The sequence below is a fragment of the Haloarcula terrestris genome (assembly GCF_031624315.1).
GTDB lineage: Archaea > Halobacteriota > Halobacteria > Halobacteriales > Haloarculaceae > Haloarcula > Haloarcula terrestris.
Genome location: NZ_JAMQOM010000002.1, coordinates 53,345 through 165,314 on the forward strand (window position 1 = coordinate 53,345; position 111,970 = coordinate 165,314).

The following is a 111,970-nucleotide window of genomic DNA, read 5'->3' on the forward strand; positions in this document are numbered from 1 at the left end:
CCCTCGGCCCCTTTCAGTCCCGCCCTGCACTGTTTGTCCAACCGGGTACGGGTGGACTGAAAGGGGCCGCTCGCTCGACGTTCGAGATCGTCCGAAAATCTTCGATTTTCGGGATGACGAGAGAGCTCTGCTCTCTCGGACCACGACGCAAGCACTGCACGAGCGACGTTGAGGAGCGAGGAAGCGCGCACCGAGTCGCAGGAGTCGAGCGAGCGGGGGCTTTCTGGTTGTTCGAGGATGTCGGAGATGTATCACCGATCCTCACTGTTGCTAGCCCGCAATTCATATCGCATCGCGCCACGAAACCGAGGTATGTCACTGGCCGACCTGGAGTGGCGCGTTATCGGTGAGGAAACGCGGCCCGGGCCGATGACGATGGGCCTGGAAGCGGCGGCCGCCGAGACAGTCGCCGCGGGCGGCCCGGCGACGGTGCGAGTGTACACCTGGCCCGACACGCTGTCGCTGGGCTACGGACAGGCCCCCGACACCATCGACTGGGCGTTTTGCGAGCGCGAGGACATCGGCGTGACGCGTCGGCCCACGGGCGGCGGCGCGATCTACCACGACAGCGTGGCCGACATCTCCTATGGCATCATCGCCCCTGCCGAGGCCGTGCCGGGAGATCTGATGGAGTGTTACGAGCAGTTCTGCGAGCCCGTCTTGGACGCGTTCGAGCGGATGGGCGTCGAGGCGTCGTTTGCTGACGACGAGCGCGAGGCGGTCCACCAGCCGGCGTGTTACCTGCGGCAACTCCATCCGGCCCACGACATCGTCGGGCCGGACGGCCGCAAACTCAGCGGGAACGCCCAGTACCGCCAGAAGAACGCTGTCATCCAGCACGGCTCCCTGTCGGTCTCGCTGCGGTCCGAGCGCCACTGCGGCTGTTTCACCGCCGACCCCGACCCGGAGCGGTTCGCCGAGCGCGTCGGGGCGATAGAGGAGTACGCCGATATCGACCGCGCTGAGGCCGTGGAGACGCTCCGCTCGACGCTGGCCGAGTGGGTCGACGCGACGGAAGGAGCGTGGTCGGACGACGAACTATCCCGCGCACGCGAGCACGCGAAAGAGAAATTCGCCGCCGACGAGTGGGTCCGACGGTCGCCCTGACGTGGGTCCGGTCGCCTCTACATGGTCACAGCAGCGACCGACTCAGGCAGTGCCCTACTGTGACGAGACATCTATCGGCGGTCTCTCCGGCGTGTCGATGCCTTCCCGGTCGAAGGCGGTGAGTGCTCGCTCGGTCACGTCGGAGGTGAAGGCGAACTCGTCGCGCAGGTCGGCGACGTAGGCCTTCGCGCCGACCGTCCGGTAGTACGTGCCGTCCTCGACGCGGACGACGGCGGGGTGGTCGTCGCCGAGCAGCGTGGCCGGGTCGACGCCGTCATCGGGCCGCTGTTTCGCATTCGACCCGGACTCTGTCATGGACTCGCGCCTCGGGCCATGCGGTATTTCTTGGGTGGCACTGACATATTAGCTGTGCCCGAAACGGTTGGGTGGCCGGAACCTGTATCTGAAATGACGCCACTGTTTTGTGGTGGCTCGACCCAGATGAAGTATGGGCTCATCCCCCGCTGATGACGACCCCTCCGGCGGTTCGGCGACGGACAGCAGCGTCGCACAACTCTCCGACGAAGAACTGTACGCGATTGTTCGCCTCGCAGCCGAGGACGCAGTCCTCGGTGCGTTCGGGACGCTCATGCTGGTCGGCATCGGCGTCGTGTTGGTCGCTTCGAGCGCGCCGATGCTGTTTTCACTGTCACCGCTCCCGATGGTGTTCGGCGCCCTCCTTGCCGGGTTCGGCGCGTATCTCGTCCTGTCGAGTCTTCGCATCATCCCACCTGCTCGCGAGTGGCTCTAACTCCGGAATCTCTTTTATCGGGCATCACTGACCGGTGGGCATGGTACGAGTCGGGGCACACACCTCTATCGCCGGCGGCGTCTACAACGCCGTCGAGGAACAGGTCGAGTACAGCGGCAACTGCGGACAGATATTCTCCCATTCGCCACAGGTCTGGCAGGACCCGAACATCGACGACGACGAGGCCGAGCAGTTCCGTAATCTCGCGGCCGAACACGGCGTCGGTCCGTGGGTCATCCACTCGTCGTACCTGGTCAACCTCTGTACGCCCAAAGATGACCTCCGCGAGAAGTCCCTCGATTCGATGCAAAAAGAGGTCGACGCCGCAGCGAAGCTGGGGATCGAGTACGTTAACGTCCACCTCGGAGCCCACACCGGCGCGGGCGTCGACGGCGGGCTGGACAACGCCGCGAGCGTGTTGGACGACCTTGACATCCCCGATAGCGTCACCGTGCTGGTCGAGTCCGACGCGGGCAGCGGGACGAAACTCGGCGGCCAGTTCGAGCACCTGGCGACGGTCCGGGAGCGGACCGACCAGGACATCGAGTTCTGTCTCGACACGGCCCACATGTTCGCCGCGGGCTATGACCTCTCGACGCCCGCGGCCGTCGACGAGACGCTCGAAGAATTCGACACCGTCGTCGGTGTTGAGGACCTCGCCTGCGTTCACCTCAACGACTCGAAACACGAATGCGGGACGAACAAGGACGAACACGCCCACATCGGCGAGGGCCACATCGGCGAGGAGGGCATGCGCGCGTTCGTCAACCACGACGCCATCCGCGACGTGCCGCTGGTGCTTGAGACGCCGACCGAGGACGGCAAGAGCTTCGCCTGGAACATCGAGCGCGTCAAGGAACTCCGCGGCGACTGATTTCGACCGCGGTACTTTTGGGGTCGACCCGACTCTGCGGAACTGTGCGCAGGTTCTCCGCCGACTACCTCGAAACCACTCGCCGAGGGATGTGGGCCGACTCCCGCGCGGCGCTCTCGGATCTCCGACTGGACGAGTGCGAGCGCGTCCTCGACGTTGGCTGTGGCACCGGCGAACTGACCCGCGTTCTCCGGGAGGAGACCGACGGCACCGTCGTCGGCCTCGACGCGGACACGGACCTGCTGGCCGCTGCGGGCGACCCGACCGTCTGCGGGGACGCCACACGGCTCCCCTTTGCTGAGGATAGCTTCGACCTGGTGGTCTGCCAGGCGTTGCTCATCAACCTTCCCGAGTCCGAGGTCGCGGTCCGGGAGTTCGCCCGCGTCGCCACCGACCGGGTGGCCGCCATCGAGCCGAACAACGCCGCCGTCACCGTTGAATCGACCGTCGACGACGAACCGGTACTGGCCCGCCGCGCTCGCCGGCTCTTTCTCGACGGCGTTCGGACCGATGTGACCCTCGGCAGCGACGCCGCCGACGTGTTCCGTGATGCGGGGCTGTCCGTCGTCTCGACGACGCAGTACGACCAGGAGCAACGCATCGAACCGCCCTACGACGACGCGGCGATGCAGGCGGCCCGACGGAAAGCCACCGGGACTGGACTAGCTCACGACCGCGACACGATTCTCAACGGCGAGGCGACGCCAGACGAGTACGACGCGCTCCGGGAGCGCTGGCGGTCGATGGGCCGTGACGTGATCGAGCAGATGCAAGACGAGACCTACGAGCGCCGCGAGACGGTGCCGTTCTTCGTCACTGTCGGGTCGGTTCCGTGACGCGCTCGTGCTCGCCTTCGGGGAGCAGGTAGCCCGCGAGTCTGTACATCGTGATGTCCAGCAGGCTGGCGAGGAGTCCGACGATGCCGCCGACGACGGCAGCCAGACCGGCCCCGATGAGCAAGACAAGCAGCACCGCCTGCAGTCGGACCCCGCCGCCCTGGAGCGTCGGCACGAGCGCCACCGTGACCAGTCCCAGCAGGAACGCGACGCCCGCGACGCTCCCGGCAGCGACACCGTGGCTCACGAGTGTGCGGACTCCGGCGGAGTCGAGCGATGTCCGACCGTGAACCCATCGGACAGCGAGAACGAACAGCGCCCAGAGGTAGCAGAAGACGGCGACGCCGACGAGGGTGTTCAGCCCGGCGAGCAGGTCGGCGAGGCCGCCGCTCGCGTGGGCGGCGAGCACGCCAAGCAGGACGAACAGGGCGGTGTCGAACGTCGCGAGCGTCCACGCCACGAGCGAGACCGGTCCCGCGTCGGTCCGTTCCGCGCCGCGCGCCGGTTCGGTCTCGGGCTCGGTCGCTTTCTCGTCTACATCCCTCTGCCCATGCTGGTCTTCAGCCATGTGCCAGGACCTCCGCGAGGACGACGATACCGAGGAGGACGGCCGCCGTCGCTCCGTACGCTCGCGAGAGCGTTCGCTGCAGGGCCGGGGACAGGTCTCCAGATGTGGCCTCGCGGCCGCTGGCCTGCACGAGAAGAAGGGTGCGGACGCCTGACCCGACGACAAGGGCGACCACGACGATGAGTTTCACCAGCAGGGTTCGGCCCCACTCGGTTCCGGGACCCGGTGGCCCGAGCGCGCCGAGGTTGCCGACGCCGGTGAACACGAGCACGCCGACGCCGCCCCAGAACAGCCACTCGAACTGTTTCGCGGGCGCGAGCGAGGCAATAGCACCGCTCCGATAGCTGTACCAGAGGACGGTCGTGCCGCCGACGAGGACTGCCATCGAAAGCACGTGGAGGGTCCGAATCGGGAGGGCTGCCATGGGTGGCGGTTCGCCGGCCGGCCGCAAAGAATACCGGGGTCAGTCCGACCGGTCGATTGTCACCACGTCCTCGCCCGTCGCCACGTTGTACCGCGTCGACGGGTCGACGGTCAGGCTGACGACGCTGTTGTCGAGGGTGTCCGGCCGCTCGAATCTGGCGACCGTTGATCGGGCCGTGAAGTCGTCGGTGTAGACACAGGGCTGTGTGTAACAGCCGAACGCGTGGATACCCGTGGCGGTCTCCTCGATCCGTTTCAGGTGTGGGATGATCGAACCGGACCCCCAGCCGGTCTGAACGATGAGGACGGCGTGGCGCTCGAAGTCAGTGTCTGCGACGAGGTCGTATGCATCCCCGCTGTCGTCCTCGAACCGTTCGATGTCGTCGTCGCTCGTCAGCAGCGTCGCGTAGAGCTGGTCGTCGGTGTTGTCTTCGGCGAACTCCAGCCCCTCGTCGGCGAGCAGCGTCCCCCGCGTCGACACCTGTTCGAAGGACAGCGACGGCTCGGATGGCATGTTCGCACAGAGATACAGGGGGTCGCGGTCGCCCTCGCCGGAGTCGTCGACGGTGCACTCGCTGTCCTCGATTTCGTACGGCGGCGTATCGACCCGGTCCAGGTCGTCGGGCAGCCCGTCCGGCGTGTCTGTCGGCGGTTCGTCGTCGGTTGCTGTCTCCGTCTCTCCGTCGTCCGTCTCGGTGTCGGGATCAGTTCCGGGCGATGGATGCGTGCGTGTTTCTGCACTGCCGTCGCCGCTGCCGGTCCCGCCCGGTGCGAGACACCCGCCCAGTGCTCCCATCACCGTGCCGCCGAGTAGTCCCAGGGTGGCCCGTCGCGTTCGTTTCATACGACTCGATTCCCGTGGTGTGGGTGTATCCCTTCTGTTCGCTCAAAACCGCGTTGTAGTTGTTGCGGGCGTCGCGGCGACGGTTCTCGGTCAGCGTGCGGTCCGCCGGTAGACCCTTGCGGGACGAGCGGCTACGAACGACCAGCGTCGGTCCCAGTCCACCTATGATCCCACCGCTCGTTCGCCGCTGTCCGGAGTGCCGACACCTGACCTGGAGCCGTCGGTTCGCTGCCGTTGACGACGGCGAACACGGCTCGCGGCGCGTCGAATGTCCCGCCTGCGAACACCAGTTTTCGACGGTCGACGCGCCCTGGTTGCAGTAAGTCGGCCTACCAGCGCTGGCGCGTGGCCGCCTACACTACGTCGCCCCGGACCGTCGCCCCCTCTTGGTGTGCCCGGTACTCCTTGACCGCGTCGGCGGCCTCGCCGGCTTCCGTCTCGTCCATTCCAAGCATCGACAGCGACTGGGTCAGCGTCGGGAAGACGAACTCGTTGTCACGGAGTTTCTGGAATGCGTCGGGAGAGCGTTCGCCGTCGATCCACAGGCAGGCCCCCCGCGGGTCCAGAATCTGCTCGTAGTCGTTTCGCATCTTCGCCCCTTTGAGCCGCTGGGTGACGTTGTCCTCGAAGGAGGCGTTACACACCTCTAGGTGGACCGGCTCGTCGTCGTTCAGGAGGTGGGCGGCCAGGCACTTCTCGGGCGCGGCGTGGCCGCTGGCGTTTGCCCGGATGTACTCGGGGTGTTCGTCGGCCCAGGCCGCACGGACCGTCTTGCCGACGCCGTCGACGCCGTGGCTGCGCTTGAACTCCTCGGCGCGCTCCGGGGCGTCCTTGAACAGGATGTCCTTGGTGACGTACACGTCCAGCCGTTCGACCGGGTCCAGCCCGAGCGCCACGTCGCCGTACACCCACACCTCCCGGACCGGGACCGGCATCGTCTCGTCCTCGACCGTCGCGACGATTTCCTCGACCCGCTCGACTGCCTCCGGACGGTCCATACTCATTGCCTGCTCTACCGGTCGGACGGCCTAAACGCTGACTCTCCGTGCCCGTCACGCCGAGGTTTGCACACGCCAATTACGGTGTTCAACTCCTGACGTGGTCGGCCGCGATTTTGCTCCCTTTGACACAGGCGACGGTACCCAGACCCGGCCACGTGGTGTCGCCGGCGAGGTAGAACCCCTCGACGCCGATGTCCTGTGGCACCGCCCCCTGGTTCGCGTTCGCTCGCGTCTGCTTGTACCCCCCGACCGCCCCGCGGGGCCTGTTCGTGAACTGTTCGTAGGTGACCGGCGTCGCCATCTCCGAAACGACCGGATCAGTCCCGAGTTCGGGATAGACGGTCCGGCCGCCCGCAAGCAGTTGCTCACGGGCGGCTTCCTTCTGTTCCTCGTAGACTGGCTTGTTCAGGTCTTGCCACGGCTCGACCGCACAGTGGGTGGACAGCATGACCGCCCGGTGGCCGTCCGGGGCGCTCAGGTCGTCCCCCGGCGCGGAGACGGAGACGAACATGTTGTTCCCGTTGCCGAGGGGCTCGTCGTAGTCCTGCAGGATCTGGTGGTGCGTCCGCTCACGGCCCTCGACCGCAGCCGCCGGGACGCCGAGAAATAGCACGAGTGCGCTGCCCTCGTTGGCCCGCAGCATCGAACAGTAGTCGTCGAGCCTGTCGCCGACGACCGTCGACGCGAGGTTTCTGGTAACGGGAACTGGGACGGTGCTGACGACCTGCTCGGCGTGGACCGGCCCCGCCGCCGAATCCACGCGAAAGTCGCCGCTGGAGCCGGTCACCGAAGTGACGGTGCGGCCCGTCTCGACCCGGCCGCCGATGGCCGCGTACTGGTCGACGAACGAGTTCCAGAAGCCGTACATCCCGCCGGTCGCTCGCCCCAGTCCCGTCCGGCGGATCGTCATCCCGAGGACGGCGTTCAACAGCGGCGCGTCGTCGAGCGTGGCGTGGACCGTATCCTCGACGAGCATCGAGACCACCGCCCGAAGCGGTCGGTCGTCGTACACGTCGTGGGCGCGCATCGCGTCGGCCATCGTCCACCGGAGATATCTGACCAGCGGGAGGTCCCGAAGGCCGACCGCGCGGGCGTTCCGAACGAGGTCGCCGACGCCCTGAATCGGCATCTTGATGTCCGTTCTGGTGAGCCGCCAGAGCCGCGCCGAGAGGTCGTCGATGAACTCGTAGAACGCGATGTGTCGCTGGTCGTCGCCGAGCTTCGCCCGCCGCTCGGTATCCCAGTCGGCCTGGTCATGGTAGAGCGTCACTGTCCGGTCCGGGAGCCAAACATCGTAGGCGTCCTGTATCGCTATCGCTGGCGGCTCGAAGCCGACGGCCGACAGCAGTTGGCCGCCGACACCCTCGGGCACGAAGTCGACGAGTGTCGTCGCGCCGACATCGAACCGGAACCCCGCCCGCTCGTAGTAGCCCGCACAGCCGCCGACGCTGTGGTGCTGTTCGAGGACGACCGTCGAGTAACCGTCCGCCTGCAACCGCGCGGCCGTGCTCATGCCGGCGACGCCGCCGCCGATGACGGCTACGTCTGCGGACTCAGTTCCCATGGCTTCCCGTCCACGAGACTGTCCCGTCCTCGATCACCGCAGTGAGGCATAGAACTCGCTCGCCTTCGTTTCGGCGACACAAACTCATTGGCCTATCTACACGTTTCCCGGTGTAAATACTATCCACTGGGAGCCAAACACTAATCTGTCAGTGCAGTGTCTCCGCCGATATGTCAGCTCTCCAGACGCAGTTCCGGGACCTGGCCGAGTGGGCCGACGGGTCCTCCCCGCTGTATGCCCACCTTTGCCGACATGCCGCGACGAACCAGCAAATACTGGCCCTCGCGGCGACCGTTCCCGAGGGTCGCCAGGCCCCGCACCTCCTGCTGGCCGCGGTCCAGTACCTGCTTGAGCGTCGCCCGGACCACCGGCTGGCCGAGTACTACCCGAGCGTCACCCCGGAGCCCCGGGACCCCGACGAGGCGTGTTTCCCGGCCTTCCGCGCGTTCTGTCTCGACCACGCCGACGACATCCGCCCACTCCTGGGGACCCGGCGTACGCAGACGAACGCGGTGCGGCGCAGCGCGGTCCTCTATCCGGCTGTCACACAGGTGGCCCGCGCCGCCGACGGGCCGCTCGCGCTGGTGGAACTCGGGCCAAGCGCCGGGCTGAACCTCCTGTTCGACCGCTACCGCTACGACTACGACGGCCGCGCGGTTGGCAACAGCGAGTCGCCGGTCACCATCGAGAGCAGCGTCCGGTGCGGTGACCCGCCGCTGCCAGCGACGCCCCCCGACATCCACTCTCGGGTCGGCATCGACCGCAATCCGCTCGACGTGACCGACGAGGCCGATAGGGACTGGCTCCGTGCACTCGTCTGGCCGGAACACGAGTCGCGACGCGCCATTCTGGACGGTACGCTGTCGGTTGCGCGGGACGACCCACCCGAACTTCTCGCGGGCGACATGCTCGATGACTTGCCGCCAGTCCTCGCTGCGATTCCGTCGGACGTACCGGTCTGTGTCGTCAACACGCTCGTACTGTATCAAGTCCCGTCGGAACTGAGCCAGGCGCTGTCGGCGTTTCTCGAAGACCGAATGGCCGAGCGGCCGCTGCACTGGCTCACCGGCCGGTCGGAGCTGTCGGGCGGCGAATCGGTCGCACTGGACTGGAAGCGCCGGGCTGGTGACGGCGTCGAGACGACCCACCTTGTCGACTACGAGCCACACGGCGCGTGGCTGTCTTGGCAGGGTTCGGACTGTCGACGGCGCTGAGACGCAAATCGCCAGTGCCCTGCCGTCCTGGGGCCGAGACGAAACCCTCTCACCATTGGGGCGACGACTACTCGTCACGATGGAGTGCGACAAATGCGGCGAGAACGCGGTGTTACACGCGGCCTATTCCGGGCTCCACCTCTGTGAGTCCCATCTCTGCCGAGCGGTCACGAAACGGGTCCGTCGTCGCATCCGCGAGGACGGCCTCGTGTCCGACGACGCCACGGTCGAAGACCCCGAGACGTGGGTCATCGGCCTCTCCGGTGGCAAGGATAGCGTCGTCCTCACACAGATCCTCTACGACACGTTCGCCGAGGACCCCCGTATCGAACTGGTCGCCCTTTCTATCCACGAGGGCATCGAGGGCTATCGCGACGCGAGCCTGGAGGCCTGTGAGGAACTGACCGATGACCTGGGCATCGAACACGTCACCGTCTCCTACGCCGAGGAGTTCGGCGTCCAGATGGACGATGTGGTCGAGGACGACCCCGAAGGGATGGCCGCCTGCGCGTACTGCGGCGTGTTCCGCCGGGACCTCCTCTCGAAGTACGCCGACGAACTCGACGCGGACAAACTGCTGACCGGCCATAACCTCGACGACGAGGCCGAGACGGCGCTGATGAACTTCCTCGAGGGCGACATCTCACAGATCGCCAAGCACTTCGAGGCCTCCCTGGGTCCGTTCGACTCGTCCGCCGACGCACCCACGGAGCAAACACGTGAGGCCCAGGACCACCACATCCCCCGTGCGAAGCCGCTTCGGGACATCCCGGAGAAGGAGGTCGCGCTGTACGCCCGCTTTCAGGACCTCCCGGCACACATCACCGAATGTCCCCACGCCGAGGAGGCCTACCGCGGCGAGATACAGGAGCTCATGCTCGGTCTGGAGGAGGACCACCCCGGCACGCGCCATTCGATCATGGCCGGCTACGAGAAGCTCGCGGCGCTGGCTGCCGACACCTACGGCGGCGAGAACGGCGACACCGACTACGGCGAGTGCGACAACTGTGGTTCGCCGACAGCCCGTGACCTCTGTCGGAAGTGCAACCTGCTTGACGCGCTGGAAGCGGTTTGACTGAACTTTCGTTTTCAGGTACTGCTGCGTAAACGCACCGCTCACGACTTCGAAACCGAAAGAAGAACCGCAGACGCCGCTACTTGTCCGTTCGGATAACGTCGAGTCCGTTGTTCTTCTCGCGCTGGTCCTGTCCGCCGTCGGTCTCGCTGTAGCCGGCGTTGCGACCGCTGCTGCTCTGACTCCCGCCGTTCGGGGCGGGGCTGTCGAAGTTTTCGACGTTGTCGGACGCGTCGAAGGACGTGTCGTCACCGACTTCCTGAATCGCCTCGCGGGACTTGTTGGCCTGCTTCTGGGTCGTCGGACCGAGCACCTGGGCGGACTGGACGCCGGTCATGATGGCCATGACCCGCACCTTGCCCTTGTACTCCTCCTGAATCCGCGCACCCCAGATGACGTTGGCGTCGGCCTCGAGCCGCTCGGTGATGTTCTGTGCGATGCCCTCGGCCTCCTTCAGCGTGAGGTCCGGGCCGCCGGTGATGTGGACCAGGCCGCCGCTCGCGCCGCGGTAGTCCACGTCAAGCAGCGGATGGTTCATCGCGTCCTTGACGACCTCCTCGGTCTTGTTCTTGTCCTGGGTCTCACCGACCAGCATCACCGCGACGCCGCCCTGGTTCATGATGGAAGTCATGTCGGCGTAGTCGAGGTTGATGAGGCTCGGCTGGGTGATTGTCTCGGAGATGCCCTTGACGGTCTCGGCGATGATCTGGTCCATCACGGAGAACGCCTTGCCGATGGGCAGGTTCGGGACGTAATCGAGCAGGCGGTTGTTGTCCAGCACGATGATGGAGTCCGCTTCGTTGCGGAGCTTCTCCAGGCCTTCCTCGGCCTTGACCGTCCGCGCTCGCTCGACGTTGAACGGCGTCGACACCATGCCGACGACGATTGCGCCCTGCTCCTTGGCGATCTTCGAGACGACCGGGGCCGCACCGGTCCCGGTGCCGCCACCCATGCCGGCGGTGACGAACACGAGGTCAGCGTCGCCCAGCACTTCCTTGATGGTGCCCTGTGCCATCTCCGTGGCGCGCTCGCCCATCGACGGGTCACCGCCGGCCCCGAGGCCGTTGGTGAGGGACTTGCCGACCAGAATCTTCGTGTCGGCTTCGATCATCTTGAGGTGCTGCTTGTCCGTGTTGATTGCCACGGTGTCAGCGCCCTCGACGCCGATGTTGTACAGGCGGTTGACCGTGTTGTTGCCGGCGCCACCACAGCCGACGATGACGATGCGCGGGTCTCCGAACCCGTCAACGTCCTCGTCGGACATTTTCTTCTGTTCTTGCTCGTCGCGTTCGAGGGCTTCGTTAACGATATCCTGCATCGTTACACCTTAGCCCAGGACCGCTTCTTTTCGGAGGCTTGCTCGGAGCCTTCCTCGGCGAGCATTTCCCGAACCGCCGAGCGAATCGCTTCGCTCCGATTGGGGTACTCGCCCGTCTCGACCATTTGTTCGACCTCTTCGATCTGCTGCTTCGGAATCCGTAGTGTCACACGCTCCATGTTTGGTAGTTTCCCCTTGGGTAAGACGGCCCGGACGGACTGTTTACGGCCCGCCCGAGTGTTTACACAGCGAAACCGCAGTACGAAGGGGGCATCCCCTCGCGTTCGCCGCTGTGTAAGACGGCCGTCTTACGCAGACTAAACCACTGACCCTGATGTATTAAAACTTACGGGCAGTGTCATACATCCGCCCGTTTACGCAGTCAGAGCGTGTCTGCTGCGCGTAAACGACACTTCAGGTTTGATCGAGCACGTCAGCTGCGGGGGTCCGTCTCCCACAACTCGGGCAGAACCCCCAGTCCGATCGGAGTTCGTCACCGCAATCACAGAACACCCGTCGGGACGATTTCTCGCCGCAATTCGGACAGTAAACGTGGTCAGAACCCAAGTTTTCACCGCATTGGGCGCACGTCTTACGTTCCGCCGCGTCGGCTCGGTCCCGCGTTTCCGACTCTGTCTTACGCCCGGTCGTGTTAGGCGTCTGACTGTCTCCGTGTGACTGCCCGCTCTCGGCGCTTCCCGTTCGGTCACCGGCGCGCCGTCGTTCGGTTTCGGCGTTTTCTGCCCGCGCACCCTCGCCGTCTAACGAGATGTTTACGTTGACATCCTGTGGTTGTGTGCGGGGGCGTCGCTCCCGTAGCCGGTCGGCGATGATACTGTCGACACGTTCTTCGATGAGTTCGTCTATCGTGTCGGCGTCGGTAACGGACTTCGCCGACGCTGCGTCCGACGCTGACGATGATGCGTCTCCGAGGTACTCTCGGAGCGCCTGGCGCATGACCTCGCTCTTCGAGGCGTCGAACGCCTCGAGTTGCTCGATGAGGTCGTCGTCAGCGCGGAACGTTATTTTACTCATCGGGCTCGGTGAAGCTATTATACATGATGGTATTTTAATCTTCCCGCGTTGTCTGACGCCCGTCAGCTACCGGCATGACACGAGACCTGTCTTTTCGGTCGGACACCGTTCATGGACCCTTTGACCCACCTATCGGAAGATCGGAAAGCGGGGTCAGACGTGTCTGACACCAGTCGGTATGTCACTCCGCGTCGTGTGACCGGTCGTCGTACCCTCCGCGAATAACAATCCTTAAGTCTGGACGGCAGGGTATTTTCGGGTGTCGACCGCCCTTAGCTCAGACTGGTAGAGCAGTCGACTGTAGATCGACTTGTCCCCCGTTCAAATCGGGGAGGGCGGACTGCTTTTCCGCGAACCGAACGGTGAGCGGAACGCATGTCGAATCGAGGAGGGCGGACTTGGTTTTCAGCCGAACGATGGCCGATAGCGTACGCCACGTTTTCGTGGTGTCGCTCAGCCGGTAAGCGTGATCGGGCGCTCGGCGGTGAGCATAACGTCCTGGGTGATGCTCCCGAGGAGGACATCCGCGATACCCGACCGCTTGCGTCCGCCCATGACGATACTGTCGACATCGCGGTCCGTTGCGGCGTCGAGTATCTTCCGTCCGACCTCGCCGCCGACAGCGACCCGTTCGACGGAAATCCCCGCTGCCTCCAGACGCTCGGCCGCAGTGACAGCGGCGTCGACTTCCTCGAACTCGTGGGGTGGAGATCCCTTGTAATCCTGGTGCGGGAACACGAAGAGGACCGTTGCTTCGACTGACTCGGGAGCGTTGGGAAGGGAGGCCAGGTAGTCAGCCTGGTTCCGTGCTCGTTCCTCGCTCGTATCGACCGGAACGAGTACCTGCCGGACCCCCTCCCCGAGTACGACGCTCTCGCCCGTGATCGTCACTGGTCTGTCGGCCGAGAGCAACACGTCCTGTGCAGTGCTACCGAGCAAAGCTTTCGAGACGCCTGATCGCTTGCGTCCGCCCACGACGATCTCGTCACTGTCCAGCTCAGTCGCGGTACGGACGATCTGTTGGGCAACCCCGCCGTCGTCAACCATTCGAGTCACGGAGACGCCGGCCGCTTCCAGTTGATCGGCCGCCTGGACGGCAGCGTCGATTTCGTCGAACGCTACCTCGTCGGCCTCGCCGAATCTGTCGGGCGGCATCACGTAGAGCACTGTCGCCTCGACGGAGTCGGTAGCGTCCGGGAGCCGTGAAACGTACGCCGCTTGATTGGATGCCCGCGCTTCGTCTCTGTCAACGGGTATGAGTACACTGTACATCACATCTAGAAATGTTAGCCCAAGTGAATTAAAACACGGCGGACATTCTCACTGAATCGGAAAACCGGTTTGCCAGGACGGGCGTCAGAACCGCTCGCTCATCGCCGCCAGTCCGGCGTCCACATCCACGGCCGCACCTTGCTCGCCCAGCGCGTTGCCAAGCGCCGCGAGCAGGTAGCTGACGTTCTGCCGGCGGGCCGAGTGGCCCATGCAGCCGATGCGCCAGATGTCGCCGTCCAGCGCGCCCAGCCCGCTGGCGATTTCGAGGTCGTACTCGTCCAGCAGGTGCTGGATGACCCTCCCGTCGTCGACGCTGTCGGGCACGCGGACGGTGTTCAGGCTCGGGAGCCAGAAGTCGTCGGGGGCGTTCATGGTCAGGCCCATGCCTTCGACGCCAGCTTTCAGCGCGCCAGCGACGCGCAGGTGGCGGTCCCACCGTTCCTCGATGCCTTCCTCTGCGACGAGACGAAGCGCCTCACGCAGCCCGTACACGTTCGTGATCGGCGCGGTGTGGTGGTAGGCGCGTTCATCGCCCCAGTACCCCTCCAGCAGCGAGATGTCCAGGTACCACGAGCGGGCCTCGGACTCGCGGGAGAGGACCTTGTCCATCGCGTCGTCGTTGAGCGTGAGCGGGCTCGCGCCCGGCGGACACGAGAGGCATTTCTGCGGGCCGGAGTAGGCCACGTCGATGTCCCACTCGTCGACCCGGAGTTCGACGCCGCCCAGCGAGGTGACGCTGTCGGCGATGACCAGCGCGTCGTTCGCGTGGGCGATATCTGTGAGCTCGGGTACCGACGGCTGGAGGACGCCGGTGCTGGTCTCGGCATGGACGAACCCGAACACATCCGGGCTGTGCTGGGCGAAGGCCTCCTCGACAGCCGCGGGGTCGAGCGGCTGGCCCCACGGCGCGTCGACGGTGACCACGTCGCCGCCGGCCCGCTCGGCCATGCTCGCCATCCGGTCGCCGAAGTAGCCGTTCGTCGGGACGAGCATCGTATCGCCCGGTTCGACGACGTTGCCGATGGCCGCTTCCATCGCCGCGGAGCCGGTCCCGGAGACCGGAATCGTCCACTTGTTGTCCGTCCGGAACGTGTACCGCAGCAAGTCCTGGACTTCGTTCATGATCTCGATGAACGAGGGATCGAGATGGCCGACCAGCGGCGTGCTCATCGCCTTGAGCACGCGCGGGTGTACGTCGCTCGGACCAGGTCCCATCAGCGTCCGGTCCGGTGGTGTCAACTCCCCGACAGCAGGTGGTTCGTCCATACAACGAGGTACCGATAGACTGGGCATTAAAATCCGTGGTCAGGCCGCTCTGGTCACCGATGCTGGGGCCGCCGGTCTTCGGTGACACAGCAGTGCTCCCGCTTCGAAAATACTGCTCAAGTGTCATTTTCTGTTGTCGGACGCCGACCAACGCCTACCCTAGTCCATAATCACAATCGCACGACAGCGCCGACGTGGTCCCCGTGAACGATCTGCCCTGTTTTTATTGTCGTCGTCCGAAGGTGGCGTGTGGTCGTCGATGGGATTGCTCAATAACGCTGTGTCCCCTGGGGAGGAACCGAGGCGCCGGTACACCTGTCTGGTGTGTCGGGCGTCGTTCGACGTTCAGTACCACTCCTGTCCGGACTGCGGTGCGTACGACATCCGCCGGACGAAGTGGCTCACGTAGCCCCCGGCGTCCACGTTGGCACGTCCACCGGACTGCCTGCTATCGGGCTACATCGCCTTTTTTGCTCAGTCTGTTGTCGCATACCACAGCCACCAAGTGATCGCCGCCGGTACGGCCGTACGTGAACCGACGACAGCTAGGGACGACGGGGTATGACGTGACAGATGTCGGACTGGGAACCTGGAACATCGGCGGTGACTGGGGCGATGTCTCCGAGGAGGCGGGTCGCGAGGCAGTCCGGACCGCGCTCGATGCGGGTGTCGACTTCATCGACACCGCCGACGTGTACGGCGACGGTTTCAGCGAGCAGCGCATCGCCGAAGTGCTCGACGAGCGCGAGGTCCGCGACGAGGTGACTGTCGCGACGAAGGCCGGCCGCCGGCTCGACCCCCACACCGCCGAGCGCTACAACTACGACAACCTCTCCGAGCACGTCGACCGCTCACGGGAGTACCTCGGGGTCGACACGCTCGAACTCCTGCAACTGCACTGCCCGCCGACCGACGCCTACTACCAGCCCGAGACGTTCGACGCCCTTGCGCGGCTGAAAGACGAGGGGAAGGTCGATCACTGTGGTGTCAGCGTTGAGCGCGTCGAACAGGCGCTGAAAGCCATCGAGTATCCGGAAGTCGAGACCGTCCAGATAATCTTCAACATGTTCCGCCAGCGGCCCGCAGAGCGCTTCTTCGAGGAGGCCAAGCGCCGCGATATCGGCGTCATCGTCCGGGTCCCGCTGGCCTCCGGACTCCTGACCGGCAAGCTCTCCCGAGACATGGAGTTCCCCGAGAACGACCACCGGAACTTCAACATCGAGGGCGAGGCCTTCGACCGCGGCGAGACCTTCGCCGGCCTCCCGGTCGATGCGGGCTTCGACGCTGTCGACGACCTCCACGCGCACGTCCCCGAGCGGATGACGATGGCCCAGATGGCCCTGCGCTGGATCCTGGACCACGACGCGGTGTCGACTGTCATTCCCGGCTCGACCAATCCCGACCACGTCCAGGCGAACGCGGCGGTCAGCGAGATGGACCCGCTCTCGAACCAGGTCCACGGCGCGGTGCGTGACATCTACGAGGAGTACGTCTTCGACGACGTTCACCACCGCTGGTAGTCGTCCGTTCCTCGAATATATACGACTACGTATACTTTTCAACAGCGGTCGGGGGACGACTGAACTGGTGACATCTGTCTCAGTATCTCGATGGAGGACCCGTTGTTGTGTCCGTATTTAGGTACTGAATCTGATTATTCTGGCTATGGAAAACATATGAATACAGACATTTCTCGGGCCTCGTCGTATCAGAGCATAAGAATGAGTCAGACAGCCGGCGGACGCTGGGACACACCGGAACAGCCTCTCGGTCGTCGGCAGATGCATGGGCCTTTGCCTGCCATCGCAGGCGGGCGTTCTATTCCCGTGGCTCGCGACGTACGGATTGTGAGTTTCGTTCAGCTATCGGTTCCCGTCCCCATCACCGGGGCACATCCTCGACCCCGATGAGTCGTCTCGCAGCCGGCCGCGAGATCGTCCGAACGGTCCGCGAGGAGAACGTCCCGTTCATGGCGGCCAGTATCGCCTACTACGCGATTGCGTCTATCGTGCCGTTGTTCGCGCTCTCGCTCGCCGTGCTCTCCGCGTTCGGGGGGACCGCCACGCTGATTGAACTACTCCGGACGGTCCTCGCCGAGAACGGCCAGGCGATCCTGACGGAACTGCTCGAGAACACGCGGGGCCACGGGGCGACGGGGACTCTGAGTCTGTTGTTCGTGGTCTGGAGCGGGAGCAAGGTGTTCCGCGGTCTCTCCATCGCCTTTACCGAGGTGTACGGTGAGGTCACTGACATCTCGCTGCCGGCCCAGTTCGCCCGTAGCGTCGTCGTGATGGGCGTGCTATTCGGCGCGGTCGTTTTGCTGTCGGCCACCAGCATCGCGCTCACGTACGTCCAGTTCCGAGTCCCGTACCCGATGCTGGTCGGGAACCTCGCTGCGCTGGCTGTGCTCGTCGTCGCGTTCGTCCCGATATACTACGTCCTGCCGCCGGTCGATATCACACTCGCACACGTCGTCCCGGGCACGCTGCTCGCCGCAGCGGGCTGGATCACGATTCAGGTCGGGGTCTTCTACTACGCGGGTGCTGCCGGTCGGTACGCGGCCTACGGCTACCTCGGAGCGCTGCTCCTGTTCGTCACGGCGCTGTATCTGGCCGCAATTGTGTTGCTGCTCGGTGTGGTCGTCAACGCGACGTTGGACTGGTAGCGCCAGCGCGTCGCCCCACCACAGTCGAGTCTTGCGTTGGCAGGCAGTAGCTTCCTGCTGGTTCCACTGCTCCATCCGCCTGTTAGATGAGTGATTCACCGTCACTGCGGCCCCGGATCGCCGGGCGTCTGCAGTCCAGCGCGGAACAGGCGATCAAACGACCGGTCAAAGAAGCTGTCCGGGAGGCGCTCGCGGAAACGAGCCGGAACAGAGACGCGGACGACAACCCCGCGACGGACGCGGCTGCAGCTGCGTCGAGACGCATCGAAGTAGATCCGTCGGAGATCGCAGACGATGGCGAGTCGGCGTCGTCCGCTGCGGATAGCACACAGCCAGGGTCGCGCTCGCGGATCCGGCGTCGGCTCCGCTCCCGCCGAACGCTGGCGCTCGGTGTGGTCGCACTCGGTGTCTACCTCCGTCGCCGCCGGGCCTCGACAGGGGACGACTAACGCCCACAGCGACGCCACGGCCCTCGCTGTCAGTCGAAGCTGTCGAAATCGACGAACAGCACGTCCTCGACAAGGGCATCGGTCGCCCGTCTGAGCCGCTCGGAGGCCGCCTGGTGTGTGATACCCAGTTCCTCGGCGAGTTCCGCCAGGCTCACCTCGCGGGGCACCTTGAAGTACCCCCGGTCGGACGCCTCGGCGAGGATCTCGTACTGGCCGGACGTGAGGCCGTAACGGCCCGCCGGATCTTCGTCGAGCTCCCGTATCGATGACACATCGAACGCGAGGTTGTGTTCTTCACAGAAGTCGTGCGTTCGGGAGAACAGCGACCGGCGCGGATACAGCACACGCAGTTTCCAGGTGGTCCCCTGGCCCACCGCATCGAGAATCGTCGCCTCCGAGTTGGTGAGCATCTGGACGATGAGATCGACGTGGTCGACCCACTCCATCCGGAACAGCCACTCGTCCTCAAAGTCGCCAAGCAGTTCGACGTTGTCGACGGTCGGATCCGCTTCGAGCGTCTGCTCGATGTCCTCACGCTGACTCCCGCGGACCCACAGCATCGGCATAAGCGCGTCGTTACCGCTCGTGACGATCCGCTCGATTTCGAACTGCAGCTCCGGTAACTGCTCCAGCGAGTGGTTGAGTGCGAGGTCGCTGGCGGGCACCGTCCCGGAGACGATAGTGGGCATAGATACCCGAACTGGGAGTGGGATGCCGGTATGTTTTTCCGTTGACTTATCCGGGCCCGGAGTCACGCGACTGTCTCCGCCTGCCCATCGACTGCGTATGCAAGCACGTCGGTGATGCTCGTCACGCCGGTAGCGACGACTGCAATGTCCACGATCCAACTGACCGACGACGACATCGGCAAGACAGTTGTCACGAGTACCGGTGACGAGGTCGGCATCGTCAGCGGGTACCGATACGGCACCGCCTACGTCGACCCGGACCCCGGGCTGAAAACGACGCTCCTGACGAAACTCGGCTGGGAAGACACCGACGAGGACGACGGCTACCCGCTGCAGACCGATGCCGTCGACACGATCACCGACGAGCAGATCCGACTCAGTTCGGACGTGTAGGCGGCACAGATCGGCCGTCGGGGTGTCGCGCGGCAACTGTTTTCCTGGTCGCTACTGAACCGTAAGCGGTGATGTAGTGCTCTCTGTCGACTGTTTGCGGTCCCGGCGTCGTTACTTGACCATCGCTTCACAGACCTCGGCACATTCGGTCAAAACCTCCGCGCAGGCACGGCAGTGGTCGTGGTCGTGCTGTCGACACTCCTCGGCGCACTCCCGACAGACCGTCGCACAGAGTCCGGCCAGCGCCTCTCGGTGCGCGGACCCGCGTGCGAGGAGCTTGCAGTGGAGGGATGCGATGTCCGTCACGTCACGGCAGTGGCGAACACACTCGGTCATGCCGTCGCGTCCCGCACACTCGTCGGCACACCACTCGCACACTTCGACTGCTTGCCGACACAGTTCCAGACACTCGCGCTCGCGCTCGCTCAGATGCGTCGCGTCGGTAAGGGGCTGTGACATTGCAGGCTCCGATACCGGCTGTTCGCCCACGAGACTGTAGCTTGCATGCGAAAGTCGGTCTTCAGCGACAAGCGAGGCAGTTTCAGCGCCGGGCCCAGACTGTCGACACGTCCCACTGAGATCGGTGCGAGAAACGGGTGCTCCGAACGGACCCATCGAGGACCAGCCGGGTGGGGAATCCCGGCGAGACACCGTCCCGTACAGGGGAGCAGGGGACGGTGGGCTTCGGGAGAGTACGAGCACGCAACGTGCTCGCATACGACTCTCTGTGCTATTCGATGTTTGTTATACAGTTCTTTATCAGGTGGTACTCGACGGTCGCTTCGACAGGAAGGGACTACCGAACGTCGGTCACAGCGGAGCGGTGTCGCCGTCGGTGAACACTGCGACGGGCGGTACGCCCATCGTCTGTTAGTCTTCCGCTCACCCTCCACTGAACTAGCCAGTCGCTACTGGAGTGTCACTCATCTGGACCGCGCGGGCCACGACGCTCTCCCCACCCGGGAGGCATCGAATCGTGACCGACGCGCCGCAGTGGACTTACTCCTCTGTCACCAGTTTCGGACCCGGTTTCCAGGTGTTTCCTTCGAGGACAACGAGGTCGTAGCGTTCGAGCACCTGGAGCGTATCGACGACTGCCTGTGCGTCGAACGAGACGGCCATATCTTCGGGCAGCTGCTGGGCGATCGCACTCCGTGTCCCACCGTCCATCCGGACGACCGTGTCGAGCAACTGTTCGAGGTCGTCGAGCAGCGAGACGAGGGAGGTCGACCCGTCGTCTTCCGTTGCCAGCTTCGACATCACCTCGTCGTAATTCCCCGAAATCTCCATCGATACGGTCACGGCTTCGTCTTCGATGTCTTGTTCGTCTCCCATACCAGCGAATGTGTACACACTTATAGAAATATGTTTCCATATTTGTTATGACGACTGTATCTGGCCGCTGTTTCTCTGCAAAATTCTAATTGATGAATGTCTGTGGAACTGAGGATATAGAGCGAAGAAACCGTATTATGGAGCTATTATTATCGATATAAAATTCAAATATAGGATATGAATTAGAATATTGAATAAAATCTCCATCTATCGAGTATTCAAGCACATAATCTGTATTTATATAGGCATACTTGGATATTAGAAACCCTTTATTCCACTCTGTTGGCGGTCGTTTCCGAGTCCGGGACTGCTACGCCGACCGACAGACGTGGTTTCGCTGTGGTGCGAACTCGACATCGGGTGTCAAGTCACCCACGCTAATCCGAGAGGAACTACACCGAGAGACAGTACGACCGAATGCGCTGGTGTGGGGATTGCGGATGGATGTGCCCTATCCATTTGAATAACAGCCGTGCGGGCAGTCTCTCTCTCTCGAGACCGAACGTTTCGAGATTGACCGCCCATCGGCGGCCAAACGCTTAATTTCGCTCCGTACCGAGATTACTTATGATCGATTACCTCGGTCTCGAGGCCGACCTCGGCGAGGAGGAGCGGATGGTCCGTGACACGGCTCGGGAGTTCGTCGAGAATGAGGTCAAACCCGACGTGGGACGGCACTGGATCGACGGCACGTTCCCGACGGCGCTCATCACCGAGATGGGTGAACTCGGCTTTTACGCGCCGAACCTCGACGGGTACGGGCTGCCGGGCCTCAGCGAGACGGCCTATGGCATCCTGATGCAGGAACTGGAGGCGGGCGACAGCGGCCTGCGCTCGATGGCCAGCGTCCAGGGCGCGCTCGTCATGTACCCGATCCACGCCTACGGCAGCGACGCCCAGAAGGAGGAGTGGCTGCCGGCGCTCGGGAGCGGCGAACGGGTCGGCTGTTTCGGCCTGACCGAACCCGAACACGGGTCGGACCCCTCGGCGATGGAGACGACGGCCGAGCGCGACGCCGACGGCTACGTCCTGAACGGCTCGAAGACCTGGATCACGAACGCGCCCATCAGCGACCTCGCGCTGGTCTGGGCGAAAGACCAGTCCGTCGACGGTACCCCCGTCCGCGGATTCCTCGTGGAGACCGACCGCGACGGCGTCACGACGAACAAAATCGACGAGAAGCTCTCACTGCGCGCCTCGATTACGGGCGAAATCAGCCTCCAGAACGCCCGCGTCCCCGAGGAAAACGTCCTGCCGGGCGTCGAGGGGATGAAGGGGCCGCTGTCCTGTCTCACGCAGGCCCGGTACGGCATCGCCTGGGGGACCGTCGGGGCCGCGATGGACTGCTTCGAAACCGCGCTGGAGTACGCCACCGACCGCGAGCAGTTCGGGAAACCCATCGCCGGCTTCCAGCTCCAGCAGGAAAAGCTCGCGGAGATGGCGACCCAGATCTCGCTCGGTCAGTTGCTCGCCCACCGGCTCGCCGACCTGAAGGAACGGGGGGATCTCCGCCCGGAACAGGTCTCGATGGCAAAGCGCAACAACGCACGGATGGCCCGCGAGCAGTCGCGGGTGGCCCGCGAGATGCTCGGCGGTAACGGTATCACGGCCGATTACTCTCCGATGCGACACCTGACGAACCTCGAAACCGTCTACACCTACGAGGGCACTCACGACATCCACTCGCTCATCATCGGCCACGATCTAACCGGCATCCCGGCCTTCGAATAGCGACTCGGCTGAGCACTCCATATGGAGCGTTCGCGTCGCCCCGCGAGCCGCGCAGCTATCCGTCGGGTCCCCCTGGGACCGGGCCGAACTTCTATAATGGAGCCAATCACAGGCAAAGCCATGGCAAAACTTGGCACGGATGACATCGAACAGCTCAGAGCCCAGTTCGACCGCCAACTCGAAACCGGCCTGCATCACGGCGCACAGCTGGCGGTGTATGTCGACGGCGACCTGGTCGTCGATTTCGCCGGCGGCGTGACAGGACCCGACGGCGGCGAGACGACCACCGAGACGCGCCACCTCGTCTTCTCCTGTACGAAGCCGTTCGCCGGCGCGGGCCTGCACCAGCTCGTCGAGCAGGGAGAACTCGACTACGACGACCCCGTCGTCGAGCACTGGCCGGGGTTTGCCGACGAGGGCACGGAGAAGGCCCAAATCACGGTCCGGCAGGTGCTCAGCCACACCGCCGGGATTCCGTTCGGCGAGTTCGACGACCACCCGGAGCAGTGGGGTGACTGGGACGCCGTCGTCGCGGCGATGGAGGCCATTGAGCCGACGTTCGAGCCCGGGTCGACGCCGGCCTATCACACCATCAACTACGGCTGGCTCGTCGGCGAACTCGTCCGCAGGTGTAGCGGCCAGCCGGTCGAGGCGTACGCCGCCGAGAACGTGTTCGAGCCCCTCGGGATGGACCGGACCGGTATCGGCCTCCGCGAGGACGAACCCAACGACGTGGCGACGCTGGCCGGCTACGAGGAGTTCGACCGCTGTCGCGAAGTCGACGAGGGGCTCGAAGACCCCGCGGCGACGTACGCTGCGGCGTTCAATCAGGACGCCATCCAGCGGGCGGTGATTCCCGCGGCCAACGGCATCAGCACCGCCCGGGACATGGCCCGGTTCTACGCCTGCCTCGCAAACGGCGGGTCGCTGGACGGGACACGAGTGCTGGAGGAGGCGACCGTCGAGGAGGCGACCACGACTCACGCCGAGACCGAGTCCGACGGCACGCTGTCGCGCCCGGCCCGCTACGGTCTGGGCGTCTGGACCGGCGGGCTGGCCGCCGACATGTTCGGGGCCGCAAGCCGCGAGCGCATGTTCGGTCATGCTGGCCTCGGGAGCTGTTTTGGCTGGGGCGACCCAGACCTGAACGTCGGCTTCGCGCTCGTCACGAACGGCATCCGCGAGGAGTCGTTCGAACATCCCGCTCGCATCGGGCAACTGTCCGACGCCGTCCGGCTGCTGTTACAGGAGTGAAGGCGGGAGTGGTATTTCGGGGGTATCGGTTCGACTGGCAACGCCACGACGCGACCCCGGTGTTTGTATGGCTCGACACCTATCCTCCGGTATGAACTTCCCCGACCGAGGCGACGTGGACCACCTCATCGACCCACAGCCGCTCCCGGGCTTCGCTCGCGTCCAGTACGAGCCGGAGACGACGGCTCTCGGGGAGCCGGCGGTCGCCGCACGGACCGAACTCGACCGGCTCGACTTCGAGGGGCTGGACCCCGGCGCGACCGTCGCCGTCGCCGTCGGCAGCCGCGGCATCCACCGCATCGACGACATCGCCGAAGCCGTCGTCGAGGCGATACGCGACCGGGGCTTCGAGCCGGTCGTCGTCCCAGCGATGGGGAGCCACGGCGGGGCGACACCGGCGGGTCAGCGCGAGGTTCTGGAGAGCCTGGGCATCACGGACTCCCGGCTCGGTGCCGACATCGACGCCCGGATGGACACCGACCAGGTCGGGGCCGTCACCGTCGGCGACACCGAACTACCGGTCCACGTCTCGACGGCGGCACGGGAGGCAGATGCCGTGGTCGTCGTCAACCGGGTGAAGCCCCACACCAACTACAGCGGGTCCATTGAGAGCGGGCTGACGAAGATGGCCGTCGTCGGTCTCGGCAAGCAACACGGTGCGAAGGCGTTCCACTCGACCGCGATCAAGGAGGGCTACGTCGAGACGCTCGAAGCGGCGCTCCCGGTCGTCGAGGACGCGCTGTCGCTGGTCGGCGGTATCGCGCTCGTCGAGAACTTCCACGAGGAGACGGCCCACGTCGAAGCGATTCCGGCGGGGTCGTTCACCGACCGCGAGCCCGCGCTGCTGGAGCGGGCCTACGACGAGATGGCGACCCTCCCGGTGGACGACATCGACCTGCTCGTCGTCGACGAACTCGGCAAGGACATCTCCGGCGCGGGGATGGACACCAACGTCATCGGCCGCTACCGCGTCCTCAACGCGCCGGACCCCGACGAGCCGACCATCAAACTGCTGTACGCCCGCGGGCTCACCGAGGCGACGACGGGCAACGGCAACGGGATCGGACTGGCGGACATCACCCGCCGGGCCGCCGTCGACCAGCTGCATCTGCAGAAGACCTACGCGAACGCGCTCACCAGCGGCTCGACGGCCAAAGCGAAGCTGCCGCTTGTCGCGCCGGACGACGAGTTCGCCATCCGGTCGGCGCTGTCTGCCCTCGGTGGCTACGACCCCGACACCGTCCGTATCGTCTGGATCCGGAACACGCAGGATCTGTCTTCGCTGCACGTCTCCGATGCGCTACTCGGAGACCTGCCGGCCGCCGCCGAAGTCATCGACCGCGAATCGCTCACGTTCCCCGACGGCACCGCGTCGTTCACTGCCGACTGAATGCGACCGACTGCGTTACTCGTCAGGTAGCTGGAACAATTTCTAACAACTGTACATCCGTTTCTTGAACCGGAATCACGGTTGGTCTGGTCGCCACAATGGCGGGCGAAGCGACGGCTCCCCTGTGCTGTGAGTGGATGCTATTCAGCGGTGAGTTCCGGGGACGCCACTTCCCAGAGGTGATCGTCAGGGTCGGCAAAGTATCCCGAATAGCCGCCCCAGAAGGCGTCCTGTGCCGGTTTGACGATCCGACCACCGGCAGCCGCTGCTTCCGCGAGCACCGCATCGACCGCACGCTCACTGGCAACGTTGTGTGCTAACGTCACTCCCGAAAACCCGCCTCCGTCGTCGGCAACGGTGGCGTCTTCGGCGAGTTTCTCCCTCGGATACACCGATAGCCACGTCCCGTCGAGCGTAAAAAAGGCGACGTCGCTGTCAGGCTCACGCTCTTGCATCGGGAAGTCGAGCCCGTCTCGGTAAAATCGAAGGGACTCGTCGATATCTTCGACACCAATCGTCACGAGCGTAATCTTTGGGTCCATGTCAAATCCTCACACTGTCAACTATTAACTCTGCCCCTTCTACTGACTAATTCGCTGGCAGATGCCGTCTCTCCCGATGCTACGGACAGTTTGTCAGCTCTGGTCGAGCGCATATCCGCCTCCTCGCGGTGGACGAGTAGACTGTCGCAACAGTCCGTGCAACTGACGCCGAGTCAGAAACTACTACTCGTGACACTAAATGGCCCCAGTATAGGAATATTAGGTCTATCATAGTTCTAATACTGCAAAACAGATCGATATAACGATATCTAATATTTAAATTGGGGAATTAGGATACAGAGACTCGTCTTATAATACAAAAATGGCCACATATCTTGGTGTTTTCCCATCCGAGACAGCCACACGGGTAGCGACCTGTGAATATCCGTCCCAGAACGCTGTCCTGTGGTAACGAGGCCCGAGTGAATCAGAGCGCGTCGACATCGTCGGCGTCCGCGTGTGCGAGGGAAACGGACGTGGCGGGTGGCTGACTCGGGAGCGCGGTCGTGAGTTCGACCCGGTGACCGGCGGGGTCCCTGACGTACACCTCGGCGCGCCTGCCGCGCACTCCCGTTGTCACGTCGACAGTCACCTCGAAGCCGGCCGACCGGGCCCGTTCGGTGAGCCGCGCGACGTGATCGACACTGGCGACGCGCAGGGCCACGTGGTGCAACCGCGCCGACGGTGCCAACGGCTCCATCACCAGCGCCACGTCGTGTGTCCCGTCTCCCCGGCGGGCGAACGCCCGCCCCCAGATACCGGGACCGGCCATCGAAACGTCGGACAGCTCGAATCCGAGTTCGTCCCGCAGGAACTCGGCGTCGGCTCTCACGTCTGCTGACGCCAGAGTGACGTGATCGAGTCCGCGTGGGGCATGCGAGGCCGCCGATGGAACCGACGCCGCCCCCCGCGTTTGGCCGGGGTCGCGGCCACGGACCGCAATCGACAGGCCGCCGGGCAGCGTGATCTCCAGTGTCCGCTCGCTGCCGCTGTCAGTCTCGTTTCGGACTCTGAAGTCCGTACCGCGTCCGACGAGTCGGGCGTTGATGTCCCGGACCGCCGTCTCGCTGACGCCGACAGCGATCCGGTCGAGTCCGCGTTGCCCCTCTCGGAGTACGAGCGTCGACCGCTCGCCCCGCTGAGCCGACGCCGCGAGCCGGCTAACCCCTGTCGACCGGGACCGCTCGGCGAACCCCAGCGTCTCCGTGTAGAACCGCGCCGCCCGCTCTACGTCCGGCACGCGGAGGTGCGCGCAGTCGACGCCCCCCTTCCCTGTCATGGTCGAACGGACGGAGAGATTATATATAATATTTTTCATAATAATTTGATAGGAATTCGGAACCCCCGTCCGAAGGCGTCGTCGCCGCGCCGGTCACATCGACCGTGAGGCCGTCGTCGCGCCCGACACTCGCTCGGAGACGATCTCGATGGGATGGGGCGGTATCTCGTCGACGCCGTCGCGGTCACCCAACTGCGAGCGGCAGGACCCGCCCGGTGCGACGACGCGGTCGCCGTCGCTCTCGTCGACTTTGTCGAACAGCAGCCGACCGATGGTTTTCGAGAGGTCGTAGTGCTCGTCGTGGTAGCCGAAGCTTCCGGCCATGCCACAGCACGTCGAATCGAGCGGGTCCACCTCGTAGCCGACGCGGCGCATGACGCCGACGGCGTGGTGGTCCTTGTTGGTGCCCTTCTGGTTGCAGTGGCCGTGGTAGCTGACCGCGCCAGCGGCCCCGAGCGACCGGTCCTCGACCGGTAGCGCGTCGTCGAGCCGGAAGGTATCGAGATATTCCAGCACGCCGTAGGCGCTCTCGGCCACCTGCGAGACCGCAGGGCCGTCGAGCAAGTCGCGGTACTCGTCCTGGAACATCACCGCGTCGGAGGGCTCGACGAACACGATGTCCCAGCCCCCGGCGACGCGGTCCGACAGCCGGTTCGCGTTCGCTTCGGCGCGCTCACGAGCCAGGTCCAGCATCCCGCTTGAGTACGCCGCCCGTCCGGACGGCGCGGTGTCGTCCGGGATGGCGACGTGGACGCCCGCGGCTTCGAGGGTCTCGACGGTGGCCTTGCCGGCGGCCGGGTACGAGTAGTTCGTGTACGTGTCGGGGAACAGCAGGACCTTGCGGTCGGCCTCAGCTTGGGAAACGGTCGATCCTCCGCGCCCGTCGAACCAGTCTTGCAGCGTTTCCCGGCGGAAGGTGGGGAGTTCGCGCTCGGGCGCGATGCCGAACAGTTTCTGCATGACGGCGCGTGCGCCCGGGATGTCCGTCGCCCAGTTCGAGACCGGTGCCAGCGCCGAGCCGATTTTCGAGGCGGTGTCGATGTTGGCGAACAGGCGCTCCCGAAGGCTGACCCCCTCCGCCTCGTGGTGCTGGTGTTTCAGTTCGGTCTTGAGTTTCGCCATGTCGACGCCAGTCGGGCAGTCGCTCTTGCAGCCCTTGCAGCCGACACAGAGATCGAGCACTTCCTCCTGGAAGCGCTCGGAGTGGATCTCATCCTCGTCCAAGTCGCCGCTGATGGCCGACCGGAGGAGGTTCGCCCGGCCCCGCGTGGTCTGGACCTCCTCGTTCGAGGCGCGGTAGGTCGGACACATCACGTCCCCGTCGGTCTGGCGGCAGGTGCCACAGCCGTTGCACAGTTCGACGAGGTGGGAGAAGCCGCCCTCGTCCTCGAAGTCCAGCGTCGTCTGGGGTTCCAGAGACTGGTACTCGGGACCGTACCGGAGGTTCTCGCGCATGTCCGCGCCGACGCCCCGCTCGGCGTCGGGACCGATATCTACTGGACCATCGCGGTAAACGACGTTGCCGGGGTGCATCCACCACTGCGGATCGAAGGCCGTCTTGACTTCCTTGAACGCGTCCCAGAGCGTCTCGCCGTACATCTTGGGGTTGAATTCTGTGCGAGCCATCCCGTCGCCGTGCTCGCCGGAAAAGGACCCGTTGTGTTCCAGCACGAGGTCGGTCACGTCGTCGGCGATGGAGTGCATGTCCTCGATGCCGGACATCTCTTTCAGATTGAGGATGGGACGGATATGGAGCGTCCCGGACCCGGCGTGGGCGAAGTACGCGGCCGACGTGTCGTGGTCGGCCAGTATCTCCTCGAACTTCTCGACGTACTCGGCCAGTTCTGCCGGCGGGACCGTCGCGTCCTCGATGAACGGGTACGGCTTGGGGTCGCCGTCCATCGACATCAGGAGCGGGATTGCGGCCTTCCGGAGCTTCCAGAGGTCGGCCTGGTCCGCCTCGGTGTAGGCCTCGACCACGTCGAAGGCTTCGCCTTCGTCCACGAACCGCTCGGTGGTTCGCGCGATGGCCGCCTCGAAGTCGTCGTGCAGTTCCGAGTCGTATTCGAGCATCAGCGCGGCCGCCGCGCGGTCGGGAATCGGATCGACGTACTCGGCGTAGCCGTCGGAGCCGGCTGCGAGCCTGAACACTTCGTCGTCCATCAGCTCGACCGCGCTGACATCGTAGTCGAGCGCGACCGGGACGGCTTTCATCGCGTCCGCGAGCGTGTCGAAGCAGTACAGCGCCAGCGCGGTTTCCTCGGGGACCGTCACGAGCGAGAGTTCCGCTTCGACGATGACCCCGAGCGTCCCCTCGCTGCCGACGAACAGCTTCGCGAGGTTCAGCACGCGCTCGCCGTCGTCGTTCTCGTAGACGACGCGGTCGAGGTTGTAGCCCGACACCCGCCGTTTGAGATCCGGATAGCGGCTCTCGATTTCGTCGGCGTTTGCCTCGACGATTTCGCGGACCGTCCGATAGATGTCGGCCTCGCGGTCGTCCTTGCTCACGATGTCGTCCCACTCCGGCGAGTCGATGACGACTTCGCGGGCGTGGATGAGCGAACCGTCCGAGAGAACGGCTTTCACCGCATCGGTGTAGGCGTCGGTGATGCCGTACCTGACCGAGTGTGCGCCGGTGGAGTTGTTCCCGATGCCGCCGCCGACCGAGGCGCGGTTCGACGACGCCGGGTCCGGCGCGAACTTCAGGCCGTACTCCGCTAGCGCCTCGTCCAGGTCGTCCTGCACCACGCCGGGCTGGATGTGCGCCGTCTGCTCGTCCGGCCGAACGTCGAGAATGCCGTCCATGTGCCGGGACATGTCCAGGACGACACAGCCCGGGCCGACGGCCTGGCCCGCGAGCGAGGACCCGGTCCCGCGGGGCATGATCGGAACGCCGTGGTCCGTCGCCACCTCGACGGCCGCTTGCACGTCGTCGATATCGGTCGGATACACGACCCCGGCCGGTTCAGCGCGGTAGATGCTCCCGTCCGTTGCGTACAGAATCCGGGCGTATTCGTCGAACTCGACCCCACCCGAGACCCGTGCACGAAGCGCTTCCGCTAGGTCCCGATACGCGTCGACATCCGGTCGGTCCAGGTCCAGTTCCTGTGCTGACCAGGTGTCCTCGACATTGTCAATCGCCATACAGACATTCAGGGACAATAATCATTAAAATCTATGGCATGCGGTCACGGTTTTCCCGACTGAGCCCACCAGCTATTTGCCCCGGGGCGTCGGACGCGGTGTATGGGCAGTGCAAGCGTACTCCACATGTGTCTGAACGTCGCCGACGCGGCGGAATCGATCGCGTTCTACGAACAGTTCGGCTTCGAGGAGTCCTGGCAGTTCACCACGCCGGACGGCGAGACGACCAACTACTACGTGGCCGACGACAGCGGCGTCGAACTGCAACTCTCCGAGACCGAGGGCGAGACGAGTTTCGAGATGGGCAGTGGCTGGGACCACCTCGCGCTCGGCGTGGACAACGTCGACGCGACAGTCGAGGATATCGACCACTACGGGGTGGTCAAGGAGCCCGGACCACAGCCCGAGGCCGGCGCGTACACGGCCTTCGTGGCGGACCCCGACGGGCACCACGTCGAACTCATCGAACCGCTAGAAGACTGAACCGCACCGGCGGCGTTTCGAATGACGAAACGGACCGGTCTCGTCAGTTCCCGACAGCCGTCGCGCGCTCGACAACGTCAGCGCCGTACATCTCCTCCAGTTCCTCGTGCTGGTCAGGCCGGTGCTTGTACACGTCCTGGAACAGCGTGATGGGGGTCTGGGCCGCCTGGTAGGTCGCCTCGTCCCACATCCGGTCCTTGCTGACCTCGACCTCGACGCCGTCGATGACCAGCGTCGCGGCCTGGGTCATGGCGATAGCGCCCTTGCCGGCCTCTTTGGCGGCCTCGAACTCCTCCATGGAGTCGACGATATCGTTCATGCTGGGGATGTACGCAGTCCTGTCGAGCAGTTCCTCGGTGAGTTCATCCTCGTCCAGTTCCAGTCGCTCACCGCCCGCCTGCAGGACGTAGCCGCCGTCGCCGTCCGGCTCCAGCGAGAGCTCGTCGCCGTCATACACCTGCTTGCCGTCCTGTGCTTCGAGTTCGACTTCCTGGCCGCCGGCTTCCAGCAGCCAGCTCCCGGTCTTGGGCGGCAGCGGGGCCGTGTTCGCCTCGACGACCTGGCCCGGCGTCAGCGACCAGATGCCGGTCATTCCCTTCGCGCGGTTGTCCTTCATTCTCTCGCGGTACCCTTCCACGTCGCGGATGTCGTCGTAGGGGCCGTCGACGGCGATGAGGCCCGCGGCGCTGGCCCCGCGTGAGGTGTTGTGGCGCAGTTCCGGCCACGGCGGGAGTTCGCCGGTGGGCGTCATCGCGCGCATGTCCTTCGTGTAGTCGACCTCTCCGTCGACGAGCAGGAACATGCGTTCGAGGTTGTTCGAGGGCTTGCCCATCTCCTCGCGGAGGTCGCCCATCGCCAGTTCGGCCTCGCCGCTCTCGACGATGACTGACATGGAGAGACTCCCCTCTTCGAGCCCGTGTTCGTGCTCGATGATGGTGAAGAACTCGTCGGCCTTCTTCCAGTCGTCGATATCGCCGACCTCCGGAATGACGAAGCCGTCGATGTGGTCGACCGCCCCGTTTTCGGGGTCTGTTATCTCCAGCATCTGCTGGAAGCCCTGGTAGCGGGTCGACGGCGACTCGCGGTGCCAGACGACGCGCGGGTGTATCTCGCCCGGGAACTCAGCGCCCTGGTTGGCGACGACTTCGATGATATTCTCGACGCCCTCCTCGCGCATGTTCGGGGCCGTCGCGTCCTCGTTGTCCGGGACCCAGACATCCGGGGCCTGCAGGCCGCGGAGGCCGCCCGCGCTTCGTAGCATCTTCGCGGAGTCGTCCTCCCCGTCCACGGCTGTCGGAGAGGTAAAGAACGTTCTGACGAACTCGCGGTCGTAGTGTCGCGTCACACTCATAACTCACCTCAGAAATCCTAACGGAACCGCTTAAATCTACCGTCGACTGCGGGCCAAACTGCCAGTGAGTGCCCCCTTCCACGGCCTCTCATCAAATTCGAAAATGCGAAATATATCGGAATATTGACTTTCACCGTCAGAAATTCGCGGCTGACGGCTCCTCTCAGTTGTCGGCGGCACGTGACCGGTACCTTGGCACTGTTCAGTCGGCGTGTCTTGGCGACTCCGATTCCCGTTGTTGCCCAACCAAGTCGGGCTTTCCGTTTCGTATTTTCGAACGGCCACAACAGGCCGCGGTGCGGCGGACACCACTCTGTTAGCGTGTTCTGCCCCGCTCGCTCCCGCAGCGCATCTGTCACAGTCGATACGGCAATTTTATTCGAGCGGCAGCAGAACTGGTGACTCATGACACGGGCAAAAACGGACTCGGTCCGGGCGACACAGACCTCGCTATCGGTCCTCTCGGAAATCAAAGCACTCGGTGGGAGCGCTACGCTGGTCGAACTGGCCGACTCGCTGGAGCCGGCGAAAAGCACGATATACAAACACCTGGTGACGCTGGAAGACGAGGGGCTGGTGGTGGAACGAGACGGCGAGTACCGCATCGGACTCCGGTGGCTGGAGTTCGGCGGGGTCGCCCAGCGCTACGACGGCATCTACGAGGTGGCAAAGCCCGAGGTCAGGCGGATGGCTGTCGAGACCGGCGAGCTGGCGAACCTGATGATCGAAGAGCAGGGCTACGGCATCTACATCCACACGACTAGCGGCGATCAGGCGGTCGCACTGGATACGCGACTCGGGAAGCGCATCCACCTCCACAAGACCGCTATCGGCAAAGCGCTCCTGTCGAGTTTCGACGACGCCCGGGTCGATGAAATCATCGAGACCCGCGGGCTTCCAGCCGAGACGGAGAACACTATCACCGACCGCGACTCGCTGTTCGCGGAACTGGAGACGATCCGGGAGCGCGGCGTCGCCGACGACACCGAGGAGCGGGTCGACGGAACCGGCTGTGTCGGGGTTCCCATCGACACCGGCGACCGCCGCGAGGCCGCCATCAGCATTACGGCACCCATCAACCGACTGCAATCGCCGGGGCGCAAAGCACACCTCATCGACACAGTCCAGCAGGCCGCCAACGTCATCGAAGTCAATCTGGCCCACGAGTGAGGAAACCGTTCGTTTTATGCACAGACTGAGCGATAGCAGCCACGGACCGCTGTCCGGATTCGACAGAATCTAATAGCAGTACAGTTGTTATTTCACGACCGAATACCCGCCACCTGTGGTGATATTCACTGGCACATTTGGCCGGCTGACCGTTTTTTCAGCGTCGCATCTCATCACATAGAACTGGTATCGGTTGCCAAATAATACATTATCGTTGATTAATGAATCTGGGTTGGTAGATATCAATGGTAACTAGAGGCGTCTCGCCTCGATATATTTCTCGAAGGGGAGGAAGTGTCACTATATAAAACAATGCTGCGCCGAAAGCCAGTTCGCGTCGGACCGTCTCGACAGTGTCCTTTTCAGTGCACCGATCCAACGGGATCTTGTGACCCAATCGGAGTCGACCATTCGAACGCGACTCCTCGAAGCCCACCCTGATACTCTCCAGTCGGTAATCGACGCCGGTTGCTCGGTCGCCACCGCCTGGCCTGCCGAAACAGTACAGGAACCCGGTGCAGTGACGGATCCGCTGGAGCACCTCCTTCGAAAGCGAGGACTGGCTGAAGACCTTCTCGGGATGCTGCAGTCGGGGACGGCCGCAATCGGCGAGACGGTGCAGGGCAGACTGATCCCGGCCCCGCCGTACCTCGTCGTCACGAGCCGCGGCCCGATCTGCCGCGGGACGATGAGCGACGGCCGGCGACTGGTCGTCCTGCTTGAACTGTTCGCTGTCCAGCGCAAACCGGTGCGATATAGGTTTCGCAACCCGACACCCACTGAACTGCTCTCGGTCTCCATCCGATAGCTACGGATATCCACCCTCGAAGGTATATTATACGAACATATCAATGGAGAATAACCGATACTACTAATATTGTGTTAAGTGTCATCAATTAACGTAGTATGGCAGACTATACACTAGCCACGGACGACGGACGGCTCGAAGCCCTGCGTCGGATGCTCCTGATACGGGAGTTCGACACGACAGCAGGCGAGTACTTCGCAGACGGGGAAATACCGGGGTTCGTCCACCTGTACATCGGTGAGGAGGCGGTCGGTGTCGGTGCCTGTTCGGCGCTCGAGCCGGACGACTACATCGCCAGCACGCACCGGGGCCACGGCCACTGCATCGCGAAGGGGCTCGACCCGAAGCTGATGATGGCCGAACTGTTCGGCAAACAGGACGGCTACTGCAACGGCAAGGGCGGCTCGATGCACATCGCCGACGTGGATTCGGGGATGCTCGGCGCGAACGGCATCGTCGGTGCCGGTCCGCCCATGGCGACCGGTGCGGCGCTCACCATCGACTACAAGGATCTGGACAAGATCGCCCTGGGCTTCCTCGGCGACGGGGCCGTCGCACAGGGACAGGTCCACGAGACGATAAATATGGCCTCGACGTGGGACCTCCCGGCCATCTTCCTGGTCGAGAACAACCAGTACGGCGAGGGCACGCCGGTCGAGCAACAGCACAACGTCGAGCACCTCAGCGATACGGCTCAGGCCTACGACATCCCCGGCGTCACCGTCGACGGCATGGACGTTACCGCCGTCGCCGAGGCCGTTGAAGAAGCCCGGAAACGCGCCCGAGCGGGCGACGGGCCGACGTTTATCGAGGCCGAGACGTATCGCTATCGCGGCCACTACGAGGGCGACGAACAGCCCTACCGCACGAAAGAGGAAATCGAGCAGTGGAAGGAGCGCGACGCCATTGAGTCGTTCAAACAGCGGCTCATCGACCGCGGCGAACTCACCGAATCCGAGTTCGAGGAGCTCCAGTCCGAGGTCGAGGCAACCATCGCCGACGCCGTCGACTACGCGCAGGACGCGGACATGCCCGACCCAGGCGAGGCATACGAGGACATGTTCGGCGAACAAGTCCCCGAAATCGAGCAGTTCGCGGCCCGGCCACGTGCCGACGGGGGCACGCGTGGAGGTGACACACGATGACTGCACAGGCGCAACTCGATCCGGAACAGACCGAGACGATGACCGTTCGGGAGGCCATCAGGCAGGCTCTCCGGGAGGAGATGGAACGGGACGAGGACGTGTACATCATGGGCGAAGACGTGGGCCTGTTCGGTGGCGTTCTGGAAGTGACCGGCGACCTCTTCGAGGAGTTCGGCGAGGAGCGCGTCCGGGACACGCCAATCGCCGAGGCCGGATTCATGGGCGCTGCCACGGGCGCGGCGGCGACCGGCACACGACCGGTCGTCGAACTCATGTTCAGCGACTTCATGGGCGTCTCGATGGAGCAGATCATGAACCAGATGGCGAAGATGCGCTACATGTTCGGCGGGAAGACGGAGATGCCCGTCACCGTCCGGACGACCGAAGGCGGCGGCATGGGAGCCGCCAGCCAGCACTCCGGGACGGTCCACGCCTGGATCGCGCACTTCCCGGGCCTGAAGGCGGTCGCACCCGGAACGGCGGCCAGCGCGAAGGGCCTTACCAAGGCCGCCATCCGCTCTGACGACCCTGTGTTCGTCTTCGAGAACAAGATGATCTACGAGCAGCAGGGCGCGGTCCCGACCGACGAGGACTTCACGGTCCCCATCGGCGAGGCGAGCGTCGAACAGGAGGGCGACGACGTGACCGTCGTGGCGACCCAGCGCCTCGTCGGCGAGTCCCTGGACGTGGCCGAGGGCATGACCGGCGACATCGATGTCGAGGTCATCGACGCTCGGTCGCTGTACCCGCTCGATACAGACACCATCGTCGAGAGCGTTGAGAAGACGGGTCGCCTCGTCGTCGCCGACGAGAGCCCGCTCTCCTACGGCATCCACGCCGAAGTCGCGGCCAGAGTGCAGGAAGAGGCGTTCTTCAGCCTCGATGCGCCGATACAGCGGGTCGGCACGCCGGACACGCACATGCCGTTCAGCCCGCCGCTCGAACAGGAGGTCCTGCCCGACGGGGACGAGGTCCAGAACGCCATCGAGCGGATCACCTGAACACGTGGCCCGCGTAGGCCTGGTCGTCAATCCGGCCGCCGGCCGCGACATCCGCCGTCTCACCGGCGGCGCGAGCGTCGTCGACAACTACGCCAAGCGCCGGGTCGCCGAGTGCGTCTTGGCGGGGTTGACCATCGTTCCCGACCCCCCGAGCGTAGCAGTCATGCCGGACAACGCCGGTATCGCGGCCCACGCGGTTTCGGAGGCCCCCGACGGCGTCGCTATCGAACAGGTGGACATGCCGGTCGAAAAGTCGGCGGCGGACACGCGGCGCGCGGCTGCCCACTTCCGCGAGCACGCCGACGCGGTCGTCGTCCTGGGCGGTGACGGGACGACCCGGGACGCGGCGATGGAACTCGGCGACGTGCCGCTCGTCTCCGTCTCGACCGGGACGAACAACGTGGTGCCGACGCCCGTCGACGGGACGACCGCCGGCGCGGCCGCGGCCGTCGTCGCGAACGATGCCGTCGACGCCGACTCCGTCACCTTCCGCCACGGGAAAATCGGGGTCGTGGCCGACGATGTCAACGGTACCAAGCGACTCACCGGGCTGGCCGCGGTCGAAATCACGGACCGCCCGTTCGTGGGGACCCGCGCCGTCATCGACCCCTCGGAACTGCTGGGCGGCGTCGTCTCGCGGGCCCATCCGTCCGAAATCGGCCTCAGTTGCGTCGCCGGCTGTCTGGAGCCGCTGGCCCCCGACGAGCCGGGCGGTGCGGCGCTCCGTCTGGGCGACCCCCGGGATGCGTCTCGAACGGTCCGGGCGATTCTCGCCCCGGGGATGACGACGGAAGTCGGCGTCGTCGGCCACGACCGACTGGGCTGGGACGATCCGGCGACGTTCACCGTCACGGACGGCGTCGTCGGCGCGGACGGCGAGCGCGAACTCGAACTGGTGGACGCCAGGGTAGAGATACGGCCCGTCGCTGACGGGCCGCGACTGGTGGATGTCGACGCCGCGCTGGGTGCCGCGGCTGACGCGGGCGTCCTCGTCCGAGACAGCGTCCCGGCCGAAGAATCCTGAGCTGTCGGCGAGAGGGGTCCGTTCGGTCTGCCCTCACTCCCGCCCGCGATACGAGCCGAGCACGAGTTCCGGCGCTCGCTGCGCGCGCTCGAAGAACCCGTCGAGGAACGCCTGCGCCTCTCCTGCACCCACCGCCCGCGTGTCGTAGGTGAGGGTGGCCGTCACGAGCGGGTGGATGGTGACGCCGTTCTCGCTCGGAACAGCCCGTTCGCCGGTCGGGTCGATTTCCAGCGCCGCGACGGCCGGCGGATTGATGAGCCGACCGCTGCCGTCGGTCTCGGCGGCGTTCGTGAGGGTGAAGGTGGCCTGATGGGACGGCTCGCTATCGCCGTCGACCGACTGGCGTCTGTCGACGATCTCGGTGAGGGACTTGTTCGCCGCGTCGGGAACGACGCCCGCGACCGAGCCGTTGATATCGGCGACGAGGGCGATGTGCTGTGGCTCCGTGATCTGGTGGGTGGACTCGGTGAATGTGCCGTTCATCATAGGGTGGTCGGTGAGCGTCGCCGAGGCGAGAACGAGCATCACGTCGGTCATCGTCACGCGCTGCTCGAAGGCCGTCCGGACCGCCTCCATCGTCTCGAACAGCGCGTCGCCGACCGCCGGGTCCGCGGTGGCCGTGACACGGTCGTACCGGTCCTGCTCCGGCCGTTCAGACGAGAGCCACTCCACGCCGCCCCGCTGTCGCTCGGCCGTCTCGACCGGTGGCTCCGCCTCTGCGGCGGCCTCGACATCGTCTTCGGTAATCGCACCCTCGAACCCGGTCCCGTCGACGATGGTCAGGTCGACGCCCAGTTCCTCGGCCCGCTTCTGTGCACGCGGGGACGCCTTCACTTCATCGGTGGCGCTTTCACCCGCTGGGTCACTCTCGGCCGCCTCGGCGGCGGTTTCGACATCATCTTCCGTGATTGCGCCGTCGAAACCGGTTCCCTGGACGGTCGTCAGATCTACGTTCAGTTCCTCGGCCCGCTTCTGGGCGCGCGGGGAGGCTTTCACGTCGTCGCTCCCTCCGCCAGCGTCGCCCGTCTGGCCGCCGCCGTCACCGCCACCCTCCGCGGCTTCAGCGGTCGCGGCGACCGCTTCCGACGCCTCGGCCGGTTCTGCTTCGGCTGTTTCGGCCTCGGCCGTTGCCGTCTCGGCCTCGCCTTCCAGTTCGGCCTCGACTTCCGCCTCCAGATCGGCGATGTCGGCGTCCGGCGCTGCGAAGATCCCAATCGGCGTTCCCGGCGGTACGGTGTCCCCTTCCTCGGCGTAGACCCGTCGAACCGTCCCGTCCTCGCGGGCCTCGACTTCGCCGATGCTCTTTTCGGACTCGACCTCGGCGATCATCTCGCCTTCCGAGACCGCGTCGCCTCGCTCGACGGTCCATTCGAGCACCGTTCCCTGTTCCATCTCCAGCCCGAGCTTCGGCATCTTGACAATGTATGACACGGTACGCTGTCTATCGCCACGCGGTTACTAAAAAATATGTGGCGGGACCGGCCGGCACCGCGATGGCGTCACCCCAGCTCCGACCGAACGGCGTCGCCGATGTCGTCGATGGCCTCCCGCGCACGGTCGAGTTCCGGGTCGGCGAGCATCGTCAGGAACCCGTGAATCATGTCGTCGTACTGGACGAGGCGGGTTGGGACGCCCGCGGCGTCGAGGCGGTCCGCGAGCGCGCGACCGTCGTCGCGGAGCGGGTCGAACCCGCAGGTGAGCAGGAACGTGGGCGGTAGCCCGTCCAGCCGTTCTGCCTGGAGGGGAGCGGCATACGGGTGATTGCCGTCCAGTTCGCTCCGGACGTACCCGTTCCAGAACCGCTCCATGTCCTTCCGCGTCAGGAAATATCCCTGTGCGTTCTCCTCGTAGGAGTCCGTCTCGAACGCGAACTCGGCGGGCGGATAGGCCAGTACCTGATAGTCGATAGCCGGGCCGTCCCGGTCACGGGCGAGCAGACTCACCCCGAGCGCGAGTGTCGCCCCGGCGCTGTCCCCAGCAACGGCCAGTGCGCCGGGCGTCGCACCGATTTCTGCGGCGTTGGCCGCGAGCCACTGCGTCGCCGCGTAGCAGTCCTCCAGACCGTCGGGGAAGCGGTGTTCCGGTGCCAGTCGGTAGTCCACGGCGACGACGACACAGTCGGTCGCGTTGGTGAGGGCGCGACACAGCGCGTCGTGGGTTTCGAGGCCGCCGAGCATCCAGCCGCCGCCGTGGAAGAACGCAAGGGCCGGCCGCGGCCCGTCGGCCGTCGGCCGGTAGACCCGAACCGGAATGTCCCCGTCCGGGCCGGGCACGGTCCTGTCGGTGACCGACCTGACCGACTCCGGCGGCTCGTCGGGCACGCTCAGGTCGCGGTAGGTCTCACGGGCCTCAGCTAGCGACAACCGATACAGCGGCGGCAGTCCCTGCTCCGAGAGCCCGTGGAGGTACTCCTGAACTTGCGGATTGAGTGTCGATGCCATCGGTCCGGTCCATGCTATCACGGCACGAACGTATAGTTCTACCTCCGGACGGGCCGCGCACTCGCGTCTCTGCCACAGGCGTCCGAAGTGACGATTCGCCGGTCAGTACGTCGGATGTCCCTCGCTGACCCCCTCGCGTTCATTGACCAACCGGCCCAGCGTAAACAGCAGGTCCGAGAGCCGGTTTAGATAGGTGACTGCCTGGGCGTTCACCCCTTCGTTTTCGGACTGGAACGCGACCGCTCGCCGCTCGGCCCGCCGACAGACCGAGCGGGCGTGATGGAGCGCTGCCCCGGCGTCGCTCCCGCCGGGGAGGATGAACGATTCGAGCGGGTCCAACTCCGCAGAGGCCTCGTCGATCCACGTCTCCAGTTGGTCGACGTGTCGCTCCGTGATGACGGGGTCGTCGGCGTCGGGGTCGGGGTTGGCGAAGTCGGCCTGGACGATATGGAGGTGGTTTTGCACCGCTGCCAGGTTCTCGTCGATGTCCGCATAGCCCGTCGGCCGGATCATCCCGATGAGCGAGTTCAGTTCATCCACGTTGCCGTAGGCCTCGATGCGGGGACTCCCCTTTGAGACTCGGGTCAGGTCCCGCAGGTCGGTCTGTCCCTCGTCGCCGCGTCCGGTGTAGATTTTCATACTCAGTTTCGGTGTGGTCGCTGATACTGCGCGCACTGTGCCGTTAGTCACTCTCTACTCGTCGCTCTCACTCCTCGACGAACTCGCCGATTCGGTTCTCCGTCCCGCAATGGGGACAGGTCCAGTCCCTGTCTGTCAGGCCTGCCTTGGTGATGTCACTCAGCCCCCAGTAACCGTCACACGCGCCGCAGTTCACGTGTGCTAACGTCTCGATGTAGGCCGTGTGTTCCGGTACCATACACGCTCCCGATTGAGACCCCCCGATAAAAATACTGTCTCTGTGCCGACCGGTCAGGCGACCGTTTTGAGCGGCGTCCCCTTCGCGAGCCGGGCGGCGTTCGAGCCGAGTTTCCGGGCGGTCTCGGTCGTCACGCTGGAGACATCGAAAACCGGGTCGTCGTTGGGCAGCTGCTTGTGGTGGACGACGACCCGCTGGTCCGGCGTCACGCTCACGCCGATCTTCAGCGGCGAACTGACCGAGGCGTCGTAGGCTACTGGGACCCCGTCCCCGTCGAAGCCCGATCGGACCGCCCACGAGACGCCCTCCTCTTCGAGGCCGTATTCGATATACTCCACTGGGTCCGGTAGCGTCTCGCCGATGCACCACACGAACACGCGCGGGATCTGGTCGTTCTGGTCGACTGGACCGCGGCAGCCACTCATACGCTGCTGTTGTGCGCTCACGAATATAAAATCAGGTGGCGAGATCTTGCGACTTCGAACGCCGCCCCATTGCAGTTCGTGGCGGTGTATCGGTCACGTCGCGGTGTCAGACCGTGGACCGTTCCAGCGACGTCGAGAGCCCGGACGGAATCTCCAGGTCGAGATAGCTGCCGCCGTCGACGTGTGAGAGCACGAGCCCCGTCGCGACGGCGTTCCGAGGCCCCATCTCGCCGCGGACGTTCGCCCGGCCACAGACGATGCCGTACTCGGCCATCGCGTCGGAGATCATCTCCGGTATCTCGAAATCGAGCGCGGAACGGCCGGTCATGACGACGAACGGCAGCCGCCGGATGCTCTCCGTCGGCGTGATGATGTTGAGCGCGCGCTTGGCGTTTTCGACGAAGACGTTCCGCTTGGCCCGCCGGCGGACGCGGCGTATCTCCTCGGGCGATTTATCCACCGGCACTGGCCGCATGTTTCCGCCGTCTTCGAGGACGACTGTCCGGCCGTAGAGGCTCGGGTCGACGGGGTCGTCGAAGAAGTCGACCGTCCCGTCTTCCTCGCGGATGCTGTAGAGGGACTGGACCTTCGCTGAGGGGTACTTCTTGATCGCCTCCGCCAGATCGCGGTCGTCTAGCCCGAGTTCGGAGTCGATGAGCATCGTGACCAAGTCGCCGGCTCCCGAGAGGTGAATCGAGTCGATCTCCTTGTCCTCGTCCATGTACGCCGCGTCGGTCGACCCGCCACCCATGTCGAGGATCGCGAGCGGGTGGTCCGTCCCCGGCGTCGTGAGCGAGCCCAGCACCGCCATGTTCGCCTCGACGCCCTGGATGATGACCTCCGCGCCGATCTCGTCCTCGATGCCGTCTGCGATCTGTTGCATCGGGAGCTGTTGGGTCTTCACCATCGCGGCCAGGGCGACTGCGCTCTCCATGCTGTGTTCGTCGGCCACACCGCCTTCCACTTTCTGGGGGATGAGCGTGTCGACCGCCATGATGTCTCGGATTTCGATGGAATCGACCGGCTGGCCGGTGACTTCGGCCATTTGGCTCCGCGCTCGGTTCAGCATGCCGCCGATGTTCGACCCGCTCTCGCCCTGCACGTCCGAGACCGGCCAGCTGTCCATCACCGCGTCCATGATGACGTCCGCCCCTTCATCGACCGGTACTTCGGTCGTGTTCCCGCGCTCGTCGATGATGCGGAGCTCGCCGGCGGGAATGGTCCGCTCCTCGACATCGCCCGCCGGCGTCTTGATGACCACCGCAGATTTGTTTCCCACGAGTGCGCGAGCGACGGGGATGATCTTCTGTGTCTCCTCCGAGGAGAGGTCGAACACGGTCGCGATGCCGTAGGGATTCGACAGCTCGTCGATAGTCTGTCCGGTCGCCTCGGGCGCGACCTCCACGGCTGTCGGCTGGCCGCGCGGGATCTTCTCTAAGTCCGACACCTCGTCGATGATCGGGATCTCGATGTCGATTCTGTTGTGGATGAGGACGGCGTCGTCCCGTTGGACGATGGCCCCGACGATCTCGTACCCTTCTGCCGTCCATTTGTTGATGATTTCGGCGGCGACGGCGAAATCGACCGTTTCGGGAACCAGAAAGACGACGGAATCGTCGGGGTCGTGGTCGTCCATCGCCGCCGTTATTTCGATGGCCGTCCCCTTCCCGAGGCCGACACCACCCGGTGTCGACGGGTCATGGCCGATCATCGTCGATTCCGTGATGACCGTCTCGGTGATCGTCTCCATCGCCACGTCGCCGATGACAGGTGCGGCTTCGTTGAGAAGCACCGTATCGATATCACCCACGTCGATACCTGCGTCGTTGGCTGCCCGTGAGAGTGCGCTCACGACGCCCGGGACGTTCTTTTTCGTCCCTTTCAGTCCGGTCGTCCTGTAGAGGGCACTGGCACAGAACTCCGGGCGATGCCCGTCCCGCTGGCGCAACAGCGCGACCTCCGTACTGGAATTACCGATATCGACACCTGCGAGATACGCCATACCCCTGCTATCAAGGGCAATATAAAATAACTTTCCCCAGAACTGACAGCTACTGGTCATGCAGTGTGTGGGCCGGTCGCCCGCGTCGATTCGGCACTTCGGTCGGGATTCGCTGACGAGGCAATCGGGTCGGTTACCGAAACCTATTTGACATTTGCTCACTCAACACAAGAAAACAAACGAGCTTGTAGTAACACAAAAGAAGTTACAAAACGACCAGACCATGCCAACCGGAACACTGCTCCTCATCGGACGACAGACGGCAGAATCGCTACAGCCGATTCAAACGCACGCGGCGCGTCTCCGTGACCGGAACGTCGCTGACACGGTTCGAGTGGAAACGTACGACGAGACGTGGGATGAATCCGTCGGAGGCAACGCACCCGAAGACGGGGACGAACTGGTGCTGGCAGTGCCACTCACAATCGCGTACACGAACGAGACGCGACACGTGATTCCATCGATCGCTCGACGGTGGGGCGAGACGGTCTCGCTCTGTACCCCCATCGGTCACAGTCCCGCGCTCACCGAAATCATCGCGGAGCGCGCCGACGAGCGTGTCGCCCGCCCCGAGGAGACGTCGCTGCTCCTCGTCGGCCTCGGCAGCGGGTCGCTGTCAGACCAGCGGCGGACAGTCGAGTACCACGAACGGCGTCTGCGGGACCGGACGGCCTACGACGAGGTGCGGTCGTGTTACGTGCTTCAGGACCCGGTCGTGGAGTGTGCACGGTACAACGTCTCGAACGAGGCAGTCGTCGCGGTGCCGATGTTCGTCGCGCCGTCGCCTGTCACGAAGACGACTATCCCGGAGAAACTCGATATCGACCGCAGTGGCATCGACTACGCCGACCCGATCGGCACACACGAACGGCTCACCGACGCGATTCAGGCCGACGTAGCGAGACACAGCGCCCTCGACCAATCGGCGGACGACGGCGGCGGCTCAGACCGCGTCAGCTGCCCCCCTGCGGTTCGGGCTCGCCCGGTCGTGACTGACGGCCAGGGACCCTCGGAGTGAGCGTTGGCACCGTCCTACGATGAGTGACTGATTACGGGACGACGAGTGCCGGCACGTCGATTGTTCGGCGAATACGACCGGCGCCGGTCGTACGAAGTCGCCCGACCAGTGGAGGTGCCCCGTCGTGGCCGACGACCAGGGCGTCGACGCCGGCGTCGGCGACGTACTCACTGACCACCTCGGCCGGCCGACCGGACGCGGTGCGCGTTTCGAAGGTCAGTTCGCTGTCCAGGTCGACCGCGTCTTCGACTGCAGACCGTAGTTCCCGTTCCTTGTGCTCGATGAACTCCTCGGTGACGCCGCCGGCGTTGAACGGTCCTGCCGCCCGCTGCAGGTCGATGACGGTGACGACGTTGACTGTCATGCCGTGCGTCCCGGCGACCTCCACGGCGTGTTCGGTCGCTGCTTCGCTCGGAACCCCCGCAAGATTGGGTACGACCAGCTGGCCGCACTGGAACTGTCTCGCGCCGTCGGGAACCGCGAGAACTGGGATGTCGCCCGCCTGCACCACGCTGTCGACGAGACTGTCGAACGCCCCATCGTTCGTCTGTGATCCGATGACGATGAGGTCGATGGCCTGCTCGGTCGCGTAGCGCTGGACCTGCTCCGGGATGGGTCCTTCAATGGTGTGCGTTTCGCTGTCGACTGCCGTTTCCGCGACTAACTCTTTGACTTCTGGTGGAACCGCCTGCTCGGTCGTGACGGCCGGCGAGTCCGACCCGAGCGAGAGGCGGGACGACTGCGTTTCGACGACGCGCAGATGGTGGACGGCGGCATCCAGCTGCTCGGCAAGGGCGATGCCGAACTCGGCGTCCTCCACTGCGGTCGCTTCATCCCTGATCAGAACGAGTACCCGGTTGTATGTCACCGTGTGACAATAACATGCCGTTCTATATACCGTTGGCGGGACACACGCTTCCGGCGGGATGGACGACCTGTCGTGAGTGTGCTTTCCCGGTCACTCAGTCGGCACTGAGCGGGTGAGGATGGGACTCTTTCGGACTGTGACGGAAAAATTGCGTTCGAAGGTAGAAATGTTATCGAGAAGCATAGTTTTATTTTCTGTCACGACGACTGTGCGGACGGATTGCACGATGACAGCGGTAACACTCGACGTCGCAAAGACGATTATCGCAGCAGCAGAGGAGAAAGCCCAGGAGATAGACGTCCCCATGTGCATCGCGGTGATGGACGAGGGGGCGAACCTCGTCGGGTTCCACCGGATGGACGGGGCGCTCCTGGCGAGTATCGACATCGCACAGAACAAGGCCTACTCGTCGGTCTCGTTGAAACTGGACACGGAGATGATTCACGAGGCGTCACAGCCCGGCGAGTCGCTGTACGGGCTTGGAACCACAAATGACGGGCGCATCGTCACCTTCGGGGGTGGCTTCCCGCTGGAGAACGCTGACGGGACCGTCGTCGGCGGTGTCGGCGTCTCCGGCGGCAGCGCCGAAGAGGATATGGAGGTCGCACAGGCCGGTGTCGACGCCTTCGAAGGCTAACGCCGGACGCGGGCCGTCGACTCCCGGCTATACATAAGAATTCGGACATTACGGCGCCCACACCGGCAGTTCATTAGCGTCCCGACACGGTAGTTATTTTTTACTGGTACTTACCGAAAGCTCTGGCCCGAACCTGCAATTCAACTATAATTGAACTACTTATGTTTTCTTTATATTCCTGGATAATAAAAACGCAAAATTATATAACCTGACTCTCCAATGAGATATATGTATGACAGACGATGACAAGCCTGTAGCCGATGGCTCAGGAGAACTCGATGAGACAGCACCGAAGCGGTCGAAACGCTTCGAGGCGCTGGACGAACGGGCTGTCACGGAGGACGGATTCGTAAATGAGTGGCCGGAGGTCGGCTTCGTCGCGATGGAGAGTCCGAACGACCCCGACCCAAGCGTCACTGTCGAGGACGGCGAGATCGTCGAGATGGACGGGAAAGACCGCACAGAGTTCGACTTCATCGACCGATTTATCGCCGATTACGCCATCAACGTCGAGAAGGCCGAGGAGGCGATGGCGACCGACTCCGAACAGGTCGCACGCGACCTCGTCGACATCAACGTGCCACGCGAGGACATCGTCGAACTGACGACTGCGATGACGCCCGCGAAGCTGTCGGAGGTCGTCAATCAGCTCGACACCGCCGAGATTATCATGGCGATGAAGAAGATGCGGACGCGCCGGACGCCGGGGAACCAGTGTCACGTCACCAGCGTCGAGGACAACGTGGCACAGATCGCCGCAGACGCCGCTGAGGCCGCGCTCAGAGGGTTCTACGAAATCGAGAACACTGTCGGGGTCGCTCGAATGGCCCCGCTGACCGCCCTCGCCCAACAGATCGGGGCCCAGTGCGGCCGCGGCGGCGTCATCACGCAGTGTGCCGTCGAGGAGGCGACCGAACTCGAACTCGGCATGCGCGGGATGACCGGCTACGCCGAGACCGTCTCCGTCTACGGCACCGAAGACGTGTTCAAGGACGGCGACGACACGCCGTGGTCCAAGGCGTTCCTCGCCTCCGGGTACGCCTCCCGCGGCCTGAAGATGCGGTACACGTCGGGCGCCGGGTCGGAACTCAACATGGGCCAGGCGGAAGGGAAGTCGATGCTGTATCTGGAGAGCCGCTGTATCCTCGTCACGAAAGGCTGTGGCGTCCAGGGCCTCCAGAACGGCGGCATCAGCTGTATCGCCATTCCCACGTCTGTCCCGGCCGGCGTCAAGGAGGTTGCCGCCGAGAACCTCATCACGATGCTGGCCGACCTCGAAGTCGCCTCCGGAAACGACCAGACGTTCACCCACTCGGACAAGCGCCGCACAGCCCGAATGATGCCCCAGTTCCTCGCGGGAACGGACTTCATCTTCTCCGGGTACAGTGCCGTCCCGAACTACGACAACATGTTCGCCGGGTCGACGTTCGACTCCTACGACTTCGACGAGTACAACATCATGCAGCGGGACCTGCAGGTCGAAGGCGGCACGAAACCTGTCGACGAGGACACGGTCCTCGAGTACCGCGAGCGGGCCGCCAAAGCCATCCAGTCCGTCTTCGAGGAACTTGGGTTCCCGCCGATCTCCGATGAGGAGGTTGAGGCCGCCGTCTACGCCAACGGCAGCAAGGACATGCCCGAGCGCAGCACGGCCGAAGACATCAAGGCCGCCGAGGAGATGATGGAGGAGGACCTCACCGGCGCCGAGGTCGTGAAAATCCTGGCCGACAACGGCTTCGAGGACATCGCCGAGAACCTGTTGGGCATCCTCAAGGGCCGGGTCGCCGGCGACTACATCCAGACCTCGGGCATCTTCGAGGGCGACGGCGACTTCGACGTCGTCAGTGCCGTCAACGACCCTAATGACTACGAAGGCCCCGGGACAGGTCACCGCCTCGACGGCGAAGAGTGGGAAGAGAAGAAAGAGGTCCGCTTCGCGGTCGATCCGGAGGACATCTGAATATGGCCCAAGCACAACAGCAGTCGCGGACGCTGGTCCTGACCGAGAAGGGTGTCGCCGAAGAGGGAACCGACACCGACGAGGTCGTCATCTCGATCAGTGCGGGGTTCAACGAGATGAAAGACGAGACGCTCGCGGGCGTCAAACTCGCCGAGGTCCTCCGCGAGATGATGGCCGGTATCGAGGAGGAAGGGCTTACGGCCCGCGTCGTTCGTTTCACCGACAACCTCGACCTCGGTGTCATCGGGCTCAGGGGCGCGAACCTCTGTGGCTCGGGCATCTCTATCGGTATTCAGACCCGCGGGACGACGCTCATCCACCAGGAGGATCTCGTCCCGCTCAGCAACCTGGAGCTGTTCCCCCAGGCCCCGCTGATCGACCTCGAGACCTACCGCGCAATCGGCAAGAACGCGGCGCTGTACGCCAAAGGCGAGACGCCCGAACCGGTCCCGGTCGGGAACGACCCGATGGCTCGCCCGAAGTACCAGGCGCTCGCGGCGCTGTGGCACATCAAGGAGATGCAGTATAAGGACGAAGACAAGGAGCCCATGGAAATCGAGGTATCCTTCGAGTAACAATGAGCGACGACATTCACTACCCACTGGCCGACAACCCGGACGACGTCGAAACGCCCGAGGGAACGAAGCTCTCGGAGATCACATTGGAGAAAGTCGTCGAGGGCGAGATCGACGGCGAAGAGCTCGTCATTTCCCCCGAGACGCTGGAGAAGCAGGCACAGATCGCCGAGCAGGAGGGGCGACCGCAGGTCGCACGGAACTTCCGGCGCGCAGCCGAACTGACCGAAGTCCCCGACGACCGCATCCTCGAAATATATAACGCGCTCCGGCCCAGCGGGGCTGACAAAGAGACGCTACAGGAGATCGCTGACGAACTGGAAAACGAGTACGGTGCGGAGATAAACGCCGAACACGTCCGTGAAGCCGCCGAAGTGTACGAGGAGCGTGGCCTGGTCTGAAACCGCGCTCCGTCGGTAGCGGCACCGCACCGATAATCTCTAAGAGGATTCAGTTATAATGCCAAAACGGGACATACTAGCATGACTGCCCTTGGTGGCTTCCACGATCACGTGGCGCGTATCGACCTCGGAGAGGGCCACGTCGCTTACGAGAGCATCGACGAGGAGGACGCGAGAAAATACATTGGGGCACGCGGATTGGGCGTAAAGTACGTCTTCGATCAGGGACCGGACGTGGACCCGCTGGGGCCGGAGAACCTGCTGGCGTTCATGAACGGACCGCTGACAGGGACGCAGGTGACGATGAGCGGTCGCATCGCCATCTGTACGAAATCCCCGCTGACGGGCACCGTCACAGATTCCCACCACGGCGGCTGGTCGGGCGCGCGGCTCAAGTGGTCGGGCTTCGACGGGCTCCTGTTCGAGGGCCAGGCTGACGACCCCGTCTACGCGTACGTTGAGGACGGCGAAGTCGAACTGCGGGACGCCTCGCACCTCTGGGGCCAGGGCGTCCACGAAACGGTCGACGACCTCGAAGACGAGATCAAGGAGGGCACGCTCGGCAGGAACCTCTCGGTGATGGCCATCGGCCAGGCCGGCGAGAACGAGGTGAAATACGCCTGCGTCGTCAACGAGGACGACCGCGCGTCGGGCCGCGGCGGCACCGGCTGCGTGATGGGCAACAAGAACCTCAAGGCCGTCGTCGTGAAAGCGGGGACGAACATGCCCAGGCCCGAGGACCAGGAGACGTTCCAGGAGGGCCACAAGCAGGCGATGCAGGTCATCCAGGAGTCCGACGTGACCGCGCCCAACGAGGGCGGTCTTTCGATGTACGGCACGAACGTCCTGATGAACGTCACCGAGGAGATGGACGGCCTCCCGACGAAAAACGGTCGCTACTCCTCGACGCGGTCGATGTCCGACGCCGAGGGCGACGGCGAACGCATCATCGACTCCGAGGACGTTTCCGGTGAGAACGTCCGGGAGAACATTCTGGTCGACGAGCCGACCTGTCACTCCTGTCCGGTCGCCTGCAAGAAGGAAGTCGAAGTCCAGACGATGCACAAGGGCGAGGAGCTGAACGTCCGGATGGAGTCCTACGAGTACGAGTCCGCCTGGGCGCTGGGGCCGAACTCCGCCCACGCCGAGCGGGACAAGATCGCCGTGATGATAGACCGCTGTAACGACTACGGGATGGACACCATCGAGGCGGGCAACATGATGGCCCAGGCGATGGAGCTGACGGACGAAGGCAAGCTCGACGACCTGGGCGAGGGCATCGAGTGGGGCGACGCCGACGAGATGATCGACATGTTCGGTAAGATCGCCCGCCGCGAGACGGACCTGTCCGACCACATGGCCGAAGGGCAGGCACACCTCGCCGAAGCGTTCGGCGACGCGACGACGGACACGCTCACGGTCAAAAACCAGTCCATCCCCGCCTACGACCCGCGGTGCATGAAGGGGATGGCGATCGGCTATGCGACTTCGAACCGCGGCGCGTGTCACCTGCGCGGGTACACGCCGGCGGCTGAGATTCTGGGTATTCCAGAGAAGGTCGACCCGCGCGAGTGGGAGGGGAAAGGTGAACTGTGCGCCACCTTCCAGGACCTACACGCCATCAGCGACTCCTTCGACATCTGCAAGTTCAACGCCTTCGCGGAGGGTATCGAGGAGTACGTCCTGCAGTACAACGGCATGACCGGCCGCGATGTCTCCGAGGAGGAACTGATGGAATCCGGCGAGCGCATCTACAACCTCGAACGCTACTACAACAACCTCGCCGGCTTCGACGGGGCCGACGACGACCTGCCGTCGCGCTTCGTTGCGGGCAACGAACACGCCGTCCCGGCACAGGGCGGCTCCGAGGGCGAACTCGCCGAACTCGACGAGCTGAAAGGCGAGTACTACGAGGTCCGCGGCTGGGAGGACGGGGTCGTCACCGAGGAGAAACTCGACGAGCTCGGTATCGACATCGGTCCCGGAACCGGCGTCAGCTCCGGCGGCGCGGCGGCCCCGAGCGACGACTGAGTTGTTTCCACGCCGGTTCCACGCCTCGGTTTACCGGGCTTCGGTACACGGGCGTGCCCACCGGACCAGTCGTTGAAAAGCGCGTGCTCGTTCCACCGAAATTGTCCCCGGACGCAAACGCTTTTTACACTGTACCGGAATATGACAACTGTAGTTGTGTTCGGAGGAACATAGCACGACAATGGTCGCAGACCCAGGTATCCGACAGGAGCCCAGTATTTTCGAGAACAAACGGAGCGCGACGCGCTTTCAAATCCTGCTCCAGATCGTCGAACACCAGCCGGCGATCAACCAACAGGAGATCGCCGACCGCGTCGGGCTCACGCCCCAGGCCATCAGCGACTACCTCAGGGAACTCGAAACACAGGACCACGTCAACCGACGCGGTCGCGGCCGCTACGAGGTGACGAAGCACGGGGTGGACTGGCTCATCTCACAGACCGAGGAGCTGCAGTCGCTCGTTGAGTACGTGAACCGGGAGATTCTCGGTGAGGTCGAAGTCGAGGCCGCCATCGCGACCGACCGGATCGACGAAGGCGATCCCGTCGGCCTCTCGATGCACGAGGGTACGCTCCACGCATCACCGGAGACCGTCGGGTCCGCGACGGCGGTCGCGGTCAACAGCGCCGCGCCACAGCGAGCGGTCGGCGTCACGAACGTCCAGGGAATGCTGGAGTATCAGCCCGGAACGGTCGAAGTGGTCGCCGTCCCGGACGTTCAGTCCGGCGGGTGCGACCACCTCTCGCCGTCGCAACTCGCCGCCAGAGCCGCGGCGTACGACTGTCTCGCCGTCGCTGGGACCGAAGCGCTCGTTGCGGCCCGTGTGGCCGGACTCGACCCGGACCTCCGCTTCGGCGTCCCTACGGGGGTCAGGGAAGCCGCGATGGGCGGCCTCGGCGTGTTCGTGCTCGCTACCGAGGACGAACTGACGCCGCTGGTCGAACAGCTCCGGCAAGCCGACATCAGCTACGAACTTCTGGACGCGACGGAGCTATGAAGGCGACCGCGCGGGCCCATCCGATTCAGGGGCTCATCAAGTACCACGGGCTCCGAGACGAGGCGCTGAACATTCCGTATCACGACTCCATCTCGATGTGTACCGCCCCGTCGAAGACTGAGACGACCGTCGAGTTTGGCTACGAGACGGACACGTGCCTGGTCAACGGCGAACCTATCGACGAGGAGGGAGCCGACCGCGTCCGGACCGTCCTCGACCGGGTCCGGCGACGCGCCGGCATCGACAGTGGGGCACGAGTCGTCTCGCGGAACACGTTCGCGTCGAACGTCGGCCTCGGCGCGTCCGCGTCGGCCTTCGCGGCCCTCGCCGTCGCGGCGGCGAACGCTGCGGACCTTGACCTCTCCCGGCGAGAGCTGTCGGTCCTCGCCCGCCACGGCGCGCCGTCAGCCGCGCGGAGCGTCACCGGCGGTTTCTCCCGTCTCGGGGCGAGCACGACGGACGAACAGTGTGCCGGGTCCCGAATCGACGCCGGGTTCGATGCGGAGATCCGCACCGTCGTGGGTCTGGTCCCGGAGCACAAACACACCTCGCACGCACACGAGCAAGCGCCGGAATCACACCTGTTCGACAGTCGGCTCGCGTACATCCACGACGCGCTGGCCGACATGCAGGCGGCCATTAGCACGGGCGATTTCGACGCGGCGTTCGGCTTGGCCGAGCAGGACTCGATCAGCCTCCTAGCCGTGACGATGACCGGCCCCGAGAACTGGTTCTACTGGCAGCCCGAGACCGTCCAGCTCTGGAACGTCGCGACCCGTCTCAGAGCCGATGGGGTTCCCGTGTACTTCTCGGCGGACACCGGCGCGACGGCGTACCTGAACACGACCTCCGACCACGCCGAGCGCATCGCAGGCGAGGTCGAATCGCTCGGCCTTGAGTCGATGGTCTGGCGCGTCGGCGGGCCGGCGCGGTGTATCGACGACCACCTGTTCTGAGGCCGGCGGGCAAACATCTAAGACACGGATTCGCGTATTGCGGCGTATGACCGACACAGACGCGGACCCCGGCAGGGGTCGGGAACACATCGAGGTGCTCAGGGAGACGGTTGACCGCAACCGGGACCGCGACTGGGCGGACTACCGCGAGCGGTTCTCCTTCACAGTCGTGGACGACGGCACGGTACTGCTCTCACCGGCCGATGCGGCTGCGGAGACGGAGTCCGCCGTCGAGCGGGAAGTGACCCACAGAGTCACTATTGACGGCGGATCCGCCGTCGACTGCAACTGCCACGTCGCTCAGCGGCCATTCGACCGGCGGGCCTGTCGACACATGCGCGCGGTCGATGCGCATCCGCGGCTGTGACACCGTATTTCTGATTTTGACGCCCGTAACAGCGTGTCAGCGATCGGCGAGGTCACCGGGGACAGAGATTCAGATTTCGCCCGCAACCTCCCCGAGCGTCTCTTTCTTTACTGATCGGGTTCGTACGGAGACACTCTCTTTTTCGTCTCAGAGAGTGACAAATACGTCGAAGGTAAACATGATTAATTATGTAATATGGAGGAGTACGGGAAGATTCCCTGTTTTGCCAGAACAATAGGCTGATACACCGGTGTAACCGCCGACGCTATCGGACTGTTTCCAACTAATTATACATTTATCAGTGTTTTTAACCCCGGAGACCCGGGAAGAGTGGCTTGATAGCCGGCTACTGGGGGTAGCGACCACGCAATCGAAGACGAATAATAGCCGTACGACTGTTATCCGGGTCGAGATGCTGACGCGGCGCGGTTTGCCGCGTACCGATCTGTGACCGAGTGCTACCATCACCAGGCGGTAAAACTGTACCAACAGTTTGGTCGCCGCCAACAGTTTGGTATTTAGACCAAGATCTTGCGACGGTATCCGGTGGGAGACAGTACTGTTTCGGATACTCCGCGCTACCGTCCGTCGGTTTTACGCGGGTCCGGTTCGCAACCGCGGTCGCTGGACCTACCACCGTACACGGACAAGCAATCGACATATGCGCGTACAATATCGAATAAAAGACTCAAATATTGAAAGTAAAGTACATAAAACTCAAATATACATCTATATATTTTATATCTACACTCAAAATAGAGAATATATACCAATACTTCCGAAATAGTACATAGAGTGGTTCTATACACATCTATAGCTACCTACACTGGGTTCGTATGCGAATATTTGGGGTGACGAATACTGCGTCCGGCGAGGGGCCTCCGCCTACTCTAGTTGCCGATACTATCCACGGAACCGTCCGTGAGGGGTGGGAAGTCACCGGTATCACAGGGACACAGCGAGTATGACGAAGTACGTCCCGAGCCCCCAGCACGCCGCAGCGACGACAGCGGGTCCAAGGAACGCTGTGAGTCCGACCGCACCCACCAGAAGCGCGGCCGCCGCACCCGTCCGCACCCCGCGGCGGTCCCACAGCGACGCGATCGGTGTGTCGAGGACGAACAGCGCTTCGACGGCCAGCGCGCCGGCCACCCCGACGGCGGCGACAGCGACAGACCAGAGGGCGTCGAGTGCCCCGACCAGACTCAGATACCCGACCAGAGCCACTCCACAGAGCAGTGCAACCCCGGCGTCACGTCGGCAATCGGGCACAGAGACGGTACAGGCTGCGGCCGGAAAGCGATACTGGCGACGGTCCCGGATACCCCAAGTACAAAGACACTGTCAGTCGCAGTGAAACTATGCACCATCCTGGACCGCCGCGGTTCGTGGCGACGGGGGACGAGGTCGAACTCGCGCCCCGGGACCCGGATCCGTCGGCGACCTACACATGGCGGCTCACGCGGGCACCGGTACGCTCAACGGCATCACTCGGGGACGACCCGGTCGAACATCTCGTCCCCGACGCGCCGGGCAGATACGTCGTCCGCCTCAGTGCGCCCGACGGCGAGCACGATCTCACCGTCCGCGCGTTTCCCGGCGATCTCCACTCGAGCGGGGGATACACGTCCGGCCGCTCGGGCGGTCGAAGCGGCGGCGTCTCCGGCGGCCAGAGCGGTCCCGGCCGAAGCGGCAGCGGCGAGTACACACAGGCAGGAGACGACACTGGCGGCGGCGGCCGGCCGCGCCTGTCACTGCGGCCGGCCATCGAGGGCGACGAGGCCGTCGTCCGCGCGGACTGCAGCTCCCATCCCGAGGGGAGCGAGACAGCCGCCGACCTCGCCGTCGAGTTCCTGCTGGATGACCGAGACGACATCGACAAGGACGCGGTGACCCGGGAGGGGGCGACACTTCGGATTCCGCTGGACGCGCTGCCTGAGCGCGCCCGAATTCACGGCGTCGCGGTCGGTGAATACGGTTACAGCGTGCCCGATGCCGTGGAGTTCACGCGCACCGCGGACGGCGTCGAGACGGTGGCCAGCGGTGCGGGCGTCGCGGCCAGGCGACCGTACGTCGCGCCGTCGTGGGCCGAGGACTCGACCATCTACGAGATATACGTCCGCACCTTCGCCGGCGATAGCGACGAATCGCCCTTCGATGCGATCATCGACCGCCTGGACTATCTCGACTCGCTCGGCGTCGATGTCATCTGGCTCACGCCAGTGCTCCAGAACGACCACGCGCCCCACGGCTACAACATCACGGACTTCTTCGAGATCGCGTCTGATCTGGGCACCCGCGCGGACTACGAACGGTTCGTCGAAGCGGCCCACGACCGCGGATTCAAGGTGCTGTTCGACCTGGTGTGTAACCACTCGGCGCGGACCCACCCGTACTTCGAGTCCGCCGTCGACAACCCCGAGAGCGAGTATCGGGACTGGTACGCGTGGCGCAGCGACACCGAACCGGAGACGTACTTCGAGTGGGAGCACATCGCGAACTTCGACTTCGACCACCTGCCGGTCCGCCGGCACCTACTCGATGCGGTCGCACAGTGGGCCGAACTGGTCGACGGGTTCCGGTGTGACATGGCCTGGGCCGTCCCGAACGGCTTCTGGCGCGAGATCCACGACTACTGCAAGGACCGCGACAGCGAGTTCCTGCTGCTGGACGAGACCATCCCGTACATCCCCGATTTCCAGGCCGGGCTGTTCGATATGCACTTCGACTCGACGACCTACGCCGCGCTCCGGCAGGTGGGCGGCGGCAGCGACGCCGAGGCCGTCCTCGACGCCATCGAGGGGCGAGCGGAAATCGGGTTCCCGGACCACGCGTCGTTCATGCTGTACGCGGAGAACCACGACGAGACGCGGTACATCGTCGACTACGGGCGCGAGGCCGCAGAGGCCGCCGCGGGCGCGCTGTTCACGCTCCCGGGCGCACCGCTGCTGTACGCCGGCCAGGAGTTCGGCCAGCGCGGGCGGCGCGACGATCTTGCGTGGGACCACGCCGACGAAACGCTCCAGTCGTTCGTCGGCGACCTCTCGGCGGTCAGACACGACCAGCCGGCGCTGTCGGCCGAGGCGGACCTCGTCCGCATCCCATACGAGGTCCGAGACGGGCCGTCCGACCGCGTCGTCGCGTACGCGCGGACGACCGAGGACGACGCGGCCGTCGTAGTGCTCAACTTCGGCAGCGAGCCGACGACCGTCGGGTTGCCAATCGAGACCGACGAGACTGATCTCGTTTCCGGCGACCACCGCGGGGCTGGCGGTGACAGCGATGGGACCGCCGTCACGGTCGACAGCGTCGCCGTCTTCCCGGCCGGCAGTAGCGACCTGCGTCAGTAGTCCCAGGGGAACTGCGTCGGCCCGGCGACGCTACTCTCTCTGGCTATCTAGTCAATACGACGAGATATCACTAATTTGTACGAACCACAGGAGTTTATAGAGATTGGTCTACTTTGATAGGTATGCGGCTTTCGACAGCGCTTAACGAGTACAAGCGGGCTCGTCATGAGCGCTTTCCAGAGGAACGACGGACTGTTTCAGGCTCTTTCTCCGGGCACGGTGATCGCCTCGTACACGTCGGTGAGGACGGTACGCTGAAGGACTATTCCGATTCACTGTCCGGGCTCTCCGGTATCGACCGCTCCCGACTCGGCGTGATGTTCGGGGACGAGACACGGTGGTTCAGCGACCTGGAGACGATCAGACAGCACTACTATCGCGAGACCCGACTCGTCGAGACCGAGTACGACGCGGGGTCGTTTACGGTCCACCAGTACGACCTGACGCTGGGGCGGGCACACGTCACACATGTGGCCATGCGCGGGGCCGTGCCACAGGATGCCAAGCTTGTGGCGTTCGTCACGCTGGCCCCCGAAGGCAGCGACAGCGGCATCGGCTCGCTGATCCACGAGGACGCCGGCCCCAGCGGTTCTCGCGTCCTGGAGGTGTACCACCGACGGGAGCACGATTACCTCGCGTCGTCGACCGGGCTGGACGCCGTCGCCGGGCAGCGACCGGAGCGCCTCGCGGAGATCCTCGGTGACAACCCGGTGCCGTTCCCGCGGTCGGAACCGGTCGAGCGCCGCGACCAGACGCGGCTCACCGGCGACTTCCTCGTGACCGCACCGCTGGACCGGTCCGGGCGCAGCAAGGACACGACGCTCGTCAGCCAGCTCTCGAACCACGACGAGGTCGACCGGGAGACGGCGCTGCTGGATCTCGCCGACTGCGTGACTGAGCATACGACTTCCGACGACCTTCGGCAGGCCGGGCGCGAACGGACGCGCATCGACGTAACTGAATCCATGCCGCGTTCGGATTCGATACGGATGGACCTGCGGGTGCTTGACCTGCTGTCCTCGCCGACCGGTGGCCGGATCGCCGCCCCGGAGTTCGACCCCTTTTACTCGAACTCCGGCGGCTACGGCTACGTCTGGTTCCGTGACGACGCCTCCGTCTCCCGGCACTTGCTCGAAGCCGGCGACCGGCTGGACATCGACACCCGGGAGATGCTGACCGAGAGCGCGCAGTTCCTGTGTGACAGCCAGCTCTCGGACGGACGCTGGCCCCACCGCGTCTGGGCCGACAGCGGGGCTATTGCGCCGGGCTGGGCCAACGCCAGGGTGGAACACAACGCCGAATCACCGGAGTATCAGGCCGACCAGACCGCGACCGTCACCGCGTTCCTCGCGACGCTGCTACGAACACATCGCAGCGAGCTGGGCACCGACCTGACGGCGACAGTTCGGGACACTATCGAGGCGGCCGTGGACACGCTCATTGAGGATATCGCGGCCAACGACCTGCCCGAGCCGTGCCAGAACGTCTGGGAGGACTCCATCGGCCAGTTCACGCACACGACCGCGACGTTCATTGAGGCCTTCGCCACGGTGGCGCGCGCGCCGATGGGTGGGGCAGTCAGCGAGCGATGCCTGACGGCGGCCGACCGGCTGCTCGACGGCCTCGACACGCTCTGGGACGAAGATTTGGGCGTGTACGTGATGGGGCTGACCAACGGGACGCCCGATCACCGCATCGACGCCGCGGCGCTCCATCTCGCCGCCGCGTTGCAGGCCTACGACAGTATCGAGTCGACGACGCTTCCCGACCAGCAGGTGATTCGCCTGGCCGACCACGTGAGTACGACGCTGGATACGCTGTTCCGGAACCCCACCGAGAGTACGGTCGCGGGACTGGCCCGCTACGAGGGCGACCGCTGGCGGACCGGTCACCAGGACAGCGAGAAGATCTGGACCGTCACGACGGCAATGGGAACCCTCGCCGCCGCGCGCGTGGGCGACATGCTGAACGACCGCGACGGGAGCGGCGACGCCTACCTCGACCGGGCGAGCGACCTCTACGAACTGCTGGCCGACGACGGCCCGCTCACCACCGACGCCGGCTACCTCGCCGAACAGGCCTTCGACGACGGCGACCTCGACAGCGCGTCGCCGCTGGGCTGGTCACACGCGCTGCGGCTCCACGCGACCGCGCGCCTGGGTGAGCTGAATGCGTTGCCGACGACATCGGCCGGCACCGAGGGGCCGAGCGAGCGTCCGACCTGGACGACCGGAGAGAAGTACGGCATCGGCACCGTCGCCGACCACGACGAACCGGACCCCTCGCGCGTCTGGTTCACGCTCACTGAGGGCGCACTGACGGAGGCCCGCTACCCGCAGGTCGACCTGATGAACCTGCGGACGCTGGATTTCCTGGTCCGGTGTACGGACGAGACGGATTATGCTGTCCGGACCCACCGGGAGAACCGCCGGACCGACGACACCGTCAGGCGTCGCGTTGTCCCGGTCGACGACGAGGCGCTACTCTATCGACACGTCTTCACCGAGACCGGCGACGGGCGGGGCCACGAGTGGACGCTGACCGTCGACTACGCGACCGACCCCGAACACGACGCCATCGTCGCCGACGTGTCGTTCAACGCCGCGGACGGCAAGTCCTACGACGTGTTCTCCGTCGCCGACATCGCGCTCACCAGTACGGTCACTCAGGACCGAGCGATCAGATACGGCCAGCCCGGGAGCTACCACCTCGTCGGCCGGAACCCCAACGCCTACACTGACCAGACTGACAACGACCTGCTCGTCGACGAGAACGGCGACGCCTACTCTATCGCCGTGGCGATGGCCGCAGCCGGACGCTTCGACTGGGCCACCGTCGGTGCGGCCGGCAGTGACCGCCTCGACGGGCTGTACTCCGATGGCGACCTCCCGGCTCCCGTCGAATCCATCGACGGGACGAACCTCGTCCTCATCGGGCGGCTTGACTCGGGGACCAGAGTCAGCGACACGGTCGCGCTCGGCTTCGCGCGGCAGGCCGACACCGCCGCCGCGCTGGGCGAGGCCGACGGCGCACTCGACCGCGGCTACGAGACGGTCAGCGCCGAGTACGCCGATAGCTGGGACGACTTCCTCTCGGACAAGCAGCTTCCGGACTCGGTCGCCGACGACGGGGAACTGGCGAACCAGTACAGAACCGCGCTGATGACGCTGCTGGCCGTCGAGGACAAGACCTACCACGGCGCGTCCATCGCCTCGCCGTCCGTGCCGTGGGGCGAGGCCGTCCACGCCGAGCAACCCAAGGGCTACGGCTACAACTTCGTCTGGTCTCGGGACCTCTATCAGGTGTTCAGCGTGTTCGACGCCATCGGGTCGCTGGACATCGCGGCCGACCAGCTCGAATACATCTACGAGCACCAGCAGGACGACGCGGGCTTCATCCCGCAGAACACCTACGTCAACGGGACGACCCGCTGGGGCGGCGAGCAGATGGACAACATCTCGTTCCCGCAGGTGATGGCCTACCGCCTCGCCGAGAGCGGTGTCGACTTCGCCGACGTTGACTACAGCTACGAGAACGTCCGGCGGTCGGCCGAGTACGTTGTCCGCCACGGCCCCGAAACAGCCCAGGAGCGCTGGGAAGAGGAAGCCGGCTTCTCGCCCTCTTCGATTGCGACGGAAATCGCCGGCCTCGCGTGTGCGGCCAAGCTCGCGCTCGACACCGGCCACGAGGCCGACGCGCTCGTCTGGCTCGCGCTCGCCGACCACTGGGCCAACAACGTTGAGGCCTGGACCGCGACCGAGACCGGGACTGAGCGCCACACCAACACCCCATACTATACGCGGGTCACGTTCGATGGCAACCCAGAGGCGGGCCACCTTCGGACGCTGGCCAACGACGGCCCGACGCTGGACGAGCGCAACATCATCGACGGCGGCTTCCTCGAACTCGTCCGACTGGGTATCAAGCCCGACGACGACGAGGCCATCCGGAACTCGCTCGTCGAGGTCGACGACACGATCAGCGTCGACACGGAGTACGCCCCGGGATTCTACCGGTACAACGGCGACGGCTACGGCGAACGCGGCCGGGACGACCAGGGCGCGCCGTGGTCGGTCGAACACAAGGGGAAGGGCCGTCTCTGGCCGCTGCTCACTGGCGAGCGCGGCGAGTACGAACTGCACCGCGACGACCCGGACATCGAGCCCGAGAGCTGCCTCCGGATGATGCAGGACGTGGCGAACTCGGGGCGGATGATCGCCGAGCAGATCTGGGACCGCGGGCACGCGACAGACTACGACTGGGAGTTCGCCGAGGGGACCGGCTCGGCGACGCCGCTGGCGTGGTCGATGGCCCAGTACGTCCGGCTGGCACATGGCATCAGCGCCGGTGAACCCGTCGAAACGCCCGCGTTCGTCGACGAGCGCTACCGCGAACAACGCGCCCACACGCCCGACCGTAGCCCGGCACTGCGCGTCGACACGCAGTTCCGTGGGAACGAACTGGTCGTCTCCGGCGAGACGACCGGCGTCCGCGTCGTCGTCAAGACCCCCGCCGATATCACGTATCTCACCGTCGATGACCGGGAGTTCGAGGTCACGGTCGATGTCGACCCCGGCGAGAACCAGGTGATCGTCGCCGCGGCGGACGACGCAGACCTGGTCACTGCCGGGACGACCGTCTGGCAACTCAACCTGTAGAACCGCTTATAAGTGAATAGCACTTTATAACTTGGGTCTGTCTGGGGAGATATGGATGCGATAGTGCTAGCCGGAGGCTACGCGACACGCTTGTGGCCGATCACGCGCCGTCGACCGAAGATGCTGTTGCCGGTCGGCGAGACGACTGTCATCGACGGGGTTCTCCAGTCGCTAGAGGAGGACGACCGGGTCGGGACGACCTATCTGAGTACCAACGAGGCCTTCGCCGCTGATTTCGAGGCCCACATCGACGAGATGGGATACGAGTCGGTCCAGCTCTCCGTCGAGAGCACAGAGGACGAAGACGAGAAGTTCGGCGTGGTCGGCGCGCTCGCGCAACTCATCGACCGCGAGGGTATCGACGACGACCTGTTCGTCATCGGCGGGGACAACCTCATCGGCTTCGACCCCTCGGAGTTCCTCGACTTCTTCGAGGAGCGCGACGGGGCCGCACTCGCTGCCTACGACGTGGGCTCCCGGGAGAAAGCCAAGTCCTACGGGCTCGTTGAACTCGACGGCGAGCGCGTCGTCGACTTCCAGGAGAAGCCCGAGCATCCAAAGAGCACGCTCGTTTCCATCGCCTGCTATGCCTTCCCGGCCGACTCGCTTCGCTTCGAGGAGTATCTTTCGGGCGATAACAACCCTGACGAACCGGGCTGGTACATGGACTGGCTGCAAGAGCAAGAGCCCGTGTACGCGTTCACCTTCGACGATGTCTGGTTCGATATCGGGACGCCGGAGTCGTACTTCGAGGCGGTCGAGTGGAAACTCAATGGCGGGTCGCTCATCCATCCGGATGCGACCGTCGAGAACGCCGAGATCGGCGACACCGTCCACGTGATGGCCGGTGCTGAGGTGACCGACAGCAGCCTCGACCGGACCATCGTCTTCCCGGAGTCCGAGGTCCACGACTGTGACCTCGACGAGACGATTCTCGGCGAGGACGTGGCCGTTGCGGGATTCGACATGTCGGGGTCGCTCATCATCAACCGCTGATGGCTCGGACACGTCGATCCACTGCTCGGGTACGGGATTCGGAGCGGCCCGCTGTCAGCCACCGGACCGCTGGCGAAGGACTAAGTGACACAGCGCCGTCTATTCGGCATGAGCAGGTCATCTGATAACATGTCACAGACCGAGACTGAGCCGGTCACGTTCGAGATGACGATCGACGACGGCCGGACCAGGATCGATGTCTCGGGGGACCGGGATACGGCCGTCATCGTCCGCTCGGCATCGGGCGAGAAGATATACCTGCCGCCAGAGGATTTCGACCGGCCGCCGGAGGACAGACAGACGCCCTACGACAGCCCCTACCAGTCGGCCGACGGGACCGCCGACAGCCCGTACCAGACGCGGACCGACACCACATCGGTGACCGGGCTGGAGCCCACCGCTGACGGCTATCTGATCGTCCATCCGGAACCGGTCACGGACGTTCGGTTTCTCCGATAGCGCGGCCGCGGGTCAGGCGTCGTCCAGGACCTTGTGGTAGAACTCCACGTGTTCCTCGGCGACTTCCGCCCAAGTTCGCACCTCGTACTCGATTGGCGTCGACAGCGACAGCGCGTGTTCGATACCGTCGGCGATCGAGTCCGAATCGGGCTCGACCTCGATGACGCAGTTCTCGTTGAGCAGCTCCGCGGCCCCGCTCTCGCAGGCGACGACGCGCGTTCCGACCGATAGCGCTTCGACGATTGTGATACCGAACGGCTCCGCCAGCGACGGCGAGACGAACAGGTCCGCGCTGTTGTAGTAGTCCCCGAGTTCCGACTGGGGGAGATATCCCGGGAAGTAGACCCGGTCCTCGATTCCCAGCAGCTCCGCGAACCGTTCGAGCTGTTCGGTGAGGTGGCCCGAACCGCCAAGCACCAGGCTGACGTTGTCCCGGTCGAGCTTCGAGAGCGCGTACAGGAGATACGAGAGCCCCTTCTGGTCCGTGTGTCTGCCGACGAAAAACAACATCTCCCCGTCGATGCCGAGTTCGGCCTTGATATCCCGGCCCGTCGGCTCCACCGACGAGAACCCGTTGTAGATGACCGACGAGTCGGCGTCGTACTGCTCGCGGATCCGTCGCTGTGTGAACTTGCTCACCGCGATGATGTGGTCCGAGCGGTTGGCGACCCGCTGTTCGGTTTCGACCTCTCGCTGTGGCGGCGTCACGTTCCGGTCCGCCGACAACGAGTGAAACGTCGAGAGCCACTCGACATCGTGGGACGACTTGGCCCGTGAACCGGGGTTGTATCCGAACCAGTCGTTCGTATGAATGATGTCGGCGTCGGCCGCCTCGTCGGCGAACTCTCCGGCCAGTCGGCCGATGCGGGTGATGATGTCGCCGTTGCCCGTCGGGACGCCGTGGATACCATCGCGGTCCGGCGGCGCGTACTCCGCGGGTAACACCAACTCGAACTCGATGTCATCTCTCGGTTCGAGCTGTTCGAACAGCTCTCCGATAGCGGTATCAAGTCCGCCGGTGATGTTGGGTGGGAACCCCCAGCCAAGCATCAGCACGTTCGGTGGCATCTGTAGTACTGGCTCTCCTGATAGCATCAAATGGATACAATATATATGTTTGCGTGTGCCGTTCTCCGGGTCCGCAAGCAGACGCGACAGCAGCCAACCCGCCCATTGAAATGCCTGTCAGGGCAACAGGTGCGTATGCAATTCCAACGACAGAGTGGCGTGTTTCTCCACCAAACGTCGCTCCCGGGGCCACACGGTATCGGCGACCTCGGTGCCGGCGCGCGGGCGTTCGTCGACTTCCTCGACCGAGCTGACCAGTCGCTGTGGCAGTTCTGTCCCCTCGGTCCCACGGCGAGTATCCACGGCAACTCCCCGTACCAGTCGTCGTCCGCCTTCGCCGGGAACCCGCTACTCATCGACCTCCGCGACCTCGTCGACCGCGGCTATCTCACAGCGGCCGATATTGAACCGCCGGGCGACCTCTCGCAACAGCACGTCAAGTACGACCGCGTGACCGAGTTCAAGACGGCCCGGCTCCGGGACGCGTACGCGAGCTTCGACGAGAATGCGAGCGAGACAGCGCAGCAGTCGTTCGCCGAGTTCTGCGAGCGCGAGGCCGGCTGGCTGGACGACTACGCGCTGTTTACCGCCCTGAAATCCGAGTTCGACGAGGCTGGCTGGATGGACTGGCCGGACGATATCAGAACGCGCGAGCCGGCCGCCATGGAGCGATACCGGGACGAACTGGCCGGCGACATCCGCTATCACAAGTTCGTCCAGTGGTGCTTCGACAGCCAGTGGCAGGCGCTGGCCGACTACGCAGCTGAGCGGGGGATCGGCCTCGTCGGCGACCTCCCGATCTACGTCGGCCTCGACTCGGCGGATGTCTGGGCGTATCCCGAGGTGTTCCGGCTCGACGACGACCACAACCCCGCGGAGGTGGCCGGCGTCCCGCCGAATCCCGGCGACGACGGCCAGCGCTGGGGCAACCCCGTCTACGACTGGGACGCGCTGCGCGAGAACGACTACGGCTGGTGGATCGACCGGTTCGAGCGGCTGTTCGATCTCATCGACATCGCCCGCATCGACCACTTCAAGGCCTTCGACGAGTTCTGGTCGATCCCGGCCGAGGCGGACGACCCGGCCGCCGGGCAGTGGCGCGACGGCCCCGGCGCGCACTTCTTCGAGACGGTCGAAGACAGGCTCGGCGAGTTGCCCTTCTTTGTCGAGGACCTGGGCTTTCTCGACGAGGGCATTGTCGCGTTGCGGGACCAGTTCGGCTTCCCAGGCATGCGCGTCCCGCAGTACGCCGACTGGTGCGAGGAAGGCCACATGTACCAGCCGATGCACTACCCGGAACAGTCCGTCGGCTACACGTCCACCCACGACACGGACACCATCGTCGGCTACTACCGTGACCTCTCGGACCGGCAACGGGACTGCCTCCACTACAACCTCGGTACCGACGGGAGCGAGATCACCTGGGATCTCATCGAAGCCGTCTGGAACTCCAACGCGGTCGTCGCGATGACGACCATGCAGGACCTGCTCGGCCTCGACAGCGACGCCCGGTTCAACGTTCCGGGCACGGCAACGGGCAACTGGCAGTGGCGGGTGACCGAAGACGGCCTCGACCCCGACGTTGCCGAGCGACTCCGACAGGTCACCGACAGAACGATCCGCTAATCGCGCTCAGAATTCGAGGATGCCGTCTTCGGTGACGACCGTATCGAGCAGTCGGGTCGGCGTCGCGTCGTAGCCCGGATTGCCGATGTCGAACCCCTCCGGCGGTTCGAGCATCACGTCCGAGCCCGGCCGGAACGTGTTCGTGAAAGTGAAGCCGCTGCCGATGAACTTCGAGGAGGTCCCGACGACGGTTACGGGCACGTCCATTTCGTTGGCCGTCGCGGCCAGTGGCAGCGTTCCGATACGGTTGTACACCGTGTCGTCGATGAGGCAGTTCATCCCGATGAAAACACGGTCGGCCTCCGCGAGGTAGTGGCCCGCCGCGCCGTCGACGATGAGCGTCACGTCGGCCCCGTCCCGGTCGGCCAGCTGGCGGGCGGTTCGCCGGCCAAGGAAATGCGGCCGCGACTCTCTGGCGTACAGATGGAACTCCTTCCCCTCGTCCAGGGCCGCCATGAGCGTCGCCATCACCGTCGAGGAGTTCTCGTGTGTCACCAGCACGTCGCCGTCCTCGATGAGCGTCGCCGCCTGCTCCGCGGCGCGGCCCTTGCTGGTCTCGATTTCCGTGACGACCTCGTCGATGGCGGCGAGTAGCTGCTCCTTGGCTTCTGAGACGGACTCCGGATCGGCGTCTTTCAGGTCCGTGACGATCCGCTGCTGTGTCGTGTACAGCGGTGCGTGCGAGCGGTTCGCGCGCTGGAGCGCGCTGCTGTTGCGTTCGACCACGCGGAGAAAGTCCTCGACCGTGTGGCACTCGCGGTCGGTCAGTTCGCGGAGCGCCTTGGCGGCCTTCACGGCCGCAATCGAGGAACTCTGTGTCTCCATCTCCTCGATCTGCCGCACCGTCTCGTTTATCATGCGAACACCTGCGGCGGCCATCCTTATAACGATACAGCCGATATCCGCTCCGTTCGTCTGGACTCACTCGGCTCCGACCACGTCTTCGTCAGTCGGCCCCTGGCCGTCGAACTCGGCCACGAGCGAATCGAGTTGCGCGGGGTCGTCGACGCTCGGGAGCCTTCGGTCCGCAGTCCGACAGTCCGCATCGACGCCGAGGCCGTCACAGACGAGGTCGGCCGTCGCCTCGGCCATCTGCCGGTAGGTCGTCAGCTTGCCGCCGACGATGCTCGCCACGTTGTCGACGCCGTCGTCGGCGTGGTCGAGCAGGAAAAAGCCCCGCGAGATGCCGCGGCCGCCCCGCTCGTCCTCGTCGGGCGCGTACAGCGGTCGGACACCCCACCAGGTCCGGACTTCCGGTGCGTCTGCCACGGGCGGGAGCATCGCCGCACACTCCTCGATACTCCGGTCGATCTCCCACTGTTCTGTCTCGTACTCGTCGGGATCGCGGACGGGCACGCTCGTCGTCCCGAGAACGGCCTCGCGCTCGTGTGGCACGACGATATCGCCGTCGTCGGGGTCCCGACAGCGGTTCAGCACCGGGCCGAGGGCGTCGTACTCGACGGAGACCATCACGCCACGCGTCGGTCGCATCTCCACGTCGAGGCCGGCCATCGCGGCGAACTCGCCCGCCCAGGCCCCCGTCGCGTTGACGACATAGTCGGCCGCGATGGTGTCATCGACCGCGCCGCCGACCTGCACGCCGGTCACTTCGCCGTCGTTGACGAGTACGTCCTCGACGGGCGCGTGTGGGTGTATCGCTGCGCCGTGGTCGCGGGCGTCGGCGGCGTTGGCGGCGACGAGCCGCGACGGATAGATGACTGCGTCCGGGACTTCGAATGCGCGCTCGGTCTCTGCCGCGAGATCGGGCACTCGTTCGCGTGCTTCCTCAGCGTCCAGCGTCTCCACGGGAATCCCCACCTCCTCACAGGCCGCCCGCTTCGCCTCGAAGTAGTCGGGATCGTCGTCGCTGAGTTGGACGAACAGACCGCCGGTATCGCGGATGCAGGCCCCGGCGATCTCCTTGAGTATCCGGTTCTCGGCGATGCACTCCTCGGCACCGACCCGATCAGCTTCGGCGTAGCGGGCACCGCTGTGGAGCAGTCCGTGCGAGCGACCGGAGGTCCCGCTGGTCAGCCCGTCGCGTTCGACCAGCGTCACGTCGACACCGCGGAGCGCGAGATCACGGGCGACGCCGGCACCGGTCGCACCACCGCCGACGACGAGAACATCTGTCTGGATCGCCATGCTAAATGTTAGGCGAAATGACGTAATATTCTACCGGTGTCAGGAGCTTGGCGACTGTCGGTCTTGGGTTGTCGAAGACACCATACTGGTCACAGCTGCCGTCTCCGGAGTCCGAGCGCTCCGGGGATTCAGCTGTCGTTTTCGGCGGGCGGCGCTGCACGCTCTTCTGGACCGAGAAAGCCGTGGAAGGGACAGACGTACTCGTCCCGGATGAGCTGTTCGTCGACGACATCCAGGCCCAGCGCATCAAGTTCTTCGCTGATCCGGTTGAGGTCGTCGTGGTCGCGCCCGATGGCGTTCACGTAGACGTTTCGCTTCCCGGTCATCACCTCTCGAACTGCCGTGACACCGCTTATCTTCCGCGCCTCGTTTGCGAAGGCATCGCGCTGTGAGACCGGGGCCGTACAGATGATTTTCGTATACAACGGATACCCCGCGAGCTCGTAGTCGATATCGATGTGATAGCCGCGAACGATGCCGCTCTCTTCGAGTTTATTCAGACGAGTCCGAACAGTACTCGACGAGAGATCGAGCTCTTCCGCGATATCGCTTGAGGATGTCCCTCTGGCGTCCTGCTGGAGATAATAGAGAATGTGTTTGTCTATCGAATCGAGTTCGCTATCCTTCATTGGTTGTCTGTTTCGGTGGGCCAGGACGCATTAGTCTTGTCCCTCGCGAGAACGCAGCCGACCGTCCTCACGGCTGGAACCAGCCGTTTCCCGCGAAGCGAGTGTCGATTTCTGTACGCGAAGTTCTCGATCAGAGCAGATTATAGATGACAGTTTGTGTAATATAGGGCTATATTTTGACGAACCGTCAATCAGAACGCCTAGTTTATACACTTCCGAGATAGAAACCCTAGCAATTCAATGGTCAGACTGATTCGACCACACTGTCGAGGTTGGATCGAACCCGATGTGATCGCCACCCGCCCCGTCCGAGACCTCCGGTCGCACCGATGAAGGAACTCGAACGCGACCTCGGACTGCCGTCGGTTCTGGCTATCAGCATCGGTGCGATGATCGGCAGCGGCATCTTCATTCTGCCGGCGCTCGCACTCGAAATCGCCGGCCCCGCCGTCATCGTGGCGTACGGTCTCGCCGGCCTGCTCGTGGTCCCGGCCGCCCTCTCGAAGTCGGAGATGGCGACCGCGATGCCGGAAGCCGGTGGAACGTATATTTACATCGAACGTGGGATGGGACCGCTGCTCGGGACAATCGCCGGTGTCGGGACGTGGTTTTCCCTGTCGTTCAAAGGCGCGCTTGCGCTTGTCGGGGGCGTGCCCTACCTGCTGTTACTGTTTGACCTCCCGCTGAAACCGGTCGCGCTGGGCCTCGCAGCGGTTCTCATTCTGGTGAACGTCGTCGGCGCGAAACAGACCGGGCGGCTACAGGTCGCTATCGTCGTCGTCATGCTCGCGGCGCTTGGCTGGTTCGCCGCCGGAAGCGCACCCAGCGTCCAGACCGCGAATTACGTCGACTTCTTCGACGCCGGCCTCGGTGGCCTCCTGGCCGCGACCGGGCTCGTGTTCGTCTCGTATGCCGGTGTGACCAAGGTCGCGAGCGTGGCCGAAGAGGTCGAGGACCCCGGCCGGAACATCCCGCTCGGTATCCTCGGTTCGCTCGCGTTCACGACAGTGTTGTACGTGGCTATCGTGGCCGTGTTAGTCGGGGTGACAGACCCCGGTAGCGTTGCCGGATCGTTGACACCCGTCGCCGTCGCCGCGGAGGCGACGCTCGGCCGGGCCGGCGTCATTGCCATCATCCTGGCGGCCATCCTCGCACTCATCTCGACGGCCAACGCCGGTATCCTCTCGTCGTCGCGGTACCCCTTCGCGATGAGCCGGGACCAGCTCGCACCACCCTCGCTTTCGACTGTCAACGAGCGGTTCGGAACGCCGGTCACGTCGATTACCCTCACCGGTATCGTACTGCTCGCACTCATCGCCTTCGTCCCGATTCTCGACATCGCGAAACTGGCCAGCGCGTTCCAGATAATGGTGTTTGCGCTCATCAACGTCGCGCTCATCGCGTTCCGCGAGGGGAGCGCGGAGTACGAGCCCGAGTTCACGTCGCCGCTGTACCCCTGGATGCAGATATTCGGGGCCGTCACAGGCGTCCTGCTTCTCACGCAGATGGGGGCCACCGCGCTGCTCGGGGCTGTCGTGATTATCGTCGGCAGCGTGCTCTGGTATCTGGGCTACGTTCGACCGAAGGTCAGTCGCGAGGGGGCAGCGACGGACGCGATTCGGCGACAGGTCGGCCGGGAGACGCTCACAGAAGTTGAAACGACGCTCGGGGAGGATACTCGAGAGGTCCTCGTCGCATTTACCAAGGGCGGCGACGAGGACCGGGAGCGCTCGCTCGTTGCGGTAGCCGCTGACATCGTTCGGCCTGCCGACGGTCGCGTGGTCGCAGTGCAGTTCGAAGAGATCCCGGACCAGGCCCCGCTCACCGAGAGTGCGACTGTGCAGTCCTCGTCGGACATCTCCTTCGAGACGCGAATGGACGCGCTGTCGTCCGAACTCGGTGTCGACATCGAGGCGGACGAGATCGTCAGCCACGACACGAAACACGCCATTGTGAACTTCGCCGGGAACCGCGGTGTCGATTCCATTATCGCGGAACACGAACCGCTCCGTCTCCGGTCACAGCTGTTTGGCGACCCGATCGACTGGGTCGTTCGACACGCTCCCTGTGACGTGTTGCTCGTGGACAATCTCGGATACAACCGCCCGGAACACGTCGTCCTCTCCGGGGATAGCGGCCCGTATCCGCCCCTTGCGGTCGATGTCGCCGAAGCTATCGCAGGTTCGAACGGTGGGGACCTCTCGCTCTGGTATCCCACGTCAACCGGGAGCACGGACGAGCACAGACAGACGATAGACGACTATCAGTCCGAGCTTTCGGAGATACTCTCGGTCCCGGTTCAGGCCGAATCGGCGAGATCCGACGGCGGGCAACCGTCCCAGCCGGACCTGCTCGTACGTCGCGGGACCGACCACCGGCTGCAGGCGGCGTTGTTCGACGACCGACCAACCTTCCCGAGTCCGGGCTGTACGACCATCACCGCATACCCCCACGAATCGAGCAAACCGGGGTTCATGCGCCGGCTGCTGGAACAGGTTACGTTCTGAGACGGACAGCTGTACGTTCTCCACGTCTGTACGACCACCAGATCTCTCGGACTGGTTCTTCGGAGTCCCCGGCTCCAAGTAGCTACGTTTATATTGATGCCCGAATTGGACACTGTATAGGCGGCCACAGCGGTGGGGTTGCCTCCCGTACCCATCCCGAACACGGAAGATAAGCCCACCAGCGTTCCGGGGAGTACTGGAGTGCGCGAGCCTCTGGGAAATCCGGTTCGCCGCCACACCATTCATCCCGTTATATAACAACAGTGAGCGACGCGGCTTTGCTGTCGTGCAGAAACTGTCATGACGGAGAATCGGTTTGGTCGACAGCTATCGTAACTCTCTCTGTCAACCGCCATCAGTCGGTGACGGTACATCCCAGATCTTCGAGTTGCAGGACAGCAGTATCAAGTTCGTCTTCCTTGACGAACACATGATCGGTTGAGTACGTAGAGATGACGAACACCGAAACATCTACTTCGGCAAGGGCTGACGCAACCGCCGCCAGAAACCCAACGAGTTCAAATGGGAGGTCCATCTCGAATGTCAGTCGCTTCCACCCGGACTCAATCTCACTGGCATCGACCGTATCGACGGTATCCTGATCGACGACCACCGTGGTTTCCGTCTCGTCTTGGATAGTAGCAAATGCACCGGGGTGATTGTGATCGGTCCGGCAGACTGCGTATGTGTCGTCCGATACGCTGACTGTCCCGTTCTGGAGAAAATCGATTGGATCCATACGGGAGAGAACTATACAATAGCGTATAAACGTGCGTAAGAGCAACCTTTCGGCGGTTCCTGGGCATCTTTCTTGCTATTCTAGTTCGCATCTCGACTGCGTAGTCGGTCCACGAATGAAAGCGTGATTTCGACGGTGGCCGAGTCCTGTATCCGCAGACCCACCTGCCAGCCGATTCACTTCAGATTAGCTGAACGCAGCTTCTCGTGAACGTGACACCATCATAGTGCAGCAGAGAACCCGCGTCGACAATAGCAAATATCGACCGTTCGTCGCTGCCCGTCCGCGCTGTTACGCTACAGGTTCGCGTACGCTTCCTCAACCATCTCGCCGGTCCGCTCGACGACATCGGCCATCGCTTCGTTGTCGGGGGCCAACCCCGTCAGTTGCGCGATGCGCATGATGCTGACGTGGTACACTGTCTGGACGCCCGGCGATTCCTCCCAGATGACGACGTTACAGGGAAACAGCGCGCCGATGCGGTTCTCGGAGTGGTCCAGCACCTCGTCCGCAATAGCCGGATTGCACGCCCCGAGGACGTAGTAGGGGTCCCGGTCCGCATCGACCTTCTCGTTGAGCAGCGCCGACGGCGAGAACTCCGACGGGAAGCCAAACCCCGCCTCGGCGAAGGCCTCGCGGACGTGCTCGATAGCGTCCTCGTGGGCCATTTCCAGGGTTGCGCGCTTCTCCCCGATATCCTCGGGGTCGACTTCGGTCGGATCGATAGGTAACGTCATACTTGGACGGACGGGCGACCGACGGAAGTCCGTTTCGCGCATCGGCATCCGTCGGTTGTGGTTCCCGCCACCAAGTTTGGTGTGGGTCAAAACTGAGCGAAGCTACTCTGCTCTCTCGGTTCCGGTTCCGAACAGCTTCGAGACAGTTAGTCAGAACCAGTGCCGTTCGCTGTGTCGCTCTCCAGCACCTGCTGTAACTGCTCGATCAGCGTGCGGCCTGAAGGGTCGCCACCGTACACCCTGACGGAATCGAAGCCGGCGTAGCCGTGGTCGCCGGACTCGTCGCGCTCCCAGTAGAGCCACGCTGTCTCCTCCCCGCCGTCGAGACCCGTCTCCTCGACGGGGAACTGAAGCACCAGCGACTCGTGGCTGTCCTCGCCACTGTCTTCGGGTTGCCTGACCTCGCCGTCGTCGACCGGGCGTGCGCCCTCCCCGTCTTCGAGTGCAAGCCGCGACCCGAACCGATAGCGGATGGCCCGCTCTGTGGGGTCGAACGTCTCGCTGTCACCGTCGCTGTTGACGAACTCGGACTGCTGGACCGCGACCGCGACGGTGTCGTGGTCGCCAAGGTCGATGAAGTTTTCCGCGTTTTCGGGCTGAATATCGATCGATAGCTCGGTTGGGAAATGGGCCGCTGCGACGCCGCTCAGGCTCGGAACTGCCGCCGCGGTCGCCGCTGCACCGAGCGTCCCCTTGAGGAACCGCCGTCGTGAACTGGGTGTCGACGCTGGACTGTCGTCGCTCGTCATCGACTGCGTTAGTTTCATTCAGGTAACTGGTTGGTCGGTACTGTTTTGATAATTCTGGTGCATATATCGAAAACACACACCTGTTGGCGTACCGGTCCTGGGGTGTCGTTTTGGGTACTCTGTGACCCTCTCAGCCGACTTCGCCTGTCGGTGCTCTGTGCCGGATCCTACGAGGGCACGACCCCTCCTTCCACTCCAACCGTCGGTAACGGCGCATTATATTCTATTATATTTTCACAAAACTAAGTCTACAACTTTAAGTAGAATCGGTGGTCTAAATCCGTCTATGACCGCACAGGCCGACACGGAGATCGCCCCGGTGGTTCCCGCGCCGACGCCACCGGACGACACCGATGCCTGGTACGCGCCGGCCGTTCGCGAGCAGGACGAGGTGTATCCTGGCGTCATCGTGACCGTCCGCCGGGAAGGAAGCGGGTTCCGGTACACTGTCCGCAATCCGGTGCTGTCGACAGCCGAGGCCGACGCGCTGTCGACTGTCGAGTCCCATTTCGCCGGTGCGAACATCGAACGTCCGCGAACTCGCGAGGGGGCCGTCGAGCGGATGAACGGGGGGTTCGACGCGAAACACCGACGGGTCATTGACCGACTGATCGACGCGTCACCGGCGAGCCGACGCCGTATCGAATACCATGCGCTCTCGTCGCTGGCGTGTTTCGCCGAGCTGACTCCGTATGCGCTTGATTCCCGCATCGACGTGGCCGACGTGACCGATGACGGCGTGGTCGTCCACACCAACGACTACGCCCCAGCAGAAACCGATCTGGGGTCGGACCCCGAATATCTCAACCGCTTCGCGAGCGAGCGCGTCGAACGCCACACGGTCCGGTTTCAGGGCTTCGAGATCCCGGTCGTCGTCTACCGCGAGCACTTGCTCGGTGCCGACCCGTTTACGACGAAGTACGCCGTTCGGGAGCCGGACCTGCTCCCCGGCGACGAACAGCTCATCGAGGTGTGCAAGGAGCGTGTCTGGGAGACCGGGGTCACCGGCGTGGTCGACGACCGGGTGGACTTCGTCCGGGAGCGTGCGCGCTCGCTACTGGCCCGACAGCTGACTGTCCGCAACACGACCGAGTGGGTCGACGCCGCCCGCTACCGGGTCCGGTCGGCGCTGGCCGAACTCGATCTGGCCGTCCCGCCGGTCGATCATCGCTTTGCCGACGACCGGCTCGACGATCTGCTGTACTACGTGCTTCGGGATCTCGTCGGCTACGGGAAACTCACGGTGCCGATCCGAGACCACACGCTGGAGGACATCGAGGCCAACCGCGTCGACGAGCGCGTGAAAGTGCTGCCACGTGCTGACCTCGGCCACGACGGCCGCGTGCCAACGAACCTCGCTTTTGATTCGGAAGCGGCGTTCGTCAACGTCGTCACGCAACTCGCGGCCGACGACGGCGTCGAACTCAACGCGTCGAACCCGAGCGCGAAGGTCAACATCGACCCCGACGGCGACGGTCTCCACGACGCTGACGACACCATCCGCTGTGCCGTCGCCCTGCCGACTATCAGCGAGGGCGGGCCACACATCTCCATCCGGAAGCAGTCCGCCGATGCGATGACACCCGTCGATCTGGTGCAGCGGGACTCGCTCCCAACGGAACTGGTTGCGCTGCTGTGGCTCCTGTATGAATCTCACGGCGTCGTTCTCTTCTCCGGACCGACCGGGGCCGGCAAGACCACGCTGATGAACGCGCATATGCCGTTTATTCCGTACCGGGATCGACCCATCAGCATAGACGAAGGGTCACGCGAAGTCCGGATTCCCCACGAGACCGGTGTCTCGCTCACGACGCGAGAGCACGAGCGGGATCACCGCCGGGTGACGATGGCCGATCTGATGACTCAGTGCAACTACCTGAATCCGGATGTCGAGGTCATCGCGGAAATCAACACGGCTGCGTCCTTCGAAACGTTCGCTGAAACGTTGAATACTGGCCATGGCGTGATCGGTACCACTCACGCCGACGACATCGAATCGCTGGTCAATCGCGTCATCGAGAAGGGCTTGCCGACCTACCTACTCAAAGAGATCGACCTCGTCGTGTTCCCCCGCCACGTCGGCGGAGACCGGTACGTCGGCGACGTGGTCGAGTTCGTTGACGACCCGTCCGTCGTCGAGAGCGGGAGCGACCGGAGCGGGACAATACACAAGGACGGGACGACCATCCACTGGAACAGCGTCTGCTGGCGGCGACCAGATGGAAGCTTCGAACTCGCCTACGACCACCCGCAGTTCGGCGACGACCAGCGTCGGGTTGACACCGGCATCCTCGACCGATTGTCGGTCCTCCGGGACGAGCCAGTGTCGGCCGTCGAGGACGCGTTCCACCGCCGTCACCGCTACGTCCAGTACCTCGTCCAAGAGGGGGTGACCGACTTCGACGAACTGTTCGGCGTCCTCGCCGACCTGGAGACGAACGAGGCGGCAACCGTCGAGCGACTGCGGCGGCAGGCCGGGACGCCCGACGACCCGCAACTGGAGGTCAGTACGGGTGACGACTGAGGGGGGCGGAACTCTCGGCTTGCTTGACCGGGGCCTGTACGCCCTATTTGCCCACCACGCCGAGGACGACCGGCACGCGAGCACCCGGGACCGCTACCGAGCCGCCTATCCAAGCGCGGGATTCGGCGTCTACGTTGCCAGAGTGTACGGGCTGTCGTGGCTCGCGCTTTTCGTCGGTATCGTCGGTACTGCGACGACGGCCCTGTTCGTCCCGTCCGGGACCTTCGACTCGTTCGTCGCGGTGCTCCAGCAGAGCCTTCCCGTCATCAATCGGCTTGCGCTCCCAGAGGTCCCGCGGGGTCTCGTGGCCGCTGCCCTCGCGGCGGTCACCGGACTCGCGCTCAAACGGGCCGTGTTCCTCGCCGGGAACCGGTACCTCTCGTGGGTCGCGAGCGCGCGGAGTGCGGACATCGCGGCCACGCTCCCCGGCGCAGTCCGATACCTCAGAGTCCTCGCCTCCGGAACGCACGACCGCCGCGAGATGCTACGCGCTGTCGCCGAACAGGACGCCTACGGCGAGACGGCCGTCGCCTTCCGGCGCGCGCTCAATCAGGGTATCCTAACCGGCAGCCTCGACACGGGTATCGAACGGGTCGCGAGCGAGACGCCCTCGCGAGACCTGCTTGCCCCGTTCCTGCTGAAGTTCCGCGAACACGCGAATCAGAGCGCTGAGGCGCTGGAGGGCTATCTGGAGATGGAGGGTCGGCTCCTCTCACATGAGCAGAGCCGCCAACACGAACGCGCGACCGGCTATCTCGAACTGCTTGCCGAACTGTTCGTCGTGTTGCTGGTGTTGCCCGCGCTCGTGGTGCTTATCGTCACAGTGATGGGAATCCTCGCGCCTGGCCTCTCCGAACCGGTTTCGACGCCGCTCGGCGAGACGACCGTCCGCGCCATCGTCGTCTACGGCAGTGCGGCCTTCGTCATGGCCGCCGGACTGCTGGCTGCGTTCGTCGTCGCCACGCTCAGGCCACGAAATACGGCCGCCCCGAGCTACAGCCTGCCGGACAGTCCCGTCGCGATACTCACCTCAATCCCGTCGAACCCTGCCAGCGCGCTCGTCGCCTGCGTGCCGCTGGGTGCCGTTGTCGCGGCCGGCCTCTGGTCGCTGGGCTATCGCCCGGTCAACGTCGCGCTGCTTTCGTATGCCACCGTGGGCATCCCCGTCGGTGTGGTGACGGTCCGCCGGGCCAGAACGGACGACGCGAAAGACCGGGAGATTCAGGACTTCGTTCACGCCGTTGCCGGCCACGTCGCACTGGGCCGGCCATTTCCCGAGGCGGTCCGACGCGTCGCCGACGACGTGGACCTCGGCGCGCTCGCAAGCGATGTCCAGTCGCTCGCGTTCACGCTCTCGCTGGGCGACAGCCCCGGCGACTCCGCGGCCGATAGACGGGCCGCCGCGCTGGATCAGTTCGTCGACCGTGTCGGCACGCCGATGGCCGAACAGACCATCGGGCTGGTTGTCGGTGCGCTGGATACGGGAAGCGATGCGGAGGACGTGTTCGAAACGCTACAGACGGAAATCGGGCAGCTCTATCACTTACGGAAATCCATCCGCTCGGCGCTGCTCGTATACGTTGCCGTGGGCTGGACGACAGCGCTGCTCGTCATCGGTATTACGGTCGCCGTCAACGTCTACGTCCTCGATAGCTTCGCGCAACTGTCCGCCGTCTCGGGCGGCGCGAACATCGCTTTCGACCCGACCGCGATCAAGCCGGCTCGGGAGCGACACCGGTTCTACGTCGTGACGCAGGCGACGATGCTGGCCTGTGGCTGGTTCGCCGGCACGGCGAGTCGCGGGGTCTACGAAGCACTATTGCACTCCTCGGGACTGGTACTCATCGCCTACGTCGTCTTCGCGGGGGCTGGTCTGATTTGATTCCCGAGACCGACGCTCAGTCCCACGTGGTCGGCGTGGTACTGTTGCTCGGCCTCACCGTCGTCGCGCTCGGCGGGCTGACAGCCGTCGTCGGGAACGTCGTCGACGGGCACACTGCAACTGCCGACGAAGCGCGCGTCGCCAACACGTTCGAGACAGCGTTCCGGCCGGTGGAACAGACGGGCCATCAGACCGCTCGCGTCCGATTCACGGAGGGACGGCTGACAACGGTGGAGCGGGAACTGCGCGTTCTCAACGATTCCGGAGTTCAGCGGACGGTCTCCATCGATGCGATGGTGTACGAGTCCGGCGACAACCGCGTTCGCTTTCTCGGTGGGAGCGTCGTCCGTGGAACCCAGGGGAACGCCTGGCTCGAATCGGATCCGCCCGTAACGGCGACGCGGGACGACACGGCTGTCATTGTCGGCGCACCGCTTGTCAACGCCAGCGGCGGAACAGTATCGGGAACCGGCGGCGTATCCGCCAGTATCCGGCAAAACGTCAGCCACGAGCGCGAGCGGCTCCCGGCCGACAACTACAGCGTCGCCATCGAGACGGAGACGCCCCGTCCGTTCGCCGAGTACTTCCAGCGGGTCGGTGCAACGACGCGAGTCAGAGACATCGACGGCGACGGCGTCCAGAGCGTCGTGGCGTCGTTCCCCGGCCGACGAACGCTGTATCTGGTCCGCCACGACATGCGAACGGAGGTCGGCCATGGATAATCGCGCGCTCAGCACGGTCGTCGAGAAACTGCTGAGCATGGGGCTGGTACTGCTGTATATCGGCCTGGTGACGACGACACTGTACGGCGGCACTGTCCCGGCATATCAGTCCGCTGTCGGCGCGGAACTCGGCGACCGAACGCTCGCTGAAGCGACGGCCCGCGTCGAACAGGCCGTCCCGCCGAACGCCCGAGCCGTCTCGGCGACTGTCCGGGTCTCCCTGCCAGACACTATCGACGGCGCAGGGTACAGTATCCGGTCCGACGGCGACGCCCTCGTGCTTGACCATCCCGATCCCGAAATCAATGGGCGAACACGGCTGGCACTGCCCAACAGAGTAGATACCCTCGAAGGCGAATGGCAGAGCGGCAGTCCAACGGTGGTCACTGTTTCCGGAACGCGAGGGAACGTGACGGTGACGCTGGAGGCGGAGCGATGACCTGGACGAGTCGCTGTCCTGACCATATCGCGCGCGCCCAGACATCGCTGCCGGCGCTGGGCATTGCGCTCGTCTTGCTGACTGTCGTCACCGGACTGGGGATTGCGATGGCCGACACTGCGATTGCCGGCGCGGATAGAACGCCCGACGAACGACGGGCCGCAGCCGCTATCGCTGATCGACTCGTCTCGGCTGACGGCCCGCTGGCCGCCCGAAGCAACGTGCTCAATCGTTCCCGGGTGGACGATTTCGACCAGTCGGCCCTCGAACGGAGCGCGCCGCCGGCCACCGAGTACGCTGTCTCGGTCGAGCTGGCCGAGACGGAAATTGTGCGCACCGGAGCGGTTCACAGCGGGACTCGAATCACGCGACTCGTCGTGGTCGAAGCCCGTGAACCACGGACGCTGACGCCCGACCTGACGACGACGGACACAGTGACGCTCCCTCGCCGGAGCGCACAGGCCACAGTAACAATCAACCCGCCGGCTGGCACCACGGTCTGGACGGTTCGCGCCAACGACCGGGTCGTCCTGCACAACCGGAGCGGGCTGGATGGCAGCTACGAGGTTTCGCTGGTCCCCTATGAGACGACGGAGTTACGCTTCCAGCGAGCCGGCCCGGTCCAACCCGGAAACGTGACCATCGGCTACGACGCCCCGCGGTCAACGAAGGAATCACTGGTGGTGACTGTTGATGCGTAGAGGCCAGCTCCCGCTGTCACTTGTTGAGGTTGCGCTCGGGACGGTGCTGATTCTCGGCGTCGCACTCGGGTTCGCACTGGGGACGCCAGCGCCGGACAGACAGGGACCACAGCTCGACGCGTACGCCTCCGATACGGCGGCGGTTCTCGCGAACGATCCGCCGCGACACGACGGGGCGACGCGGCTCCAGGAAATCGTTGCGAGTCCGGCGGCATTCGACCGTGAACGGGACGCACTTGCGGATCGAGTCACTCGTATCCTGCCCGAGAACGTCCTCTTCCGTGTCGAGACGCCACACGGTGCCGTCGGAACCCCGACACCCAACGGCGTCAGTACCGGGACCACGACTGTACCGACGGGACATGGCAGCGTCCGAATTATCGTGTGGTACGCATGACCCGGCGCGGGCAACTGGTCCTCGTCGCGGCCACTGTCGTCGCTGTCGCACTCGTCCCGATTCTCTTCGCGTCCCTACAACTGGGCTATCACGACGATGTGCGCGCATCGGCTGACTACGATGACGACCCCTCGGCTGACGCGCTCCGAGTCCTGGAACGTGCTGTCGCGACGGAGAGCGCACAGATTCCGAGCCAATATGCCTGGGCCGCGAGGGATGCGGCGGTGACGGCCGTCCGCACAGAATTGCGGCCACAGCTCGACCGGCTCGAAACGTCCCGAATCGAAGACGGTGTCTATTACAATATAACCTACAACGGTACCGCGGCACAGCAGTGGAGAGACACTAACTGCCCATCCGGTCCGGACCGCCAGTTCGGGGGCTGTGTCGCCGACCGCGGCGTCGTCGTTCAGGACCGTGTCGGCCGCACGCACGTGCTCGCTGTCGGCGTCGATCTAACGACGACGACCGAACGCGGCGAAGCCACTGTCACTGTGGTGCTGGAACCCAGCGGTCGAGCATCGCGGTGAGCGGCCGAATCAAAAACGACGCTTGCACCGTCCCTCAGCGGACCACTGACGATGTCACTCTGTCCCACCCGGCGTTTCAGTGCGGACCCGCGACCGGATCTGTTCGAACGTTGCTTGCGGGAACAGGCTGGTGACGCTCTCGACCGAGAGGGTGTCAATGAGGCCGGCTGGTGGGCCAGTGACAAGCAGCGCACCCGCTCGGGGAACAGAGTCGTCGACGATGAGGCCGAAGTCCGATGTCGCGCGCTCCTCGAAAGAATTGATTGCGTCTTCGGCAAGGCTCTCCTGTGCAGTGCGTAATTCCGCCCGGGCCTCACTTTGTGTGAGGTTCCCAGCCTGAAACTCGGACCGAATCTCTTGCCGTCGTGCCTGTAGTTGCTCTTGATCCGGTTCGATGGCAACCGTAACTGTCGCGGCAGCCGCGGCCGCGGTTTGCTGGCTTTGCGGGCCGGTCCCCTCATCTGCTTCGTCTCCGCCCAGGAGGGCGTTACAGCCGGCGAGGGATACTGTCGCGCTCGTCCCGGCGAGTTGCATGAAACGGCGGCGGGTGGATTCGAATTCCATTATCGGCTAGCGCGAGTCCCGCAGGGTAACCTTTCTGGTCGCCACATCGGAGCCCCCCTGTGCTGGTCACCGAACTCCGGTCTCGAACTACGTGGTTCCGAGAGTCGAAAGACAGCGGTACAGACAGGCTCGGACGGCGACGGTATCCCCGAGGGCCGGGGTGTACACTTTCGGCCGGGGCGGCAGGACGGCGGGGTCCTGACAGTTCAGAGAACTATCGGCAAGGCTATATCATCAGTCAGCGTACAATTTCCATGAGTCTCAGTGGCAGCGGAACCGGGATCGATGTCGACCTCCCGTTCGTGGGACGATACCGGTGGGAGTACGACCGAATCGCCGACCGTCTCCGGGAGTTGAACAGGACGACTGTCGGTGGTGGCATTGAAGTCGTGGGCTCCTGTGATGGGTTTGATCCCAGCGACGTGACGGTGCGGGTCACTTGGGCATCCGGGGCATCGGCCTCAGGGACCGCCCGTGGCGACCCCGTCACCGGCAAAGCCGTCTACTCGGTGTCGAAAAGCGGGAGCGCGCTGGGATACGCGTTCCTCACCGCCAGGTACGACGGCCCCTGCGATGTCCGATGGCGCGGCGGGGCTGGCGGCGTGGCCTTCGATCAGCCCGGTGCGGTGGTCTTCGGTTCGACGTTCGTCAAATCGTCGGGCTTCAACGTCGGCCCGACGTTCCAGTTGCTCGTCTACCCGACGGTCGACCTCCGTGCCGACCGGACCGCAGTCGACCCGGGCGAGACGGTCGAACTGACGTACGACTCGACGAACGCCGACCGGCTCACCCTCTCGACGGCGGTTGACCGATCACTCCGACCGCCTTCAGGGGTCGCCGAGGCTGTTGTCAACTCCCCGACCACATTCACGCTAACCGGGTCCGGCCCGGCTGGAGAGCGACAAACCTCCGTCCGGGTTGGCATTTCACCGCCCGAGATAACGTCGTTCACCGTGGACGACGACCGGATCGCAGTCGGGGAAACTGCGACCCTGTCCTGGCAGACCGAACGGGCCCTCGCCGTGGAGATCTCCAGTGGCGTCGGCCTGCGTCCACCGACCGGTGAAGCGGGCGTGCGACCCGAGGAGACCACTCTATACACACTCACTGCCCGCGGCTACGACGACCAGGAGCGGACCGCCTCAGTGAGGGTCGCTGTCGTCGATCCGCCGACCGTCTCGCTGTCGGCGGTCCCAGCAACAATCGTTCGCGGCTCCCGGACGGAACTCGTCTGGCAGTCGACCGGCGCCGACCGGCTGGAAATCAACAACGGTGTCGGGACGGTGCGGGGGCCGTCCGGTCGGCAGTCGCTCCGGCCCTCGGCCGACCGGACCTACCGGATCACTGCGACTGGCGAAGGCGGGCAGACGACGGCCACCGTCAGCGTCGATGTCCGAGACTATCTGGAGGTGACGAGCACCCTGACGCTCGAGTATGTCGGCCGCGTGCAATTGCCTCTGTTAGCTGGTCCGGTCGACCGCTTCCGGACGACCACTCCCGAGCTCTTCGGCGGTGACCACGGCATCGACCTCGCACTCTTCGGCAGTCGCGCGTACGTCACGCAGGTCAAGAATACATCCGGTCACACGGCAGTGGTCTCAAACTACGACGAAGAAACCGAGACCGCCTGGTGGTCAGGGCTCCTCGACGACGACGACACAACGGATGACCTCGACGACAGCCCGTTCCTCGGCACCTGGGAGCTGTACACCTCCCCGCAAGCCCGGCCGCCTCTTGGCGTGCCGCTTGAGGTCACCTGGCGAGTCGACGCCTGACGGGCGGCGAGACCGGACGTTCGCCCGCCCCTATATCCGGTCGAGAATGTCTTTCTTTTTCGACTCGAACTCGTTGTCCGTCAGGACATCCTCTTCGTGGAGGGCACGCAGCTCCCGCAGCGTGGCCAGTGCCGTCCCGCTGCCACCCGGTGCGTCGCTGATGGGCCGTTCGTCGCTCTCGGGCCGCGGCGGCGCACGGAGTTCGGCTGCCACCGCACGATCCGCCCCGTAGCGCTCGAAGAAGTCGACCGCCGCCAACTCTTCGGCGAACCGCTCGTGGACGGCTTCCAACTCCGCCGCGTACTCGTCGAACAACGACTCCAGTTCGGCCGCCTCCTCGATATTGACCCCAAACCGCGATTCGAAAGCCGTACGGAACGCCTCGGCGTCCTCGACTGCACCCTCCTCGACGAGCGATTCAACGACCGCATTGCCCGGACTGTCTGACTTTCCCATGTCAACAATTCGTCACTGGTTAGCATAGCCCTTCCGCCGGCTGCCCTCGCCCGCACCGCTGACGCCGGTTGCCGTAGTCGACATCTGCGAGGCGTATCCCCGTCGTCGACTACGACGTGGCCAGACAGGCGTTCCGTCGGCGCTACGAGGCGGTTCGTGCCGATGCGGCCGACGCGCTGCTGAGACGACCATCGCACGCCGCGCTTCCTTCTCCGGCGGCCGCGAGGCCGCTGCGCGTATCGCCGCGGAACACGAGACGGAGGCGTCGAACGACGAAACAGCGGGCGGGGCTCAGACCAGTCTCGGCTCGTTCGGTGACGAGTAGGGCCTGACTGCTCGACCAACGGTGCCAAACAGCAAAGAGGCTAAGACGGTTGCCCACGCAGACGTGTGCAATGACGGAGGGTCCGGACGACACTGCGTTCGAAGATTGTCAGTTCCTTACCGGGTCACCCCAGCGGTTCGCGGTGCTGGCCCAGCTCCGGGAGCGTCCGGCACGGCCCACCGACCTGTGTGATTCGGTGGACGCGACGCGGACCACGATCCAGCGGATACTCGCGGGCTTTTCCGACCGGCAGTGGGTCGTCAAACGGGACGGTGAGTACCAACTCACGGTGACCGGAGAGCGGGTGTTCGACCGGTACACGGCGCTTCTCAGCGAAGTCGAGCGGGCTCGCGCGGTCGGCCCGCTGGCCGCCCATCTCGGTCCCCTCGCAACGGATCTCCCGACGGACCTGTTAGATCCCGACTGTCTCACGACAAGCTCCGAGCAGAATCCCCTGACGGCGATCAATCGCTTCACTGACTGGCTACGGGAGGTCGACGGCGACGTTCGGGCCATCTCGCCCATCGTGACCTCGGTGTTCAACGATGCCGCCCTGGAGTTGCTCGAATCGGGGACGCACATCGATTTCATCATCGACCACGACGTGCTCGAACGGTCCGAATCCGATTTCACTGACGCACTGGAACGAAGCGTCGAACACGAGAACATCGACACGTACGTCCACGACACCCCGCTCGACATCGGCCTCGCGCTGGACCGCTCGCGGGTCTGTCTGGCAGCCTACGATGACCGGAACAACGTCCGGGCGATAGCCGAATCCGACGCCACGGCGGTCTATAACTGGGCCGACGCGATGTTTGACCAGTATAAAGCGCGTTCGGAACCGCTTGCGACGGTTCTATCGGTACAGGAAACCCAGCAGTAACCCGCTGGCGATCGTATGAAGGGCCGAAGGGAGTACTGGCCAGCGCTCCAGCACTCACTGGAGGGCGGGATTACGTATCCCCGAGACAGGATACTGCGTGTGAGTGCCTATACTTATTTGCTGTAACTGTTCGCGAGGTGAATACATGTTACAGGGATTGTAACACCCTGCACAGCATCGGTTCCGTCGCCGTCGATTCGTTGCCATGCACAGACGGTTTTCCTATCTATCAGAGTGACTGAAATAATTGCCGACAGTATAAGTGTGTGGCAATCGTTAACAAAAGTATGTCTCCGCCTGGACGGGAGATCCAGTACACTGAATCGGACGTTATCGAGGTGTTCAAACACCGGAACGATTACGCGGAGCCACTCACAGCGTCGGAAGTCGCGGACAGGCTCGGCTGTTCGCGCCGGACCGCACTGAACAAACTCCACGATCTCGAATCGGAAACCGACATCACGAGCAAGAAGGTCGGCGGGCGGTCGCGGGTGTGGTGGATCCCAGTGCGAGCGGAGTGAGTTGGCACGGCGGTTTTTCGAGTGGAATCCAGTGTGCCACACTGTAGCGGCTCGACTGGGCCGACGCGGGGTTTCACGAGTCACACAGGTGACCGCACGTAGCGCCACAGGGCAATAGCGTCGGTGTGTGGCGTCACCCGGAGACAGCGGGAGTCCGTCACCGGCGATATCATCGTGGGCGGACCTCAGAACTCCCACTGCTGGGCGCGCTCGCGGGCCTCCGAGCGCGCCTGTTCCTTGATAGCCGCAATTTTCTCCGTGTCGTCGAGGAACGCCTCGACGGCACTTCGCTCCGTGGCTCCGGCTTCGGCCGTCGCTGCGTCGTCGTCGCTGCCCATCGGTGACAGCCGCTCGTCGGAAGCCGCCCGTCGCGTGCTATCGGCCAGTGCCGGGTCTCCACCCAGTCGCTCGGCGGGCATTCCGGGCGGGACCCGCAGGTCGGCGGCTTCGTGCGCTGATTCGAGGTCGGCGGCGTCGAGCGCGTACAGCGAGACGTGATACGGGCCGGGTATTGCGAGGTCCGCGAGCGCCGGCGGGCCGCCGCGGTCCGTGCCGGTGTGGTAGGCCAGCACCGGCACGCCGTCGGTGAACGTGATGACGCCACGGCCCTCACCGTCGAGGAGCAGCGTCTCCTGGGACTCGAAGACGGCGTAGCCGGTCAGTTTGCGGTCGAGCACGTCGGCCAGCGAGTCCCGCGGGTCCGTGACGACGCGGGACTTGTCGAGTCGGCCGCGGGGTAGCTTCATAGTGACTCGGGGATGACAGCGCTCTGGAACCGGTCGGCGGCGTCGGCGGCCGTTCCGTCCTGTATCGTAAGCCCCTCGGCGGCCGCCCGGTAGGCCGTCGCCGCCTCACACTCGGGCGCGTGGGCAAGCAGCGGTCGGCCGGCACGACGCGCCTCGCGGGCGCACTCGCTTTCGGGGACCGACGCCAGCGTCGGCCCGTCGAAGTACCGCTCGGTCTTCGCAGAGACTTCCTCGATAGACCCGGACTCGCGGACCTTGTTGAACAGGAGGCCGGCCACGTCCGTGTCGTAGGTCGTCGCGTACTCCTGGACCTTCAGCCCGTCCGAGATGGCGGGAATCGTGGGCTGAAGGACGACCACGATGCGGTCGGCCAACACGATCGGAAGCACGGCGGTCCGGCTGTCAAGCGCCGGCGGCGAATCGAGGAGAATGATGTCCGTATCCTGTGCAAGCGTCGCAACCACGTCCCGGAGCCGAGCCGGGTCGGCGTCTCTGAAGCCGTCGAGACTTGTGCCACAGGGAACGACCGTCAGCCCGAACCGGTCGTAGGTGGCCGCTTCGACGGGTGCGTCATCGGCCAGGACATCGTGCAGCGTCGTCTCGGCGTCGGAGAGGCCCGCATGAAAGAGGAGGTTCGCCATCCCTGTGTCGGCGTCGACGACCGTCACGTCGTAGCGGTCGGCAAGCGCCATCCCGAGGGCGACGGTGCTCGTCGTCTTGCCAGTCCCGCCCTTCCCACTGGCGACCGCGAACACTTCGACCATTGGAGAATATTGCGAACTAAGCGTATATAAATTTCCGGGATAGCTAGTAGTATCAAAAGGTCACAGCCCGGGAAGCACAAGCGGTTCGAGGTCGACGTTGGCAGTGATAAGATTCGCCGCTCGTTCGTACGGATCGCCGCTGTCGTCTCGCACATGTTCCGCTTGGGGGTCGATACCGGATGTTTCGAACGCATTTCGCACGAAGGCATCTCTCGCAGTGTCGTTGACGAAGAGGTCATGCAGGTAGGTCCCCAGCACGTCGTCCATCGCCGCCCCGCCGCCGTCGAAGGGACGGACTGCCTCGCCAGTCAGCGTCGAGTCGCCCATGTGGATCTCGTAGCCCTTGACGGTCCCGCTCGCCCCCGAGAGCGGCCCGACACCATTGAGGTCCCGCTCGACGTGTTCGACCGTCTTCGATTCGCTGAACTCCGTCGTCACCGGGAGCAGTCCCAGGCCCTCGACGCGGTCCGCGTCGCCGGTCCCCTCGATTGCGGCGTTCGTGATCGCCTCGCCGAGCATCTGGTAGCCGCCACAGAGGCCAATAATGGGGCCGTCGAACGACCGGAGGCGGTCGCCGAATCCCGCGTCGGTGAGTGCCAGCAGGTCGTCGACCGTGTTCTTGCTCCCCGGCAGGACCACCGCGTCGAACTCGTCGAGTGTGGCGTCAGGCGGAACGTACGCGACTCGGACACCGGGTTCGCGGGCGAGCGGCTCCAAATCAGTGAAATTCGAGATGCGCGGGAGCCGCGGGACCGCGACGGTGACGCTCTCGGTGTCGGGCACGCCGTCGTCGCCGCCGACGACGGACCACTCGCCGACCGGTGGTAGCGCGACGCTGTCCTCCTCGGGGAGGCCGGGATCGTCGTACGGCACCACGCCGAGGACAGGGACGCCGGTCTGGTCCTCGAACTCCTCGATGCCGGGGTCCAGCAGCGACCGGTCGCCGCGGAACTTCGTGATAACTGCGCCGGCCACCTGCTCGCGGATGTCCTCGGGAACGAGTTCGAGCGTCCCGACGAGCGAGGCGAACACACCGCCGCGTTCGATATCGGCGACGAGTAGCACGTCGGCGTCGGCGAAGCGCGCCGTCTCGACGTTCGCCAGATCGCGGTCGTGAAGGTTGATTTCGGCAATCGAGCCAGCCCCCTCTGCAACGATGATGTCGTGGGCCCGAGAGAGTCGGTCGTGGGCCGCGCGAGCGGCCACTAGGGCGTCCCCCCAGTGCTCGTCGTAGTACCCGCGGGCTTCGAAGTGCCCGACCGCCTCGCCGTCCAGAATGAGCTGTGACTCGCCGTCGCCCCGCGGTTTCAGGAGCACCGGATTGTGGTCGGTCGACGGCGCGACGCCGGCCGCGCGGGCCTGGACGTACTGCGAGACGCCGACCTCGCCCCCGGGTGTCGCCCGGGCGTTGTTGCTCATGTTCTGGGCCTTGAACGGCGCGACCGAGACGCCGCGGTCGGCCAGATAGCGACAGAGGCCGGCCGCGATGGTCGACTTGCCGACGTGGCTCGCCGTCCCGGCGACCAGCAGCGTGTGGGCCATTAGGCTGTGTTAGGAGACGAACGCACTGGTGTCTTTCGCTCAGACGGCTGAACCGATTTAGGATTAAGCTAACTTCATTGAATTGTTGTCACACCCATACTAGAACGGTCAGTACAGAGGAATAATTTATCTCACATCCAATTGTTGTGTCTGTCATGAAGTCTTGGTCCTCGGCTTTGGTCGGTATCGGAATCGGTGCCGTACTTGGCTATGTCTTTGGTATACAGCGCGGAGATCTGTGGATTGGGGGTAGTATAGCAGTTACGTCGTCAATTGCAGGGTACGGTTATCTTGCGTATCCCCAGTATCGAACCAGATGGTCTGGTCCCCACTCGAAATTCTGGTACACTCTCGTCGGTGTGTTGGCACCCACGCTGATGCTTCTTACGCCAAACAGTCTTCTCCTCTCCGATGATCTGTCGATAGTGGTTTTCCTGGGTTGTCTCTGGCTCGGCGGCGTTAATGCTGGCGTGGCACTTGTACACGAGTCCTCAGGCAATACAGATAACGAAGCACCATCGACTCTGCAATCGTCTCCCAGTGATTGACGCTCAATAAACAGACGTACTGTGAAGTGTCTTCAGGCTACCCTATCTGAAATCAACATCTTGCGAAGAGTAGTATGACACTCTGACAAAGAAATGAACCCACTCCGTTGCTGAGACCCGTCTAGAACTCCGTCCCCTTCCGCGCGCCCTGTCCGGCGTCGATAGGGTGTTTCTCCTTGCTGACTTCCGTTATGAGATCGGCATGGTCGGTCAGAAATTCTGGTCGCTCGTGCCCGCCCGTCAGGACCAGTTCGAGATCATCCGGTTTGGATTCGATCAGCGACACCACGTCTTCGGGATCGACGAGGCCGCGGTTGGCGGCGTAGAGTATCTCGTCGAGGACCAGCATGTTGACGCCCTCCTCTGGCGCTCCGTCGGCCTCTTGGGGCGTCGAGAGGTCGGCGTCGGAGCTGGCCTGAATAATCTCCTGGGCGCGGTCGAGTGCGCCCTTCGCGCGGGCTTCGTGCTCGTCGTCCTCGCTGCCATCGAGGAAGCCGTGCCAGCCGTAGTGGCCCGCGTTCTCGTAGGAGAAGCCCGGCAAGGCGGCGATGGCGTTGTACTCCCCGCGCACGTCCTCGACGGTACTTGTCCCGCCTTTCATGAACTGCAGGAGGTGGACGCGGTAGCCGTGGCCGACGGCGCGGGTCGCCATCCCCAGCGCCGCCGTCGTCTTCCCTTTGCCGTCGCCCCACCAGACCTGCACCAGCCCGAACTCCTCGGGCGCGCTCGGGCTGATGGGCTCGGCGGTCGGTCCGGCCGTGTTGTCGCTCATGCCCGTCTGTTCGACCGGATTCTGTTTAGCCGTTTGGACTCCGGGACCGGTGTGGGAGAACCGGCCCTTTCACGGCTCGAACACCTCGGTCTCGCGGTCGGTGACCACGCCGTACTCCGCGCCCTCAACGGTCGGCAGGGCGTTGCCGTCGTATCGGGCAGCGAGACTCGCCCGGATAGCGTCGCGGACACAGACACGAGCGGCGGCCCCGATTTCGGTCGCGCTGCCGGCGAAGTGGGCGGGCTCAGCGCTCGGGACACAGCCGACGATGGCCGCGTCCGAGGTAGTTCCGGGCACGCCCGCGGCGTCGAGCAGCGTCGCGGCCTTGGCTTCCACGACTGTCGCGAGCAGCGTCGCCAGTGCGCCGTCGCCCAACGCGCGGTCGACGCCGACGACGAGATTGACCGTGCCGGGTCGCCAGTCGGGGCTGTCCGCCGGATTCGACGTTGTCCCATCGGCACCGTCCGCTCCATCCTCCCTCGACATCGGCAGCGCGGCGGGGTTCGAGAGACCCGCGGTCGCCAGCACCGATACCGGGCCGCTCCGGGCACAGCGGGCGTGGGCCATGTGGACGCCGGTGAGCAGCGCCGGGCCGACGGGGAAGCCGGCCGCAGACAGCCGTTCAGCGCGATAAGCGTCGAGGTCGGTCCGCTCGAACCCCTCGGGCACGGTGACGTTGTAGACAGAATCTGCCACTCGGTAGCCGCCGTCCCACGCCGTCGAGAGCCAGCGAGCATCCTCGCGGCGGACCTGACAGACGCCGTCCCGAACGGTCGTCTCAAACATCCAGCGCGTCCAGCAGCCGGTCGTTTTCGTCGGGGGCTCTGACGGCGACGCGGACGTGTGCATCCAGCCCGCGGAACGTCCGGGCGTCCCGGAGTGCGATCCCGGCCTCGCGGGCCGAGACGAGGATCTCGTCCACGGTTTCGTCGCCGTCGCTGACCGCCAGCAGGAGAAACGGCGCATCGGAGGGGAACACGTCGAACCGCGCCGCCAGCCGCTCCCGCATGCGGGCTCGCTCCTCGGCGACGCGGGCCTTCGTCTCGGCGACGAACTCGCGTTGCCCGTAGCAGTGCGTGCCGACCGCGGCCGCGGCGGCGCTCATCGACCAGGCACGGCGGGCAGTGGCGAGGCGGTCCCTGGCTGTGCCCGCTCCGACGGCGTAGCCCATCCGGACGCCGGGGAGGCCGAACAGTTTTGTCAGTGAGCGCGCGACGATGACGCCCTCACGGCCCGCCAGCGAGGGTTCGCCGGTAAAGCCGAGAAAGGCCTCGTCGACCAGCAGCGTCGTCCCGGCGGCAAGACAGTCATCGGCGAAGGCCCGAAGCGCCGATGGGTCGGCGGTCTCGCCGGTCGGATTGTTCGGGGTGCAGACGATAGCGAGTGCGTGGCCGGACGGGTCGACCGACAGCAGTTCGTCGTGTGGGACGAACTCCGGCGTTCCGCCCTGGAGCCGGACTTCGCGGGCGTACTCGCCGAAACTCGGATAGGGGATGAGGACGCTGTCGCCGGCCCGGACCGTCGTCTGAATCGCCAGGCGTATCGCCTCGAGGCCGCCGGCCGTGGGTATCACCTGCTCGGGCTCGCACTCGACGAATGTTGCTGCGGCCGCCCGGAACTCGGGGTAGTCGTCGGCCGGATACGAGCGGGCGGCGTCGAACGCCTCTCGGTACGTCCTCGCCGAACCCGGTGGAACGCGGGGGTTCGTGTTCGCACTGAAATCCAGCAGGTCCGGGTCGTCGCTGCTGCCGTGTGGCACGCGGCCGTCCGGACCGATGGCGTCAGCGGCCCCGTCGCCGCCGCTCGCTCGCAAACCGTCGACCGAGTCAGGGTCCATGCCGAGGGGCTACGGCGGGCGGTGTGGAGAAGGTTTCGTGGTGGTTCGGTTTCTGCCGCTATATCGTTACAGCCACTGTTCTGCGACGCGCGCGTCAGCGAGCGTGTTGACGTTGACCGCGACGCGTCGGTCCCGCGTGAGCCAGGCATCGTCGGGACCGTCGCCGACGACGTTGACGCCCGTCGGCGCGACCTCTCGGTCGCCGCTTTCGAATGTCGTGTCGTCGCTGACGCCCAGCCCGCGCTTCAGCGAGGCCGGGACCAGGACTGTCAGCGAGCCCCCGTTGTGTTCGTCGAGCACGCGGTCAACGATGTCGCCGTCCAACAGCGGCAGGTCGGCAGCAACTGTCAGCACCGGCCGTGACAGACGGTCATGGGCCAGCGCGCTGTCGAGGTCTGCGACGTATCCCTCGCCCGGTGTTTCGATACAGGGCACGTCCAGATGTGCCCGAGTCTGTGGTGCGTTTGGCGACGCTACGGCTATAATTCTCTCGACGGAACTATCCCTGAGTGCGCCGACGACCCGGTCGACCATCGGGACGCCGCCGACTCGGAACAGCGGTTTCTCGGCGTCGGTGTCAAGTCTTGTTCCGCGCCCGCCACACATCACCAGAGCGTCCATGCGAGCACCCCCATATCGCCCGGCGACACCGGCCAGACGCCACCGAACAGCGACCACACGGCGACGCCGGTGTGGAGCGCGACGGCGCGCGTAAGTTCGTTGGCCGCGCCGAAGATATCCCCGCTAACGCCTCCCAGTCGGCGGTCCGCCCATCGTGAGAGGGCGACGGCGAGCAGCGGGCCGGTGAGGACTGCGACCGCGGTCACCGGAACGGCGACGATAGCGGCCGGGAGCGCGACGGTAAGCGAGGCGAACAGCTGGCGCGGGCCGTTCCCGTCGATAACCGTCGACCCGAACCCGTCGTGGCTCGGCCGACCGACGCAGGCCAGCGTCGCCATCGCGAGCTTTGCCCCCACTTCGGCAGCGAGGACCAGCGCGACGGCGACCAGCGGCGGGAGCCCGGCAGCGGCCAGCGCGGCCAGCGCCAGCGCGAGGAGGACGGTCCCCAGCGCGAGGACGGCCCCGACGCCGACGGTGGTGTCCCGCATCACGTCGCGGCGCTCGGCGGGGTCGCCGTGAACGACGGCGGCGTCCCCGAGGTCGGCGAGGCCGTCGGCGTGGTTGATGCCGGTGACGAGGACGACGCTCCCGAGATACGCCGCGGCGACGACCGGCGCTGGGAGCAGACCGACGGCGAGAAACGGGACGGCGACGAGGCCGCCGACGACGTAGCCGGCCAGCGGGAACGCCGCGGGCGTCCCGACGAAGGCGTCCCAGGCCCGCTCGCTGTGGCCGACCGGGAGCCGCGAGAGGAAGCCCAGCGCCCCCCGAACTGCGGTCAGAACCACGCGAACACCCCCACGCCGGCCAGCAGGTACGCCAACAGCCCGGCGACGCCGACCCGCGTCACGCTGCGCTGGGCCGTCGCCACGTCGGGGAGTCCTCCCGCGGGGTTCAGCACATACACGCCTGGCTTTTCGAGTCGCACGTCCAGCGCCGCGGCGGCCGTCCCCATCGGCCACCCGGAGTTCGGTGAGGGGACGCCGTCCAGCCAGGCCCGGGCGCGGGCCACCGAGCGGGGCGACCCGCAGGCGACGGCAAGCAGCAGCGCGCTCACCCGCGCCGGGAGCCACATCACGGCGTCGTCGAGCCGCGCCGCGGGCGTTCCGACGCGTTTCGAGCGGTAGCCCAGCATCGAGTCCATCGTATTGACGGCCTTGACCCACGCCGCCGCGCCGGCGGCGACGGGAAGCGGTGGAAGGCCACCGCCTGCCGCGGCCAGCCCGCCCAGGACGAACGCGGCCAGCGACGCGACGAGGCCGTCGGCGAGGTTCTCCGACGCGCTCTCGACGGCCGCGCTGCGGACCTCGCCCGCCGAGAGAGCGCTGGCGTCCCGGCCAGCGAGTGCGAGCAGGCCGTCCCGAGCAGCCGCGAGGTCGACCTCGGTGTCGGCGATGACCCCCCGAGCGGTCGAAAGGAGGCTGCGGAGGCTGGTGGTCAAAAACAGCGCAAGGCCGGCGAGCGCTGCGGCAGCCAGCGGTTCGCGGGCGGCGGCGAGCGCGACGCTGCCACCGACGACCGTCGCGGCTCCGAGCGGCAACAGCACCACAGCAAGCGTCCCGACCGCGAGCGGGTGGTCCCACTCGCGGTCGACGGCCCCGACGAGTCGCCCGAACCACGCGACGGGGTGGAACCGGGTCGGCGGTTCCCCGACGGTGAGTTCCAGCCCGCTGGCGACGGCCACGGCCAGCGCGCTCAGCACAGCTCTCCCTCCCGGAGTTTCTCGGCTATCGCCGGCAGCGAATGGTCGTCAAGGAGAATCGACTGTGCGCCCGCGCGGCCCGCGCCGCCGTCAGTGCGGGCGTCGTCGCCGACGTGGACGAGGTCAGAAATCCCCACGCCGAGCGCGTCGGCGGTCGCCGCGAAGATGCGCTGATGCGGTTTCCGCCAGCCACAGCCGACGCTGGTAATTACGACATCGAATGTCTGGCCGCTCTCGGACTCGATGTCGGCACGGTCCAGTGTCCGCTCGACCAGTCCCGGAACGCTGCAGTTCGAGCACATCCCGACTGGCCCTCGCTGTGCTGCGGCGGCCAAGACATCGATGGCTCCCTCGTGGACAGTAACTGGGCTATCGAACGCATCGAGGACGGCTTCGGCTGCTGTCTCCTCGGTGATCTCGATTCCGCGGCTGGCAAGTGCCAGTCGAACGTGCTCGTCCAGCGGCGCTTCCTGCCCGCGGTCGTACTCGCGGTGTGCCGAGCGGTAGGCGTCCTCCCAGCCCTCTGGGACGTGAACCGACCGGGCCGACAGCGCCGCTGCAACGGCGTCCCACGGCTCCTCGGGCCGGTCCGTCGCAACGAGTGTCCCGAACAGGTCGAACGAGAGTGCCACGTCTGTGTGGTTAGTGCAAGCTCACTTGAACTGTGGGGTGGACACGGGAACCGTTGTGGGACTCGGTACTGCTGTCGGGTCGCTCAAAGCGGTCGAAAACCAGCCACACCAGACGCGCCCAGCGACGGAGTCGGTAGCGACAGCCCTCGCTTACGGCATTCCAAACCGTTTATACCCGAACAGTGGCAATCCGGCGGTATGGCAAGAGAGCAGACCGAAGTTCGAGAGCTCGACGAAGGCAGCTACGTCATGATCGAAGACACGCCGTGTAAGATCAACTCCTACAGCACGGCCAAGCCGGGCAAGCACGGCAGTGCCAAGGCCCGAATCGACGCCAAGGGTGTCTTCGACGGCAAGAAGCGCTCGCTGTCCCAGCCCGTCGACGCGAAGGTCTGGGTCCCGATCGTCAACCGAAAGCAGGGCCAGGTCGTCTCCACCGACGGTAACGACGCCCAGGTCATGGACCTCGATACCTACGACACGTTCACCATGCGCGTCCCCGAGGACATCGACCTCCAGCCCGACGACGAGATCGAGTACCTCCAGTACGAAGAGCAGCGCAAAATCACACGCTCGTAACGATGCTGCCCGGTGCGGGGGCCGACCGCGGGGCGGCCGACTACGCGCTCGTTGGCGCGCCACTCGACGCATCCACGTCGTTTCGCCCCGGCGCGCGGTTCGGCCCGCGCCGCGTCCGCCAGTTCGGCCAGCAGTTCGACGATTACGACCACCGCACCGACCAGCACTTCACTGATTGTTCTGTCTACGATCACGGCGATATCGGTCCCACGGCCGATGTCGCCGAGTACCTCACTTACCTCCAGGGTACCCTCTCGGATTTCGATAGCGAGGGGGCTGTCCCACTTCTCGTCGGCGGCGAACACACCGTCTCCATCGCTGGCGTGCGCGCCCTCGACCCCGACGTGTTCGTCTGTCTGGACGCGCATCTGGACCTGCGCGAGTCCTACGCCGGCGACGAGTACTCCCACGCGACGGTGACCCATCACGCGCTCTCGGTGGCCGACGAAGCAATCGTCTTGGGCGCACGTACCGGCTCGGAAGCCGAATGGGACCGCGCGAGCGAGGCCGACGTGACCGTGGTTCCGCCCGAGGACGTGGCCGACTGGTCGCCCGCGTTCGACGACGAGCGGGTGTACCTCTCCGTCGACATCGACGCCGCCGACCCCGGGTTCGCGCCGGGAACCGGGACGCCGGAACCGTTCGGCCTCGAACCGCGGGAGCTACACGACGTGGTCCGGGCCGTCGCACCGCAGGCCGTCGGGTTCGACACCGTGGAGGTCAACGACCGCGACGACGGACAGGCGGCGACGCTGGCCGCGAAACTCCTCCGGGCGTTCGTGTTCGCCCACGCAGCCGACGGCTAATTCCGAATGTATCAGGGTGTCAGACAGCCGGTGCTACTCTCAGATAGTATCGCCTGAATAGACCGCACAGTAGGTGTGCGTCGTTGTCAAACCCGGTTGCTCGCGCTCAGCCCCATATCGATTCTGGACGCAATATGAGGAGCACAAGGAAGGCAACGAGGATACCGAGACCAAGTATTCGCAGTACGCCTGCCGAACGGTGTCGGTTCGGTGGCAGCGATTCGGCTACCCCAGAGAACGCAAACGCGATACCCAAAAAGAGCATGTTGTGCGGGCCGTTGAGTACAATACCGAAATACACCCAGCCAAGGATGCAAATGAACGAGAAGAGTGCGAATACGAGGCCCTTCCGTCGGCCGTCTGGCTCACGAAACAACATCCGTTGAACTGCCTCCATACGTCCTAACAGAGGTTTGACCCAGTAAAAGGTTCTCTGTATTAAACGAACCGAGCAGCACAATTACGGGTGTCCGAACTGATTATAGCACCCTACGTTCCGCCAATCGTTCGTATTTCGACTACTCCGCGGTATACTGATACGCCCAGCGCCAGACCGTCCGCGTATGAACACCGATACCACAGTCCCGCAGGATCGCGCGCTGTCGCCCGATGACTGGCCCAATCCGGCCGAGCGCCGCTACGCGGACGCCCAGACCCGTCTCGCCGACCACTACGACCTCGCTGTCGAGTCCCGAGTAACCGAGACAGACGCGGCGGGCCGGGTTCACTACCTTGTGGGCGGGGACCCGGAGGGCGAGCCCGTATTGCTGCTTCACGGCGTCGGGACGCCGGCGGCGACGTGGCTGCCCCTGTTTCCGGCGCTCACCGACGAGTACCGCGTGTACGTCCCCGACCGGCCCGGACTCGGCCTCTCGGCCGCTCCGAGCTACCGGGACCGAAACCTGCGCTCGTTTCTGGTCGCGTACCTGGTGGCCCTCCTCGATGATCTCGCTATCGACCGGCCCCACGTGGTTGGCAACTCCCACGGCGGCCTCCAGTCGTTCCTGCTCGCAATCGACCACGACCGGGTGGACCGACTGCAACTGGTCGGCGCACCGGGCGGCGTCTCGCGGGACCTCCCGCTCCTGTTTCGCCTGCTGACGGTCCGCGGCCTCAATCGCGCCCTGTTCTGGCTCATGAGCCGCGGCGACCCGGTGGAGAACGCCAAGCAGTCGATGCAGCGGGTCAACGTTGTCGACGCCTCGGCGATACCGGCCGTGTTCTACGAACTGCTTGCCGCTGGCCAGGACCTGCCCGGCCGAGAGGAAAGCCAGCGGTCGCTGGCGACCGCACAGGGGTCCTACGGCCGCGCCCACCCGCTGTTCGACATCCGAAACGAAATCGTGGGTGTTGACCGCCCGACGCAGTTCGTCTGGGGGACGGACGACACCTTCTGGCCGCCCGACGTGGGCCGTCCCGTCGCCGAGAAGATGCCCGACGCCGAGTTCCATGAACTCCCGGAACACGGCCACACGCCGTGGTTGGAGCCGGGTGACGAAGTCGGCAAACTGGTCCGTGGGTTTCTCGACCGGTAAGCTGTATTTGTTTTAATACATCGAATACATTGGCGTACCGTCAGCCCTGTCCGGACCGCTTGGATTGGTATACGGTGTCCGATGAGTCAAGAGGTCATTTATTAAACGGGCCGTCGTTCTTGCGGGCATGGACCAGCTATCGTCGTGTTACTTCTGCGGTGGCGCGCTCGACGTTTCGCTCTCCGAGTATCCGATCATCCCGAAATCGCTGGACCCGGAAGCCGAAAAGCAGGGGACCGTCGTGCTCTGCTCGACCTGCCGGGAGAAGCTCGCAACCATCGTCGAACCGGCTGTCGAGGCGGCGAAAGCGGACGCCCGCGAGACGGCGGAGGCAGCTACTGATACCGGGACCGCGGAGCCGCCGGGCCTGCTGGACGATTCTGAAACCCAGACAAGTGACGAGCCGACGACGGCCGACAGCGTGGTCGAGCCGGCCGACGACGGGTCGCTTCTGGGCGATGACAGCGCGGGTACGAACGGTCAGTCGGCATCGGAGCGGTCGGCGGCGACGGCGGACTCGACACCGGAGCCGGAGGCGACGGACTCGGACGAGACGGACACTGCGACGGACCCCGTGGACGAACGAGCAGCGGAGTCGACTTCGGAACGCGATACAGGGACGGCGGGAGCTGAGACCGGAGCTAACGACGCTGAGAGTAGCGATACCAGCGACGGCAGCGCCGACGGCCCTTCGCTGACGAAACTGGAGTACAACAAAGTAATGCGCCTGCTCCAGAACCGCGAGATGCCGGTCGACCGCGCGGAGATCCGCGAGGTCGCGGTCAACGCCTACGACATCGACGGGGAGCAGTTCGACGCCATCATCGACGCCGCGGTGGACCGGGACCTCATCGGCCAGGAGAACGGCCAGTTGGTCGAATCGGACGGGTAGCTGGACGCCAGTAGAGAAAAGCATACCACCGGGCATCTCGAAGCCCGCGCTATGAACGCAGAAGACATCGGGACGCGTCTCGACGACCGACTCGACATCGAGGCCTACGCCGACATCGATGCCAGCCCGAACGGGCTGCAGGTCGGGCCGGCGAACCAGCCAGTCGAGCACGTCGCCTTCGCAGTGGATGCGGCCGTCGAGACCATCGACCGCGCCGTCGAGGCGGGCGCTGACCTGCTCGTGACCCACCACGGCATCGTCTGGGGAGGGATGGAGCGCGTGACGGGAACCAACTACCGCCGGGTCGCGCCGCTGATCGACGACGACCTTGCGCTGTACGTCGCGCACCTCCCACTGGACGGCCACCAGTCGCTGGGCAACGCCGCTGGTGTCGCCGACCTGCTGGACCTCGCCAACCGCGCTCCGTTCGGGTCGATGGGCGGCGAGCACATCGGCCAGCGCGGGACCCTCGTGGAGCCCCAGACAGTCACCGAGCTCGCTGATACCCTCGAGGGAACTCTCGACACTGGCGGGCAGTCTGTTCAGGTACTCGACTTCGGGCCGTCGACTATCGAGGATGTCGCCATCGTCACCGGCAGCGGCGTCGACTGGCTTCAGGAGGCCGTCGAGGCGGACGCTGACGTGCTCATCACCGGCGAAGGGAAACAGCAGGCCTTCCACGAGGCGCGCGAAGCGGGGATTCACGTCGTTCTTGCCGGACACTACGCGACGGAGACGTTCGGCGTCCAGTCGCTCCAGACCGTCGTCGAAGACTGGGGGCTGGAGACGACCTACATCGACTGCCCGACCGGCCTCTGAGGCGATGGCTGGCGTCGTTTCGTACGAGGGTATTGTATCGGATGCGGACCTCGTCGCCTGGTCGCAGAAGTACTGTCGCGGGGTCCGCCGTGAGTGGGGTGTCTCGGTCCGGTTCGACCTCGTCGACTGGGAGGTGTCCCACCGCGCCAAACGCCGGGCCGCCGCGGTCAAGCGACCGAAACTGATCGCCGCCACCGTCGGCGAGCGATACGACTGGGACAGCCTTGAGGGGAGCGACGGCCGCCCGCTCCCGTGTACGGTGTCGCTGACCTGGGACGCGTTCTCGGCTTTCGAGCGGGACGCCTGGGAAGCGACGCTGCGCCACGAACTCATCCACGTCGAGCAGTATCAGCGCGACGGGACGACCGACCACGGCCAGGCCTTCCGGGAGCGGGCCGAGACGCTCGACACCGACGTGCACTGTCCGGCCTTCACCGAGCCGAAGCACGTCCTCACCTGCGAAGCGTGTGGTGGCCTCGTCGCCCGCCGCTATCAGGACTGCAAGCTCGTTGAGCAACACGAGCAGTACCGGTCGGACTGCTGTGGGGCGGCGCTGGACCTGGGCTGACTCCGGGCGGCTCCCTGCCGTCGCGGTTCGATATTCGAACACACGTTCCCACGTGCTTCACCATCCCGGCCATCCCACGTTAAAGACTAACACATTCCGTGACGAACACCGATGTGGGGCTTCAGGCAAGCCGGACGCTGGCCCGATGCCCGAAGCGCCACGCGTGAGGCAAGTCCATGTCAACGACCGAACACACGAACGCGGATATCATCGGACGGTATCTGCATGCGTTTAACGAACGAGACCTGGAGACGTTGGCCGAGATCCTGGCGGACGACGTTGTCGAGCACAGTATCCACGAAGACCTCCACGGCCCCGACGAGGTCATCGAGTTCCTCGAATCGCACTTCGAGCGGTTCCCCGATTACAGCGGCACGACCGACGCGATGGTCATGGAAGGTGACACTGTCGCCGTTCGGTACTCCGCCAAGGGGACCCACAAAGGCGAGTACCACGACGTGGAGCCGACCGGTCACGAAGTCGAATGGACGGGGATGGCGATGTACCGACTGGAAGACGACGAGATCGCGGAGGTGTGGGTCGAGGAGAACCGCCTCGGACTGTTAGAACAACTCGAAGCCGTCGACCCGCCGGCACATCTCCGGATTTGAGCCGTTCTCGGGCGGGAGCAGCGCCTCCCGGCCCGCATTTCTTGTCGCGACTTCGCTTTGGATCGTCGCTGGGAGGCCACATCACAGCAGGAACCGGACCACCCAGAGGACGCCCATTCCCGTGGCCATCGTCGCGAACACGTCCTCTGTTTGCCAGGCGACGCCGGCCGCGAGCGCTCCCGCGACGAACTTGTCGGGGGCGAAGGCCGCGGCATCGAGCGTCACAAACGACGGGAGGACGAGTGCGGCGAGGACGGCCGCGGGGACGAACCGCAACAGGCGTTCGACGCCGGGCGGAATCTCGTCGAGGCGGCCGAACAGCGCGATGAACGAGAGCCGGCAGGCGTACGTCAGGACGCCGACGAGGGCGATGGCCACGGCGAGCGCAACCGGGTCGTAGCTAGTCGCCATCGGTCCCCTCCGCGAGCGACTCGGTGACAACGCCGGCGGTGATGCCGACCGCCGAGCCGACGAGCAGGCCGAGATTGAGCGGGAGGCCCGCGCCGAGGACGGCCAGTGCGCCCCCGACGACGGCCGCGACCGCGGACGCCCGGTCCTCGATGGCCGGGACGAGGATCGCGAGAAAGACCAGCGGGATGGCGAACTCCAGCCCCCAGGCGTCTGGGACGCCGGTCCCGAGCAGCGCGCCGGCGACGGTGGTGACCTGCCACACCGCCCAGAGCGTCACCGCCGCGCCGAGGTAGTACCACTTGCGGTCGACGGGGCGGTCGGACCGATAGCTGGCGACGGAGATGGCGTACGCCTGGTCGGTGAGGACGTACGCGAGGACGGCCTTCCACCGGGCGGTGAAATCGCGGAAGTACGGCGCGATGGAGGCCGAGTACATCAGGTAGCGGAGGTTGATGACGACCGCCGTCGCCACGACGACGGAGAGCGGGGCGTCCTGTCCGAGTAGTTCCAGGGCGGCGATCTGCGACGCGCCGGCGAAGACGACGACGGACAGTCCGACTGCCATCGAGAGTCCGAACCCTGCGTTGACGGCGGCGATGCCGGCGACGAGGCCGAAGGGGACGATGCCGAGCAACAGCGGAGCCGCGTCGCGGACGCCGCGGCGGAACGCGGAAGTGTCCATGTCGGTGGGTCAGCGTCGGTGACGCTAAGGCCTCCGCTTGGCCTGCCGTGTGCTACGTCGAGACGGGGCACAGGGCGCGGACGACCTGGTGAGACAGCGACGCCCCGGCGCGGCGAACCGGGGCGTTGAAACATCGGCGCGCCCGACTGGCGTCCAATGAGCGACCACACCGACGAGCGCGAGACGTTCCATCACGACCCCATCGGCCACGCGGAGGCCCGGGCCGGCATGACGGTCGGAGAACTGGCTGACAGCTACGGCGAGGCCGGCATCGGCGCGAGCGATATCCACGAGGCCGTCGACATCTACAGCGAGATGCTCGACGACGACGTGACGACCTTCTTCGGACTCGCTGGCGCGATGGTGCCAACCGGAATGCGAGCCATCGTGAGCGAACTCATCCGCGACGGCCACATCGACGTACTCGTGACGACGGGCGCGAACTGCACCCACGACAGCATCGAGGCCATCGGCGGGAAGCACCACCACGGCGAGGTCACGCCCGAGGACCGGACCGAGCGCGAACACGACGAGACGCTGCGGGACGAGGGTGTCGACCGCATCTACAACGTCTATCTCCCACAGGAGCATTTCGCCCTGTTCGAGAACCACCTCCGCGACGAGGTGTTCTCGACGCTGGAAGAGGAGGGACCCGTCTCGATTCAGCGCATGACCGAGGAGCTGGGCCGGGCCAACAGCGAGGTCAACGACCGCGAGGACGTGCCCGAAGACGCCGGCGTACTAGCGGCCGCCTACGAGAACGACGTGCCGGTGTACTGCCCGGCGTTCCAGGATTCGGTGCTCGGCCTGCAGGCGTGGATGTACTCACAAACCAGCGAGTTCACTGTCGACGCGCTGGCGGACATGACACAGATCACGGACATCGCCTACGAGGCCGACAGCGCCGGCGCGATGGTCGTCGGCGGCGGCGTTCCGAAGAACTACGTCCTCCAGACGATGCTGGTCTCGCCCGACGCCTACGACTATGCCGTCCAGTTGACGATGGACCCCTCGAACACCGGCGGCCTCTCGGGTGCGACGCTGGAGGAGGCCCGCTCGTGGGGGAAACTGGAAAAGGACGCCCGTAACGTCTCGGTGTACGCCGACGCGACGATCACGCTCCCGCTGGTCGTGGCGGCGGCCCGCGAGCGGATCGGCGAGTAAGCCTGACTGGTACGGTATGTACGGCTACAGACCTGAACGCTGTCACCCACGGCTACCGAGATGGACATATCACTCATATAAACGGTCTTTCGCGACCGCTTGGCAGCCGTACCTGCCATGTCACAGTACATCGGTCGGCGGATGTTCGTTGAAGGAACCGCGGCGACGCTGGCAGGCGCGGGACTCGTCGGCGGCGCAACGGCCCAGGAGTCCGACGATGAATCGGACGACGACGGATCAGACGAAAGTGAATCAGAAAACACCGAGGACGAGGAGATGCCCGACGACACGACGCTGATCGCCCACCGCGGGTTCGCCGGCGTCTACCCGGAGAACACGGAACTGGCCGTCGAGGCCTCGTCGTTCGGCGGCCCAGGGACCCGGACGGCCCACCGACGCGCCGACATGATCGAGGTCGATGTCGTGCCGACGGCCGACGGCACGCTCGTCGCCTTCCACGACAACGGACTGGCCGAACGCGACGGCGGCGAGCGCGGCCTGACCGACACCGAGGGCCTCGTCTTCGAGACCGACACCGACACTGTGACCAGTGCGAAGGTTCTCGGCACTGCGGAGACGGTCCCGACGCTCGAAACAGTCATGGACTCGATTCCGCCGAGCGTCGCCGTCAACCTGGAGTTCAAGAACCCCGGCAGCGAGGACCTCTATTTCGCCGAGTCGCTGTCGGACCAGACGCTGTCGACCCAGCGAGAGGTGTGGCGGCCCTACACCGAGCGCGCACTCGACCTCGCCAGCGAGTACGATAACGATATCCTCGTCTCCTCGTTCTACGAGGCCGCGCTGGCGACCGTCCGCGACTACGACGACTCGGTCCCCATCGCCTTCCTCTTCTGGGACAGCATCGAGACGGGCCTGGAAGTCACCCGACGGTACGACTGCGAAGCGATGAACGTCCCCTGGAACACGATTCAGGGAACGCCCTTCTTCAACGACGACGGCTACATCGAGTCCGACCTGAGCGACATCGACCTCGTCGAGATCGCCGACGACGAAGACCGCACGCTGAACACCTGGACAGTCAGCACCTGGTATCAGGCCCAGGAACTGGTCCGGGCCGGCGTCGACGGGCTCATCTCGGACTACCCCACCGTGCTCTCGTTCCAGGACTGACGGCGGATCTCGGTTTCGTTGTTTTTCCTCAAAGAGCCAGAAAGCCCGTTGGACAATCCAGGCTGGGTGGGGATGAAAGGGGCGAGGCGCTGGGGGTACGAGGCGACGCAAGCACTGGAGCGAACGCAGTGAGCGAAGGGCGCAGCGAGTCGCAGGAGCCCAGCGCCTCGGGGCTTTCTGGCTGTTCGAAAGCGCTGCCCAGTCTGTGATACAGTCAATCCAAGGCCGAATGTTGAAGGGGCGACCGGCCGACGACGCTAGCATGGAAGCACCGACCGGGGACGCAGGAATCTACGCCCGCGAGTCGTCGTATCTCGACCGATACGTCCAGCTCGGAGAGGCCGGCGACCGGATCATCTCGCTGTCGTTCCCGTCCCAGCCCGAGGACGATGTCAGCGAAGACCACGCCCTGCTTGACCGCATCGACGAGTACCTCCAGGGCGTCGAGGACGACTTCACGGACGTTACTGTCGGTCTCACTGTTCCGACGGCCCAGCGAACGGTGCTGGAAGCCGTCCGGGAGATTCCCTATGGCGAAGACGCCTCCGTCGCACAGGTCGCACGGATGATGCCCGACCTGGACGATGACGACGAAGACGACCTGGCACAGGTCCGGGAGGCGCTGGCCGCGAACCCTGTGCCGCTGTTGATTCCCGACCATCGAGTCCGGGACGGGCCAAGCGCCGCGCCGCCGCCCGTCGAGCAGAAGCTCCGCGCCGTCGAGGGCCTCTAGACCCAGAGCCGGTCGACGCCCAGCCCCTCGTGGACGATCAGTTCGAGGGCGTTGACGAGGTAGTGGGCGACGACGACGGCGAGCAGACTGTCTGTTGCGATGAACAGGCCGGCGAGCGCCAGCCCCAGCGTGCCGGTGACGACGATGCCCGCACGGCCCTGTGCGCCGTGGCCCAGCGCGAAAGCGACGGACGCGACGAGAGCCATCGCCCATGCTGGTGCGCCCAGACCCGCGACGGGGACGCCGATAGCCGCCGCCCGGAAGAGGAGTTCCTCGACGATGGCGATGACCGGCAGGATACCCCCCAGCAGGACGACCCAGCCCCCGGCCGAGTCCGGTGCGAGCAGTTCCCGCAGCGATTCGTCGAAGGCGACGCCGAAGCCGTCGGCCAGCGCGGCGGCGAGTTCGTTGCCCAGCCAGAAACCGACGCCCGCACCGATGCCGATTGCCAGCGCCGGTAGTCCGGTCGAGAACGCCTCGGTGGTGATACCGAACGCGCTGGCCGGAATTTCGAAGTAGAACGCGCCGGCGACCAGCAACACGCCGAACACCCCCTGCGTGAACGCGACGTTGGCGAGCACCATCCCCGTCGAAAGGTCGCTCGGGGCAAGTTTGTCCTGCATCTGCTGTCGCTGGGCCGCCGCCCGTTGCGTCTCGAAGCGTGGGATGGTTGGGTCTCGGTGCTCGGTGGCTTTCGAAACGCTGTCGACTGTCGATGAGACGCCGCCGTCGGGCCGCACCGCTCCTTGCGAGAGTCGTGCGAGACCGAGTAGCGCGGTTAAAAGGAATCCCGTCAGGCCGACGAACGCGGCCCACTCGGGCATCTATTGGGGGCTGGGACTGCCGCCGCTCTGCCGGCCGACCTCGTGTTCGAGCGCCTTGCCCGTGATGGACTTGAGGCGGTCGACCAGCGAGTCCTTCTCCGCTTCGCCGGTCAGTGCGACCTCCAGGACCTCGGAGATGTGCGAGACGGGGATGATCTCGATCATGTCCTCGTACTCGTCCTCGATCATCACGTCCTGGGTGTTCGCCTCTGGGATGATGACCGTATCGAGGCCGGACTTCGCGGCCGCCTCGATCTTGTGCGTGACACCGCCGACCGGGAGCACGTCGCCCCGGACCGACAGCGAGCCGGTCATGGCGAGGTTCTGCTTGACGGGGACGTTCTCCAGCGCGGAGATGACCGCGGTGGCGACCGTGATCGAGGCGGAGTCGCCGTCGACACCGCCCTCACCGGCCTGGACGAACTGGATGTGTACGTCCTTCTCGGAGATGTCCTCGTCGGAGAACTTCTTGATGATCGCCGAGACGTTCTGGACGGCCTCCTCGGCCATTTCCTTGAGCTGTCCCGTGGCGATGACCTGGCCGGGACCCTGTGACGGGCTGACCTCGGCCATCACGGGGAGGACGATACCGCTGTCCTCGCCCATGACGGCGAGTCCGTTGACGCGGCCGATCACGTCGCCCTGGTTGACGGTGAGCTCGTAGTCCTTGCGGCGCTCGATGTAGTTGTCCGCGAGCTGTTGCTCGATGGACCGGGAGCGCCGTTTCGCCTGCAGCACGTCCGCACGCTCGGTCTGGTCGCGGTCTTCGGCGCGAGCGATGTCGCCGGCGACGCGGACCAGTCCGCCCAGATCACGGAACTTCAGGCTGAGGTGGCCTTTCCGGCCGGCGCGGCGTCGGGCTTCGAGGATGAGCTCCTGGACAGCTTCCTCAGTGAAGTGCGGGAGCCGACCGTCGTTTTCGACCTCCTGGGCGACGAAGCGCGCGTACTTGCGCCGCATCTCGGGGTCGTCTTCGATGGTGTCGTCCATGTACACTTCGTACCCGTACCCCTTGATACGGGAGCGGAGTGCGGGGTGCATGTTCTCCATGGCGTCGAGGTTCCCCGCGGCGATCATGATGAAGTCACAGGGGACGGGCTCGGTCTGGACCATCGCGCCCGAGGAGCGCTCGGACTGGCCCGTGATCGAGAACTCGCCCTCCTGAATGGCCGTCATCAGCTTCTGCTGGCTGCGGATGTCGAGCGTGTTGATCTCGTCGACGAACAGCACGCCCTTGTTGGCCTGGTGGATCGCGCCGGGTTCGACGCGGTCGTGGCTCGGCGTCTCCATTCCGCCGGACTGGAACGGGTCGTGGCGAACGTCGCCCAGCAGCGCACCGGCGTGGGCACCCGTGGCGTCCTCGAACGGCGCGGTCTTCTGGTTGGCGTTGTTGACCAGCAGGTTCGGGATCATCGCGTCGCTGCCACGCGAGCCGTAGCGGAAGGCGAGATAGATGACACCGGCCGCGAGAATCCCCAGCAGGACTTGCTGGACGAGGATCAGGGCGTAGCCGATGACGATGGCGATGATGATCCACATGAGGAAGGTCCGCATCTGGTTGCGCTTGCGGGCCTCCTCCTTGTGGGCCTCGACGATCTGTTCCCCTTTGCCGCCGGGGACAGTGCGTACTTTCGGTTCATTGCCGTCGTCGGGGTTGTGATAGACGAGAACGTCCTGCAGTTCCTCCCGTGGAAGCAGCTGGGACATCGCCTTCGCCAGCATCGACTTCCCCGTTCCGGGGGAGCCGATCATCATCACGTGGCGGCGCTGTTTGGCCGCCTTCTTGATCACGTCACGGGCGTGGTCCTGCCCGATGACCTGGTCGACGAGTCGGTCAGGGACTTCGATGTCGGCCGTCGATTCGATTTCGAGGCCGCCGAGGAGGTTATCCTCGTCTCCCTCCAGTTCGGACTCGCCGTCAACTTGGACATCGCTTCCGAGTGTCGTTTCGGACGTTTCTCCCTCGCCGCCCCATCGGTCTTCGGTCGGCTCCTCGGCCGAGGGTTCAGAGGCAGGTTCGTCGGGGTTCTGCTTGGCCCCGTTGTTCGACGCCTCCTCCCCAGCGTCGGTTGCCTCCCGGTCGGAGTCGGGAGTCGCGTCGGTGTCGGTGTTGTCGCTCATACAAACGTTGCTAACAACTGCATGGAAGGACTGTCGACTGATATACTTTCTCCCCGCGTCGGTCGTTACAATGCCAGAAAACCGCAATACAGCGGCCGAATGCGGTTGGCGGTAACGGTGCCACTGCGCGTCGTCGGGTTTATCAAACCACCACACCCACTGGGGAGTATGCGTGGGTTCTACATCGGCCGCTTCCAGCCCTACCACAACGGCCATCATTCGATGGTCGAGCGCATCGCCGAGGAAGTCGACGAGCTCGTCCTGGGCATCGGAAGCGCCGACGATTCACACACCACACATGATCCCTTTACGGCCGGTGAGCGGATCATGATGATTACGAAGGCCGTCGCGGAGTACGACCTGACGACGTACGTCGTGCCCCTGGAGGACATCAACCGCAACGCCGTCTGGGTGAGCCACGTCGAGAGCATGTGTCCGGACTTCGACGTAGCCTACTCGAACAACCCGCTGGTCGTCCGGCTGTTCGAGGAGGCTGGCATCGAGGTCCGCCAGTCGCCCATGTTCGACCGCGACCGGCTGGAGGGCAGCGAGATCCGACAGCGGATGATCGACGATGAGTCCTGGCGGGATCGGGTCCCGCCGTCCGTCGTACAGGTCATCGAGGAGATCCACGGCATCAAGCGACTCCAGCACGTCTCGGACAGCGACTCGCTCGAACGGTACGCCGCCGCCGACGAGTCGGTCGAGAAGTCCATCGAGGACCTCGATGACTGATGATAACGCTGAGCTCGGACTTCGGCTCACCCTACCCCGCAGCGATGAAAGGCGTCATCTGTCAGGCGACCGACGCCCGCATTGAGGACATTGCCCACGACTTCCCGCGGCAGGACGTTCGGGCCGCGGCGTTCTGGCTCACGCAGACCCTCCCGTACTTTCCGCCGGCAGTCCACTGCGTCGTGGTCGATCCGGGCGTCGGGACCGACAGGAATGCTATCGTCGTCCGCGCGGGCGAGCACGCGCTCGTGGGGCCAGACAACGGCGTCCTCCTGCCGGTCGCCCGCGAACTGGCCGAAAACGGGGGACGCGCTGCGGACGCGTTCGAAGTGTTCACCTGGGCCTACGACGACCCCGCGAGCAGCACGTTCCACGGGCGGGACGTGTTCGCGCCCGCCGCGGCGGCCGTCCACGACACCGGCGTCGAAAACATCGAATCGCGGCCCGAAACGACTCTGACTGACGACTACGTCGCCCTCCAGTTTCCGGACCCGTCCGTCGACGGCGACGAGGCGACCGGCGAGATTCTTGTCGTCGACGACTTCGGCAACGCCGTGACGAACATCCCCGGTGACGTACTCGGCGACCGGTTCGGCGGGACGGTTACAGTCGACGGTGCCGAGGCTCCGGTCCGGCGCGCCTACGCCGCCGTCGATCCAGGCCAGCGGTTGGTCACTGTCGGCAGCCATGGAAACGTCGAACTCGCTGTCAATCGCGGCCGTGGCGACGAGGCCTTCGGCGTCAGTACCGGGGACGCAGTCACCCTGTCAGTACACTGATTGTGACAGCGCGCTCGTTTTAGGGCCACCGAAAAATCGGTGTGCTTAAGTCTTTTAGGCTGGCCTAACAAACTGCATGCCACAGAGACGTGACTTGCTGAAGACGGTGGGGATCGCTGCGACCGGCCTCCTGGCCGGTTGTCCTGGGAAACAGTCTGCCGGCCCGAGTACGACCTCGGCGGAAACGGAGGCGGAGACGACACGGGCGGGAAGTACGGAGACCGAGACCGAGACCGAAAACGACGTTTCGGTCGGGCCGATGACCGCCGTCGCCACGGAGTGGAACGTCTACCGGGCGCGGCTGTTCGACGCCATCGCGCTGGGCCGGGCCGGCGCACCCGGCGCGGGGGCGACCGTCGCCCAGAACGTGTTCGCTCGCTTCGAGGGGGCCTCGGGCGAGTACGGAGCCCACGAACAGCTTGAATCCACGTCCAAGTCGGCATACGAGGGGTTCGAGGACGCGCTCGGGTCGGTGCAATCGTCGCTGTCCGAGGGGGACGTGTCGGAGGCGGCCTCCGCCGCGGACGAGGCGTCGGGGCACCTCCAGACGGCCCAGCAGGCCGCGACCGGACAACAGGCCACCAGAGTGTTGGACTTGCTCGTGCTGGGCAGTCGGGCGAGCAACGCCGCCATGGCCGCGACGCTGGGTTCCTTCGAGGGGGCCGCCGCCATCGCGGAGGAGACGACGGTCGCGTTCGAAGACGCGCTGGTGTACAGCATGATCGAGGATGCGGACGCGGACGCCTACGAGTCCTTTGAGAGCGCGCTCTCTGGCATCGGTTCCGCCGCGGGCAACGAGGACGCAAGCGGCGTCACGGAACAGGCCCGTGCCGCGCTCGATGCGGCCGTCACGGGCGCGTATGCGCTGCTCTCTCAGGAATCGGTCGCCGGTGCGGGGCACCTCTCGACGATGCAGGCCCGCGGCTGGGACGCGGCTGCGCTCGCCTCCGCCGGCGGTCCCGGGCAGGCCTACGCGCACACGGTCACGCTGAATAGCTACCGTGCCCGCGTCGCCGATGCGGACTGGCTCGCGGCCACCGACGCGGCCGACGCAGCGTCGACGGCCGTCGAGAACGTCTTCGCCCACTTCGAGGGGGCATCGGCTCACGACGCGCTGGAGGAGGCCGATGGCGAGGCCTACGAAACCTTTGAAGGTGGGTTGGAGGACCTCAGCAGCGCCATCGAGAACGGCAACGCGGACGGCATCGACAGTGCCGTCGAAACGGTCGATACGAACCTCGTCACGGGTGTCGAAGCGCTGGTCGGCGGCGCGGACGCGCGGGCGGCACTGGAGTCAGCGTTCTTCCGAGCGCGCATCGCGGACGCCCGCGAACTGTATCGCCTCGGCGACGCCGACAGCGCGGCGACTATCGTCTCGGACGTGTTTGCCCGCTTCGAAGCGAACGAACTCGGCTTCCACGAGACAATGGAAGACGAAAGCGGGGATCTCTATCAGCGCTTCGAGGAGGAGCACCTCACGTCGTTGCAGTCGGCCTACGAGAACGACGACAGCGAGGCCGTGGCGACCCACCACGACGGGGTCCAGCAGGCTCTGCTTGACTTCGAGGCGGCCTTGTCGACGGCCATCGCCAGTGGGGCCGAGGCCGACTACATGATCGGTCGGGCCTTCGACGCGGCCGGGCTCGCGGCGCTGTCGGAGACCGACCGCGCGGCGACCGTTATTCAGGACACCTTCGCTCACTTCGAGAGCGGCGCGGCGGGCTTCCACGAAGCGCTGGAAGAAGCTGACGCGGAAATATACGAGAGTTTCGAGTCGACGCTTACAGACATTCGAACCGCTGCCGAGGACGGTGGGGACGTTACCACTGCGGCGACGGCGTTCAACGACGAGGCCATCGCGGCGGCGTACGCCATCGCCGGGAGCGCCGGCGGCAACGGGGAGGCCGCGGCGGCTATCATCCAGGATGTCTTCGCTACGTTCGAGGAAGCGCGGGTCCACGAGATGCTGGAGGAGGCCGACCAGTCGGCCTACGAGAACTTCGAGGCCGCACTGAACGACTACTCGCAGGGGCTCACGGGCGGCGACGCGGACCCGACGGTGCTCGCGGACGCCACACGAACCGCGCAGTTCGCCGTCGTCGGCGCTGTCGACAGCGCCCCAAGCGTGTCCGGGGGTGACGGCGGCGGGGAATCCGAGGAGACCGAAACCTCGCTCTCCGGCGGCCCGAACGTCGTTGAGGGGGTTCCCGACGACGCCGATCACGTCGTCGACATGGAGGCAGTGGCGTTCGCGCCCGAGGAACTCACCGTCAGCGTCGGCGACACAGTCGCCTGGGAGCACGTCGGCGGCGAACCGCATTCGGTCACCGCTGTCGAGGACGAGATTCCGTCCGAGGCGACCTACTGGGCCTCCGGCGGATTTGAGAGCGAATCGGCCGCACGCGAGGGCTGGGAGAACGGCGAAGGGGCTGTGCAGTCCGGCCAGAGTTACGTTCACACGTTCGAGACGGCCGGCGAACACGGCTACGTCTGTATCCCACACGAAGCCGCGGGGATGGTCGGCACCGTCATCGTCGAAGAGTAGCGACTCGGCCGTATATTTTGGACCGCCTAAAAATCGATGCCTTTTTGTGTTTTAGGGCAGCCTAAACAATTGTATGCCGGACGACCAGGCCACACCGAGGCGGGACATCTGTCGCCGTAGCGAGTCGGGTGCCGCCGTCCCTGCCGTCCGCGCAAATTCCGTCCCAGAGGAGGTGAGAGTCAGGACGTGACCGGGTATTGACCTGTCGGTCTCGACCATCTTCAGCGGCGACGACCACCGTGGGCATAGCCCGTCGCCGCGCGCCACGAGTTTTATCGTGTCTGTCCCGTGGGCGTCTGCCCCAAGGACGCCCCATTTCAGGTCCTTCGCTGCGGACCACACTGGAACTATCGGTCCTCCCAGCCATCGGTATCTGGAGAGTGCGAGCACGCGGCCGCACATCGTTGCTATCGGTATTTTTGCGGTGGAATCCGACATGGGGAGCGACCACCGTTGTTCTTTCTCACCTATCGAACCGCGGACTACCACAGCGAGCGTGACGAAGCGGTGTCCCCGTCAGGCGAATAATTCGGGGCAGGCGTTTTGTTTCTACCAGCCCTGCCTCTCGATATGAGCGACGAGGAACCAGCGGAGAACATCAGCGGTGGGGACGCTGGCGGCGGCCAGTCGGCCACGTTCGACCCGGAGACGGCGGGGACGCGGGCCGAAGCCGTCGTGGACCGCCTCGGTGACCTGTACTGGACGAAGACCTACGGCGGCCGGGACGCCTTCGAGTGTCTCGTCCGGACCATCCTCAGCCAGAACACCTCCGACAAGGCAAGCCAGCCCGCCCACGACGAACTGATGGAGCGCTATGGGAGCGGCGGCAGAGATGCGGATAGCGAGGGAGCCGCCGACGACACCGACCTCGCCCGCGCGCTGGCCGACGCCGACCAGCCCGAACTCGCCGAGACCATCTCCTCGGCCGGCCTCTACAACCAGAAATCCGAGCGCATCATCGCCCTGGCCCAGCGTATCTGCGAGGAGTACGGCGGCGAGGACGGTTTCGACGAGTTCGTCCGGACCAGCGACCCCGAGGAGGTGCGGTCGACGCTGCTCGACATGAACGGCGTCGGCCCCAAGACCGCCGACTGCGTCCTGCTGTTCGCGGGCGGCCGCGGCGGTGTGTTCCCTGTCGATACACATGTTCACCGCATCGCCCGCCGGATGGGGCTGGCCCCGCCAGACGCCGACCACGAAACCGTCCGCGAGCATCTGGAGCGCGACGTACCCGCGGAGAAATGCGGGTTCGGCCATACGGCGATGATTCAGTTCGGCCGCGAGTACTGTAGCGCCCGCAAGCCGGCCTGTCTGGACGACCCCGACGCGTGCCCGCTGGCAGGTCACTGCGACCAGGTCGGCGTGTATCCCGCTTCCGGTGAAGTCGTCGACCCTGCTGAAGCGGAGTGAGGAGCCGGATTTTTGGTCTTTTCCGCAGTGTACCGAGTGGTCGCAACTGCAAAGAGCCAGAAAGCCCCCGCGCTATCGGGCTCCCGCGACTCGCTGCGCTCCTCGGTCGTTTTACTCCCTGCGGTGCTTGCGTCGTCGGGATTCGCCGATAGCACGGCCCCTTTCAGTCCCGCCCGTAGCCGGTTGGCCAGTCTGGGCTTTCTGGCCGTTAGAAGGTACGTTGTAAGAGAATCGGACTAACAGTACACTACCTACCGCTCAGTCACGGTGGCCCCAGCGCTCGCCGTCCTCGGCGTAGCGGGCGCTCACGATGCGGTTGAACTGGTCGTCGGACAGCGAGATGTCGGCCGCGCCGACGTTCTCGTCGAGCTGGTCGACGGTGCGGGCACCGACGATGGGAACGCAGGTGAAGTCCGGCTGTTCGATGAGCCAGCGGAGCGCGACCTGGGCGGGCGTGGCGTCGAGTTCGCCCGCGACGGTGCGGAGTTCGTCGAGGACGTGCCAGCCGCGCTCGGAGAGG

Annotated in this window: 108 protein-coding genes, 1 tRNA gene and 1 rRNA gene (1 of these 110 only partly in view); 60 read left to right on the plus strand and 50 right to left on the minus strand. The window is 64.9% G+C overall.

Annotated elements, in window-relative coordinates:
* The first annotated feature begins 312 nt into the window (after positions 1 to 312).
* On the plus strand, positions 313 to 1,107 hold the full coding sequence (locus NDI54_RS04110; protein WP_310895209.1) for a lipoate--protein ligase family protein: 795 nt from the start codon (positions 313 to 315) through the stop codon (positions 1,105 to 1,107).
* A 54-nt stretch (positions 1,108 to 1,161) separates the two neighbouring features.
* On the opposite strand, the gene NDI54_RS04115 is transcribed toward NDI54_RS04110, so the two are convergent.
* On the minus strand, positions 1,162 to 1,422 hold the full coding sequence (locus NDI54_RS04115) for a hypothetical protein (protein ID WP_310895210.1): 261 nt from the start codon (positions 1,420 to 1,422) through the stop codon (positions 1,162 to 1,164).
* Positions 1,423 to 1,555: 133 nt separating this feature from the next.
* Here NDI54_RS04115 and NDI54_RS04120 point away from each other — a divergent pair, with 133 nt between their 5' ends.
* The 3 genes from NDI54_RS04120 (at position 1,556) to NDI54_RS04130 (ending at position 3,568) form a co-directional block, all read left to right on the plus strand.
* Positions 1,556 to 1,858 (plus strand): hypothetical protein, encoded by a 303-nt coding sequence (locus tag NDI54_RS04120; RefSeq protein WP_310895211.1) that lies wholly within the window; start codon positions 1,556 to 1,558, stop codon positions 1,856 to 1,858.
* Between the two features lie 40 nt (positions 1,859 to 1,898).
* A complete protein-coding gene (locus NDI54_RS04125; RefSeq protein ID WP_310895212.1) occupies positions 1,899 to 2,732 on the plus strand; it encodes a deoxyribonuclease IV in 834 nt (277 codons plus the stop codon).
* An 89-nt stretch (positions 2,733 to 2,821) separates the two neighbouring features.
* Positions 2,822 to 3,568, plus strand: a complete 747-nt coding sequence (locus NDI54_RS04130) for a class I SAM-dependent methyltransferase (RefSeq protein ID WP_310895752.1) — start codon at positions 2,822 to 2,824, stop codon at positions 3,566 to 3,568.
* Here NDI54_RS04130 and NDI54_RS04135 read toward each other — a convergent pair.
* From NDI54_RS04135 to NDI54_RS04155, 5 genes are all read right to left on the minus strand, one after another.
* On the minus strand, positions 3,546 to 4,136 hold the full coding sequence (locus NDI54_RS04135; RefSeq protein WP_310895213.1) for a hypothetical protein: 591 nt from the start codon (positions 4,134 to 4,136) through the stop codon (positions 3,546 to 3,548). The genes NDI54_RS04130 and NDI54_RS04135 overlap by 23 nt on opposite strands.
* On the minus strand, positions 4,129 to 4,560 hold the full coding sequence (locus NDI54_RS04140; RefSeq protein ID WP_310895214.1) for a CopD family protein: 432 nt from the start codon (positions 4,558 to 4,560) through the stop codon (positions 4,129 to 4,131). Before NDI54_RS04140 ends, NDI54_RS04135 begins: the two co-directional genes overlap by 8 nt.
* Before the next feature lie 39 nt (positions 4,561 to 4,599).
* Positions 4,600 to 5,403, minus strand: a complete 804-nt coding sequence (locus NDI54_RS04145) for a hypothetical protein (protein ID WP_310895215.1) — start codon at positions 5,401 to 5,403, stop codon at positions 4,600 to 4,602.
* 353 nt (positions 5,404 to 5,756) lie between these two features.
* Positions 5,757 to 6,407, minus strand: coding sequence for a DUF7095 family protein (locus NDI54_RS04150; RefSeq protein ID WP_310895216.1), 651 nt, complete (start codon positions 6,405 to 6,407; stop codon positions 5,757 to 5,759).
* A gap of 82 nt (positions 6,408 to 6,489) precedes the next feature.
* Positions 6,490 to 7,968 carry a phytoene desaturase family protein gene (locus NDI54_RS04155; RefSeq protein ID WP_310895217.1) on the minus strand — a complete coding sequence of 493 codons (1,479 nt, stop codon included), beginning with the start codon at positions 7,966 to 7,968 and terminating at the stop codon, positions 6,490 to 6,492.
* Positions 7,969 to 8,138: 170 nt separating this feature from the next.
* Here NDI54_RS04155 and NDI54_RS04160 point away from each other — a divergent pair, with 170 nt between their 5' ends.
* Both NDI54_RS04160 and ncsA read left to right on the plus strand, forming a co-directional pair.
* Positions 8,139 to 9,182, plus strand: a complete 1,044-nt coding sequence (locus tag NDI54_RS04160; RefSeq protein ID WP_310895218.1) for a DUF2332 domain-containing protein — start codon at positions 8,139 to 8,141, stop codon at positions 9,180 to 9,182.
* A gap of 79 nt (positions 9,183 to 9,261) precedes the next feature.
* A complete protein-coding gene (gene ncsA, locus NDI54_RS04165) occupies positions 9,262 to 10,257 on the plus strand; it encodes a tRNA 2-thiolation protein NcsA (protein ID WP_310895219.1) in 996 nt (331 codons plus the stop codon).
* A gap of 79 nt (positions 10,258 to 10,336) precedes the next feature.
* On the opposite strand, the gene ftsZ is transcribed toward ncsA, so the two are convergent.
* From ftsZ to NDI54_RS04180, 3 genes are all read right to left on the minus strand, one after another.
* On the minus strand, positions 10,337 to 11,575 hold the full coding sequence (ftsZ, locus tag NDI54_RS04170; protein ID WP_310895220.1) for a cell division protein FtsZ: 1,239 nt from the start codon (positions 11,573 to 11,575) through the stop codon (positions 10,337 to 10,339).
* Between the two features lie 2 nt (positions 11,576 to 11,577).
* Positions 11,578 to 11,754, minus strand: a complete 177-nt coding sequence (locus tag NDI54_RS04175; RefSeq protein ID WP_004515010.1) for a ribbon-helix-helix domain-containing protein — start codon at positions 11,752 to 11,754, stop codon at positions 11,578 to 11,580.
* A gap of 235 nt (positions 11,755 to 11,989) precedes the next feature.
* Entirely contained in the window at positions 11,990 to 12,610 is a 621-nt protein-coding gene (locus NDI54_RS04180) for a double zinc ribbon domain-containing protein (RefSeq protein ID WP_310895221.1), read from the minus strand.
* Positions 12,611 to 12,876: 266 nt separating this feature from the next.
* On the opposite strand from NDI54_RS04180, the gene NDI54_RS04185 reads away from it, so the two are divergent.
* Positions 12,877 to 12,950: transfer RNA gene (locus tag NDI54_RS04185), tRNA-Tyr, on the plus strand.
* A 113-nt stretch (positions 12,951 to 13,063) separates the two neighbouring features.
* Here NDI54_RS04185 and NDI54_RS04190 read toward each other — a convergent pair.
* Positions 13,064 to 13,882: a universal stress protein gene (locus NDI54_RS04190; RefSeq protein ID WP_310895222.1), complete on the minus strand. Its 819-nt coding sequence runs from the start codon at positions 13,880 to 13,882 to the stop codon at positions 13,064 to 13,066.
* 84 nt (positions 13,883 to 13,966) lie between these two features.
* Positions 13,967 to 15,148 carry a pyridoxal-phosphate-dependent aminotransferase family protein gene (locus tag NDI54_RS04195; protein ID WP_310895223.1) on the minus strand — a complete coding sequence of 394 codons (1,182 nt, stop codon included), beginning with the start codon at positions 15,146 to 15,148 and terminating at the stop codon, positions 13,967 to 13,969.
* Positions 15,149 to 15,678: 530 nt separating this feature from the next.
* Between NDI54_RS04195 and NDI54_RS04200 the strand changes: the two genes are divergently transcribed.
* The 3 genes from NDI54_RS04200 to NDI54_RS04210 all read left to right on the plus strand — a co-directional run bounded on the left by NDI54_RS04200 (position 15,679) and on the right by NDI54_RS04210 (position 18,262).
* A complete protein-coding gene (locus NDI54_RS04200) occupies positions 15,679 to 16,668 on the plus strand; it encodes an aldo/keto reductase (RefSeq protein WP_310895224.1) in 990 nt (329 codons plus the stop codon).
* Between the two features lie 386 nt (positions 16,669 to 17,054).
* Positions 17,055 to 17,813, plus strand: coding sequence for a YihY/virulence factor BrkB family protein (locus tag NDI54_RS04205; protein WP_310895225.1), 759 nt, complete (start codon positions 17,055 to 17,057; stop codon positions 17,811 to 17,813).
* A gap of 86 nt (positions 17,814 to 17,899) precedes the next feature.
* A complete protein-coding gene (locus tag NDI54_RS04210; RefSeq protein WP_310895226.1) occupies positions 17,900 to 18,262 on the plus strand; it encodes a hypothetical protein in 363 nt (120 codons plus the stop codon).
* A 29-nt stretch (positions 18,263 to 18,291) separates the two neighbouring features.
* Here NDI54_RS04210 and NDI54_RS04215 read toward each other — a convergent pair whose 3' ends face one another.
* Positions 18,292 to 18,951, minus strand: a complete 660-nt coding sequence (locus tag NDI54_RS04215; protein ID WP_310895227.1) for a helix-turn-helix domain-containing protein — start codon at positions 18,949 to 18,951, stop codon at positions 18,292 to 18,294.
* Between the two features lie 144 nt (positions 18,952 to 19,095).
* Between NDI54_RS04215 and NDI54_RS04220 the strand changes: the two genes are divergently transcribed.
* Positions 19,096 to 19,344: a PRC-barrel domain containing protein gene (locus NDI54_RS04220; RefSeq protein WP_406600167.1), complete on the plus strand. Its 249-nt coding sequence runs from the start codon at positions 19,096 to 19,098 to the stop codon at positions 19,342 to 19,344.
* 111 nt (positions 19,345 to 19,455) lie between these two features.
* Here NDI54_RS04220 and NDI54_RS04225 read toward each other — a convergent pair whose 3' ends face one another.
* The gene (locus tag NDI54_RS04225; protein WP_310895229.1) at positions 19,456 to 19,803 is read right to left on the minus strand and encodes a four-helix bundle copper-binding protein; all 348 of its coding nucleotides are present in this window, start codon (positions 19,801 to 19,803) and stop codon (positions 19,456 to 19,458) included.
* 540 nt (positions 19,804 to 20,343) lie between these two features.
* The gene (locus NDI54_RS04230) at positions 20,344 to 20,679 is read right to left on the minus strand and encodes a hypothetical protein (protein WP_310895230.1); all 336 of its coding nucleotides are present in this window, start codon (positions 20,677 to 20,679) and stop codon (positions 20,344 to 20,346) included.
* A 567-nt stretch (positions 20,680 to 21,246) separates the two neighbouring features.
* On the opposite strand from NDI54_RS04230, the gene NDI54_RS04235 reads away from it, so the two are divergent.
* From NDI54_RS04235 to NDI54_RS04245, 3 genes are all read left to right on the plus strand, one after another.
* A complete protein-coding gene (locus NDI54_RS04235; protein WP_310895231.1) occupies positions 21,247 to 22,410 on the plus strand; it encodes an acyl-CoA dehydrogenase family protein in 1,164 nt (387 codons plus the stop codon).
* Positions 22,411 to 22,530: 120 nt separating this feature from the next.
* Positions 22,531 to 23,664 (plus strand): serine hydrolase domain-containing protein, encoded by a 1,134-nt coding sequence (locus tag NDI54_RS04240; protein ID WP_310895232.1) that lies wholly within the window; start codon positions 22,531 to 22,533, stop codon positions 23,662 to 23,664.
* Between the two features lie 91 nt (positions 23,665 to 23,755).
* On the plus strand, positions 23,756 to 25,054 hold the full coding sequence (locus NDI54_RS04245; protein ID WP_310895233.1) for a DUF362 domain-containing protein: 1,299 nt from the start codon (positions 23,756 to 23,758) through the stop codon (positions 25,052 to 25,054).
* A gap of 140 nt (positions 25,055 to 25,194) precedes the next feature.
* On the opposite strand, the gene NDI54_RS04250 is transcribed toward NDI54_RS04245, so the two are convergent.
* From NDI54_RS04250 to NDI54_RS04260, 3 genes are all read right to left on the minus strand, one after another.
* Positions 25,195 to 25,596, minus strand: a complete 402-nt coding sequence (locus NDI54_RS04250) for a VOC family protein (RefSeq protein ID WP_310895234.1) — start codon at positions 25,594 to 25,596, stop codon at positions 25,195 to 25,197.
* A 427-nt stretch (positions 25,597 to 26,023) separates the two neighbouring features.
* Positions 26,024 to 26,875 (minus strand): VOC family protein, encoded by an 852-nt coding sequence (locus NDI54_RS04255; protein WP_310895235.1) that lies wholly within the window; start codon positions 26,873 to 26,875, stop codon positions 26,024 to 26,026.
* Between the two features lie 93 nt (positions 26,876 to 26,968).
* Positions 26,969 to 30,019 (minus strand): FAD-binding and (Fe-S)-binding domain-containing protein, encoded by a 3,051-nt coding sequence (locus NDI54_RS04260; protein ID WP_310895236.1) that lies wholly within the window; start codon positions 30,017 to 30,019, stop codon positions 26,969 to 26,971.
* A gap of 102 nt (positions 30,020 to 30,121) precedes the next feature.
* Here NDI54_RS04260 and NDI54_RS04265 point away from each other — a divergent pair, with 102 nt between their 5' ends.
* Positions 30,122 to 30,502, plus strand: a complete 381-nt coding sequence (locus NDI54_RS04265; protein WP_310895237.1) for a VOC family protein — start codon at positions 30,122 to 30,124, stop codon at positions 30,500 to 30,502.
* A gap of 43 nt (positions 30,503 to 30,545) precedes the next feature.
* Here NDI54_RS04265 and aceB read toward each other — a convergent pair whose 3' ends face one another.
* Complete coding sequence (aceB, locus tag NDI54_RS04270) at positions 30,546 to 31,853, minus strand: malate synthase AceB (RefSeq protein ID WP_310895238.1); 1,308 nt, start codon at positions 31,851 to 31,853, stop codon at positions 30,546 to 30,548.
* Between the two features lie 405 nt (positions 31,854 to 32,258).
* Here aceB and NDI54_RS04275 point away from each other — a divergent pair, with 405 nt between their 5' ends.
* From NDI54_RS04275 to NDI54_RS04295, 5 genes are all read left to right on the plus strand, one after another.
* Positions 32,259 to 33,023 carry an IclR family transcriptional regulator gene (locus NDI54_RS04275; RefSeq protein ID WP_310895239.1) on the plus strand — a complete coding sequence of 255 codons (765 nt, stop codon included), beginning with the start codon at positions 32,259 to 32,261 and terminating at the stop codon, positions 33,021 to 33,023.
* A 388-nt stretch (positions 33,024 to 33,411) separates the two neighbouring features.
* A complete protein-coding gene (locus NDI54_RS04280) occupies positions 33,412 to 33,831 on the plus strand; it encodes a hypothetical protein (RefSeq protein WP_310895240.1) in 420 nt (139 codons plus the stop codon).
* A 98-nt stretch (positions 33,832 to 33,929) separates the two neighbouring features.
* Positions 33,930 to 34,976, plus strand: coding sequence for a thiamine pyrophosphate-dependent dehydrogenase E1 component subunit alpha (locus tag NDI54_RS04285; RefSeq protein WP_310895241.1), 1,047 nt, complete (start codon positions 33,930 to 33,932; stop codon positions 34,974 to 34,976).
* Positions 34,973 to 35,977 carry an alpha-ketoacid dehydrogenase subunit beta gene (locus NDI54_RS04290; protein ID WP_310895242.1) on the plus strand — a complete coding sequence of 335 codons (1,005 nt, stop codon included), beginning with the start codon at positions 34,973 to 34,975 and terminating at the stop codon, positions 35,975 to 35,977. Before NDI54_RS04285 ends, NDI54_RS04290 begins: the two co-directional genes overlap by 4 nt.
* Before the next feature lie 4 nt (positions 35,978 to 35,981).
* Positions 35,982 to 37,001, plus strand: a complete 1,020-nt coding sequence (locus tag NDI54_RS04295; protein ID WP_310895243.1) for an NAD(+)/NADH kinase — start codon at positions 35,982 to 35,984, stop codon at positions 36,999 to 37,001.
* A 33-nt stretch (positions 37,002 to 37,034) separates the two neighbouring features.
* Here the strand turns inward: NDI54_RS04295 and NDI54_RS04300 are convergent, their stop codons facing one another.
* The 6 genes from NDI54_RS04300 to NDI54_RS04325 form a co-directional block, all read right to left on the minus strand.
* On the minus strand, positions 37,035 to 38,432 hold the full coding sequence (locus NDI54_RS04300; protein WP_310895244.1) for an E3 binding domain-containing protein: 1,398 nt from the start codon (positions 38,430 to 38,432) through the stop codon (positions 37,035 to 37,037).
* A 68-nt stretch (positions 38,433 to 38,500) separates the two neighbouring features.
* Positions 38,501 to 39,442, minus strand: a complete 942-nt coding sequence (locus NDI54_RS04305; protein WP_310895245.1) for an alpha/beta hydrolase — start codon at positions 39,440 to 39,442, stop codon at positions 38,501 to 38,503.
* Between the two features lie 102 nt (positions 39,443 to 39,544).
* The gene (locus tag NDI54_RS04310; protein WP_310895246.1) at positions 39,545 to 40,081 is read right to left on the minus strand and encodes a cob(I)yrinic acid a,c-diamide adenosyltransferase; all 537 of its coding nucleotides are present in this window, start codon (positions 40,079 to 40,081) and stop codon (positions 39,545 to 39,547) included.
* Between the two features lie 67 nt (positions 40,082 to 40,148).
* Entirely contained in the window at positions 40,149 to 40,319 is a 171-nt protein-coding gene (locus tag NDI54_RS04315) for a hypothetical protein (protein WP_310895247.1), read from the minus strand.
* Positions 40,320 to 40,372: 53 nt separating this feature from the next.
* Positions 40,373 to 40,744: a glycerol dehydratase reactivase beta/small subunit family protein gene (locus tag NDI54_RS04320; RefSeq protein WP_310895248.1), complete on the minus strand. Its 372-nt coding sequence runs from the start codon at positions 40,742 to 40,744 to the stop codon at positions 40,373 to 40,375.
* A gap of 106 nt (positions 40,745 to 40,850) precedes the next feature.
* Positions 40,851 to 42,746, minus strand: a complete 1,896-nt coding sequence (locus NDI54_RS04325; protein WP_310895249.1) for a diol dehydratase reactivase subunit alpha — start codon at positions 42,744 to 42,746, stop codon at positions 40,851 to 40,853.
* A 223-nt stretch (positions 42,747 to 42,969) separates the two neighbouring features.
* Between NDI54_RS04325 and NDI54_RS04330 the strand changes: the two genes are divergently transcribed.
* A complete protein-coding gene (locus NDI54_RS04330; RefSeq protein ID WP_310895250.1) occupies positions 42,970 to 43,764 on the plus strand; it encodes a CbiX/SirB N-terminal domain-containing protein in 795 nt (264 codons plus the stop codon).
* A 31-nt stretch (positions 43,765 to 43,795) separates the two neighbouring features.
* Here the strand turns inward: NDI54_RS04330 and NDI54_RS04335 are convergent, their stop codons facing one another.
* Positions 43,796 to 44,632 (minus strand): universal stress protein, encoded by an 837-nt coding sequence (locus NDI54_RS04335; RefSeq protein WP_310895251.1) that lies wholly within the window; start codon positions 44,630 to 44,632, stop codon positions 43,796 to 43,798.
* A gap of 226 nt (positions 44,633 to 44,858) precedes the next feature.
* Between NDI54_RS04335 and NDI54_RS04340 the strand changes: the two genes are divergently transcribed.
* The 8 genes from NDI54_RS04340 (at position 44,859) to NDI54_RS04375 (ending at position 52,556) form a co-directional block, all read left to right on the plus strand.
* Positions 44,859 to 45,269 (plus strand): GlcG/HbpS family heme-binding protein, encoded by a 411-nt coding sequence (locus NDI54_RS04340; RefSeq protein ID WP_310895252.1) that lies wholly within the window; start codon positions 44,859 to 44,861, stop codon positions 45,267 to 45,269.
* Positions 45,270 to 45,501: 232 nt separating this feature from the next.
* Positions 45,502 to 47,229 (plus strand): propanediol/glycerol family dehydratase large subunit, encoded by a 1,728-nt coding sequence (locus tag NDI54_RS04345; protein ID WP_310895253.1) that lies wholly within the window; start codon positions 45,502 to 45,504, stop codon positions 47,227 to 47,229.
* 2 nt (positions 47,230 to 47,231) lie between these two features.
* Positions 47,232 to 47,804, plus strand: coding sequence for a propanediol/glycerol family dehydratase medium subunit (locus tag NDI54_RS04350; protein WP_310895254.1), 573 nt, complete (start codon positions 47,232 to 47,234; stop codon positions 47,802 to 47,804).
* Between the two features lie 2 nt (positions 47,805 to 47,806).
* Positions 47,807 to 48,205: a diol dehydratase small subunit gene (locus NDI54_RS04355; protein WP_310895255.1), complete on the plus strand. Its 399-nt coding sequence runs from the start codon at positions 47,807 to 47,809 to the stop codon at positions 48,203 to 48,205.
* A gap of 81 nt (positions 48,206 to 48,286) precedes the next feature.
* Entirely contained in the window at positions 48,287 to 50,236 is a 1,950-nt protein-coding gene (locus NDI54_RS04360) for an aldehyde ferredoxin oxidoreductase family protein (protein ID WP_310895256.1), read from the plus strand.
* 181 nt (positions 50,237 to 50,417) lie between these two features.
* A complete protein-coding gene (locus NDI54_RS04365) occupies positions 50,418 to 51,233 on the plus strand; it encodes a DUF7839 domain-containing protein (RefSeq protein WP_310895257.1) in 816 nt (271 codons plus the stop codon).
* Positions 51,230 to 52,189 carry a GHMP family kinase ATP-binding protein gene (locus NDI54_RS04370; protein WP_310895258.1) on the plus strand — a complete coding sequence of 320 codons (960 nt, stop codon included), beginning with the start codon at positions 51,230 to 51,232 and terminating at the stop codon, positions 52,187 to 52,189. The genes NDI54_RS04365 and NDI54_RS04370 overlap by 4 nt, the downstream gene beginning before the upstream one ends.
* Positions 52,190 to 52,235: 46 nt before the next feature.
* Positions 52,236 to 52,556, plus strand: coding sequence for a hypothetical protein (locus NDI54_RS04375; RefSeq protein ID WP_310895259.1), 321 nt, complete (start codon positions 52,236 to 52,238; stop codon positions 52,554 to 52,556).
* Positions 52,557 to 53,501: 945 nt separating this feature from the next.
* Here the strand turns inward: NDI54_RS04375 and NDI54_RS04380 are convergent.
* Positions 53,502 to 53,828, minus strand: coding sequence for a hypothetical protein (locus NDI54_RS04380; RefSeq protein ID WP_310895260.1), 327 nt, complete (start codon positions 53,826 to 53,828; stop codon positions 53,502 to 53,504).
* A gap of 89 nt (positions 53,829 to 53,917) precedes the next feature.
* On the opposite strand from NDI54_RS04380, the gene malA reads away from it, so the two are divergent.
* The 4 genes from malA to NDI54_RS04400 all read left to right on the plus strand — a co-directional run bounded on the left by malA (position 53,918) and on the right by NDI54_RS04400 (position 62,019).
* On the plus strand, positions 53,918 to 55,906 hold the full coding sequence (gene malA / locus NDI54_RS04385; protein WP_310895261.1) for an alpha-amylase MalA: 1,989 nt from the start codon (positions 53,918 to 53,920) through the stop codon (positions 55,904 to 55,906).
* A 122-nt stretch (positions 55,907 to 56,028) separates the two neighbouring features.
* Positions 56,029 to 60,564: a glycoside hydrolase family 15 protein gene (locus NDI54_RS04390; RefSeq protein ID WP_310895262.1), complete on the plus strand. Its 4,536-nt coding sequence runs from the start codon at positions 56,029 to 56,031 to the stop codon at positions 60,562 to 60,564.
* Positions 60,565 to 60,615: 51 nt separating this feature from the next.
* A complete protein-coding gene (locus NDI54_RS04395) occupies positions 60,616 to 61,560 on the plus strand; it encodes an NDP-sugar synthase (protein ID WP_310895263.1) in 945 nt (314 codons plus the stop codon).
* Positions 61,561 to 61,689: 129 nt separating this feature from the next.
* Complete coding sequence (locus NDI54_RS04400) at positions 61,690 to 62,019, plus strand: DUF7510 family protein (protein ID WP_310895264.1); 330 nt, start codon at positions 61,690 to 61,692, stop codon at positions 62,017 to 62,019.
* A 12-nt stretch (positions 62,020 to 62,031) separates the two neighbouring features.
* On the opposite strand, the gene NDI54_RS04405 is transcribed toward NDI54_RS04400, so the two are convergent.
* Positions 62,032 to 63,087 carry a glycosyltransferase family 4 protein gene (locus NDI54_RS04405; RefSeq protein WP_310895265.1) on the minus strand — a complete coding sequence of 352 codons (1,056 nt, stop codon included), beginning with the start codon at positions 63,085 to 63,087 and terminating at the stop codon, positions 62,032 to 62,034.
* 114 nt (positions 63,088 to 63,201) lie between these two features.
* On the opposite strand from NDI54_RS04405, the gene malQ reads away from it, so the two are divergent.
* Complete coding sequence (malQ, locus tag NDI54_RS04410) at positions 63,202 to 64,713, plus strand: 4-alpha-glucanotransferase (protein ID WP_406600169.1); 1,512 nt, start codon at positions 63,202 to 63,204, stop codon at positions 64,711 to 64,713.
* A gap of 6 nt (positions 64,714 to 64,719) precedes the next feature.
* Here the strand turns inward: malQ and NDI54_RS04415 are convergent, their stop codons facing one another.
* The 3 genes from NDI54_RS04415 to NDI54_RS04425 all read right to left on the minus strand — a co-directional run bounded on the left by NDI54_RS04415 (position 64,720) and on the right by NDI54_RS04425 (position 67,487).
* Positions 64,720 to 65,571 (minus strand): translation initiation factor eIF-2B, encoded by an 852-nt coding sequence (locus NDI54_RS04415; protein ID WP_310895267.1) that lies wholly within the window; start codon positions 65,569 to 65,571, stop codon positions 64,720 to 64,722.
* Positions 65,572 to 65,634: 63 nt separating this feature from the next.
* Positions 65,635 to 66,858, minus strand: a complete 1,224-nt coding sequence (locus NDI54_RS04420; protein ID WP_310895268.1) for an FAD-dependent oxidoreductase — start codon at positions 66,856 to 66,858, stop codon at positions 65,635 to 65,637.
* A gap of 128 nt (positions 66,859 to 66,986) precedes the next feature.
* Positions 66,987 to 67,487 (minus strand): Lrp/AsnC family transcriptional regulator, encoded by a 501-nt coding sequence (locus NDI54_RS04425; protein ID WP_310895269.1) that lies wholly within the window; start codon positions 67,485 to 67,487, stop codon positions 66,987 to 66,989.
* 329 nt (positions 67,488 to 67,816) lie between these two features.
* On the opposite strand from NDI54_RS04425, the gene NDI54_RS04430 reads away from it, so the two are divergent.
* Both NDI54_RS04430 and rrf read left to right on the plus strand, forming a co-directional pair.
* Complete coding sequence (locus NDI54_RS04430) at positions 67,817 to 69,994, plus strand: amino acid permease (protein WP_310895270.1); 2,178 nt, start codon at positions 67,817 to 67,819, stop codon at positions 69,992 to 69,994.
* 116 nt (positions 69,995 to 70,110) lie between these two features.
* A 5S ribosomal RNA gene (gene rrf / locus NDI54_RS04435) occupies positions 70,111 to 70,233 on the plus strand.
* A gap of 116 nt (positions 70,234 to 70,349) precedes the next feature.
* Here rrf and NDI54_RS04440 read toward each other — a convergent pair.
* The 3 genes from NDI54_RS04440 to NDI54_RS04450 all read right to left on the minus strand — a co-directional run bounded on the left by NDI54_RS04440 (position 70,350) and on the right by NDI54_RS04450 (position 72,237).
* Positions 70,350 to 70,733 carry an ACT domain-containing protein gene (locus NDI54_RS04440; protein WP_310895271.1) on the minus strand — a complete coding sequence of 128 codons (384 nt, stop codon included), beginning with the start codon at positions 70,731 to 70,733 and terminating at the stop codon, positions 70,350 to 70,352.
* 296 nt (positions 70,734 to 71,029) lie between these two features.
* Positions 71,030 to 71,470 carry a DUF302 domain-containing protein gene (locus NDI54_RS04445; protein WP_310895272.1) on the minus strand — a complete coding sequence of 147 codons (441 nt, stop codon included), beginning with the start codon at positions 71,468 to 71,470 and terminating at the stop codon, positions 71,030 to 71,032.
* Between the two features lie 146 nt (positions 71,471 to 71,616).
* Positions 71,617 to 72,237 carry a twin-arginine translocation signal domain-containing protein gene (locus tag NDI54_RS04450; RefSeq protein ID WP_310895273.1) on the minus strand — a complete coding sequence of 207 codons (621 nt, stop codon included), beginning with the start codon at positions 72,235 to 72,237 and terminating at the stop codon, positions 71,617 to 71,619.
* A gap of 268 nt (positions 72,238 to 72,505) precedes the next feature.
* Here NDI54_RS04450 and NDI54_RS04455 point away from each other — a divergent pair, with 268 nt between their 5' ends.
* The 7 genes from NDI54_RS04455 to NDI54_RS04485 are packed head-to-tail and all read left to right on the plus strand — an operon-like array spanning position 72,506 to position 79,414.
* The gene (locus tag NDI54_RS04455) at positions 72,506 to 74,743 is read left to right on the plus strand and encodes a type II/IV secretion system ATPase subunit (protein WP_310895274.1); all 2,238 of its coding nucleotides are present in this window, start codon (positions 72,506 to 72,508) and stop codon (positions 74,741 to 74,743) included.
* On the plus strand, positions 74,733 to 76,625 hold the full coding sequence (locus NDI54_RS04460) for a type II secretion system F family protein (protein WP_310895275.1): 1,893 nt from the start codon (positions 74,733 to 74,735) through the stop codon (positions 76,623 to 76,625). The genes NDI54_RS04455 and NDI54_RS04460 overlap by 11 nt, the downstream gene beginning before the upstream one ends.
* Positions 76,622 to 77,347: a DUF7289 family protein gene (locus tag NDI54_RS04465; protein WP_310895276.1), complete on the plus strand. Its 726-nt coding sequence runs from the start codon at positions 76,622 to 76,624 to the stop codon at positions 77,345 to 77,347. Before NDI54_RS04460 ends, NDI54_RS04465 begins: the two co-directional genes overlap by 4 nt.
* Positions 77,340 to 77,786: a DUF7266 family protein gene (locus NDI54_RS04470; RefSeq protein WP_310895277.1), complete on the plus strand. Its 447-nt coding sequence runs from the start codon at positions 77,340 to 77,342 to the stop codon at positions 77,784 to 77,786. The genes NDI54_RS04465 and NDI54_RS04470 overlap by 8 nt, the downstream gene beginning before the upstream one ends.
* On the plus strand, positions 77,783 to 78,487 hold the full coding sequence (locus tag NDI54_RS04475) for a DUF7263 family protein (RefSeq protein ID WP_310895278.1): 705 nt from the start codon (positions 77,783 to 77,785) through the stop codon (positions 78,485 to 78,487). Before NDI54_RS04470 ends, NDI54_RS04475 begins: the two co-directional genes overlap by 4 nt.
* Positions 78,480 to 78,884, plus strand: a complete 405-nt coding sequence (locus NDI54_RS04480) for a DUF7262 family protein (protein ID WP_310895279.1) — start codon at positions 78,480 to 78,482, stop codon at positions 78,882 to 78,884. The genes NDI54_RS04475 and NDI54_RS04480 overlap by 8 nt, the downstream gene beginning before the upstream one ends.
* A complete protein-coding gene (locus tag NDI54_RS04485; protein WP_310895280.1) occupies positions 78,881 to 79,414 on the plus strand; it encodes a DUF7261 family protein in 534 nt (177 codons plus the stop codon). Before NDI54_RS04480 ends, NDI54_RS04485 begins: the two co-directional genes overlap by 4 nt.
* A gap of 54 nt (positions 79,415 to 79,468) precedes the next feature.
* Here NDI54_RS04485 and NDI54_RS04490 read toward each other — a convergent pair whose 3' ends face one another.
* Positions 79,469 to 79,978 (minus strand): hypothetical protein, encoded by a 510-nt coding sequence (locus NDI54_RS04490; RefSeq protein ID WP_310895281.1) that lies wholly within the window; start codon positions 79,976 to 79,978, stop codon positions 79,469 to 79,471.
* Positions 79,979 to 80,232: 254 nt separating this feature from the next.
* Here NDI54_RS04490 and NDI54_RS04495 point away from each other — a divergent pair, with 254 nt between their 5' ends.
* The gene (locus NDI54_RS04495; RefSeq protein ID WP_310895282.1) at positions 80,233 to 81,753 is read left to right on the plus strand and encodes a hypothetical protein; all 1,521 of its coding nucleotides are present in this window, start codon (positions 80,233 to 80,235) and stop codon (positions 81,751 to 81,753) included.
* Positions 81,754 to 81,783: 30 nt separating this feature from the next.
* Here NDI54_RS04495 and NDI54_RS04500 read toward each other — a convergent pair whose 3' ends face one another.
* Positions 81,784 to 82,209 (minus strand): hypothetical protein, encoded by a 426-nt coding sequence (locus NDI54_RS04500; protein WP_310895283.1) that lies wholly within the window; start codon positions 82,207 to 82,209, stop codon positions 81,784 to 81,786.
* A 395-nt stretch (positions 82,210 to 82,604) separates the two neighbouring features.
* Here NDI54_RS04500 and NDI54_RS04505 point away from each other — a divergent pair, with 395 nt between their 5' ends.
* A complete protein-coding gene (locus NDI54_RS04505; protein WP_310895284.1) occupies positions 82,605 to 83,420 on the plus strand; it encodes a helix-turn-helix transcriptional regulator in 816 nt (271 codons plus the stop codon).
* A 287-nt stretch (positions 83,421 to 83,707) separates the two neighbouring features.
* Positions 83,708 to 83,941, plus strand: a complete 234-nt coding sequence (locus NDI54_RS04510) for an HTH domain-containing protein (protein WP_137683932.1) — start codon at positions 83,708 to 83,710, stop codon at positions 83,939 to 83,941.
* A gap of 185 nt (positions 83,942 to 84,126) precedes the next feature.
* Here the strand turns inward: NDI54_RS04510 and NDI54_RS04515 are convergent, their stop codons facing one another.
* The 10 genes from NDI54_RS04515 to NDI54_RS04560 all read right to left on the minus strand — a co-directional run bounded on the left by NDI54_RS04515 (position 84,127) and on the right by NDI54_RS04560 (position 93,105).
* Complete coding sequence (locus tag NDI54_RS04515; RefSeq protein WP_310895285.1) at positions 84,127 to 84,687, minus strand: hypothetical protein; 561 nt, start codon at positions 84,685 to 84,687, stop codon at positions 84,127 to 84,129.
* The gene (locus NDI54_RS04520) at positions 84,684 to 85,451 is read right to left on the minus strand and encodes a nucleotide-binding protein (RefSeq protein ID WP_310895286.1); all 768 of its coding nucleotides are present in this window, start codon (positions 85,449 to 85,451) and stop codon (positions 84,684 to 84,686) included. Before NDI54_RS04520 ends, NDI54_RS04515 begins: the two co-directional genes overlap by 4 nt.
* A gap of 60 nt (positions 85,452 to 85,511) precedes the next feature.
* Positions 85,512 to 86,993, minus strand: coding sequence for a cobyric acid synthase (locus tag NDI54_RS04525; protein WP_310895287.1), 1,482 nt, complete (start codon positions 86,991 to 86,993; stop codon positions 85,512 to 85,514).
* 669 nt (positions 86,994 to 87,662) lie between these two features.
* Positions 87,663 to 88,313: a cob(I)yrinic acid a,c-diamide adenosyltransferase gene (locus tag NDI54_RS04530; protein ID WP_310895288.1), complete on the minus strand. Its 651-nt coding sequence runs from the start codon at positions 88,311 to 88,313 to the stop codon at positions 87,663 to 87,665.
* A 69-nt stretch (positions 88,314 to 88,382) separates the two neighbouring features.
* Positions 88,383 to 89,099, minus strand: coding sequence for an adenosylcobinamide amidohydrolase (locus NDI54_RS04535; RefSeq protein WP_310895289.1), 717 nt, complete (start codon positions 89,097 to 89,099; stop codon positions 88,383 to 88,385).
* On the minus strand, positions 89,092 to 90,150 hold the full coding sequence (locus tag NDI54_RS04540) for a threonine-phosphate decarboxylase (RefSeq protein WP_310895290.1): 1,059 nt from the start codon (positions 90,148 to 90,150) through the stop codon (positions 89,092 to 89,094). The genes NDI54_RS04535 and NDI54_RS04540 overlap by 8 nt, the downstream gene beginning before the upstream one ends.
* A gap of 66 nt (positions 90,151 to 90,216) precedes the next feature.
* On the minus strand, positions 90,217 to 90,756 hold the full coding sequence (locus tag NDI54_RS04545) for an NTP transferase domain-containing protein (RefSeq protein ID WP_310895753.1): 540 nt from the start codon (positions 90,754 to 90,756) through the stop codon (positions 90,217 to 90,219).
* Positions 90,756 to 91,559 carry an adenosylcobinamide-GDP ribazoletransferase gene (cobS, locus tag NDI54_RS04550; protein WP_310895291.1) on the minus strand — a complete coding sequence of 268 codons (804 nt, stop codon included), beginning with the start codon at positions 91,557 to 91,559 and terminating at the stop codon, positions 90,756 to 90,758. The genes NDI54_RS04545 and cobS overlap by 1 nt, the downstream gene beginning before the upstream one ends.
* Positions 91,550 to 92,473: a CobD/CbiB family cobalamin biosynthesis protein gene (locus tag NDI54_RS04555; RefSeq protein WP_310895292.1), complete on the minus strand. Its 924-nt coding sequence runs from the start codon at positions 92,471 to 92,473 to the stop codon at positions 91,550 to 91,552. Before NDI54_RS04555 ends, cobS begins: the two co-directional genes overlap by 10 nt.
* Entirely contained in the window at positions 92,467 to 93,105 is a 639-nt protein-coding gene (locus NDI54_RS04560; RefSeq protein ID WP_310895293.1) for an HAD family hydrolase, read from the minus strand. The genes NDI54_RS04555 and NDI54_RS04560 overlap by 7 nt, the downstream gene beginning before the upstream one ends.
* Positions 93,106 to 93,303: 198 nt before the next feature.
* Here NDI54_RS04560 and NDI54_RS04565 point away from each other — a divergent pair, with 198 nt between their 5' ends.
* The 7 genes from NDI54_RS04565 to NDI54_RS04595 all read left to right on the plus strand — a co-directional run bounded on the left by NDI54_RS04565 (position 93,304) and on the right by NDI54_RS04595 (position 98,915).
* Entirely contained in the window at positions 93,304 to 93,684 is a 381-nt protein-coding gene (locus NDI54_RS04565; protein ID WP_004515075.1) for a translation initiation factor IF-5A, read from the plus strand.
* A gap of 2 nt (positions 93,685 to 93,686) precedes the next feature.
* Positions 93,687 to 94,490 carry an agmatinase gene (speB, locus tag NDI54_RS04570; protein ID WP_310895294.1) on the plus strand — a complete coding sequence of 268 codons (804 nt, stop codon included), beginning with the start codon at positions 93,687 to 93,689 and terminating at the stop codon, positions 94,488 to 94,490.
* Between the two features lie 563 nt (positions 94,491 to 95,053).
* Positions 95,054 to 96,025, plus strand: coding sequence for an alpha/beta fold hydrolase (locus NDI54_RS04575; RefSeq protein WP_310895295.1), 972 nt, complete (start codon positions 95,054 to 95,056; stop codon positions 96,023 to 96,025).
* A 127-nt stretch (positions 96,026 to 96,152) separates the two neighbouring features.
* Positions 96,153 to 96,917 carry a hypothetical protein gene (locus tag NDI54_RS04580; protein ID WP_310895296.1) on the plus strand — a complete coding sequence of 255 codons (765 nt, stop codon included), beginning with the start codon at positions 96,153 to 96,155 and terminating at the stop codon, positions 96,915 to 96,917.
* Positions 96,918 to 96,968: 51 nt separating this feature from the next.
* A complete protein-coding gene (locus tag NDI54_RS04585; RefSeq protein WP_310895297.1) occupies positions 96,969 to 97,736 on the plus strand; it encodes a Nif3-like dinuclear metal center hexameric protein in 768 nt (255 codons plus the stop codon).
* Positions 97,737 to 97,740: 4 nt separating this feature from the next.
* Positions 97,741 to 98,304, plus strand: a complete 564-nt coding sequence (locus NDI54_RS04590) for a transcription elongation protein SprT (protein WP_310895298.1) — start codon at positions 97,741 to 97,743, stop codon at positions 98,302 to 98,304.
* A 176-nt stretch (positions 98,305 to 98,480) separates the two neighbouring features.
* A complete protein-coding gene (locus tag NDI54_RS04595; protein WP_310895299.1) occupies positions 98,481 to 98,915 on the plus strand; it encodes an ester cyclase in 435 nt (144 codons plus the stop codon).
* Between the two features lie 81 nt (positions 98,916 to 98,996).
* Here the strand turns inward: NDI54_RS04595 and NDI54_RS04600 are convergent, their stop codons facing one another.
* Positions 98,997 to 99,326, minus strand: coding sequence for an AzlD domain-containing protein (locus NDI54_RS04600; protein WP_310895300.1), 330 nt, complete (start codon positions 99,324 to 99,326; stop codon positions 98,997 to 98,999).
* The gene (locus NDI54_RS04605) at positions 99,316 to 100,008 is read right to left on the minus strand and encodes an AzlC family ABC transporter permease (RefSeq protein WP_310895301.1); all 693 of its coding nucleotides are present in this window, start codon (positions 100,006 to 100,008) and stop codon (positions 99,316 to 99,318) included. Before NDI54_RS04605 ends, NDI54_RS04600 begins: the two co-directional genes overlap by 11 nt.
* Positions 100,009 to 100,164: 156 nt before the next feature.
* Between NDI54_RS04605 and NDI54_RS04610 the strand changes: the two genes are divergently transcribed.
* The 3 genes from NDI54_RS04610 (at position 100,165) to NDI54_RS04620 (ending at position 103,036) form a co-directional block, all read left to right on the plus strand.
* A complete protein-coding gene (locus NDI54_RS04610) occupies positions 100,165 to 101,172 on the plus strand; it encodes a deoxyhypusine synthase (protein WP_310895302.1) in 1,008 nt (335 codons plus the stop codon).
* 117 nt (positions 101,173 to 101,289) lie between these two features.
* On the plus strand, positions 101,290 to 102,303 hold the full coding sequence (locus NDI54_RS04615) for a glycerophosphodiester phosphodiesterase (protein ID WP_310895303.1): 1,014 nt from the start codon (positions 101,290 to 101,292) through the stop codon (positions 102,301 to 102,303).
* A 229-nt stretch (positions 102,304 to 102,532) separates the two neighbouring features.
* On the plus strand, positions 102,533 to 103,036 hold the full coding sequence (locus NDI54_RS04620) for an MGMT family protein (RefSeq protein WP_310895304.1): 504 nt from the start codon (positions 102,533 to 102,535) through the stop codon (positions 103,034 to 103,036).
* Here the strand turns inward: NDI54_RS04620 and NDI54_RS04625 are convergent.
* Positions 103,033 to 103,860 carry a CPBP family intramembrane glutamic endopeptidase gene (locus NDI54_RS04625; RefSeq protein WP_310895305.1) on the minus strand — a complete coding sequence of 276 codons (828 nt, stop codon included), beginning with the start codon at positions 103,858 to 103,860 and terminating at the stop codon, positions 103,033 to 103,035. The two genes, NDI54_RS04620 and NDI54_RS04625, sit on opposite strands and share 4 nt — an antisense overlap.
* Complete coding sequence (lonB, locus tag NDI54_RS04630; RefSeq protein ID WP_310895306.1) at positions 103,861 to 105,981, minus strand: ATP-dependent protease LonB; 2,121 nt, start codon at positions 105,979 to 105,981, stop codon at positions 103,861 to 103,863.
* 168 nt (positions 105,982 to 106,149) lie between these two features.
* On the opposite strand from lonB, the gene NDI54_RS04635 reads away from it, so the two are divergent.
* The 4 genes from NDI54_RS04635 to NDI54_RS04650 all read left to right on the plus strand — a co-directional run bounded on the left by NDI54_RS04635 (position 106,150) and on the right by NDI54_RS04650 (position 111,450).
* Positions 106,150 to 106,716, plus strand: a complete 567-nt coding sequence (locus NDI54_RS04635) for a nicotinamide-nucleotide adenylyltransferase (RefSeq protein ID WP_310895307.1) — start codon at positions 106,150 to 106,152, stop codon at positions 106,714 to 106,716.
* The gene (locus NDI54_RS04640) at positions 106,716 to 107,495 is read left to right on the plus strand and encodes an SAM hydrolase/SAM-dependent halogenase family protein (protein WP_310895308.1); all 780 of its coding nucleotides are present in this window, start codon (positions 106,716 to 106,718) and stop codon (positions 107,493 to 107,495) included. Before NDI54_RS04635 ends, NDI54_RS04640 begins: the two co-directional genes overlap by 1 nt.
* A gap of 76 nt (positions 107,496 to 107,571) precedes the next feature.
* Positions 107,572 to 110,040, plus strand: coding sequence for a DUF5059 domain-containing protein (locus tag NDI54_RS04645; RefSeq protein WP_310895309.1), 2,469 nt, complete (start codon positions 107,572 to 107,574; stop codon positions 110,038 to 110,040).
* A gap of 570 nt (positions 110,041 to 110,610) precedes the next feature.
* Positions 110,611 to 111,450, plus strand: a complete 840-nt coding sequence (locus tag NDI54_RS04650; protein ID WP_310895310.1) for an endonuclease III domain-containing protein — start codon at positions 110,611 to 110,613, stop codon at positions 111,448 to 111,450.
* Between the two features lie 258 nt (positions 111,451 to 111,708).
* On the opposite strand, the gene NDI54_RS04655 is transcribed toward NDI54_RS04650, so the two are convergent.
* Positions 111,709 to 111,970 carry the end of an aldo/keto reductase gene (locus NDI54_RS04655; RefSeq protein WP_310895311.1) on the minus strand. The gene runs 770 nt beyond the window's last position, so only the last 262 of its 1,032 coding nucleotides appear in the window; its start codon lies beyond the right edge, outside the window; its stop codon occupies positions 111,709 to 111,711.

Excerpts from the sequence above, each read along its gene's own strand:
- NDI54_RS04110 (WP_310895209.1), top strand. The coding sequence starts at position 313 with ATGTCACTGGCCGACCTGGAGTGGCGCGTTATCGGTGAGGAAACGCGG.
- NDI54_RS04115 (WP_310895210.1), bottom strand. The coding sequence starts at position 1,422 with ATGACAGAGTCCGGGTCGAATGCGAAACAGCGGCCCGATGACGGCGTC.
- NDI54_RS04120 (WP_310895211.1), top strand. The coding sequence starts at position 1,556 with ATGGGCTCATCCCCCGCTGATGACGACCCCTCCGGCGGTTCGGCGACG.
- NDI54_RS04125 (WP_310895212.1), top strand. The coding sequence starts at position 1,899 with ATGGTACGAGTCGGGGCACACACCTCTATCGCCGGCGGCGTCTACAAC.
- NDI54_RS04130 (WP_310895752.1), top strand. The coding sequence starts at position 2,822 with ATGTGGGCCGACTCCCGCGCGGCGCTCTCGGATCTCCGACTGGACGAG.
- NDI54_RS04135 (WP_310895213.1), bottom strand. The coding sequence starts at position 4,136 with ATGGCTGAAGACCAGCATGGGCAGAGGGATGTAGACGAGAAAGCGACC.
- NDI54_RS04140 (WP_310895214.1), bottom strand. The coding sequence starts at position 4,560 with ATGGCAGCCCTCCCGATTCGGACCCTCCACGTGCTTTCGATGGCAGTC.
- NDI54_RS04145 (WP_310895215.1), bottom strand. The coding sequence starts at position 5,403 with ATGAAACGAACGCGACGGGCCACCCTGGGACTACTCGGCGGCACGGTG.
- NDI54_RS04150 (WP_310895216.1), bottom strand. The coding sequence starts at position 6,407 with ATGAGTATGGACCGTCCGGAGGCAGTCGAGCGGGTCGAGGAAATCGTC.
- NDI54_RS04155 (WP_310895217.1), bottom strand. The coding sequence starts at position 7,968 with ATGGGAACTGAGTCCGCAGACGTAGCCGTCATCGGCGGCGGCGTCGCC.
- NDI54_RS04160 (WP_310895218.1), top strand. The coding sequence starts at position 8,139 with ATGTCAGCTCTCCAGACGCAGTTCCGGGACCTGGCCGAGTGGGCCGAC.
- ncsA (WP_310895219.1), top strand. The coding sequence starts at position 9,262 with ATGGAGTGCGACAAATGCGGCGAGAACGCGGTGTTACACGCGGCCTAT.
- ftsZ (WP_310895220.1), bottom strand. The coding sequence starts at position 11,575 with ATGCAGGATATCGTTAACGAAGCCCTCGAACGCGACGAGCAAGAACAG.
- NDI54_RS04175 (WP_004515010.1), bottom strand. The coding sequence starts at position 11,754 with ATGGAGCGTGTGACACTACGGATTCCGAAGCAGCAGATCGAAGAGGTC.
- NDI54_RS04180 (WP_310895221.1), bottom strand. The coding sequence starts at position 12,610 with ATGAGTAAAATAACGTTCCGCGCTGACGACGACCTCATCGAGCAACTC.
- NDI54_RS04190 (WP_310895222.1), bottom strand. The coding sequence starts at position 13,882 with ATGTACAGTGTACTCATACCCGTTGACAGAGACGAAGCGCGGGCATCC.
- NDI54_RS04195 (WP_310895223.1), bottom strand. The coding sequence starts at position 15,148 with ATGGACGAACCACCTGCTGTCGGGGAGTTGACACCACCGGACCGGACG.
- NDI54_RS04205 (WP_310895225.1), top strand. The coding sequence starts at position 17,055 with ATGAGTCGTCTCGCAGCCGGCCGCGAGATCGTCCGAACGGTCCGCGAG.
- NDI54_RS04210 (WP_310895226.1), top strand. The coding sequence starts at position 17,900 with ATGAGTGATTCACCGTCACTGCGGCCCCGGATCGCCGGGCGTCTGCAG.
- NDI54_RS04215 (WP_310895227.1), bottom strand. The coding sequence starts at position 18,951 with ATGCCCACTATCGTCTCCGGGACGGTGCCCGCCAGCGACCTCGCACTC.
- NDI54_RS04220 (WP_406600167.1), top strand. The coding sequence starts at position 19,096 with ATGTCCACGATCCAACTGACCGACGACGACATCGGCAAGACAGTTGTC.
- NDI54_RS04225 (WP_310895229.1), bottom strand. The coding sequence starts at position 19,803 with ATGTCACAGCCCCTTACCGACGCGACGCATCTGAGCGAGCGCGAGCGC.
- NDI54_RS04230 (WP_310895230.1), bottom strand. The coding sequence starts at position 20,679 with ATGGGAGACGAACAAGACATCGAAGACGAAGCCGTGACCGTATCGATG.
- NDI54_RS04235 (WP_310895231.1), top strand. The coding sequence starts at position 21,247 with ATGATCGATTACCTCGGTCTCGAGGCCGACCTCGGCGAGGAGGAGCGG.
- NDI54_RS04240 (WP_310895232.1), top strand. The coding sequence starts at position 22,531 with ATGGCAAAACTTGGCACGGATGACATCGAACAGCTCAGAGCCCAGTTC.
- NDI54_RS04245 (WP_310895233.1), top strand. The coding sequence starts at position 23,756 with ATGAACTTCCCCGACCGAGGCGACGTGGACCACCTCATCGACCCACAG.
- NDI54_RS04250 (WP_310895234.1), bottom strand. The coding sequence starts at position 25,596 with ATGGACCCAAAGATTACGCTCGTGACGATTGGTGTCGAAGATATCGAC.
- NDI54_RS04255 (WP_310895235.1), bottom strand. The coding sequence starts at position 26,875 with ATGACAGGGAAGGGGGGCGTCGACTGCGCGCACCTCCGCGTGCCGGAC.
- NDI54_RS04260 (WP_310895236.1), bottom strand. The coding sequence starts at position 30,019 with ATGGCGATTGACAATGTCGAGGACACCTGGTCAGCACAGGAACTGGAC.
- NDI54_RS04265 (WP_310895237.1), top strand. The coding sequence starts at position 30,122 with ATGGGCAGTGCAAGCGTACTCCACATGTGTCTGAACGTCGCCGACGCG.
- aceB (WP_310895238.1), bottom strand. The coding sequence starts at position 31,853 with ATGAGTGTGACGCGACACTACGACCGCGAGTTCGTCAGAACGTTCTTT.
- NDI54_RS04275 (WP_310895239.1), top strand. The coding sequence starts at position 32,259 with ATGACACGGGCAAAAACGGACTCGGTCCGGGCGACACAGACCTCGCTA.
- NDI54_RS04285 (WP_310895241.1), top strand. The coding sequence starts at position 33,930 with ATGGCAGACTATACACTAGCCACGGACGACGGACGGCTCGAAGCCCTG.
- NDI54_RS04290 (WP_310895242.1), top strand. The coding sequence starts at position 34,973 with ATGACTGCACAGGCGCAACTCGATCCGGAACAGACCGAGACGATGACC.
- NDI54_RS04305 (WP_310895245.1), bottom strand. The coding sequence starts at position 39,442 with ATGGCATCGACACTCAATCCGCAAGTTCAGGAGTACCTCCACGGGCTC.
- NDI54_RS04310 (WP_310895246.1), bottom strand. The coding sequence starts at position 40,081 with ATGAAAATCTACACCGGACGCGGCGACGAGGGACAGACCGACCTGCGG.
- NDI54_RS04315 (WP_310895247.1), bottom strand. The coding sequence starts at position 40,319 with ATGGTACCGGAACACACGGCCTACATCGAGACGTTAGCACACGTGAAC.
- NDI54_RS04320 (WP_310895248.1), bottom strand. The coding sequence starts at position 40,744 with ATGAGTGGCTGCCGCGGTCCAGTCGACCAGAACGACCAGATCCCGCGC.
- NDI54_RS04325 (WP_310895249.1), bottom strand. The coding sequence starts at position 42,746 with ATGGCGTATCTCGCAGGTGTCGATATCGGTAATTCCAGTACGGAGGTC.
- NDI54_RS04330 (WP_310895250.1), top strand. The coding sequence starts at position 42,970 with ATGCCAACCGGAACACTGCTCCTCATCGGACGACAGACGGCAGAATCG.
- NDI54_RS04340 (WP_310895252.1), top strand. The coding sequence starts at position 44,859 with ATGACAGCGGTAACACTCGACGTCGCAAAGACGATTATCGCAGCAGCA.
- NDI54_RS04345 (WP_310895253.1), top strand. The coding sequence starts at position 45,502 with ATGACAGACGATGACAAGCCTGTAGCCGATGGCTCAGGAGAACTCGAT.
- NDI54_RS04350 (WP_310895254.1), top strand. The coding sequence starts at position 47,232 with ATGGCCCAAGCACAACAGCAGTCGCGGACGCTGGTCCTGACCGAGAAG.
- NDI54_RS04355 (WP_310895255.1), top strand. The coding sequence starts at position 47,807 with ATGAGCGACGACATTCACTACCCACTGGCCGACAACCCGGACGACGTC.
- NDI54_RS04360 (WP_310895256.1), top strand. The coding sequence starts at position 48,287 with ATGACTGCCCTTGGTGGCTTCCACGATCACGTGGCGCGTATCGACCTC.
- NDI54_RS04365 (WP_310895257.1), top strand. The coding sequence starts at position 50,418 with ATGGTCGCAGACCCAGGTATCCGACAGGAGCCCAGTATTTTCGAGAAC.
- NDI54_RS04370 (WP_310895258.1), top strand. The coding sequence starts at position 51,230 with ATGAAGGCGACCGCGCGGGCCCATCCGATTCAGGGGCTCATCAAGTAC.
- NDI54_RS04375 (WP_310895259.1), top strand. The coding sequence starts at position 52,236 with ATGACCGACACAGACGCGGACCCCGGCAGGGGTCGGGAACACATCGAG.
- malA (WP_310895261.1), top strand. The coding sequence starts at position 53,918 with ATGCACCATCCTGGACCGCCGCGGTTCGTGGCGACGGGGGACGAGGTC.
- NDI54_RS04390 (WP_310895262.1), top strand. The coding sequence starts at position 56,029 with ATGCGGCTTTCGACAGCGCTTAACGAGTACAAGCGGGCTCGTCATGAG.
- NDI54_RS04395 (WP_310895263.1), top strand. The coding sequence starts at position 60,616 with ATGGATGCGATAGTGCTAGCCGGAGGCTACGCGACACGCTTGTGGCCG.
- NDI54_RS04400 (WP_310895264.1), top strand. The coding sequence starts at position 61,690 with ATGTCACAGACCGAGACTGAGCCGGTCACGTTCGAGATGACGATCGAC.
- NDI54_RS04405 (WP_310895265.1), bottom strand. The coding sequence starts at position 63,087 with ATGCCACCGAACGTGCTGATGCTTGGCTGGGGGTTCCCACCCAACATC.
- NDI54_RS04415 (WP_310895267.1), bottom strand. The coding sequence starts at position 65,571 with ATGATAAACGAGACGGTGCGGCAGATCGAGGAGATGGAGACACAGAGT.
- NDI54_RS04420 (WP_310895268.1), bottom strand. The coding sequence starts at position 66,858 with ATGGCGATCCAGACAGATGTTCTCGTCGTCGGCGGTGGTGCGACCGGT.
- NDI54_RS04425 (WP_310895269.1), bottom strand. The coding sequence starts at position 67,487 with ATGAAGGATAGCGAACTCGATTCGATAGACAAACACATTCTCTATTAT.
- NDI54_RS04430 (WP_310895270.1), top strand. The coding sequence starts at position 67,817 with ATGAAGGAACTCGAACGCGACCTCGGACTGCCGTCGGTTCTGGCTATC.
- NDI54_RS04440 (WP_310895271.1), bottom strand. The coding sequence starts at position 70,733 with ATGGATCCAATCGATTTTCTCCAGAACGGGACAGTCAGCGTATCGGAC.
- NDI54_RS04445 (WP_310895272.1), bottom strand. The coding sequence starts at position 71,470 with ATGACGTTACCTATCGATCCGACCGAAGTCGACCCCGAGGATATCGGG.
- NDI54_RS04450 (WP_310895273.1), bottom strand. The coding sequence starts at position 72,237 with ATGAAACTAACGCAGTCGATGACGAGCGACGACAGTCCAGCGTCGACA.
- NDI54_RS04455 (WP_310895274.1), top strand. The coding sequence starts at position 72,506 with ATGACCGCACAGGCCGACACGGAGATCGCCCCGGTGGTTCCCGCGCCG.
- NDI54_RS04470 (WP_310895277.1), top strand. The coding sequence starts at position 77,340 with ATGGATAATCGCGCGCTCAGCACGGTCGTCGAGAAACTGCTGAGCATG.
- NDI54_RS04475 (WP_310895278.1), top strand. The coding sequence starts at position 77,783 with ATGACCTGGACGAGTCGCTGTCCTGACCATATCGCGCGCGCCCAGACA.
- NDI54_RS04480 (WP_310895279.1), top strand. The coding sequence starts at position 78,480 with ATGCGTAGAGGCCAGCTCCCGCTGTCACTTGTTGAGGTTGCGCTCGGG.
- NDI54_RS04485 (WP_310895280.1), top strand. The coding sequence starts at position 78,881 with ATGACCCGGCGCGGGCAACTGGTCCTCGTCGCGGCCACTGTCGTCGCT.
- NDI54_RS04490 (WP_310895281.1), bottom strand. The coding sequence starts at position 79,978 with ATGGAATTCGAATCCACCCGCCGCCGTTTCATGCAACTCGCCGGGACG.
- NDI54_RS04495 (WP_310895282.1), top strand. The coding sequence starts at position 80,233 with ATGAGTCTCAGTGGCAGCGGAACCGGGATCGATGTCGACCTCCCGTTC.
- NDI54_RS04500 (WP_310895283.1), bottom strand. The coding sequence starts at position 82,209 with ATGGGAAAGTCAGACAGTCCGGGCAATGCGGTCGTTGAATCGCTCGTC.
- NDI54_RS04505 (WP_310895284.1), top strand. The coding sequence starts at position 82,605 with ATGACGGAGGGTCCGGACGACACTGCGTTCGAAGATTGTCAGTTCCTT.
- NDI54_RS04510 (WP_137683932.1), top strand. The coding sequence starts at position 83,708 with ATGTCTCCGCCTGGACGGGAGATCCAGTACACTGAATCGGACGTTATC.
- NDI54_RS04515 (WP_310895285.1), bottom strand. The coding sequence starts at position 84,687 with ATGAAGCTACCCCGCGGCCGACTCGACAAGTCCCGCGTCGTCACGGAC.
- NDI54_RS04520 (WP_310895286.1), bottom strand. The coding sequence starts at position 85,451 with ATGGTCGAAGTGTTCGCGGTCGCCAGTGGGAAGGGCGGGACTGGCAAG.
- NDI54_RS04525 (WP_310895287.1), bottom strand. The coding sequence starts at position 86,993 with ATGGCCCACACGCTGCTGGTCGCCGGGACGGCGAGCCACGTCGGCAAG.
- NDI54_RS04530 (WP_310895288.1), bottom strand. The coding sequence starts at position 88,313 with ATGAGCGACAACACGGCCGGACCGACCGCCGAGCCCATCAGCCCGAGC.
- NDI54_RS04535 (WP_310895289.1), bottom strand. The coding sequence starts at position 89,099 with ATGTTTGAGACGACCGTTCGGGACGGCGTCTGTCAGGTCCGCCGCGAG.
- NDI54_RS04540 (WP_310895290.1), bottom strand. The coding sequence starts at position 90,150 with ATGGACCCTGACTCGGTCGACGGTTTGCGAGCGAGCGGCGGCGACGGG.
- NDI54_RS04545 (WP_310895753.1), bottom strand. The coding sequence starts at position 90,756 with ATGTGTGGCGGGCGCGGAACAAGACTTGACACCGACGCCGAGAAACCG.
- NDI54_RS04565 (WP_004515075.1), top strand. The coding sequence starts at position 93,304 with ATGGCAAGAGAGCAGACCGAAGTTCGAGAGCTCGACGAAGGCAGCTAC.
- speB (WP_310895294.1), top strand. The coding sequence starts at position 93,687 with ATGCTGCCCGGTGCGGGGGCCGACCGCGGGGCGGCCGACTACGCGCTC.
- NDI54_RS04575 (WP_310895295.1), top strand. The coding sequence starts at position 95,054 with ATGAACACCGATACCACAGTCCCGCAGGATCGCGCGCTGTCGCCCGAT.
- NDI54_RS04580 (WP_310895296.1), top strand. The coding sequence starts at position 96,153 with ATGGACCAGCTATCGTCGTGTTACTTCTGCGGTGGCGCGCTCGACGTT.
- NDI54_RS04585 (WP_310895297.1), top strand. The coding sequence starts at position 96,969 with ATGAACGCAGAAGACATCGGGACGCGTCTCGACGACCGACTCGACATC.
- NDI54_RS04590 (WP_310895298.1), top strand. The coding sequence starts at position 97,741 with ATGGCTGGCGTCGTTTCGTACGAGGGTATTGTATCGGATGCGGACCTC.
- NDI54_RS04595 (WP_310895299.1), top strand. The coding sequence starts at position 98,481 with ATGTCAACGACCGAACACACGAACGCGGATATCATCGGACGGTATCTG.
- NDI54_RS04600 (WP_310895300.1), bottom strand. The coding sequence starts at position 99,326 with ATGGCGACTAGCTACGACCCGGTTGCGCTCGCCGTGGCCATCGCCCTC.
- NDI54_RS04605 (WP_310895301.1), bottom strand. The coding sequence starts at position 100,008 with ATGGACACTTCCGCGTTCCGCCGCGGCGTCCGCGACGCGGCTCCGCTG.
- NDI54_RS04610 (WP_310895302.1), top strand. The coding sequence starts at position 100,165 with ATGAGCGACCACACCGACGAGCGCGAGACGTTCCATCACGACCCCATC.
- NDI54_RS04615 (WP_310895303.1), top strand. The coding sequence starts at position 101,290 with ATGTCACAGTACATCGGTCGGCGGATGTTCGTTGAAGGAACCGCGGCG.
- NDI54_RS04620 (WP_310895304.1), top strand. The coding sequence starts at position 102,533 with ATGTTGAAGGGGCGACCGGCCGACGACGCTAGCATGGAAGCACCGACC.
- NDI54_RS04625 (WP_310895305.1), bottom strand. The coding sequence starts at position 103,860 with ATGCCCGAGTGGGCCGCGTTCGTCGGCCTGACGGGATTCCTTTTAACC.
- lonB (WP_310895306.1), bottom strand. The coding sequence starts at position 105,981 with ATGAGCGACAACACCGACACCGACGCGACTCCCGACTCCGACCGGGAG.
- NDI54_RS04635 (WP_310895307.1), top strand. The coding sequence starts at position 106,150 with ATGCGTGGGTTCTACATCGGCCGCTTCCAGCCCTACCACAACGGCCAT.
- NDI54_RS04640 (WP_310895308.1), top strand. The coding sequence starts at position 106,716 with ATGATAACGCTGAGCTCGGACTTCGGCTCACCCTACCCCGCAGCGATG.
- NDI54_RS04645 (WP_310895309.1), top strand. The coding sequence starts at position 107,572 with ATGCCACAGAGACGTGACTTGCTGAAGACGGTGGGGATCGCTGCGACC.
- NDI54_RS04650 (WP_310895310.1), top strand. The coding sequence starts at position 110,611 with ATGAGCGACGAGGAACCAGCGGAGAACATCAGCGGTGGGGACGCTGGC.